Below are 115,343 nucleotides of genomic sequence, written 5' to 3'. Positions count from 1 at the left end.
TCAACTAAAGAAAAAATATGATAATATTTTAGAACAAGTCAAAAGCGTAAAAAATGTAGAGAAACCTTATACTGTGTTGGCTATATATTCAATGGATATTAATAAAAAAAGATATAGCGTTCCAGTTGTATCAGATGGTTTACAATATGATCTAATCAGTAAATTAAATTTAAAACCTGCTATACAAGGATTTTCTAATGATAATACATTTGAGCATTTGGTAAGTGTAAATCCTGATATTATTATAAATATAAATGCAGATCGTTCTTTTGTTCCAGAAGAGGAAGTAAAAAAAGTAATGTATAATGATCCTTTAATAAAAGATGTATCAGCAATAAAAAATAAAAGAATTATAACTGTTAATTATGATGATTTTTTAGATTATGGACCAAGACATTTCTCTACATTAGAGAATTTATATAACGAAATATACAAGAAAAACTAAATCTATTTTCTCAACTGACTAGGAAGAATATTGTAATGTTTTTTAAAAGCTGAGGTAAAGTGTGTAGCATTTTTATAGCCAACATTAGTTGCTATTTCTGTTATACTTTGTTGGGTTTCTAAAATCATTTTTCTTCCTAGTTCCATTTTTTCTTGAAAAATATATTGGAAGACAGTACAGTTAAATAATTCTTTGAATCCTTTTTTTAATTTAAATTCATTTAAACCAGAAATACGCGATAAACTTTTTAGAGAATGTGGGTTTTCAATGTTTTTAGAAATGATTTCTCTTATGTAATATAGTTTTTCAATATCATTTTTATTAAATATATCTGAGCATATTTTTTCTGAAATCTCCTCTTTTTTGGAAGTTAAAACAAGTAAAAGAAGTTCATTTATTTTACTTTCTAGGTATATTTTTTTTAAAACACCATCATAGGGATTTTGTAAAATTTCATTGATTACCCATTTTATATTTTGAGGGATAGTAATGTTATCAGCAAAAAAAGATTGATCTTTAGAATAAAGTGATTGTCCAAATTTTCCTAAAATTTCTAAATCATTTTTAAATAAATCTTCAAGATATTTTAATGAAAATTCTATACCAAGAGAATGATAGCGTTTTTCGTAAGGAACAAAATCAAAATTACCATCAATTTCTGGTAAGTAAAAAAAACCATATTTACCTGTATTTGTATTAACAATTGTTTGGTTTGATGTATAATACTTATGAGCACCTTGTAACATGAAAAATAATTCGATATGCTCTTCTTTTTTCTTTAATTCTTTTTTTTGAATAGAAGAATATTCTAAGCGTGCGTAATCTATAGATAAACCATCAGTTTCTATAATCTGTAAGCTTCCATCAACAAAATTTAAATTTTCATTACTTTTTGCATCAATTACAATTTCTCTAAAAGACATATCAATAAAATTATTACAATAATACAAAAGTATTGAAAGTAATTCGTATTATTTGTAATAATTCTAAATAATATAAATATTTTTGAAATAATATTATTGGTTATAAATAAAATAAATTTTATATGAAGAATAATTTAATTGAAAAACAGGTTTTTAAACTTGTTAAAAAAGAATATATAACGCCATATCTTATTCGTGTAACATTACATTCTAATGATATAAGTGCGTATAAAATTTGTAAATTAGGTGTAAATAATAAAATTTTTATTCCTCCAAATGGTGTAGATAAAGTTCATTTACCTGAACTTAATTTAGAGACAAGGCAATGGGAACAGCCTGCTGAAGAATTACGCCCTTTTATTAGAACATATACTCATAGAGGAATTGATTTAGAAAAAAATCATATGATAATTGATTTTGTAAATCATGGAGATAATGGCCCTGCCTCTAGATGGGCTATAAACTCTAAAGAAGGCGATGAATTAGGTATTGCAATGAAATTGTTTGATACACCTTTATATCCAGAATCTGATTGGTATTTTTTTGTTGCAGATGCAACTGCAATACCTGTCATAAGTTGTATTTTAGAAGATTTACCTGAACAAGCTAAGGGTATAGCTATTATAGAAAAACCAACTAATGAAAATGATTTAGAATTGATAAAGCCAAAAAATTTCGAAATAATTTGGCTAACTAACGAGCATCCAGAATTAGGAAGTGAATTATCTCAAAAAGTACGTTCTATCACTATTCCAAATGTATGTACAAAATTTGCGTATGTTGCTGCAGAATTTTCTACCGTAAAAGATTTACGTAACTATTTTCGTAAAGAACTAGATTGGACGAAAGAAGAACTTTATGCTTTTTCTTATTGGAAAGCTGGATCTTCTGAAGATAAATCAGTAGAGGATAGACATGATGAAAATAAATCAATAGAATAGTTGAAAATAGCTGAATTCATGTTAATTCAGCTATTTTTTTGTTACTTTATATCAATTTTTTTACGTTCTTTATCTTCGCTTGTTTTATAAGCTTTTAATATTTCTCGAACAATTTTATGTCGAACAACATCTTTATCATCCAAATAAATCATCCCAATATCTTTTACACCACTTAAAATTGTTAAAGCTTCTCGTAAACCAGATTTTTGTTTTGGTGGCAAATCAACTTGATCAGGATCTCCTGTAATGATGAATTTAGAATGTTTACCCATTCTTGTTAAAAACATTTTCATTTGAGCATAAGTTGTATTTTGAGCTTCATCCAAAATTACAAAAGCATTATCTAATGTTCTACCTCTCATAAAAGCTAAAGGAGCAACTTCAATAACACCTTTTTCTGTATAAGTAGATAATTTTTCAAAAGGAATCATATCTCTCAAGGCATCGTACAAAGGTTGTAAATACGGATCTAATTTGTCCTTCATGTCTCCTGGAAGAAAACCAAGATTTTCTCCAGCCTCAACAGCAGGACGAGTCATAATGATTCTACGTACTTCTTTGTTTTTTAATGCTTGTACAGCTAAAGCCACCGCAGTATATGTTTTTCCTGTACCAGCAGGTCCAATTGCAAAAACCATATCTTTATCATAAACAGTTTGGACAAGTTTATGCTGATTTGGGGTTTGAGGTTTTATTATTTTACCATTCACACCATGAACAATAATTGTATCTTCTTTTTTCATTTGAAGCATTTCATTATTATCTTCAGTCATAATTATTTCCAATTCTCTATCAGAAAGATGATTAAACTTATGAATATGATAAATTATTTTCTGGATTTTTTGTTCAAAAACTTTCAGAACTTCCTCATTACCAAATACTGTCAATTGCCTTCCTCTAGCAATAATTTTTAATTTAGGATAATACTCCTTTATTCTTTTCAGATGTTCATTATTAGCACCGTAAAAATCTTGAGCACTAATTTCTGCTAGTTCTATATTAATTTCTGTCAAATGTGTTTGTATTTTTGGTTCACATACACAAAAATAAACAATATATTTGCTAATTATTACAGAATAATGGCAATTATTACATTAACATCGGATTTTGGTCTCAAAGATTACTTTGTTTCTAGCGTAAAAGGCGCAATTCTAAAAGAATTGGCCGATGTTACAATTGTTGATATTTCTCACAATGTCAATCCTTACGATTTATCAGAAGCAGCTTATGTAATTCGTAACTCTTATGATGAATTTCCTAAAGGAACAATTCATATTATAGGTGTAAATGCTCTTAGTACTCCTTTTCAAAAACCAATTTGTGCTTTTATAAATGGACATTATTTTGTTTGTGCTGATAATGGAATTTTATCATTGATTTGTCAAAATAATGAAGCAGAAGAAATTTATGAAGTAACTGCTTATCCAGAAGGAATGGAAAGTTTGTTTCCTATGAAAAATTGTTTTGTACCTATTGCTTGTCACTTAGCTAGAGGAGGACTTCCTTCTATTTTAGGGAATAAAAGGAATGAATTAAGACAATTGAATGAGCTAAAACCAATTTACAGAGATGACAAATTTATTATAGGTAATGTTATTTATATTGATCATTTTGGGAATGTTGTGACAAATATTTCTAGATTATTTTTTGAGGAAATAGCAAAAGATAGAAAGTATAAAATATTATTACGTCAAAAAGATTTCTCAATAACGGATATTAATATTATTTATGAACACTATAACGAAGTTGTTCAAGATTTTAGTAAAGAAGTTCAAGCTTTTGGTAGAACTTTATGTTTATTTAACTCTGCAAATTTTTTAGAAGTTACACTTTATAAAAGTAATCCAGTTATTTCAGGAGGAGCAAATAAATTGATGGGATTGAAAAAAGGAGATACAATTACAATTGAATTTGAAAATTAACGCTAGAAAAAAGTAGGACAAAAAACAATTACAAATAAAATGACATACAATTATTTAATATATAAAGCAATACACATAATTTTTGTAGTTAGTTACTTTGCTGGTCTATTTTATATTGTTAGGTTGATGATTTATCATACCGAAACACAAAAAATGGACGAGCCTAAAAAAACAATTTTACAAGAGCAATATACTTATATGGAAAAAAAATTATGGAATGTAATTACTGCTCCAGCTCTTGTTATTTTAGTTACAATGGGGATAAATATGTTAATGAAAAATCCAGCATTATTACAGCTCCCTTGGATGAAGAGTAAACTAGGAATGGTAAGTGTTTTATTTATTTATCATTTTTGGTGTTGGCGAACATTAAAACAGATACAAAAAAATATTTATAAATATACTTCAGTGCAATTACGAATGATGAATGAAGTTGCTACAATTCTTTTATTTACAATTGTATTTGCTGTTATACAAAAAACAGATTTTGCAAAAGATTGGTATTGGTCTATAGTAAGTTTCTTTGGTTCTGGTGTAATACTTATGCTGATTGTTCGTTTAATAAATAGAAATAATAAAAAATAATATGTGGACAATCTTTAAAAGAGAATTTTCCAATTTTTATCTTGGTTTTACAGCTTATTTATCAGCACTCACGTTTGTTATCGTTTCAGTGTTATTCCTTTGGTTTTTTGATAATCAATATAATGTATTCAATACTGGAAATGCTTCTTTGAGTAGCTTTTTCTTTATTGCTCCTTGGATATTTTTATTCTTAATTCCTGCTCTTACAATGAAATTAATTGCAGAGGAGCAAGCGAACGGAACATTATTATGGTTATTTACTTTGCCAATAAAAAATAACCAAATAGTTTTAGGAAAATACTTTGCCGTATTATCAGTTATTATTTTTTGTTTACTATCAACATTTTTATTCACAATAACTCTACAAGAATTTTTAATACCAGAACAAGAATTGGATTATAGTACAATTCTATCAGGCTATATTGGTTTATTTTTTTTAGGGAGTTTATTTGCAGCAATTGGATTATTTACATCGTCGATAACTAAAAATCAAGTATTGGCCTATGTTCTCGCTGTGTTTTGCTGTTTTATATTTTATTATGGTTTCGAAGGTTTAGCTTCTTATAGTTTATTAGGATCATTAGATTTTTATGTTCAAAAAATAGGAAGTTACATACATTATAATCAGTTTCTAAAAGGAATTATAGATACTCGTGATTTACTTTATTTTATAGTATTGATTGCAATTTTAAATCAATTAACTATTATTAATCTTGAAAATAAAAAATAGAGTCATGAAGAAATTAAATAAATCAAGCCTTATTATTTTCATAACGTTAATAGCTATTTTTATTATTAGTCAATTTGTTTATACACGAATTGATATGACAAAAGACAAACGTTTTACACTAACATCGACAACAGAAAAATTAGTAGAAAACGTAAAACAACCTTTGAAAATAGAAGTTTTACTTGGGGGAGATTTAACAGGGGATTATAGAATATTAAAGAACGAAATTCAGTTTTTATTGGATGAACTTCGAGAAAAGAATAATAATATTTCTTACTCTTTTGTTGATCCTATAGATTTAGGTCAAGCAGAATTACAAGAAAATAAGTTAGCTCCTGTTCCTATTAAAACAGATAAAGGAGTATTAAATGTTTATCCTTATGCAAAAATAACTTACGGAGGTAAATCTACTTTCATGGAAGTATTGGTTAATGATCCATCTATTTCTTTTGATGAATTAGCAATTGCTTCTACAGAAAAGTTAGAGTATTTATTTGCAGAAAAAATACAAAAAGCAACCAATTTCAATCGTAAAAGAATTGGTTTTATTGTTCATCATGATGAATTGCCAGAAGCTAATATACAAGGTCTTGGTCGTGCTTTGTCTGAAAAATATGATGTAGAAATTTATCTAAACCCAATTGCAAATAAATCTTTTACATTGCAACCATCAGATTTAGATAGTTTAAAGCGATTTGATGCCTTAATTGATGCAAAACCTACTTTACCTTTCACAGATATGGATAAATTAGTTTTAGACCAATATGTAATGAATGGTGGTAAACTAATGATGGCTTTAGAAACGGTTGATGCAGATATGGATTCTATTTTCCGTAGTGGAAAAATTGTTGCCTTCCCAAGAGATTTAAAGATAAATGACTTTTTATTTAACTACGGAGTTCGTATTCATCCTGCTGTTATAAAAGATTTAAACGGAGCTCAAATTGTTTTGGCAGATGGAGAAACTGCTGGAAATACAAGTTATAATTATTATACTTGGCCTTATTTTGAATTGGGTGTAAAAGGAGAAGAAAATCCTATTACAAGCTCAATAGATCCTGTTTTATTTCAGTTTGCAAACCCAATAGAATTATTAAAGAATCCGAATGTAAAGCAAACGGTATTGTTGAGTACATCTCCTCAAACAACTCTTAAACCAGCATTAAATTTTATTGAGCTGAATGAAGTTGATATTAACGATACAGAAGAATACAAAATGGGGAAAATTCCTATGGCTGTTCTGCTAGAAGGTAATTTTAATTCAGCATATTCAATGCGATATGAGCGAAAAGAATTTCCAAACTTTAAAGCAAAAACAACTGATGGAAAAATGATTGTAATTTCTGATGGTGATGTTTTAAAAAATTCTCTTTGGCGAGGAGTACCAATGCAATTAGGTGAAAATAAATTTTCTGTTCGTCCAGATAATCCTGATGGTAAACCAAAAACGTATGCAAACCAAACGTTTGCTATGAACGCAATGGATTATTTATTGGGAGATGCAGATTTTCTAGCTTTAAGAAACCGTAAATTAGAAATTCCATTGCTTAGTGAAACAGTCGTTTTACAAGAAAAATCTACTTGGCAAATGATAAATATTCTTGTCCCAAGTGCTATTATTATTATATTGGGAGGGATTGGATTTTGGCTTCGTAAGAAACGATTTGCAAAATAGATGATATATATTTTTGGAATAAGACGTAACATATAATGTTACTTTTTTCCCGAGTAGTTATCTCAAAGTATATAACAAAAGCAACTTCTATAAAAGGTTGCTTTTGTTGTATAAATCAGGTTTGTGTTTTTCTTTTGTTACGGATTATTACAAGCTTTGTATGCAATAACGATTGCAATGTATATCCTTTTCTAATTGGATGCATTTCGATTTCAGCTGAATTACCAATTAGAAAAGATTGAAATGGAAAGCGTGGCACGAAGTGATTGCCCAAAAATAAATTATATATCTATAATTCAATTCATAAAAAAAGAGTTCGATTCATCGAACTCTTTTTTATTTTTTTATTTTCCCTTTTTAGAATAATTAACTGAATTATTGGATCGGTTTTCTAACAAGTGGTAAAATTTCACCTTTTTCTAGGCAGAATTTCTTTACATCTTCTGGAGATATTTCCTTTGTATAGTCTACTTTTTCTACAATAAAACCAACTTTTTCTAGTCGATTGTAATAATCTAAACCGTAAACACGAACATGGTCATATTGACCAAATTTTTCTTTACGTTCTTCTTTTGTTGTAACTGTAGGATCTTCATAAGTGACTTCTCTTTGATATGAGATAGGAACTTGAAAAATTCCCCATCCTCCAGGTTTCATAACACGAAATAGTTCACTCATTGCTTTGTGATCATCTTCAATATGTTCTAAAACATGGTTACAAAATATGATATCAAAAGTATCATCACCAAATGGTAAATCACATAAATCTGCTTTAACATCAGCCAAAGGAGATTCGATATCACATGTTACATATTCCAAATTTTTCATGTCACGAAAACGCTTCACAAAAGATTGTTCAGGAGCAACATGTAAAACTTTTGCTTTCTCTGTAAAGAAAGATGTTTTGTTTTTAAGATACAACCACATTAAACGGTGGCGTTCCAATGAAAATGTACTTGGGGAAAGAACATTATCTCTTTGTTTTTCGTATCCATAAGGTAAAAGACTGTAATATCCTTGTCCATCGATAGGATCTACAAATCTATTTCCTTTCATAAACCATACTAAAATTGGTCGTATGATATAACTACCTTGTATTAATAATGGACGAGGTAGGATATTCATTATTTTTTTTAAAAGCTTTTTCACAAAAAGTTTTTATTACGGTTTAAATAAAAAAGGTTTTTCTTCGTCGGATGTAATACCTAAAGCATCATAGATGTATTGGAATGTTGAAAGTAATTTTGGTTCACCATCTACAACACAAACATCATGCTCGAAATGAGCAGAATTTTTCTCATCTCTTGTTGTTACAGTCCATCCGTCAGAATGAAAAAATACTTTTTCTGTTCCAAGGTTAACCATAGGTTCAATAGCTAAAACCATTCCTTCTTCAATCTTTTTTCCAGAACCACGACGACCATAATTAGGAACTTGAGGATCTTCATGCATTTTTCTTCCAAGACCGTGTCCAACTAATTCACGCACGATACCATAACCTTCTTTCTCACAGTATTGTTGAATAGCAAAACCAATATCTCCTATACGATTACCTTTTTTCATTTGCTCTATTCCTTTATATAGAGATTCTTTTGTAATTCTTAAAAGTTTTTCAGTTTCTGCATCTATTTCACCAACAGCGAAAGTATAAGCATGATCTCCGTAAAAATCATTCATGTAAACACCGCAATCGACAGAAAGAATATCTCCTTCTTGCAATGGTTTATCGTTAGGAATACCATGAACAACTTCTTGATTTGGTGAAATACATAAGTTTTTAGGAAAATCGTACATTCCTAAAAATGCAGGATATCCTCCGTGATCTCTAATGTATTCGCCCCCTAACTTATCCAAATGATTTGTAGTTATTCCTGGTTTTATTTCACTTGCCAACATACCCAGTGTTTTAGAAACTAATTGAGCACTTTGGTACATTAACTCTAATTCTTCTTTATTTTTTAAATGTATCATAATCCGAAAAATCCTCTTTTCTTTTTCTTAGTAGGTTTTTTTTCTCCATTTGCATCAACGCTCAATTCAATTTTTTTAGTAATGATTTGATAAACGTCACTCCATCCAGGGAAACCACCTAAATTTCTGTCGTCGACAAAAATATCGGCATTTATTTTTCTACTTTGTTTTGTTTTGTCAAAATTTTCTTCTTCAAAACTATTGTTGATTGCATAGAATTCTATTCCATTTTTTTTACAAAATTCAATAGCTTCATCTAGGTACTTTCCGCTTCGGTAAGTCCATAAAATAAGCCTATATCCTTCAGATTGTAATTGACGCATAGTTTCAAAAGCAAAAATTTTTGCTTTACCTATTTCAGGATATTTATCATCCACAATAGTTCCGTCAAAATCTACAGCAATAATTTTATTTAACATTATAGTAATTGGTGGTTAGGTTATTTTTTTTGAATAATTATATCTCCAGTCATTTCTGTTGGAATTTCAATTCCCATTAGTGTTAAAATTGTCGGAGCAATATCTCCTAATTTTCCATGAGAAACATTCCATTCAATATTTTTTTGTGCTAATATAAAAGGTACTGGATTTGTTGTATGTTGTGTATTAGGAGAACCATCTTCGTTTTGCATGAAATCTGAATTTCCATGGTCAGCTAAAATAACAACGTTATAGCCATGTTCTATAGCAAGGTTAACAATTTTTTCTGCACATGAATCTACAACTTCAGCAGCTTTTATAGCAGCTTCCATAACACCAGTATGTCCAACCATATCTGTATTTGCAAAATTTAAACAAATAAAATCTGCAGATTCTTTTTCTATTTCTGGTAAAATAGCATTCGTGATATCATAAGCTGCCATTTCAGGTTTTAAGTCGTATGTAGCAACATCTCTTGGAGAAGCACAAAGAATACGATTTTCACCTTCAAATGGAGTTTCACGTCCGCCATTGAAAAAGAAAGTTACATGGGGGTATTTTTCTGTTTCTGCGATACGAATTTGTTTACGGCCTGCATTTGCAATAACTTCACCTAGGGTATTTACAATATTTTTTTCATCAAAAATTACAGCTACTCCAGTGTATGTAGCATCATATTCAGTTAAAGTAATATACTTTAAATTTAATTTGTGCATTTCATACTCAGGAAAATCATGTTGATTTAATACTTCAGTAATTTCTCGTCCTCTATCAGTACGGAAATTGAAACAAATTACAACATCATCATTTTCAATCTTTGCTTTTGGTTGACCATTTTCATCCGTAACAATAATTGGCTTGATAAATTCATCCGTAACATTTTCGTTGTATGAATTTTGTATAGCAGCTAATGGATCTGTAGTTGTTGTACCAACTGCATTTACCATTGCATCGTATGCTAATTTTACACGTTCCCAACGTTTATCACGATCCATTGCATAATAACGACCAACAATAGAAGCAATTTCTCCAGTAGAATTTGCCATGTGGTTTGATAACTGAGCAATAAATTTTTCTCCAGATTTAGGATCAGTATCACGTCCGTCTGTAAAAGCATGAACAAATACATTTTTATCTAATCCAGAGCTTTTAGCAGCATCTAATAATCCTTCTAAATGTTTGATATGAGAATGAACACCTCCATTAGAAACTAATCCAATGAAATGTACTTTTTTATTATTTTCTAATGCATATTTAAAAGCATCTTTTAAAATTGGTTCATTTTGTAAAGTTCCATTTTCTGCAGCCATATTTATACGAACAAGATTTTGGAAAACTACACGTCCTGCTCCTAAATTCATGTGTCCAACTTCAGAATTTCCCATTTGTCCTTCAGGTAAACCTACGGCTAAACCGAAAGTGTCTAATGTCGAATTAGGAAATTTTTTGAAACAATTATCTATAAATGGAGTATTTGCTTGTGCTATAGCAGAAACAGATGGATTAGGTCCAATTCCCCAACCATCTAAAATCATTAAGATTGCTTTGTTATTCATGTGATTTATTTAATAATACAGCCCAAAGATAATAATACTTCGGGCTGTAAAGTGGTTTTTTTATTTAGTTTAATTTGCTACTTCGCTAATGAATTTTATTCTCATAAGACGTAATTCTTCGTCATCATAATCATCTCCAAATTCTTCAAGTAAAGCAGACATCGAATCTGATTCCGATTCCATCAAGAATTCATATATTTCTTCTTGTTGGTCATCATCTAAAACTTCATCGATATAATAATTTATATTTAATTTAGTTCCTTGATAAACGATACTTTCCATTTCTGAAAGTAAATCACTCATTGACATTTTTTTAGCTGCTGCAACATCCTCTAGATTTAATTTTCTATCTGTTGATTGAATAATATAAACTTTATGGCTTGCTTTGTCTGCAACTTGTTTTATGACCATGTCTTCAGGACGAATAATATCGTTATCCTTTACATATTGAGCTATAAATTCTACAAAATCCTTACCAAATTTTTGAGCTTTACCTTCACCTACACCATAAACATTTGTTAGTTCTTTTATACTTGTAGGATATTGCATTGTCATATCATCAAGACTAGAATCTTGAAAAACAGCAAATGGAGGTATTTGATGTTTTTTTGCAATTTTTTTTCTTAAATCTTTTAATTGCTTTAATAATGCATCATCAAAAGCAATAGGAGTAGAAGATGTTTCTTGTTTGTCAAATGCTCCTTCTGATAAGAATTTTTTAAAGTCAATATCCTGAGCAATTTCAAATGATACAGGATTTGTAATAAATTCTTTACCTTCTTTAGTTATTTTTAAAACACCATAAGATTCTATTTCTTTTTCTAGAAAACTGCGTACAATTAATTGTCTTAAAATAGATTTCCAATAGTAATCTTCTTTAGTTTTACCAATACCAAAAAATTCTTCTAAATTTAAATTATGAGATTTTGTAATAGACGTTTCTTTACCAACAATCACATTAACAACATCATTTAATTTTAACTTTTGCTTTGTTTTAATGATAACATCTAAAGCGATTATAGCATCATCTTTAGCTTCAATCATTTTTTTAGGATTTCGCATGTTGTCATCCATGTTAGCACCATTTCCATTTTTTTCGTCAAACTCTTCTCCAAAATAATGGAGTAAAAATTTTCTACGAGACATAGATGTTTCGGCATAAGCAACAACTTCTGATAATAATTGCATTCCCACTTCTCGTTCTGCTACAGGCTTACTAGCTAAGAATTTTTCGAGCTTTTCAATATCTTTATAATCGTAAAAAGCAAGACAAATTCCTTCACCACCATCACGTCCAGCTCGTCCAGTTTCTTGATAGTAACTTTCTAGAGATTTTGGCATGTCGTAATGAATAACAAAACGAACGTCAGGTTTATCTATTCCCATTCCAAATGCAATTGTAGCCACAACAACACTTGCATCTTCCATCAAAAACATATCTTGATGTTTACTGCGTGTTTTTGCATCTAATCCAGCATGGTATGGAATAGCATTAATTCCATTAACTTGTAAAAGTTGAGTGATTTCTTCAACCTTTTTTCTACTCAAGCAGTAAATAACACCAGATTTTCCATCATTTTGCTTGATGAATTTTATAATCTGTTTATCCTGATCTACTTTAGGACGTATTTCATAAAACAAGTTTGTACGATTAAAAGAATCTTTAAAAACTTTAGCACTTTGCATACCTAAAGTTTTTTGAATATCTTCTTGTACTTTTGGAGTAGCAGTAGCTGTTAATGCAATAATAGGAGCGTCTCCAATTTTGTTTATGATAGATTTCAGATTACGATACTCTGGTCTAAAATCATGACCCCATTCAGATATACAATGCGCTTCATCAATAGCAAAAAAAGAAATTTTCACTGACTTGAAAAAATCAATATATTCCTCTTTTGTTAAAGATTCAGGTGCAACGTATAACAATTTTGTAACACCATCTTTAATATCTGTCATCACCGTTTTGGTTTCAGACTTATTTAAAGATGAATTTAATACATGCGCAATTCCATTATTTTCTGAAATACCACGTATTGCATCTACTTGATTTTTCATTAGAGCGATTAGAGGTGAAACAATAATCGCTACTCCATCAGACATTAATGCCGGTAATTGATAACATAAAGACTTACCTCCTCCAGTAGGCATTAAAACAAATACATCTTCATTGTTTAATAAACTTGTAATGATTTCATGCTGCTGTCCTTTAAATTGGTCAAAACCAAAATATTTTTTAAGGTAAGATGTTAAGTTTTTCGAAGTGGCTTCCATCTACGCAAAAGACTAAAATTAATAATATAAATAAATAGTTCCTATATTTGATACCTCTTAAATATACGCACAATTTTTATATAATTGAGTGATAATAAAAAAGGAGAGTAAAATTACGAATTATTTTAAATATAGACAATATAAATTTTATTGTGGGAAATTCAGAATTAATAAAAATAGCACAAAACGTTTTTCAGGAAGAAATTCAAGCGTTACAAGAGATTTCATCTCGTATTAATGAGGCATTTGTAGAAGCAGTAAATGCAATTTACAATTCTAAAGGAAAATTAGTTATTGTAGGTGTTGGAAAAAGTGCTCATATAGCAAATAAGATAGTGGCAACATTAAATTCTACAGGTACACCAAGTCAATTTCTTCATGCAACTGAGGCAATACATGGTGATTTAGGATTGGTTCAACCAGAGGATATTGTTTTATGTATATCAAAAAGTGGAAATACACCAGAGATTACTTATTTAGCACCGATTCTTAAACAATATTCATCTGTATTAATTGCATTAACATCTAATTTAAAGTCTGAATTAGCAAAGGCTTCAGATATCGTTTTAGATATTAATATAGACAAAGAGGCTTGTCCAGTTAATTTAGCTCCAACAACATCTACAACTTCTCAATTGGTAATGGGAGATGCGATTGCAGTTACACTTATGAAAATGAGAATGTTTACACAAGATGATTTTGCTAAATATCATCCAGGAGGAGCTTTAGGAAAAAGACTTCTTTGGACAGTTGAAAATATTGTAGATTCAGAAAGAAAACCTTTTGTATCACCAAATTCATCTATAACCGATGTTATAAATTCGTTAACATCAGGTAGGCACGGAATTACAGTTGTAATGGATGATAATAAAATAGTAGGAGTAATTACTGATGGAGATTTACGTCGTATGTTATTAAATAATGATAATTTTCAACATTTATTAGCAAAAGATATAGCTTCTATGAATCCTAAAACAATTAATAAATCTGAAAAAGCAAGAGAAGCTTTGACTATTCTTCGACAAAATAGTATAGGGCAATTAGTTGTTGTTGATGAAAATAACAACTATTATGGAATTTTGGATATTCACTCAATTTTAAATGAAGGAATAGAGTAGATTATGGGAAGTAAAAAAACAAATATGTCCTTTTTGGCTCATGTTGGAGAATTGAGAGGGCATCTTACTAGAGCAATTATAGCAATTATAGTTACATCTCTTATTGCTACTTATTATTGGGAAGAATTAGTTGAATTTGTAATTATGGCTCCATTAAAATCGACTTTTCCGACATTTAATTTATTTAATAATTTTGGAGAATGGACTGGTTATGGTAAAATATATACAGAATCATTTGATATATCTAAAGAATTAACAAACCTTAATCCTTCGGGTCAAATTACATCACAATTCTTTGCAATTATTATATGTGGAGTTATTTTAGCTATGCCATATATTATATATGAATTATGGAGATTTATTAATCCAGCTTTAAAAGAATCAGAGAGAAAATATGCAGGGTTAACTATATTATCAATCATATTCTTTTTTTTAATAGGTGTATCATTTAGTTATTTTATGTTGTTACCTTTATGTACACAGTTTTTGTTTACATATGATCCTTTTGGTGTAGGTAATACATGGACGTTACCTAGTTATATTGATTTATTTGTTCAGCTATTATTATCTATGGGGATAATGTTTTTGATGCCAATATTTGTTTATTTTTTAACAGCAATAGGTATCTTAAAACCTAAATTCTTAAAAGAGTATAGAAAACATGCTTTTATTGTTGTTTTAGTTATTGCTGCAGCGATAACTCCTAATGATGTTTATAGTATGATTCTAGTTACAATTCCTCTTTGGATCTTATATGAATTGAGTGTAATTATTTCTACATCAGTATATAAGAAGCAATTAAGAACTAAAAATAAAGAAGTTGTTAAGAATTAACATTATTATGCTTGCATAGTAATTTTTTTTATTTATTTTTACAATACAAGAAAAAAACACACAAAATTATGAAGATATTAGTTTGTATTAGTAGTGTACCAGATACTACTGCTAAAATTAATTTTACAGCTGATGGAAAATTATTTGATAAGACTGGAGTACAGTTTGTTATCAATCCACATGATGAGATTTCTTTAAATAAGGCAATAGATTTACAAGAAAAATTAGGAGCAACTGTAACGATTGTTACAGTTGGAGACGCTTCTGTTGATCCTGTGATGCGTAAAGCATTAGCAATTGGAGCTAATGATGGAATAAGAGTGGATAGTGAAGCAAAAGATGATTTTTTTGTTGCTACTCAAATAGCAAAAATTGTTAAAGAAGGGGGGTATGACTTGATTTTAGCAGGAAAGGAATCTATTGATTATAATGGAGGAGCTGTTCCTGGTTTTATTGCTGCAATTTTAGATTATGCCTTTGTTAACGCAAGTATAGGTTTAGAACTGGAAGGTTCTACAGCTAAAGTGGTTCGTGAAATAGATGGAGGTAAAGAGATAATTGAAGTGGCATTACCAGTTGTTATTGCAGGTCAAAAAGGTTTAGTAGAAGAGTCTGCGATAAGAATCCCAAATATGAGAGGAATAATGCAAGCTCGCACAAAACAAATTAATGTAGTTGCTTCTGAGTCTACTGAATCAAAAGTAGAAATTGTTGGTTTTGAAAAACCAGTTGAAAGAGGTAATGTAACATTAATTGATAAAGATAATGTTGCTGAATTAGTAAGATTATTACATGAGGAAGCTAAAGTTATCTAAAAACAATCACTAAAAAAGAAATTATTATGGCAATTTTTGTATTCGCAGAATCACACGAAGGAAAATATAAAAAAGCAGGTTTAGAAGCTGTTTCATATGCAAAAGTAACTGCAGATTTATCTGGAGATACTGTTACTGCAATAGTATTTGGAGACTCACCTGCAGACGAATTATATAAATATGGAGCATCAAAAGTATTAAAAATACAAAATGATGTTTTAAATAAATTTGATGCTAATTCTTATGCTAAAGCTTTAGCTGAAGTTGCTCAAGGAGATATAATTATATTACCTTCAACAAATGAAGGAGCTACAATAGCGCCTGTATTAGCTTATAAAACAGGAGCATCTTTAGTGACTAATGTTGAAAAGGCTCCATCCTCGGTAAGTCCATTTACTGTAGCAAGAAAATCATTTTCTGGAAAAGGAATAGAAACAGTTTCTGTAACAGGTAAAATAGTTATTACTATTTTACAAAATTCTTTTGGCATTAAGGAAAGTCAAGTTTCAGGTACAGAAGAAGTAGCTTCAATTTCTGTTACAGGTTCAGATGTAAAAGTAAAAGTTATTTCAACTGATTTGGCTTCATCAAATAAAATAGATCTAAAAGAAGCTGATATAGTGGTTTCTGCAGGTAGAGGGATGAAAGGTCCTGAAAATTGGGGAATTATTGAAGATTTAGCAAATGTTTTAGGGGCTGCTACAGCTTCATCAAAACCAGTTGCTGATGTTGGTTGGAGACCACATGCAGAGCATGTAGGGCAAACAGGTAAAGCAATTGCACCTAAATTATATATTGCAATCGGTATTTCTGGTGCAATTCAACATTTAGCTGGTGTTAATGGTTCTAAAACAATTGTAGTTATTAATAATGATCCTGAAGCTCCATTCTTTAAATCAGCTGATTATGGAATTGTTGGTGATGCTTTTGATGTTGTTCCTAAACTTACTGAAGAGTTAAAAAAGTTTAAAGGGTAATTTTTATTTGTAAAAACTATTATATTATAAATCCGAGTCTATCATATGATTCGGATTTTTTATTTGTTAAAAAAAGATTAATTATTCATCAGTTTTTCATAGATTTACACCCAAATGGACAATTTAATAAGATTAAATATTAAAGGGATTTCTTACAGTCAGACTCAAACAGGAGCTTATGCTTTGATTCTTGAAGAAAATGTAGGAGGAAGAAAATTACCAATTATTATAGGAAGTTTTGAGGCACAGGCTATAGCACTTGCTTTGGAAAAAGATATTAATCCTCCACGTCCTTTAACACACGATTTATTTCTTTCTTTAGGAAAAGAATTTGACTTAACTGTAGAATCTATTTATATTTATAAATTAGAGGATGGTGTTTTTTATTCAAACATTGTTTTTTCTAATGATGAAGGTCGTCATGCTGAAATAGACTCAAGAACTTCTGATGCTATTGCTTTAGCAGTCCGTTTTAATGCCCCTATATATGCCTATGAACATGTTGTTGAGAAAGCTGGAATTCATTTAGATGTTTTCGAGGAAGAAGAAAACATGCGTCGTGCAGCCAATAATTTTGAAGATGATCTGGATATTCTAGCAGGAATTGAAAATGATTTGTCTGATACAAATGAATTTGAAGGTTGGTCTAAAGAAGATTTACAATCTGAAATGGATAAAGCTGTACAAAATGAGGATTACGAATTAGCCGCTCGCTTACGTGATCAGATAGATAACATGGAAAACTAATAACTATTTCATATAATTATGTCTGTAAAGTTTAGACTTACAATCATGAGTTTCCTTGAATTTGCGGTATGGGGAGCATACCTCACTTCTATGGGGAATTACTTAGGATCAGTTGGCTTAGGCCCTAAAATTGGTCTTTTTTATGCGATGCAAGGTATTGTATCGATTTTTATGCCTGCCATTATGGGTATAGTTGCTGATAGATGGATTCCAGTTCAACGTTTATTAGGATTGAATCATTTATTTGCAGCAATTTTTATGTTTGCAACAGGATATTACGGTTATACTGCTGGTGATAATGTTGATTTTACGATTATTTTTACATTATACTCGTTTAGTGTAGCATTTTTTATGCCTACAATTGCACTTTCTAATTCAACAGCTTACACTATTTTAAAACAGAATAACTTGGATACCATAAAGGCCTTCCCTCCAATAAGAACATTTGGAACTGTAGGTTTTATTTTTGCTATGTTATTTGTGAATTTTTCAGGTTTTAAAGATGGAGCTTTCACTTTTAATTTTTCTAGTGATTCAGGATTTGTAAGCTTTCAGTCAAATTATTTCCAATTTTTTGTTTCTGGTATTTTAGGAGTAGTATTATTCTTGTATAGTTTAGTACTTCCAAATTGCCCTATAAGTAAATCATCAGAAAAACAAACAATATCTGATGCATTTGGATTAAAAGCTTTTGCTTTATTCAAAGATAAAAAAATGGCAGTATTTTTTATCTTCTCAATGCTTTTAGGTGTTTCTTTACAGATTACAAATGGTTATGCAAATCCTTTTATTACAACTTTTAAAGATGTTCCTCAGTATGCAAATTCTTGGGGAGCTAGTAATGCAAATGCATTAATTTCTTTATCACAAGTATCAGAAACATTATGTATTTTATTGATTCCGTTTTTTCTAAAACGTTTTGGAATTAAAATAGTAATGTTGATGGCAATGATAGGTTGGGTATTAAGATTTGGATTATTTGGATTAGGAGATCCTGGTTCTGGAGTTTGGATGTTTATATTATCCATGATTGTTTATGGAATTGCATTTGATTTCTTTAATGTATCAGGTTCTTTATATGTAGATAAAGAAACAAATGAAAAAATTCGTTCTTCTGCTCAAGGGGTTTTTATGATGATGACTAATGGTTTTGGAGCTACAGTAGGAATGCTAATTGCTCAATATATAGTAAATCATTATGTATTTAGTCAAACAGATTTATCTGCTCAATTAGAAGGTTGGAGGCATTCATGGTTTATATTTTCAGGTTATGCTTTAGTGGTTACAATACTATTTGCTATAATATTTAAGTATAAACATAATCCAAATGATATTGATGATATAAAACATTAATATAATAAAATAAAAAAAGCGAGATAGATTTTACTATCTCGCTTTTTTTATTTTAACTAATTGTTCCAAGTTAATTACATTTCTTGACCTTGTTGTTCCATTCCTTCACCATTTTCTGGTTGCTGTTTATTTTTATCATGTCCACCAGTATTTTTGAATCTGTAAGTAAATGATAAATTAATAGAGCGCTTCATCCAACGCATGCTTTCATAATTTTGAGAATCGTCATAATAATTAGTCATTTGACGCTTTCTTGAGTTGAATACATCACGAATATTTAATGTTAAAGATGCTTTCTTATTTAACAAGTCTTTTGATAAAGAAAAATCCATAGAAAGGTTATCTTTTGTTTTTTGTTGTGCTGTTTTCATTCCTCCCATATAGTTACCTGCGAATTGTACTTTCAAATCAGAAGGTAATATGAAGCTAGAAGATAGTCTCCCTCTTGAACTGAATCCGTCACCTTTAAAACTTTGGCTCATTGTTTTTGTTTCTGTGGCACCTGTATCAGGATTTAAGTAGTTATCTATAGTAGTAGAATAGCTTCCTGTTCTATTATAACCAAATAAATTTACATTGAACATTAAATTCCACCATTTAAAAGGCTTGTATGTAGAAGTTACGTCAATACCATATCTGTCTTCGTTACCAGCATTAACAGGCATTGTTTCAAATGCTTTATTGTAATCATTTCCAGATTCTGTTTTAATCCAATTATATGATTGAAAATCATTTATTACTTTAGTCGTTTTTTGATAAAATAACGAAGGTGTAATCATTAATTTACCTACAGTAGTAATATAAGATAATTCTAAAGAATTAGTATATGTCGGATTTAAATCAGGATTTCCTTTTCTTAAATCTAATACATTTAAGCTAGAGAAGAATGGCATTAACATGAATCCCATAGGTCTGCGAACTCTTCTGGAATAGCTTAACTGCATTTCATTCTTATCAGTAAACTTATAATTAAGAGTTAATGTAGGGAATAAATCAGTATATTTTTTAGAAATAGTTTGACCAGTATTATAATTGTCAATTTTCATATCAGAACTTTCCATTCTAAGACCAGCAAAATATTGAAATTTTTCACCGATAGAATTACCAAATTGAGCATAAGCAGCATAAACATTTTGTTGATTATTTATATCAGCTAAAAAAGCACTATTTGGAGTTTCAGATCCATCTGAATTAATATTATTGTTTCCACTGTTTGTTTTTGTATTGTTTAAATCAATACGAGTTCCAAGTTCAAATTTTCCTTTTTCGCCAATAGGTTTAACGTAATCTGCAGTAAAAACTGCTGTATTTTGTTTTTCTAAACTGTAAGTTCTTTGGTTGTCTGTTGTTTCGTTAAGTTTATTTAATCCTAATATGTTACCATTTTCATCTTCTTTCTCATAAAAATATCTACCAGCAATAGATAATTCATGGCCATTTTTATCAAACTCATGTTTGTAATTGACATCAGCATCAAAGTTAGTTTCTAGTTCTTTAGTTTTCTGAATACGTTCATTATTATCTGTTAATATAAAGTCAGAATCAAGATAGTTGTATCGTACATTACTAATATTATTTCCGTTATTGTATCTATATCCAACAGAACCTCCTAAAGTATTTTTGTCATCTAAATAATATTCACCTCCTAATCTAGCATTATAATTTCTTCTAATACGATCTCGTTCTGTGCTTGATTTACGGTAATCTTTTACAATTCCATTAGAGAAGTTTGTTAATAATGATTCTCCATTACCTTGGTTATTTGAATAACGAGTACCTAAAGTTGTATAAATGTTATATTTCTTTGTTTTGTAATTTAAGTTAACATTTGTACCTGCTGTTTTTGGAAAACCACCATTAACAGAAACAGATCCATTGAATCCTGTATTTGTTCCCTTTTTTAGGACAATATTTATAATACCAGCTGATCCAGAGGCTTCGTATCTAGCTGAAGGGTTTGTTACTAACTCAATACGTTCAACATTCTCTGCTGGGATATTTTTTAATGCTTCTGCGATATCAGAAACACCTAACATTCCAGAAGGCTTTCCATCAACTAAAAATTTGACATTGTCATTTCCTCTTAAAGAAACATTTCCTTCTGCATCAACAGATACTGAAGGTACATTTGCAAGAGCATCAGATAAAGTTTGTCCTTGTGACAATGGATCATTAGCCATGTCATATACTTTTTTATCTAATTCTACTTTGTATATAGGTTTTTCAGCAGTAATAACTGCAGCATCTAAAGATACAGTTTGGTCTGTCTTTGCTGTAAAAATGCCTAAATCAGTAGTTGTTGATGTGATATTAATTTGCTTTTCGATTATATCATATCCTAAAGGTTCTATTACTAAAATGTAACTTCCAGCTTTAGCTTGAATATTAAACACTCCATTTGCATCAGTTGATTCCTCTGCTACAACTCCATCTTCTTTACTTTCTAGTGATATAGTAGTATATTCTACAGGCTTTTTATCACTTGTTAAAACTTTTCCTTTTATTTTCAAAAGTTCTTGTGCATTCATATTTGCACAAATACATATAAAAATAAAAGCAAATAAACTTCTTAACCTCATTTGTTTAATTTTACGTTTTTTAGTAGTTTCTATTATTTACTATTCTATTTGACAAAAGTCTTTTTGAAAGGTTTAAAATTGGAATAAAAATATTTATATTTCATATGTCGAATTAAAACAATAAGCGTTACAAGTATTTGAAAAATTAATTCAATAATAATTTTAACAAATAACTTTTTAAACCTTTTTATATTAATTAAGTCAAAGAAAGTAGAGTATAAAAAATATATAATTATGAATAAGAAATATTATAGATTTATTTTTCTTTTTGCTTCTATTTTTGTTTCAATTAATGTATCTGCTCAAGATAAAAATGATGAAGCTTCTAGAGAACAAAAATTACAAAAATTAAAAACGGATTTAAATTTGTCAGATGCGCAAGTTTTAAAAATAAAGCAGATTGAGGATAGTTATAAAGATGAAAAATTAGAGCTTAAGCGTAGAATGGTTGAGTTGCGTAAAAAAGAATTTAATGAAATTGATAGTGTTTTTACTCCAGAGCAAAAAGCAAAATTAAAAGAATTACACGCTAAAAAAAATCATGGTAAAAAAAGAGCTGAATAAAGCTCTTTTTTTTATTTTTTATAATTCCAAATAGAATAGATAAAATACGAAAAGAAAGAAATTGTATTGGACTATAATTATTATATTTCGTTAACTTTGAAATTAAATAGATTTTTTTATGAATGCTCCTTTAGCAGAAAGAATGCGTCCAAAAACTCTGGAAGATTATATTAATCAAAAACATTTAGTAGGGGATAATGGACCTATAAAAATGATGTTGCAGCATGATATGATAGCTTCTATGATTTTTTGGGGACCTCCAGGTACAGGAAAAACAACTTTAGCTCAATTGATATCAGAACTTACAGATCGTCCTTTTTATACATTAAGTGCGATAAATTCTGGTGTAAAAGAAGTAAGAGAAGTTATTGAAAAAGCTAAAAGTCAGAATTTATTTTCAGGGAACAAAAATCCTATTTTATTTATTGATGAAATACATCGGTTTAATAAATCACAACAAGATAGTTTATTGGGTGCAGTAGAAAAAGGTCTTGTTACTCTTATAGGAGCTACTACGGAAAATCCTAGTTTTGAAGTTGTTCCAGCTTTACTTTCAAGGGCTCAAGTCTATGTTCTAAAACATTTAGATAAAACAGATTTAATTGATTTGATAAATAGAGCAATAAAAAACGATGTTGTTTTATCTAAATTAGATATAGAATTATATGAAACAGATGCTTTGTTGAGGTATTCAGGAGGAGATGCGAGAAAATTGCTTAATGGTTTAGAGTTGGTTATTAATAGTTTTTCATTTTCTGAAAAAATTATTATTAATAATGAGATTGTTCATGAACGTATTCAACAAAATTTAGCTGCTTATGATAAATCAGGAGAGCAACACTATGATATTATATCTGCATTTATAAAATCTATTCGAGGTTCGGATCCTAATGGAGCTGTTTATTGGTTAGCTAGGATGATTGAAGGAGGTGAAGATTTGAAATTTATAGCCAGAAGATTATTAATTTCTGCTTCAGAAGATATTGGTAATGCAAATCCAACAGCAATGATATTAGCAAATAATACTTTTCAGGCTGTTTCTGTAGTTGGATATCCAGAATCTAGAATATTACTTAGTCAATGTGCTATTTATTTAGCTAATTCACCAAAGAGTAATGCGACTTATATAGCTATAGGTAAAGCACAACAAATAGTTAAACAGACAGGAGATTTACCAGTTCCTTTAAGTTTAAGAAATGCTCCAACTAAGTTGATGAAAGAGTTAGATTATGGTAAAGAATATAAATATTCTCATGATTTTCCTGGAAATTTTGTTGAACAAGAATTTTTACCTGATGATTTGGTAGGATCTGTTTTTTATGAACCAGGAGATAATAAAAGAGAATTTCAAGATAAACAGGCATTAAGTCAGAAGTGGAAAGGTAAATATGGGTATTAAAAAATCTCAATTATATTTTAATAATTGAGATTTAAAAGGTTTTGATAGTGTTGAATAAGATTGATTGTTTATATGATATTCAGTTGGTTAATTCTATTAGATCAAATCTTATGCCAATGGAATAAAACTTAAATAAAAATATAAAAATGAAACAAATACAAATAATCAACGGACCTAATTTAAATTTATTAGGTATCCGTGAACCAGAAATTTATGGAAGAGAAACCTTTGAAGATTTTTTTGTAAAATTACAACATCAATATCCTGATCTGTCATTGCATTATTATCAATCAAATCATGAAGGTGATATAATTGATAAACTTCATGAAATAGGTTTTAAGTATGATGGAATTATTCTTAATGCAGGTGCTTACTCTCATTATTCTTATGCAATTTCTGATGCTATAAAGTCAATTACAACAAAAGTAATTGAAGTACATATTTCAGATATTTATGCAAGAGAAGATTTTAGAAAAATTAGTATAACAGGAGAAAGCTGCTTGAAAATGATTACAGGTAAAGGGTTACCAGGTTATAATGAAGCTATTGAATCTTTTTTAAAATAAATCATTTATATTAGACAAAATAATTAATTAAATAGATAAAGATGAAAAAAATTGTATTGTTGCTTACAGTAATTACTCTAATTATTTCTTGTAATTCAAAACCAGATAAAAATAATACGGTTCTAAAGAATGAAACAATAAGTTATTGTGAGAAGGTAGCAATACAAGAAGGTATGTCTGAGTCTAAAAAAGAATTAGTTAAAAAATATTGTTCTTGTTCTTCTGAAAAGATGATAGGTGAGTTTACTTATGCTGAAATGATGCAAATGAAGAATCCTACTCCAGAATTAAAATCGAGATTAGAAAAACTAGTTGAACCGTGTTTGAAAGATTTGACTAATAATTTAGATGAAATTGATAAAAAGAAGAAATAATAAATATTAAAAAAAGAGAAACATTATGTTTCTCTTTTTTTAATATTTATTGTTGAATTTATCTTTTAATTGTTCATTTAAACTATCTATGTAGTTTGTTATTTCTAACTTACCAACTCTACTAGTAGATGAACTCACAAAAATCTGAGGTAATTCTTCCCAAGTTTTTAATAACTCAGTTTTGTAATGATTTAATTTCTTTTGCATTTCAGTACTTGTTAATTTGTCAAGTTTTGTAAATACAATGGAAAATGGAATTTGTTTATTTCCTAACCATTCCATAAATTGTAAATCAATTCTCTGGGGTTCATGACGTGAATCAATTAATAAAAATACATTGACTAGATTTTCTCTGAATTCAATATAATCATATATCATTTTATTAAATCCTCCTCGAACTCCTTTTGGAGCTTTAGCAAATCCATATCCAGGTAAATCAGCTAAATACCAAATGTCATCCATTTCAAATGTATTAATTAATTGTGTCTTTCCTGGTGTAGCAGACGTTTTTGCTAACGTTTTTTTATCAGCAATCATATTAATTAATGATGATTTACCAACATTTGATCTTCCAATAAAAGCGTATTCAGGCTTATTTGGCGGAGGGCAGTCTTTATATTTTTGAGAACTTTTTACGAACTCAGCTTTTTTTATCATATTCTAAACTTTTTTGGTAGGTTCAAGTTGTTTTTGAATCAGCCATTTATGTAAAATGTCGTTAAATAAATCGGGATGTTCCATCATAGGAGCGTGTCCACATTTATCTACCCAAAAAAGTGAAGCATCAGGAAGTTCTTCTTCAAATTCTATCGCGACTTCTGGAGGTGTAACATTGTCTTGTTTTCCCCAAATTAAGCAAACAGGTATTTTTATATTTTTTAAATCATCTTTCATGTTTGACTTCATAGCATCTCTTGCGATGTATAAAGTTTTTATAGCTTTATTTCTATCATTAACTGTATTGAAAACATCGTCAACAATTTCTTTAGATGCTATATTTGGGTCATAAAAGACTTCTCGTGTCTTTCTTTCCACGTATTCGTAATTTCCTCTTTTAGGATATGTTTCTCCAAAAGATTTTTCATACAAGCCAGAACTTCCAGTTAAGCATAATGCTTTTACATATTCTGGATGTCTACAACTAACCATTAATCCTATGTGCCCTCCTAATGAGTTTCCTACTAAAATAGCTGGTTCTTTTACGATTTCTGCTATAAAGTTAGCGACATGTTTGGCTATATTTTTAATATTGGTATTAATTACAGATAAAGAATATAATGGTAATTCTGGTGCGAATACCTTATAACCTCTTTTGGCGTAATAATCTGTAAGAGCACTGAAATTACTAAGTTCCCCCATAAGTCCATGAAGTAAAACTATTGGTTGACCTTCTCCTTCTTCTATGTAAGAGAACTTATCTTTCTTTTTTAAGCTAAAAAACATTTACTCGATATTAAGTCGACAAATTTAATTAATAATTATTTTCTATTGGTACTTTATCTAAAAAACTTTAATAGAGTGTTAAAAGAATTTATTTTTAAGGGCTATATAAAATGTTTTTAATTGCTTTTGAACCTTAAAAGAACTTTGTTAAACTCTATGTTAAGGTATTATTGACTTAACTAATTGATACTGAAATTCAAATTGTTAATAAAAAAATAAATAAAAGTGGTAAAAAATGGTATTTAGTGGTAATATTTTTTTATTTTTGAAAAAAATCTGTTGTGAATTCACTAATTGGAACATATGAATGTAAAGTGGATACAAAGTCTAGATTGCCAATACCAGTAAGTTTGAAGAAGCAAATGGCTGATTATTTGGAAGATGGATTTGTATTAAAACGTTCTGTGTTTCAGAATTGTTTAGAACTTCATCCTATTAAAGAATGGGAAAAAGTAATGAATGATTTGAATAAATTGAATCGATTTGTGAAGAAGAACAATGATTTTATTCGAATTTTTACTGCAGGATTAAAACTTGTAGAGATAGATTCTAACGGAAGAATACAAATTTCTAAAGATTTAGTAAAATTTGCTGGTATTAATAAAGAAGTAGTTTTAAACTCTTCAGTTAATATGATAGAAATTTGGGATAAAGATAAATATGAAGAAGTTGTAAATATCGAAGATTTTGATTTTGCAACTTTAGCAGAAGATGTAATGGGAAAAATAGGAGAAGATGAGTGAATATCATAATCCAGTGTTATTAAAAGAAAGTGTAGATGCATTAATTATTAATCCTTCTGGAGTTTATGTGGATTGTACATTTGGTGGAGGAGGTCACTCTCGTGAAATAATAAATAGAATAGATGAAGAAGGAAAATTATTTTCTTTCGATCAAGATATAGATGCAGTTAATAATAAAATTGATGATAATCGATTTGAGTTAATTGAGCAAAACTTTAGATTCTTAAAAAATAATTTAAGAATAAGAGGGGTAAAACAAGTTGACGGTGTTTTAGGTGATCTAGGAGTTTCTTCTCATCAGTTTGATACTCCTGAACGCGGTTTTTCTACTCGTTTTGATGGAGAGTTGGATATGAGAATGAATCAAAATGCTAAACTTTCTGCTAAAACTATTATTAATGAGTATGAAGAAGAAGATTTAGCTCGTGTGTTTTATGATTTTGGAGAACTACAAGGTTCTTATAGATTAGCAAGAGAAGTTGTAAAGGCACGTGCAGATAAACAAATAGAGACAATAGAAGAGTTGAAACAAATATTTTCCTTTATTCCTAAAATGAAAGAAAATAAATTTTTTGCTCAAATGTTTCAGGCATTAAGAATTGAAGTGAATGATGAGATGGCAGCCTTGAAAGATATGTTATCACAATCTGCTGAAGTTATAAAGCCAGGAGGTAGGTTGGTTATCATATCTTATCATTCTTTAGAAGATCGCTTAACAAAGCGATTTATGAAGAATGGAATGTTTGAAGGAGAGCCAGAAAGAGATGTGTTTGGTAATTGGTCTGCACCATTTAAACCACTTCAATCGAAAGTAATTGTGCCTACACAAGAAGAAATTAATGTGAATCCAAGAGCACGAAGTGCTAAAATGAGAATAGCGGTGCGAAACGAAGATTAAAATTTGAATTAATCATGGCTAAAAAGAAAAAAATATTACCAGAAAAAAAGACTTTTACAGGCTTGTTAAGAGGAGAGTTTTTAATTAAAACAGGTTCAGAACAAAACTGGAAGTTTATGTTGTTTTTAGTAGGTTTGGCTTTTTTAAGTATTTCAAGTTCTCATTTAATAGATCGTAAAGTTGTTCGTATAGCAGAATTGCAAGATAAAGTAGAAGATTTAAAATCTCAATATACAGATAAACATCGTGATTTAATGCGATTACAATTAGAAACGCAAATATTACAACGTACAGCTGTTTATGGATTAAAAATACCAGATAAACAACCATATTATATAGTAGATAAAGTATATGATAGCATCAACGAAAAATAAAAATAATATTGTTATAAAAGGATGGGTATTTGCCGGATTGCTTGCAGTTTGGGCTGTCTTTATTATTGTTTGTATGTTTCGTATAAATATTATAGAAGGAGTTGATTTAGAAAGGTTTGCTGAGAAAAATAATTTTAGATTAGATACAGTTCCTGCTGAAAGAGGTAATTTATATGCTTCTAATGGAGCTTTGATGGCTACTACCGTAACAAAACATAATGTATATGTAGATCTTTCAGTTATTAAAGATGACTTATTTGATAAAGAAATTCATGGTTTAGCAGATTCTCTATCAAATATGTTTTCTAAACCATCTTCATATTTTTATAAAAAGTTCTCTACAGAGCGAAAAAAGAAAAATCGCTACATGATGTTGGTTAAGGATCTTGATTATGAAGGTTACCAGCGTTTAAAGAAATTTCCAATTTTTAATAAAGGTCAAAATAGAGGAGGTTTTATACATGAAACAGAATCTAAAAGAGAATTAATTGTAGAAGATATAGGTGTTCGTACAATTGGTTATGATGACAGAAGAGGTAAAGTAGGATTAGAAGGGGCTTATTCTGATTTGTTGAGTGGAATAGAAGGTCGTCGTTGGGAACAATTTATGGGTAGAGGTAAATGGAAACCAATGAAGAGTTGGGAACAAGAACCTCAGGCAGGTTCTTCAGTTTACACAACAATAGATGCAGATTTGCAGATGGTTGCTTATGATGCTTTATATAAACAACTTTCGGAATTTGAAGCTCAACATGGTTCTGTAGTTGTAATGGAAGTAAAAACTGGGAAAATACGTGCAATAGTAAATTTAGCTAGAAAAAAAGATGGTACTTATATAGATGATTATAATTATGCTGTAGGGGAGGCTGCTGAACCAGGGTCAACATTCAAAGCAGTGTCTTTATTAGCTACTATGGATGATGGATTTATAGATAAGAATACAACCGTAGAAACAGGTAATGGAAGTTACAAATTTTACGGTAGAACAATTAATGATACTCATGGTTATGGAACTTTAACTGTTGATGGGGTTATAAAAAAATCATCAAATATTGGTACTGCAAAAATTATCAATAAATATTATGGAGAGAATCCAAAGGCATTTTTCAAAAAGTTAGATGCTTGGCATATGACTTCTCCATTAGGAATTGATATCTTAGGAGAAGGTGCTCCAATAATGCATCGTCCAGGAGATAAAGTATGGAGTAATATAACTCTACCTGTTATGGGATATGGTTATGGATTAAGAGTTACACCAATTCAAATGGTTACATTTTATAATGCAATTGCTAATAATGGTAAAATGTTAAAGCCTTTGTTTATGGATAAAATAACTAAAAAAGGTGAGCCAGATAAAAACTTTGAACCTGTTGTTTTAGTCGAAAAATTAACATCTTTAGAGAATATAAAACAAATGCAAGAGATGTTGCGTGGTGCAGTAGAACAAGGTACTGGGCGAATTATAAGTAATAGTAATTATGATATTGCAGGGAAAACAGGTACTGCTCGTGTAGATTACTGGAAAAAAGATGGTAAAGGAATGCAATATAGAGCTTCTTTTGCTGGGTATTTTCCTGCAGAAAACCCTAAGTATTCTTGTATTGTTGTAGTTCATAAACCTAATACAGCAAAAGGCTTTTATGGTGGTAGTGTTACTGCTCCTGTATTCAAAAAAATAGCTGATTGGGTTTATTCTAAAACCCCAATTCCTTTACCTAATAATTTAGTTAAAAAAAATACATTAAAAGAATTTAAGAAAGAAGATATAATAAATGTGAATCAATCTAAAAATATAATACCAAATGTTACAGGTCATGTTGGATCAGAAGCTGTTCAGGTATTAGAGAATTTAGGATTAGATGTACAATATACTGGTGTAGGAAGGGTTATAAAACAATCTATTCCTATGGGAACAAAATTTAAGAAAGGTGAAACGATTTATTTAACGTTGGAAGGATGAGAGATTTAGTAGATTTATTATATAAGGTTCCCATCGTAAAAGTTATTAATAGTACAAAATTAACTGTTAATGAAATTCAATTTGATTCAAGAAAAGTACAAAATGATAATGTTTTTGTAGCAGTTAATGGTGCTACAATAGATGGACATCAGTTTATAAATAAGGCAATAACTTTAGGTGCTAAAGTTATTATTTGTGAGCAATTACCCCAAGAATTGAATAATGAAATAACTTATGTTAAAGTAGAAAATTCTACAATTGCATTAGGTATTTTGGCATCAAATTTCTATGGTAATCCTACGAAAGATTTAAAATTAGTTGGAGTTACAGGTACAAATGGAAAAACAACTACAACAACATTGTTGTATGAGTTATTTACAAAATTAGGTTATGCTTGTGCTTTAGTTTCTACAATAAAAATAATTATTGATGGAGAAGAAATTCCATCAACACATACAACTCCAGATATTTTAACACTTAATAAAATGTTTAGAGAGGCTGTAGATAGAGGTTGTGAGTATGCTTTTATGGAAGTTTCATCTCATGGTATACATCAAAATCGTATAGCTGGTTTACATTTCGAAGTTGCTGGATTTACAAATATTACACATGATCACTTAGACTATCACAAAACATTTTCAAATTATATTGCAGCAAAAAAGAAATTTTTTGATGATTTACCAAAAACATCAACTGCTATATCTAATGCGGATGATAAAAATGGAAGTGTAATGCTTCAAAATACAATCGCTTCTAAAAAAATGTATGCGTTAAAAACAGATGCAGATTTTAAAGCAAAAATTTTAGAACATCGATTTGATGGAATGCAATTACAATTTAATAATAAAGAATTTTGGACTTCTTTGATAGGAGAATTCAATGCATATAATTTATTATTAGTTTTTGGAATTGCTTCAATTTTAGGTCAAGATGAGTTAGAAGTTTTAACAGCTCTTAGTACTTTAGGAAATGTTGATGGACGTTTTCAAACTTTTCAAACTAATTCAGGTATAATTGTTATAGTTGATTATGCACATACACCAGATGCGTTAGAAAATGTATTAAAAACGATTGAAGGAATAAGAACTAAAAATGAAAAATTAATAACTGTTGTTGGCTGTGGTGGTGATAGAGATAGAACTAAACGACCAGAAATGGCTGATATAGCAAGCGAAAAATCGAATTTAGCAATTTTTACATCAGATAATCCTAGAACTGAAGATCCTGAAGAAATTTTAAAAGAGATGGAGGTTGGTGTTAAACCTCAATTTTATAATCGTACACTAAAAATTACTGATCGTAAAGAAGCTATAAAAACAGCTTTAAAAATGGCCGAACCAAAAGATATTATCTTAATTGCCGGGAAAGGGCATGAGACATATCAAGATATTAAAGGAGTTAAAAATCATTTTTCTGATGTAGAAACTGCAACAGAATTAAGTAAAATATTAAACAAATAATCTATGCTATACTATTTATTTGATTATTTAGAAAAATTACATATTCCAGGAGCTCGAATGTTCCAATATACATCATTTCGTTCTGGAATGGCAATTCTATTAGCTATGTTTATTAGTTTGTTTTTTGGTAGAAAAATAATCAATTTTCTACGAAATAAGCAAATGGGGGAGATTGTTCGTGATTTAGGATTAAAAGGACAAAAAGAAAAAGCAGGAACTCCAACAATGGGTGGTATAATTATAATTATAGCAACACTTATCCCAACATTACTTTTTGCTCGTTTAGATAATATTTATATAATTATTTTATTAATTTCTACAATTTGGCTAGGAGCTATAGGTTTTTTAGATGATTATATTAAAGTTTTTAAAAAAAATAAAGAAGGTCTTAAAGGTAAATTTAAAGTATTAGGTCAAATAGGACTAGGAATTGTAGTAGGTTCTATGTTATACTTTAGTCCTACAGTTACTGTAAAACATCAAGATGCAAAAGTTAAAAGTACTTCATTAACAAAAGAAGCAACAGAATATCGTCCTGCGAAGTTTGGATCAGAAGAAAAGACATTAGATACAACAATGCCATTTGTAAAAGGTAATGAATTTAACTATTCAGATATTTTATTTTGGATAGATGCACAAAATAGACCTACATGGGCTGTTGCTGTTGTTTTTATTTTTGCAGTAATTTTTATTACAACTGCTGTATCAAATGGAGCAAACTTAACAGATGGAATTGATGGTTTAGCAGCTGGTAGTTCTGCTGTAATTATGGCTGCAATTGCTGTTTTTGTTTTTGTTTCTGGTAATATAATGTTTGCAGATTATTTAAATATAATGTTTATTCCAAGATCAGAAGAGGTTCTAATTTTTTGTGGAGCTTTTCTTGGAGGATTAATAGGATTTATCTGGTATAATACATATCCTGCCCAAGTTTTTATGGGAGATACAGGTAGTTTGACAATAGGAGGTTTAATCGCTGTTTTAGCAATAATTGTAAGAAAAGAATTATTGTTACCAATTCTTTGTGGAATTTTCTTTGCAGAGAGTTTATCAGTAATGTTACAAGTTTCTTATTTTAAGTATACAAAGAAAAAATATGGAGAAGGAAGAAGGATTTTCTTAATGTCTCCATTACATCATCACTATCAAAAGCTTGGTTATCATGAAAGTAAAATTGTGGTAAGAGCAATTATCATCGGAATTATTTTAGCAGTAATAACAATTATTACTTTAAAAATTAGATAAAATGAAAAGAATAGTCATTTTAGGTGGAGGTGAAAGTGGTGTAGGAACAGCTATCCTAGCAAAGAAAAAAAACTTTGATGTTTTTCTTTCTGATATGGGATTAATAAAAGATAATTATAAAAAACTTTTAGAGGAAAACGGGATTGATTATGAAGAAGGTCAACATACAGAAGAACTAATTCTGAATGCTGATGAAGTAATGAAAAGTCCAGGTATTCCAAAAAAAGCAGCTCTAATTCAGAAATTAGAATCAAAAGGGATTTCAATTATTTCTGAGATTGAATTTGCTTCACGTTATACAGAAGCAAAGATTATTGCAATAACAGGATCTAATGGAAAAACAACAACAACAAGTTTATTATTTCATATCCTTAAGCAAGCTGGATTAAATGTTGGATTAGGTGGTAATATAGGAAAAAGTTTTGCTAAATCTGTAGCTGAAGATAATTATGATTTTTATGTATTAGAAATTAGTAGTTTTCAGTTAGATGATATCAAAAAAACTTTTAAACCATATATTGCTATTCTTTTAAACATTACACCAGATCATTTAGATCAATACGAATATCAATTTGATTTGTATGCTAAATCTAAATTCAGAATTACTGAAAACCAAGATGAAAATGATTATTTTATCTACAATCTAGATGATCCAAAAACAATGGATATGATTGATGATATCACTATTCATGCTCATCGAAAACCGTTCACAATGATGGATGCAAGTAATGAGGCATACGCTAATAATGAATTATTTCGTGTAAATGATTCGGATGGTGATTTTACAATGATTGTAAACGAATTAGGATTAATAGGAAAACATAATATTTCTAATTCATTAGCTGCTGCAGTTGCAGCAAAGGTTATTAATATTAGTAACAAAAGCTTAAAACAAAGTTTATCTGATTTCAAATCAGTTGAGCATCGTTTAGAGCCTGTTCTTACAATAAGAGGAATTGACTTTATAAATGATTCTAAAGCAACAAATGTAAATGCGACATATTTTGCTTTAGAAAGTATGGAAAAACCTGTTGTTTGGATTGTAGGAGGAAAAGATAAAGGAAATGATTACAATGAAATTCTTCCTTTTGTAAAAGAAAAAGTTAAAGCAATTGTCTGCTTAGGAGCTGATAATTCTAAATTAATTGATTTTTTTAATCCTTACGTAAGCACAATTATTGATACAAATACGATGATTGATTGTGTAAATAAATCATATGAGTTAGCAACAAAAGGAGATATAGTTTTATTATCACCAGCTTGTGCTAGTTTTGATTTGTTTAAAAGTTACGAAGACAGAGGGGATCAGTTTAAAGATGCTGTGAGAAAATTATAATTTATAATAATAAAATAAAATGTCGAATATAGTAGAAAAATATTTCAAAGGAGATAAACCACTTTGGGCTTTCATATTATTGTTAGCATTATTTTCATTTTTACCTGTTTATTCAGCAAGTTCGAACTTGGTGTATACAGTAGGTTCAGGTACTATTTTTGGACATTTAGGTAAACATGCAATAATTCTTATTGTAGGTTTATTTATTATATATGGATTACAAAGAGTTGATTATCGTTGGTTTGGACTTCTAGCATTAAGTGCTGTTATATTACTTTCAGGAGTTTTGATGATTACTTTAGTACAAGGTCAAACTATTGGAGGTGCTAATGCGGCTAGATGGTTAACAATTCCAGGAACAGGAATAGGGATACAGCCTTCTATGATAGCATCTCAAGCATTACTTATTTATATAGCTCGTTACTTAACAAAAAATAGAGATAAAGAATATACTTGGAAAAGCACAGCTATTCCTTTGTTTTTACCTATTATAGTGATTGTAGGATTAATTTTACCATCAAATGGTTCTACTGCAATTATGTTAGCATTAATGTGTGGTATTTTATTAATTATAGGAGGATTTCCTCTTAAATATTTATTTACAATAGCAGGAATTGGAACATTATTAGTTGGATGTTTCGTTTGGTTAGCATTAAATAAACCAGATATTGTTACTAATTCTCGTGTTCATACATGGATGTCTAGGATAGAAAAATTTAATGATGATTCTGGTTTAGAAAGTTATCAAGTGTTGCATGCTAAAGCAGCAATAGCAAGAGGATTAAATGAAATGTCTGGACCAGGTAAAAGTGTTTTTAAACAAACTTTACCTCAGTCATCATCAGATTTTATCTTTGCAATTATTGTAGAAGAATATGGTGCAATAGGAGCAATAATGTTGATAGGTATATTTTTACTTATTCTGATTAGAATTTGCATTATAGCTTCAAAAATTCATACAATTTTTGGCACATTATTGGTATTTGCAGTCGGTTTACCAATTATTATACAAGCAATGGTTAATATGGCTGTTGCAGTAAATTTAATACCAGTTACTGGGCAACCGTTACCTATGATTAGTTACGGAGGAACATCTATTTGGATGACATGTATATCATTCGGAATTATTTTGAGTGTAAGTACACAAATAAAATCGAAAGAAGAATTAGAACAAGATAGAAAATTATTAAGTGAAGAATACATCGAAGACATCGCCTAAAGTTTTAATTAGTGGCGGAGGAACAGGTGGACATATATATCCAGCCATTGCAATTGCAGACGAAATAAAAAGACGTTTGCCAGATGCACAAATTTTGTTTGTAGGAGCAGAAGGGAAAATGGAAATGGAAAAAGTTCCTAAAGTTGGTTATCCTATCAAAGGGTTACCAATTGCTGGATTTGATAGAAGTAATATGAAAGCAAATTTTAAATTTCCTTTCAAATTAATAAAAAGTCTAAATCTAGCTAAAGAAATTTATAAAGAATTTCAACCAGATTTAGCTGTTGGTACAGGTGGTTATGCTAGTGGACCAATGTTGTGGATTGCAGGAAATAATAATGTTCCAATTTTATTACAAGAACAAAATTCTTTTCCAGGAATTACAAATAAAATTTTGAAAAATAAAGCTGCTGCTATATGTACAGCCTATGAGGGAATATCACAGTTTTCTCAAGAAAAAGTACATTATACAGGAAATCCCATAAGAGGTGAAATTTTTCAAAATTTAGAATCAAAGTCTGAGGCTATTTCTGCTTTTGGATTAGATCCAAATAAACCAACAATTTTATCTGTTGGAGGATCACAAGGAGCAAGAGCTATAAATGATGCTTGGTTAGAAAATTTAGATGAGTTAGTTGCAAGTGGTGTTCAATTAATTTGGCAGACAGGGAAATTAGATTTTCAAAAAATTATAAATAGTGTAGGAAATAAATATCCGACAATTCATATAACTGAATTTATTTATAATATGAAAGATGCTTATGCTGCATCGGATATTATTGTTTCTCGTGCTGGTGCAATGGCTATTTCTGAATTATGTATTGTAGGTAAACCAACAATTTTAATTCCATTGCCAACAGCTGCAGAGGATCATCAAACAAAAAATGCTCAATCTTTAGTTTATAAAGAAGCCGCAATTTTAATAAAAAATAGCGAAGCAAAACAAGTTTTAATAAAAGATGTAATTGCCTTAGCGAACAATGAAGAATTAAAGAAAAAATTATCTCATAATATAAAGTTATTAGGAAAACCTAATGCTACTAAAGAGATTGTTGATATATTATTGAATTTATTATAATGAATATTTTAGATAAAACATATTATTATTTTATCGGTGCTGGAGGAATCGGAATGAGTGCTTTAGAAAGATTCTTTTTATCCCTAGGTAAGAATGTTGTTGGTTATGACAAGACACAAACAGAACTTACATCTCAATTAATTTTAGAAGGGATTAATATTCATTTTGAAGATAATATTGATCTTATTCCTGATGGAATAACAAAAGAAAATACGCTGGTAATTTATACTCCAGCAGTACCAAAAGATCATTTAGAGTTAAATTATTTTCTTACAAATGATTTCAAAGTAATGAAGCGTTCTGAAGTTTTAGGTGAAATTACTAGACATACATACAATATTGGAGTTGCTGGAACACATGGAAAAACAACAACATCTTCTATTTTGGGACATATATTAAAAGTAGCCAATGTAGAGTGTACTGCTTTTTTAGGTGGAATAGCAGAAAATTATGATTCTAATATCATTCTTAACGGTTCAAAATATACAGTCGCTGAAGCTGATGAATTTGACCGTTCTTTTTTAAAATTATCTCCAAAATTAGCTATTATTACATCTGATGATGCAGATCATTTAGATATTTATGGTGAAAGAGATGAGGTTAAAAAATCTTTTCAAGAATTCGGAGCAATTGTTGAAGAAAAATTATTTGTTAGAAAAGGTTTAGAATTTAATAATGCTTACACGTATGGAGTTGATGCAGACGCCGATTACAACGCATATAATGTAAGAATTATTGAAGGGCATTATGTTTTTGATGTAAAAACGCCAAATGGTTCGTTGAAAGATGTAGGTATTTTATTACCAGGATATCATAATATGGAAAATGCAGTTGGAGCATTAGCTGTGGCTGATTATATGGGAGTTCCTCATGAAAAAATAAGAGAAGCTTTATCTACTTTTATTGGAGTGAAAAGAAGATTTAATCGCTTTGAAATAAATGATAAAATTTATATTGATGATTATGCGCATCATCCAACAGAATTAGATGCTGCAATTCGTTCAGTTAGAGAATTATATCCAGGTAAAAAAGTTTTAGGAGTTTTTCAACCACATTTGTTTACAAGAACAAGAGATTTTGCAGATGACTTTGCAAAAAGTTTATCAAAATTAGATAGCTTAATACTTTTAGATATTTATCCAGCTAGAGAGCTTCCAATCGAGGGTATAACTTCAAATTTCTTGTTAGAAAAGGTAGATTTACAAGAAAAATTAGTATCTTCATTAGACAATAGTTTAAATGAGATAAAGAAACAAGATTTTGATGTCTTATTAACTGTTGGAGCGGGGAATATTGATACAATTGTTAAACCTATAAAAAAATGGTTAAGTGAAGCGTAAATTGAAAATCATAAAAGTGATTTTAGGAGTTATGTTACTAATTGGATTAATTAGTTTTACCATAATTCACAATGCTTCGCGTAAAGTGAGTAAACTAGATGTTGCGTTTGTTCAACCTGTAGATAATTATTTTATTAATGATGAAGCAATAAGAGAAATTATCAATAAAGGAGGAAAAGATATTTTAAGTCAAAAATTAAAAGACGTAAATGTTAAGGAAATAGAACAAAGAGTTTCAGAAAATCCTTTTGTAGACTCAGTTCAAGTAAATAAAAATATTAATGGTGTAATACGATTAGATATTGTTGCTAATAAAGCAGTAGCTAGAGTAAAAACTCCAAAAAATGAATTTTATTTAACTAATAATGGAGAAAAAATGCCTTTGTCAAAACTAAGTTCAGCAAATGTCATTTTGATCTCTGGAGATGTAAAACCAAATGAATATGAGGATTTAAGTAAGTTCGTAATAGCTCTTAAAGAGGATGATTTACTAAAAAATCATATTATAGCGATAGAAAAAAAAGGGCAACGCTCCTATGATTTACTTGTTAATTCAGGTAATTATTATATTGAGTTAGGTACTTTGAATAATTTTGATCAAAAATTACATAATCTAGATTTATTTTATAATCAATACATTGATTATATTGGAACAGAAGATTATGAAAAATTAAGCTTAAAATTTGTAAACCAAGTTGTAGCAACCAAACGTATAAAAAATGGAAAACAATAGCAAAATTGCAGTTGGCTTAGACATAGGGACTACAAAGATTGTAGCACTTGTCGGTAGAAAAAATGAGAATGGAAAAATAGAAATTTTAGGATATGGTCAAGCTAAAAGTTTGGGTGTACATAGAGGAGTAGTAAATAATATAACTCAGACTATAAATTCTATTAAAGAAGCAATAGATAAAGCAGAGAAAAATTCTGGAATAAAAATAACAGATGTGACTGTAGGTATTGCTGGACAACACATTCGTAGTTTACAACATAGCGATTACATTACAAGAACGAATTCTGAAGATGTAATTGATGACAACGATTTGAAATTGTTAACCAATCAAGTTTATAAATTGGTTATGTTACCTGGTGAAGAAATAATTCATGTTCTTCCTCAGGAATTTAAGGTAGATAACGAAGGAGAAATTAGAGAGCCTATCGGGATGTATGGTAGTCGTCTTGAAGCTAATTTTCATGTTGTAGTTGGTCAAGTATCCTCTATTAGAAATATTGCTCGTTGTGTAAAAGCAGCAGGATTACGTCTGGCAAGTATTACTTTAGAACCTATAGCATCTTCTAGTGCAGCTTTAAGTGAGGAAGAAAAAGAAGCTGGTGTTGCATTAATTGATATAGGTGGAGGTACAACTGATATTGCAATTTTTAAAGATAATATTATTCGTCATACTTCAGTAATTCCTTTCGGAGGAAATGTAATTACTGAAGATATAAAAGTTGGTTGTTCCATTATAGGAAAACAGGCAGAAGCGTTAAAAGAAAAATTTGGTTCAGCATGGCCAGGAGAAAATAAAGAAACTGAAATTGTTTCAATTCCAGGTTTAAAAGGGAGAGAAGCAAAAGAAATTTCTTTAAAAAGATTGTCTCAAATAATTCACGCTCGTGTTCAAGAAATATTAGAACAAGTTTACTTAGAATTAAAAAATTATGGTTGCGAAGATCAAAATAAAAAATTAATTGCTGGTATTGTTTTAACAGGAGGAGGATCAAAATTAAAACACATACGTCAACTAACTGAATACGTTACGGGGATGGATGTAAGGATAGGATATTCTAATGAACATATAGTAGGTGCTAAAGCAGAAGAAATTAGTGGGCCAGAATATGCAACATCGGTAGGATTATTGATGAAGGGATTAGAAGAGTTAGAATTGAGTTATAATTATCAACGAGAAATCTTTGAAAAACCTGTTATTAATAATTTAAATAATCAAGAAGAATTAGAAATAGGAATTCATAAAGAAAAGGCTAAAGAAGTTAAATTAGAAGAAATAGCTGAAGTAAAGATTGAAGAAAAAATTATAAGAAGACCTAAGAGAGAAGATATAGTAGATGATTTACTAGATCAAGAAATAGGTCAAAAAGTAGAAACGAAATCTAAGCCAGAAAAGAAAAGTTTTTTTTCTAAATGGACAGATAAGTTCATTCAAATGATAAACGAAACTGAATAAGAATAAGAATAAAATAAATTAAGAACCAATTTAAAAATAAGGATATGAGTGATACGTTAACAGGAGATATTGTATTCAACTTACCAAAAAGTAGATCTCAAGCAATCAAAGTGATTGGAGTTGGAGGAGGTGGTAGTAATGCTGTAAACTATATGTTCGAACAAGGAATTGCAGGTGTAGAATTTGTAATTTGTAATACGGACTCTCAAGCATTATCAAATAGTCCAGTTTCTACTAGAATACAATTAGGACAAGCTATTACAGAAGGATTAGGAGCAGGTGCAAATCCTGAAGTTGGTGAACAATCTGCAATTGAAAGTGCTGAAGATGTAAAAGCAGTTTTAGATGAAGGTACTAAAATGGTTTTTATTACTGCAGGAATGGGAGGTGGTACTGGTACAGGTGCAGCCCCAGTAATTGCAGGAATAGCAAAAGAAATGGATATTTTGACTGTAGGTATTGTAACAGCGCCATTCTTTTTTGAAGGAAGAATGAGGTTGGAACAAGCTGAAAAAGGTATCGAAAAATTGCGTAAAAATGTAGATTCACTAATCGTTATCAATAATGATAAATTACGTGAATTATATGGTAATTTAGGTTTTAAAAATGGCTTTTCTAAAGCAGATGAGGTTTTAACTACTGCCGCAAAAGGTATTGCAGAAGTTATTACACAACATTATGCAATGAATATTGACTTACGAGATGCTCGTACAGTTCTTAAAAATTCAGGAACTGCAATTATGGGTTCTGCAAAAGGAAGTGGAGAAAATAAAGCAAAAGATGCTATTTCTTCAGCCTTAGATTCTCCATTATTAAACAATAATAAAATTACAGGTGCTAGAAATGTATTGTTATTAATTTTATCAGGTAATAATGAAATTACTATGGATGAAATTGGTATAATCAATGATTATATTCAACAAGAAGCTGGTAATAGTGCTAATATTATTATGGGTATAGGTGAAGATTTAGAATTAGGTGATTCTATTTCTGTAACTGTTGTTGCAACAGGTTTTCCCACAGAAGATCAGACTTATACAGGTAAAGAAGAGCAAAAAATTGTTCATACATTAGAAGAGGATCAACCTATAAATAAAACTTTATCAGTAGATCAACCATTTGTGAATCGTGTTAAACCAATGACATTAAACTTTGGTCGTCCAGCAACAAATAATAATTCAGAACAAGCTTCTCAGCAAATTCAAAAACCTGAAGAGCCAAAGAATAATTATCGTCAAGCCGATATTAATCAAAGTTTTCAACAACAATCATTTAATCAAACAATTCAAGAGAATGATTATAATTCACCAAAGCGTTATGTTTTAGATGATGTTGAAGAAGAACCGATTAGAGAAAATAATAATACTTATAATGATTTTGAACCACGATTAAAATCTGATTTTAATCGACCACAGCAAGAATTGAATAATCAAAGTCAGAATAATAATAGTTATAATTCTTATTCAAATAGTGTATCTTCTGAATCAACAAATAGTTATCCACAAAATAGCTATGAAAGTTTTCAGTCATCAAATGAAACTTTTAATCATCTAGATTCATCTAATGTTAATGATTCTAACTCTACTAATTTTGCTTATCAACAAGAACAAGCAACTCAAGTTACTTTAGATCCTTTTAGTAAACCAATAGAGCAATCTACAGATGAAGAATTAAATAATGTAATTGAAGAAAGAAGAAGTCGTTTAAAACAGTTTAATTTTAAATTTAATAATACGATGACTAATTCTCAAGTTGATGAATTTGAAGCTATTCCTGCATATAAGAGACAAGGACTTAATTTATCTGATCGTACAGATAATCAATCGTCAGATTTTTCAGTAGGAACAAATAGAAATAACGAAACACAAATTCGTCCAAATAATTTTTTACATGATAATGTAGATTAATTGTAAGTTATTCTTAATTTAAATATTCTTATTATATAAAAGGTTCATTGCTTTTGCAATGAGCCTTTTTTTGTTATAAATTTGTAGTATAAAAGTAAAACAAATGAATTTAGAATCTCAAATAATGGGGCAATTGAAAGAAGCTATGAAAGCTAAAAACACAATTGCTCTTGAAGCTCTTAGAGCTGTAAAGTCTGAATTATTATTAGCAAAAACATCTGGAGCTAATGGAGAATTATCAGAAGATCAAGAAATAGCTTTGTTACAAAAATTAGTAAAACAGCGTAAAGAGGCAGCTGAGCAATTTGAAACTAATAATCGTCCTGAATTAGCTGAAAAAGAATTAGCTCAAGCTGAGGTTATTCAACAGTTTTTACCTGTTCAATTATCTGAAGAAGAATTGACAGTTGCTTTAAAAGAAATAATCACTGAGGTTGGAGCTACATCTGCTAAAGACATGGGTAAAGTAATGGGAGCAGCTTCTTCAAAACTTGCTGGTAAAGCAGAAGGAAAATTAATATCAATAAAGGTAAAAGAGATTTTATCAAGCTTATAATTTCTCAATTTTATATTTCAAATATTAAGAAAAGGTAAAATATTTAATATTTTATCTTTTTTTTATTTAACGTTATATTTTTAAATATTTGATAATCAAGTTCTTAACATTGAATTGTTCTCAAAAGTTAAAATAATTAATAAACACCTTTTATTTTAACTTTTAATTAACATTTCTCTCTGAGCCACTTAAAATAGATGTTTCAAGATGTAAGATTTTGTAATTTACCATTAATTAGAATTGTTTTAGATAACAAGTGGTTGATAACCTTAAATTTGCAAAGTAATCAGAAATATCTAAAGGATGACGAAAAGCATTACAGCTTTTATAGCGATGTTAATGATTTTTCCAATAGCGAATGCTGATGGTAAAATTTTTAAAGAATCTGAGAAAGATAGAACAACTATCATAACAGCTTCAGAGAAAAGAACAGGAAGTGTAGTTGATAATGATACAATTAAAAATGATACATTATCAAATGAGAAAGAAGTAGATGATTTTATAGAGAATAGTGCTCATAAAATTTCTACAGGAGTTGTTTCTTGGTATGGAGGAAAATTCCATGGACGACAAACAGCAAGTGGGGAAAAGTATGATAAACATGAACTTACTGCTGCACATAAGTCTTTACCATTTGGGACTAAAGTAAAAGTTACAAATATTAGAAATGGGAAATCTGTTGTTGTAGAAATAAATGATAGAGGACCATATGTAAAGTCTAGAGTTTTAGATTTAAGTCAAGCTGCTTTCGATGAAATTGGTCATACTAATACAGGTGTGATGCAAGTTGAGTACGAAGTATTAAAAAGCGAAGATTAAAAATCTAGAAATGAAGAAAAAATTAAAAGGTTAAGAAGAACTCTTCTTAACCTTTTTTATTTATAATTAATTTTTGATAATTTTTTTAGTTACAGTACCATTAGTTGTTTTTATTTCAATAATATATACACCTTTAGGTAAGTTACTTAAATTAATTTTATTGTAATTTTGTTTAACATCTGTTTTTAAAACAGTTTGACCAGTTATATTAATAATATTTATTTGAGCATTATTAATATTAGATGGTAAATTAACAGATAAATCGTTTATTATAGGATTTGGATAAACTGTTAATTGGTTTAAAGTATTATCTATGTTAGATAATGTAGAGTCTGTAGATAATAAATATCCTCCAAAACCAACCGCATCTACCGTAATTTCCCAATATTTATAAGTGTCATTCCAAATAACATTACTTGCTTCTAGTTTTGTACTAATAGGAGTATTTTCATATGAAGAAGATAATCCAGTATTATCTTTACTCTTTCCAGCATAATAATAAATAATTAAATTATCTTTATTTGTGTCATCTGTTGGAGAAGTAGGTAATTTTACTATAGAATTTTTATTATAGATATCAAAATCATTTTGAGTGTAATATAATGTTACTTTACCTGTTGAAGTTGAATTATTATTACTTGCATTAATTTCAATTCTTCTTTGTACAAAGTTCTTAGCTTCAGAATCAATCCAAACTTTAGCAGTTGTATTACCAGAAATCGGTATAACTCCGTTTGCTTCTACTCTTGTAATAAGTTCACATCCATTAATAAAATGATTATATCCTAATTCTACAGATTGAGTGGCTTCTTTAGAAGTTGTTGCTAATTGTTTTATTGCGGGTAAATTCTCATAAACTAGTGCTCTTACTTTAGCATTGTATTGGTTATTTACAGTGAATGTTGTTCCATTATCTCTTGACAAATAAGTTTTTTGAGAGACATTTATGTTGTCTGAACCAAGGACTAAATTAGTATTTGTAGTTTTTAAAATAACAAAAAATTCCTGTCCAGATATAACGTTAATATCTTCGTCTATAAAACTTAAGTTATTCCAACCAGATTGTTCTAATGTCTTTATATTATTAATAACTTTAGTAGTTATTAAATCACCTGGTTTTCCTTCATTATTTACTTTTCTAATTTCTATAGTTAATGGAATAGTTGCAGTGGTATTAGTATTGTAATTACCTAGTAAAAAAGTAATATTTCCAAGTTTACCAGTTGCAGTAGCTGTTAATTTTACTCCAACGTTTGCCTTTTCATAGTTAACATTATTAGTACCATTATTCACTGGATTTCTTTCAGTAGGAAATCCCCATTTATAAGCAAGAACATCGTTTGCTAAAGTGTAGTTTACACTAATAGGACAAGAAGTATTATTGTTCAATTTATTTACTTCTGCACCTACAGCTTTGTAAATGTTTAATTTTCCATACCCAAATTCGTTTGTATAATTATTAGTTGTAAAATTATCTTTGTTTACATTCTCTATTAAACGTTGTTTTACGTCTTTTGCAGTTAATTGATTATTAGCTTGTAATAATAGAGCTGTTGCTCCCGCTACAGCAGGCGAAGACATGCTAGTTCCTGTCATTTGAGAATAATATTTTCCATCTATAATGTATGGATCTATATTATCTTTTGTTTTAGCAGAAATAACAAAAGTACCCCCAGCAGCAATATCAGGTTTACGAGCTTCATCTGCTCTTGGTCCTTTAGAACTAGAAGAATTTAGAGTTTCTGTTTGTATAACACTTGAACTATAAGTTCCATTATTAGCAGGAACACCACTATTTACAGCAAAAGCAACATTACCAACATAATTTGCAACTGTAATAGCTTCGTCTGCCGTACCAGGAGAACCTATAGTATAATTGTTATCTCCTTCAGGAAAATATATGTCTGCTAAATTATAATTTGTAGTATATAGCCATCCATCAAGAGTTATATTATTATTAGAAATATTCTCAATTTCTAAATCATATATACCTTTTGTATCAGTTAAATCTAATCTTTCTGTAGCTAATTGAATAAATCTTTTTCCTAAACTACTATCAACATAGTTATATATAGTTAATTCTTGATATTCATCTCCAGTTTGATTTTTTAAATAGTATGTACCACCACTACCTGCATTTTGAGTGAAAACATCTCCAGTTGGAGCAGTTAATTTTACATTAATAGCAGATGTATTTTTATCTCCTTTAGTAAATGCTAAAAAGCTGAACAATGAAGAAGTATAATCTAGGTTATTTTCTCCTATTTGTATTTTTATTGATTTTTTTTCATTTGGAGCTAAATTAATTCTTTGGTGTATATTTCCGCTACCTTCATTTCCAGCGGAAATTACAACAACACGTCCAGGACCAGATGTAGTAAAATCATTTACTTTAATTTCATGAGCAGATTTTCCATCATGAGGACTTGCTTGTCCACCAATACTCATATTTACAACAATTGGTTTACCTTGTTCGTCAGCAACTTTTTTAAAGTAATCCAATGCTTCAATCGTATTTGTTGTAGGAAAGCCATCATTTCCACCTTTTACGATAACTAACGTTGCTTCGGGAGCCATACCTTTATGTGGAGTTCCTTCTAAGCCAGAACCATTACCAGCAGCAGTTCCTGCTACATGTGTACCATGCCCATGAGTATCTTTCTCTCTTATATATCCTGTAGGAGTTCCATCTATTTCATCATTAATATGTGCTTGAGTATATTCTACTCCTCTATTAGCAGTTTTATATAGATTTGGAGAATTTTCTCCAGCAATAGGTGTTAGGGTTTGATCCCAAATACTTAAAATGCGAGATTGTTTTGTAATAGGATCAATAAAGTCAGGATGAGTGAAATCAATACCTGTATCAAAAATACCAACTAATATATCTTTTCCTGTGTAATTTGTTCCATTCAAAACACCATTTTGTAATAATGCTGCTCCAGATTCAATTACATTGGATTGATTATTTAAATAATCTATTTGTGGATATTTAACAGTTGATATATATTGATTATCTCTTAAACGATTAAAATCATTTTCAGATAATAATGCAGTAACGAAATCTTCAGAAACAGATTGTACTAAATATCCATCTTTTTTTAGTTGTTCAGGATCTTTAGTATAAATAATGGCTTGATAGTATTCTTTTACTGTACCATTTGGAGATATTAAAGAAGTGATAGGTAATACTTCATCGTTTGTTAAACTATTACTAGTTTTTTTTAGAACATTATTTTTTCTTTCTTTAAGAAGATTTTCAAATCTTGGATCAATTTTAAGTTGAGCAGAAAGATATGATCCTGATAGTAATAACAATGTCCCTAGGATTGGTAGAGAATTAGATTTAATTACTTTTAAATTAGTTAGTTTTTGTAGATTTCTAATCATGTGTTAATTTATTATGTGTGTTAATTTATTTTTTTAATGTAATAAATCTATATCAGGAAGTGATATGGATTTTACAGATTTTATTTTATATATTTTTTCTAAATCTTCTTTTTTTATAAGAGCTGTTACAAACTTACTAGTTGTGGATTGTACAGAAATACCATTAGTAACTAAATCAGAAGGAGAACTAGTATAAATAATAACATTATATACATCTTGATATCCGTTATCTGTTTTTATTGTAATAGGAGTTGACCTTTCTAAATCTTGAATCGTAACTTTGTGGCTAAACATTTTTTGTTCATTTATTTTTTGTTCGCTCTTTAAGCTTTTCTGATTGTTACAAGAAATAATAAATAGAAGAAATAAATATATATTGATTTTTTTTTCATAACATTAAGTTAAAATTAATTTAATTAATATTTAATAAAAAGTTAATTTTAAAAATACTGTTGAAATTTATTTTATCTGTAATAAAACTCTTTATTATTAGATAAAATCAAAATATATGTATAAAAATAATGATGAATATTTAAATTCTATTCTGTTCTGCTGTTTTGTTTCCTTGTTTTGTTTCTTTTAATTTCTGATTTCCGAAGTTATATTTCATATTTATAAGGAAATATTGTGTATCTCTATAATCTTTGAAATATTGATTTTGATTAGAATATTTTGTAGAAAGAGTATTACGATCAGTCTTGAAGATATCATTAAAGGTAACACCTATTTCAAATTTTTTATCATAGAACTTTTTATTAATTATTAAATAAGTATTTTGAGATGAGCTTATATCAAAAGAACCTTGTATACTTTTTGAATTATATTGATAACCAATAAATAAATTAAATGTTTTTTGTTTGTTAAAATCTATTTGGGTACTAATATTCGTATTGTAAAAGAAAACATCATTTTTATATAATTGATTTTCATTTGCTATATTTTTACCAAAATAATAGTTTTGGTTATACTCTCCCATCATGAAAAAATTAAATTTTAACCATGATTTCAAATTAAAATTCTTTGAAATATTTCCTCCAAAAGCCTTTCCATTTTTAATATTTGTAAAATTATAAATAACAATATTATTACTGTTATCCTGATAAGAAATCTCCATTGCAGGATCTTTTTCATACCTATAATATGTTTCAAAATTCCAATCACTAACTGTATAATTTAAGCTGAAATTATCTATAAAAGTCGATTTTAAATTGGCATCTCCTTGGAAGTAAGAAAAAAGATTATAATAAGATTTCGATGGATTCAAGAAATTATAATTAGGTCTACTAATTCGTTTTCCATAATTAAAACCCAATTGTTGTTTATCATTAATTGTATGATTGAGATAAAATGTTGGAAAAAGATTAGAATTTATTCGGTTATTTTTATTTTCAGGATTATCAGATATTGTATTTATCCATGTAGCTTCAGATCTTAAACCAGCCTTTACTTCCCATTTTTTCCATTTGTAATTTCCAGAAACATAAAATGCTAAGATTTGTTCTTTATAATCGAAAGTATTACTTTTTTCAGGTTGATAAATAAGATTTTGATTAACTCTTTCATAAAAATTCATATCATTATCATTGGTAACGTAGCTGTATTTTGTTCCAGCTTCTATACCATAATTATCATCACTCAAAGTATAATCAAATTGAGTAGAGTATAATTTTACATCTTGTCCACTATTTGTCTTAAATTCATTTTCATTATAAGGTTTATCTTTAAAATTTAGTTGAGTCAAAACACCTTGATTTTCTTTATAATGTCTAATGCTAAAATTATTTGTCCATGTAAGACTGTTTTTATTAAATTTTTTATCATAAATAAAATATGAATTAAAACTATTAGAATATTCTTTTCTATTATTTTCCGTAGTGTAGTTGGATTCGGGATTATTGTTTATAAGATTATAAATAGTTGTAGGAACAATATAATTACCAACAGATGCGGGATTATTATAACCATTAAAACCAAACTGAATATTTTGTAAACTATCAATAGAATATTGCGTAGCAAAATTATATATATGTTGCTCTTTTGCAATAGTTCTTCTTATCATATCACTTTCCCACTTAGTTTGTTCATTTTCATAAGTAACAACATCTAAGTTTTTTCGAATATATTTTCCATTCACAAAATAATAGCTTCCAGTTAATTGCCATTTATTTTTATTATAAGTATGTGATGTTCCAATCATTCCTTTCGAGTAAATGGATTGATGATAACGAGTATACAATTGACCTTTATAACCAGATAAAGTATTTTTTTTCATTTTTATATTTATAATTGCACTTCCCGATGCCTCATATTTAGCTGGAGGATTAGTAATTACTTCTATAGAAGATACTAAGTCACCATTTGTATTTTCCAACAATTGCTTTAGTTGGTCTTGTGTCATCAATGTTTTTTTATCGTTTATCATAACAATAATCTGACTATTTCCACGAATACTTAATTGATCATTTTTCATAAGAACAGTAGGTGTATTTTTCAAAATATCCCATGCACTAAGATTTTGTAGAGGAGTATTCTCTACAGTAAATTCTAGTCCATCAATTTTTCTTTTCAACATTGGTTTTAGTGCAGAAATAGAAACTGTCTCTAAATTTACAGTAGTATTTTTTTTCAAAATTATTTCTAATTGTTGTATACTATCATATTTATAATTTTTTTCAAAAGGAAGAAAACCAAGTTCTTTTACAGATAAAATAAAAGATTTGGCTTTATTTAAGTCAAATTCAAATTTCCCTTCTTCATCAGTATTTATAATTAAAGTTTCATTTTTAGAAGTTTCAATTTCTATAAAATTAGAAGAAATAGGTTGTAGTTTCTCATTTATTAATTTACCTAGAATAGTTTGTGTAAAAACAAAATGAGGGATGAATAAAAACAAATAGACTAACTTTCTCATGATATGTTATTTTCAACAAATCTCATTTTATTCTTTTTTGGAATTGTTTAATGAACGGTTAACGATGGGTTAATGAATATTTCATTGAGAAAAACATGTTATTTTTGAATATGAGAATTAAGAAAAAATATTATTCATTTTTATTTCCACTAGTCCTATTAGTTCTAATAATTTTACAGGTTTATTATATTTATAATTCCTACAGATTAATTGAAAAAGATTTAATTGCTTCATCAAAAGAAATTACAACCAAAATAATGGATGAAATGGATGAAGAAAATGATACAAGTAAAGAGCAATTATTACAATATTTTAAATATAATTTACATAAACAATTAATAAAACCGCAGTCTAATCAGGAAAATAAAACCAATTTTAGTTTCACAAGTTTAAAGCCTAAAATAGATTCTTTAGTAAATAGTTATACAAAAGAAAATAATTTCGAAATAGCAATTCGTTCCGAAATTTATTCTCTTTATGATGATATTAATAAAAAAGAACTTATTCTGAATAATTCTTTGATAGTATATGAATCAAAAAATAAAATAACTAATCCTATAAATGTTAATCAAAGTGTTTGGACTACGGATAATATTGTAGAAGAAAAAAATACTAACCTGAGTATAAATAATAAGCAACATTATAAATATAAAGTAGAATCAAGAGTAGACTTTGAATTATTGAATATCAAATTTTTATTATTTAAAAAAATTATTCCTCTTATCATTGTAAGTCTATTAATAGTATCAATCATTGTTTATTTATATTGGAAAAGTATACAAAACTTAGAAAAACAAGAAAACAAAATAAAACAATTGCATCTTACTATAGATTCTATTGCTCATGAATTAAATACTCCGATTACAACAATAAAATTTGCTATTCAAACTATACAAGAAACAGAAAAAAAGAAAATTATCAATCGTCAGTTATCTCGTTTAGAAAATACGATTGAATCTATTTTTGAAAAAAATATAGAAGAAGAACAATTAGTAAATAAGAAAATTATCGATGATTTATTTAAAGAAATAAAACAACAACATCCCGAAGTTTTAATAATTCTTAACTTAGATTTTCAACAAAATAATAGTTTAAATAGTTACGATTTCCGACTAATAGTTCAAAATTTGATAGAGAATTCAATAAAATACGGAGCAACTAAAATTCAGTTAAACTTTGAATTCAATAATATTATAAAACTTCTTTTTTCAGATAATGGAATAGGTATTCCCGAAAAGGATATTCCATTTGTTTTTTACAAATATTATAGAGTAAATCGCGAAATAAATATCAATGTAAACGGTTTAGGTATTGGTTTATATATCGTAAAAACTACGACGAATAAGTACAATGGTATTATCCGTCTAGATAATAATAAAGAAAATGGAGTTAATTTTTTAATAGAACTACCAAATGAAAAATAAACTAATTCTAATTGAAGACGATCAAGATTTAGGTTTGGTCTTACAACAATATCTAGAGTATTCTAATTATGAGGTAATTTGGTTTAATCATCCTCAAAAATTCTTAGATAATCTACATCAGCTACAGAACACAAAACTACTAATTGTTGATGTTATGATGCCAGAAATAGATGGATTTACTTTAATAAATCAACTAAAAGATAAATTAAGTATACCATATTTATTTTTAACAGCAAAAGCCCAAAGTTTCGACCGTGTTTTAGGATTAAAAATAGGAGCAGACGATTATATAACAAAACCTTGTGATCCTGAAGAACTATTATTAAGGATCAAAAATATTTTAAAAAGAAATTATACATTTCCACAAGTAGAAATAGCTATAGGAGATTATTTATTTAATCATTCACATTTTAGTTTAAAACACAAAGAAAAACTTTTCCAATTAACAGAAAAAGAAGCAGAGTTATTGAGTTATTTTATTCAACATAACAATCAACTAGTTTATAGGAAAGAGATCCTAAAAACAATATGGGGCGAAAATGATTATTTTCTTGGTCGTAGCCTAGATGTATTTATGACTCGTTTGCGAAAATATTTTAAAGAAGACGAACGTATAAAATTTGAATCTGTTCGTGGTATAGGATTTAAGATAGAGTTACCAATAAACTAAGAAGAATAAATAATGAATTTCTTGGTTATAAATATTTAGGTAAACCCTACGGAACAGGCTTTCACGTTCCCAATCTTTTTTTGATTGGCTATTTCATTTCGAAAGCCTCAATGATCAATTCGAAATGCAATGATTATGTCGAAATATATCCAATCAAAAAAAGGATTTCCACTTCAATCCTTTTTGCAAATACAGAGAAGAGATTATTTAGAATAATATATAGAAAACAAATTTTAACCTCTTTTTCTTATCTATTCAGTTTACTATAATATAATTTTTTAAAATATATTTTTAATCGTTAAATAATACATTTCAGCTATATATTTTCTCAGTTGAGTAACTTTTGCTTGTCGAAAAAAAAATACACGTATAATTTTATCCCATAAAAAATAAATAATATACTTATGAAAACAAACATAACTATCTTTTTCATTCTTGTACTTTTTTCAACTTATCTAAATGCTCAATTTACTAATATTGAAGATAAATTTTATCAGCCCAAAAAAGAAATGAAAAAGCTTGATTTTAAAAATACAGAGAATATTAGCTTAAAGGTTGATAATGATACAATAACTGGTGTTATACTAAAACCAAGTAATAATAAAAAAAATAAAACAATTGTATTTTTTCATGGAACAAGTGGAAATATATCTACTTACCAATATATTGTAAAACCATTGGTAGAAGATGGATTTCAAGTAGTAATGATTGATTTTAGAGGATATGGAAAATCTACAGGAAAGCCAAGTCATCTTAATGTAGCTTTTGATGGGCAAATATTTATCAATTATTTGTTAGGAAGAAAAGATATTAAGAATACTAAAATATATTTTTATGGAGCTTCTCTAGGATCGCAAATAGCAACGCATTTAGCAAAACAGAATCAGTCAAAAATAGCAGGTCTTATTATAGAGGGAGGAATGTCTTCGTTTACAGATATAGCAGTTCGTTTTGCTCCAGACAAAAAAGAACAAATAGAAATGTATATGCAATCTCCTTATTCTGCAAAAGAAGATGTGAAATATTTGAATAACATACCAAAGCTTTTTATTTATAGTAAGGGAGATTCTACTGTACCTTTTGAACATGGTCAAATTATTTTTGAGAATGCTACTGAACCAAAAAAGTTTATTGAATTTTCGGGTGAGCATATACAAGGAATGGTAATGCAACCAGAAATTATTTTGGCGGCAGTTAATAAACTTTAATCACGAATTTGCAATAGTGATTGACGCGGCATCCTTTTATAAACAATTCTTCTAAAAAAATAAATTTTATTGTTTATAAAAGATATAGCATAAAGCACGGTGCGAAGCAATTGCCCAAAAAGTAAACATAATTTATTATAAAGTTTAAAACAACTTCGAAATAAAAAAAATCGTCTTATAATTAAGACGATTTTTTTATTTATTTTATTTTATTTAAAAATCTTAAGGACTTCAGTAGTTCTTGCTCTAGAAGCTTCAGCTAATTCAGCATTTCCTAAATCTTCTCCATGAGATGGAATCATTTCTTTTATCAATGGATCCCAATTATTTTTCATTAGATTAGGGAAACATTGTTTAAGTAAATCTAACATGGCACTTACAGAAGTAGATGCACCAGGAGAAGCTCCTAATAAAGCAGACATAGAACCATCTTGCGATGTTACTATTTCTGTACCGAATTTTAGAGTTCCTTTTCCGTTTTCTTCTTCAATAACTTGTACACGTTGTCCAGCACTTTGTTCAAACCAATCTTCTAATTTAGCTTCTGGGTAGTATTCTTGTAAAGATTCTACCTTTTTCTCTTTAGATAATAGTACTTGACTGATTAAATATTTAGTTAAATCAATATTATGTAAACCACAATTAAGTAAAAAACCTACATTACCAAAGTTTACAGATTTAAATAAATCTGTATGAGATCCTTGTTTCAAAAATTTTGTTGAAAATGTAGCAAAAGGACCAAATAATAATGATTGTTTACCGTCAATAACACGAGTGTCTAAATGAGGAACAGACATTGGAGGCGCTCCAATTTTAGCTTTTCCATAAACTTTAGCATGGTGTTTTTTTATGACATCTTCGTTTTGGCAAATTAACCATTGTCCACCTACAGGGAAACCACCATATTTTTTAGATTCTGGAATACCAGTTTTTTGAAGTAATAAAATTGCTCCACCACCAGCACCAATAAATACAAAGTCTGCATTTACAGCTTTATTAGTTCCAGATTTTAAATCTTTAACTTTTATAGCCCATTTACCATTACTTAAACGAGTTAAATCTTTAACTTCGTGTTCAGTTTCTAGTGTGATTTCTTTTTTATTTTGTAACCCTTTAAATATTTGTCTTGTTAATTCTCCAAAATTAACATCAGTACCAAGGTTCATGTGCGTTGCTGCAACTTTTTCATTACCCTTTCTACCATCAACAATTAATGGAGCCCATTCTTTTATTTTAGAAATATCCTCAGAATATTCCATATCTTTAAATAAAGGATGTTGAGATAATTTCTCGTAACGTTTTTTCAAAAAGTTTACATCTTCATCTCCCCATACAAAAGACATATGTGGTGTTGGACGTAAAAATTTTTCTGGAGAAGAAACATAATTATTTTCGACTAAATAAGACCAAAATTCTTTAGATGTTTCAAACTTTTTAGCGATACCAACAGCTTTGTCAATATTAACAATACCATCCTTACCCATTGGAGTATAATTTAACTCACAAAAAGCAGAGTGTCCAGTTCCTGCATTATTGAAAGCATCAGAACTTTCAAATCCAATCTTATCTAATTTTTCGAAAACAGAAATTTTAATATTTGGATCAATTTTTTTAAGAAGTATACTTAGTGTTGCACTCATGATACCAGCACCAACCAATACGACCTCTTGAGGTTGCTTTTCCATTTTTCAAAAATATATTTTTGCTTACAAAGGTATCAATAAATAGTCTTTTTTACGAAATAATATTTAAAAAAAACAATGATATTTTACATTAAATATTTTTAACAACTACTTTTTAATGAATAAAAAGTAATTTATGCAATTATATTTTATTAGTGACCTATTTCATCAATGGTACTATTTGTTTTTAAACTTTCTTCAAAAGCTTTTTTATTAACAACTGTTGTCTTTGATATTTTATCATGCCAGTCATTTCCACCTAAAAAAGAAAAAGCATCAAAAGGTATTATTCTTGATATATTTCTTGAAAAATAGTCTTTTATTGTTGGATTTGTACCATCTATCATTACAACTTTGGTTCCAGTAATATATTTTCCAATTGATCTACCTTTTGTAATAGCTTCAATTCCAAAATAAATAAGAAAGTAAGCACTTGATGTCAAAATACGATCTAATAAAGGATGTATATTTTCAATTTCATTGAAAATTTTACTTTCAGGATTTATAAAATAAATAAAAAGAGATATTATAGAAAATATAATAATTATACTAATAACTATAAAAATAGAATCAATAATAAAATTTAAAAATCGAACTCCTTGATTAGCTTTGTTTTCTCCAACAGTATAATCTTGATGCATATAGAATTAATTGAATAGATATAATGTAACATTATTATATCTGAAATTAAATTTTATCTTTTATCCAACGGCGAAGATTAATATAGTTGGTATTTCTTCTTAATAATTCATCAGATTCAGCTTCAATTAAAAATTTATCTAAATCACGAAAAGCTTTTATTTTTTCTTGTGGATATAAATCATTTAATTCAATAAAGAATAAACTAATTTTTCTAGTTATACTATTATTATTCTTCATTTTTTTACAAAACTGATGTGTTTTATAAGAATAAGAATCAAGTTCAAGATCGTTTCCAGAATCATATAAATTCATCATAATTAGAACATAGGTATAAAAATGTAAATCTTCTTGAATATAGAAATCACTATTGACAATTTTTTGACAGTACTCGAAAGAATTTTCCCAATCTTTATTTAAAAAATGATAGGCAGCTATTTTTAGATATAATATTAATATATGATGGTTATCTATTTTTCGTTGATGTAATTTTATTTCTCTAAGTATATCCTTTATAAGAAAAGGGCTTATATTTTCTTTTGGATTGATGAAGAAATAATTTAATTTACTATTAAATTTTGTTATAAACCATAATGCTTCCACATTATCAGTAGAAGGAAAATAAGCAGATGATTTTTCTAATTGATCATACCAAAATTTAAATTCTTCCGAGTTTTTCTTTAAGTATAATATTTTTAATAAATAAGTATGACCTTTTAAAAACCAAACAGGATGTTGTTGAATTCTTTCTTTTTTCTCATAAAATAATTCAACCCATTTTTTTGAGTATTCAAAAGCATAATCAGAATCCTGTATTAGCATAGCAAGCCAAACATTAGCCTTGTAAAACCATAATTTCTCTTTGAATTTAAGATCGTTAAGATTAATATCTTTTGTTTGTTCAATAAATAATTTTTTTATTTTATTTATCTCTTCTTCATTTTTTGCATATCCATTTTCCAATAGAAGACTATATAATTTTAAAGATAAATTTGATAATCTATTGGTTTGTAAATTTTGTAAACTTAATTCTTCCGATTCTTCTATTAATTGATCAGCTCTACCAGAAATACTTCGAGTGATAAATTGAGATTCAATTATTTTTTCTAATTCTAATATATCATAAGCAATAGCTTTTTCTTCTAATTCATAAGCTTGAAATTTTGCTTTATCTAGAATTTTTAAACTTTGTTTATATAGTCCTTTTTGATATAAAATTGTGGCAAAATCAAATTGTTCCCTAATCTGCATTCGATTATTCTGTTGAGAAGGGCTCATTCGTAAACTAATTAGTATTTGTTTATAGAGGTGTGCTTTTAAATTTGATAACTGTTGTTTAGTAGTAATTTTCTTTTTTAAAATGACAGTTTCATCATATTCCTCCAATTTATCCAATGTATCAAATAATAATAAAAATTTAGCATCAGCATTAATCTGTAAACGGTTTACATAAACTTTAAATTGTCGTTTTTCTGAACGATTTAAAGATTTTATTAGGCTAAAAAGAGAATCTTTATTGTAATTAGACATTGTAATTTAAAAAGGTTTAAAATTCTTTAAATGAATAACTTATATTAAAATTAACTTGTTTATGAATTGTAATAAAAGTATATTATTTCAAAGACTAAAGTTAACAAAAAATTAATTTCACATTACAAATACAAACAAAAGAATTGGTATGAGTGCAGAAAAGATTCAAATTTTTGATACAACATTAAGAGATGGAGAACAAGTGCCAGGTTGTAAACTAAATAAGAAACAAAAACTGGAAATTGCTGCTAAATTAGATGATTTAGGAGTTGATGTTATTGAAGCTGGTTTTCCAATTTCGAGTCCAGGTGATTTTGATGCAGTAAATGCGATCTCAAAATTAGTGAAAAATGCAACTGTATGTGGATTAACTCGCGCAAACAAAAAAGATATAGAGGCTGCTGCTAGAGCATTGCAATATGCAGTAAAGCCAAGAATTCATACAGGGATTGGTACTTCTGATTCTCATATTATTCACAAATTTAACTCTAACAAAGAAGCAATAATAGAACGTGCTGTAGAAGCTGTTGCTTATGCCAAATCTTTTGTAGATGATGTAGAATTTTATGCTGAAGATGCAGGTAGAACAGATAATGCTTATTTAGCAAAAGTTTGTGAAGAAGTTATAAAAGCTGGTGCTACAGTACTTAATATTCCAGATACTACAGGATATTGTTTACCATATGAATATGGAAATAAGATAAAATATTTAAAAGATAACGTTCCTGGAATAGAAAATGTTATTATTTCTTGTCATAATCATAACGATTTAGGTTTAGCGACAGCAAATGCAGTAGCAGGAGCTATTAATGGTGCTAGACAAATAGAATGTACGATTAACGGTATCGGAGAACGTGCAGGGAATACAGCATTAGAAGAAATTGTAATGGTTTTTAAACAACATAAAGAACTTAATTTATATACAGATATTGATACAAGAATGTTAACAGAATTAAGTCAGTTTACATCAGAAACGATGGGAATGATTGTTCAGCCAAATAAAGCAATTGTAGGTTCTAATGCATTTGCACATAGTTCTGGTATTCATCAAGACGGTGTTATTAAGAATAGAGAAACTTACGAAATTATAGATCCTGCTGAGGTTGGTGTAAACGAATCATCTATTATATTAACAGCTCGTAGTGGACGTTCAGCTTTAGCTTATCGTTTAAAAAATATTGGTTTTGAGGTAACTAAAAATGAATTAGATGTTTTGTATGAACAATTTTTAGAAGTTGCTGATGCAAAAAAAGAAGTCGTCAAAGAAGATTTAGAAAGATTAATGTATCAATTTAATCAAACAGTAGAAACAAAATTTGCATGAAAACATTATTCGACAAAGTGTGGGATGCACATGTAGTGAGCCAAGTAGAAAATGGGCCACAAGTAATTTACATAGATAAACACCTTATTCATGAGGTGACAAGTCCACAAGCATTTGCTGAATTAGAAGCTAGAAATATACCAGTTTTTAGACCAAATCAAATTGTAGCAACAGCAGATCACAATGTGCCAACAATCGACCAAGATAAACCGATTACAGAACCATTGTCTAAACAACAATTAGAACAATTGGCAATTAATTGTAAAAAAAATAATATATCTTTTTATGGATTAGGACATCCATATCAAGGTATTATTCATATTATTTCTCCAGAATTAGGAATTACACAACCAGGAATGAGTTTGGTTTGTGGAGATAGTCATACGTCTACTCATGGAGCCTTCGGGGCAATAGCTTTTGGAATTGGAACTAGCCAAGTTGCTCAAGTTTTTGCAAGTCAATGTTTGTTGATGAACAAGCCGAAATCTATGCGTGTTACAGTAAATGGAAAATTAAATCCGAATGTTCAACCAAAAGATGTTATCTTATATATCATTTCAAAAATCGGAACAAATTCTGGAACTGGATATTTCTGTGAATATGCTGGTGATGTTTTCGAAAATATGTCGATGGAAGGAAGGATGACAGTTTGTAACATGTCTATAGAAATGGGAGCTCGTGGAGGAATGATAGCTCCAGATCAAACAACATTCGATTATCTAAAAGGGAGAGAATTCGCACCAAAAGGAGAAGAATGGGAACAAAAAGTTGCTTATTGGAAAACATTACCAACAGATGAAGGTGCTGTTTTTGATAAAGAAGTAGAGTTTGATGCTGCTGATATTCAACCAATGATTACCTTCGGAACAAATCCAGGAATGGGAATTGCAGTTAATGATGTAATTCCATCTAAAGATTCTTTAAGTGAAAATGAAAAAGATTCTTTCGAAAAATCATTAAAATATATGGGATTCAAAGATAATCAATCAATTATCAATTATCCGATAGATTATGTTTTTATAGGAAGTTGTACCAATGCAAGAATAGAAGATTTGCGTACAGTAGCCAATTATGTAAAAGGTAAGCAACGTAATGAAAACGTTGTTGCTTGGATTGTTCCAGGTTCAAAACAAGTCGAAAAACAAGCAATAGAAGAAGGTTTAGATAAAATTTTCGAAGAAGCAGGATTCAAATTAAGAGAACCTGGTTGTTCAGCTTGTTTAGCAATGAATGAAGATAAAGTTCCAGAAGGTAAATATTGCGTTTCTACGTCAAATAGAAATTTTGAAGGAAGACAAGGTCCAAATTCTAGAACATTATTAGCAAGTCCACTTTTGGCAGCTGCAGCAGCAGTTCATGGTAAAATTGTAGACATTAATCAAAATTAAAAAGAAATGGATTCTATCAATCATATAAAATCATCAGCTGTTCCTATCAAAATAGAAAACATAGATACAGACCAAATTATCCCAGCTCGTTTCCTAAAAGCAATTAGTAGAGAAGGATTTGGAGATAATCTATTCAGAGATTGGCGATATAACCAAGATAATCAGCAGATAGAGAGTTTTCCATTAAATGATTCAAAATTTAAAGGAAAAATCTTAGTTGCAGGTAAAAATTTTGGTTGTGGTAGTAGCCGAGAGCATGCAGCTTGGGCAATTAAGGACTATGGTTTCGATGTTGTTATTAGTAGCTACTTTGCAGATATTTTCAAAGGAAATGCACTAAATAATGGTATTTTACCAATTGTTGTAGAAGATGAGGTATTAAATACTATTTTTCAAAACATAGACGAAAACCCAGAAATAGAACTTGAAGTAGATTTAGAAAATCAAACATTAAAAATCAAAGATATTCAATTAACCTTTGATGTAGATTCTTATAAAAAGATTTGTTTATTAAACGGATATGATGATATCGATTTTTTAATTAGTCAAAAAGATAAAATAGAACAATACGAACAAAAACAACATAAATCTTTACAAAATGAAAACGCATAAAATAGCTGTGCTTTCTGGTGATGGAATTGGACCAGAAATCATTTTAGAATCTGTGAAAATTCTAAAAGTAGTAGAACAAGTTTTTAACTATAGTTTTGTATTCGAAGAAGGATTGATAGGTGCAATTGCAATTGACGAAACAGGAAATCCTTTACCAGAAAGTACATTACAGCTATGTAAAGATGCCGACGCTGTTTTATTTGGTTCTATTGGAGATCCAAAATATGATAATGATCCCAATGCGAAAGTTCGACCAGAACAAGGATTACTAAAATTAAGAAAAGAGCTTGGTTTATTTGCTAATATCAGACCAATCAAAGCATATGAGTCATTATTAGGGAAAAGTCCTCTAAAGAAATCGCATATCGAAGGAACAGATATGGTTATTTTTCGTGAATTAATCAACGGAATTTATTTCGGAGAAAAATTCACAGCAGACGATTATTCTTATGCATACGATACATGCACTTACAAAAAAGAAGACATCGAACAAATTACACATTTAGCATTTCAAGAAGCATTAAAACGTCGTAAAAAAGTAACATTAGTAGATAAAGCAAACGTATTAGATACTTCACGTTTATGGAGAAAAGTTGCAATGGAAATTAGCAAACAATATCCAGATGTAGAATTAGATTTCCTTTTTGTAGATAATGCTGCAATGCAATTAATCATCAATCCAAAACAATTTGATGTTATCCTTACAGAAAACATGTTTGGAGATATTATATCAGACGAAGGAAGTGTAATCGGAGGAAGTATCGGTCTGTTACCATCTTCATCCGTAGGAACAGAAAATGCATTATTCGAACCTATTCATGGTTCTTATCCACAAGCCAAAGGAAAAGGAATTGCAAACCCAATGGCATCTATTCTCAGTGCAGCAATGATGCTTCGCTATTTAGGATTAGAAGAAGGAGCAAAGGCTATAGAAGATGCAGTAGAAAATGCAATTAATAACCTTATTGTAACATCAGATTTAGACGAAACAAGTGATTATTCAACATCAGTTGTAGCAAACTATGTCATAAAAATATTATTGAGCGAGCATGACCAACAATCATATATTAATTTAGAAAATATTTTGATAGGTAAATCGACCATTATATAGTTTATATTTTTTATCTCAAAAAGCCATTCGGAAATCTGACTCTGAATGGCTTTTTTTATTTTTAGGCCAATCCCTACGAGACGCCCTTTCCGCTCTCAATCTTTTTACTTCGCTTTCCGCTGCAGATTAATTTTTAGATATAATTTCTTAATATGGATAACTAAATAAAAGAGCTTGTAGTAATCTGTAAAAAAAATGTTTTCACAGACCTGATTTAGCCAATAATAACAATCTTGTAAAGTTGTTTTTGTTGGGTACTTTGAGATAACAACTCGAGCGAGAAGCAACAGTAATGTTGTGTTTTATCTTTAGAAAAATATTTTAATTGAACATATACCCCTTTTTAAAAAGTTGTTTAACAGATAAATATCAATTTTTTTTTGAAAAAAAATAAAAATAATAGGGTTTTTGTATAACATTTTCATGAAATTAGCGACATATTCAGTACTCTAATAAAATACAATACAAAATGCGTAAAATTTTTTATCCAATTTTCGCAGCTTCAATCTTATTTGGAGGTGTACAATTGGCATCAGCACAAGACAACCTAGTTAACTCACTTAATAAAAATGTTAGTAATAACAGTAAAGAAGCTTTCAAATTTACAGAAGTTATTAATCTAACAAATACACCTATAAAAAACCAAGGTTCATCTGGTACTTGTTGGTCATATTCAGGGAATTCTTTCTTTGAGTCGGAAATGGCAAGAATGGGTAAACAACCAGTAGCTTTGTCTCCAATTTTTAATGCAAGAAATACTTACGTAGAAAAAGGGAAACAATATGTACGTATGCATGGTGCAACAACTTTAGGAGATGGAGGATCATTTTTTGACGTTATCAACACAATCAAAAATTACGGAGCTGTTCCTACAGAAGTTTACACAGGGTTAAACTACGGAACAAAAAATAATAAATTTGGTGAAATGGCAGCAATCCAAGAAGGAGTTTTAAAAGCTGTAGTTTCTAATCCAAACGGAACATTAACTCCAAACTGGGAAAAAGCTTATACTGCTGTATTAGATAGCTATTTAGGTGCTTACCCAAGCGAGTTTACTTACAACGGTAAAAAATATACTCCACGTACTTTTGCAGATCAAGTTACAGGAATTAAACCTCAAGATTATGTAGCTATAACATCTTTCAAAGATCATGCTTACTACAAACCATTTGTTTTAGCTGTTCCTGATAACTGGGCTTACGAATCTTTTTACAATGTTCCAATGACAGAGCTTACAGATAATATTGACTATGCATTGAAAAATGGATTTACTGTAGCTTGGGCAACAGATGTATCTGAAAAAGGATTTAGCTGGAAAAATGGTGTTGCTTATGTACCAGAAGTTGATTTTGCTGACATGACGCCAGAACAAAAAGCTGATATGTTCAATGGTCCAAAACCAGAAAAAGTGATTACAGAAGATATGCGTCAAGCAGCTTTTGATGATTACCAAACAACAGATGATCATGGAATGCACATTGTTGGTTTAGCAAAAGATCAAAACGGTAAAGAATATTATATCGTTAAGAATTCTTGGGGATTAACAAATGATTACGAAGGATATCTTTATGTAACAAAAGCTTTTGTACAATACAAAACAACTAACATTTTATTACATAAAAATGGTGTTCAAAAACAAACGCTTAAAAAATTAGGATTATAATTTATTAATCTTTCTATTTAATAGTAAAAATGCATCTCTTATGAGATGCATTTTTTATTTATTTTACAATGAATTTTATTTGTTTAGTATTTTCTACTGCATCTTCCCAACTTCTTTTATAATCGAAACGGATTGTGCATTCACCATTCTTATTGGCTTTTATTTTATATGTTTTTTTAGATGGAGCTCCCATTGCTCCAGTTTTATTATCAGAAGTTATAGCTTCATTTACAATTGCAACATTACAGTCATTAGGAACTGTTGTAGTCCAATCATAACCAGTTGTTGGATTTGTTGTTATAGTAAAATCAACTTCCTCTCCATTGTTTAGATGAATTGTTTTTTCTGTTTTTACATCATCTAAATTAATTGTGTTACTATTTTTTTGATTTGTAGCACAAGAGCTAATCATTGCACCTATTCCTAAGGTTAAAAGTACTTTTTTCATTTTCTTATTTTTATATTTTATCAACAAAATTAATTCAGAGTAGTATCAATTTATACCTTCCATTTAATTTTGTAATCTATTTTTTTAAAACAATAATTATGCCTCAAAAAGCTGCTCAAAAACAAACGCAATAATTTTTTCATTTTTCTATTTTTCTTTGGGCAAATCCTTCGGAACAGGCTTTCTCGTTACAATCTTTGCTGATTGGTCATTGAGCTGAAGTTGAAATGCATTCAATCAGCAAAGGATTTCCACTTCAATCCTTTTTGCGAATAATATAATGAATAACGACTAATTATAAATTAGGTTAACTTACGTTTTCAAAACCACTAATCATCAAAGCTTAACATCATCAATCATTTAAAAAGTATTCAACTTCTGATAAAATAAAAAAATATAAGCGTAATTTTGTAGTCTATTTTTTTAGACAATAATTATGCCTCAAAATGTAACTATACGCATTTCTCCTGCAGAAGCAGCAAACGAAAAAGTTTTAAAACAACGTTTAGCAAGCGCAGCAAAAACAAAATCAGAAAACATAAACGCTTATCAAATTGTTCGTCGTTCCTTAGACGCAAGAAGCCGAAATATTGTAACACAATTACAAGTAAATGTTTTTGTAAACGAAGAATTTTATGATGCTTTCGAGTTTAATCCTAATCTGCAAAATGTAGAAAATAAACACGAAGTATATATAGCTGGTGCTGGTCCTGCTGGACTTTTTGCAGCCTTAGAATTAATAGAACAAGGATTAAAACCAATCATTATAGAACGTGGTAAAAATGTACGTGACAGAAGACGAGATTTAGCCGCGATGAATAAAGATGGTATTGTGAATCCTGAATCTAATTATTGTTTTGGAGAAGGTGGAGCAGGTACATATTCTGATGGAAAATTATATACTCGTTCTACCAAACGAGGAAATATATTAAAGTCTTTACAATGGTTTGTTCATTTTGGTGCAACAGAACGTATCTTACAAGAAGCACATCCACATATCGGTACAAACAAACTTCCTGGAATTATCGCAAAAATGCGAGAAACAATCATAGAATGTGGAGGAGAAGTTTGGTTTGATACAAAATTGACGGATATAATTATTGAGGACAATAAAATAAAACAAATCGAGATTAATCACGATAAAAAAATAAATACGAATGCACTTATTCTTGCAACTGGACATTCGGCTCGTGATATTTTTAGATTATTGGATGATAAAAAAATATTCATTGAAGCAAAACCATTTGCATTGGGAGTTCGTGTAGAACATCATCAAAGTTTGATTGACGCTGCACAATATCATTGTCCTATTGGTACAGAAAGAAATGAATTGTTACCTCCAGCATCTTATTCATTGGTTTCACAAGAAGCTGGTCGTGGTGTTTTCTCATTCTGTATGTGTCCAGGAGGAATTATTGCTCCAGCATCTACAGACGAAGGAGAATTGGTTGTAAATGGTTGGTCACCTTCTAGAAGAGATGGTTTCTTTGCTAACTCTGGAATGGTTGTAACGGTAGATGAAAAAGATTTTGCTAAATATGGTTTTACTGGACCATTGGCTGGAATGAAGTTTCAACAAATGGTAGAACAAAAAGCATGGCAAGTTGGCGGAGGAAAATTAAAAGCGCCTGCACAACGTATGACAGATTTTGTTTCGGGTAAGTTGTCTAATTCATTGAACGATTGTTCGTATCTGCCAGGATTAAATTCTGGATTATTGAGTGATATTTTACCAAAAGAAGTTCACCAATCTCTGAAACAAGGTTTTCAAACTTTTGGAAAAAAGATGAATGGTTACTTTACAGAAAATGCCAATGTTGTTGCGACAGAATCTAGAACTTCATCGCCTGTTCGTATTCCAAGAAATGATGAAACTTTACAACATGTACAAGTTGCTGGTTTATTTCCTTGTGCCGAAGGTGCAGGTTATGCTGGTGGAATTATTTCTGCTGCAATGGATGGTGCAAAAGTTGCTATTGCTTTGAAACAGTTTGTTAAAAAGTAATATAGTGTTTTGGTAAATTATTGAAAAAGTAGTTTATATTTGCGGGAATAAATAAGTTGTGTGCAAGCTTTTTTCAATAAAAACGGTTTAGTAAATTATGAGAGAAATTTTGAAAAATTATGGAGCTTTAATTGGTCCATTTTTAGCATTTACTTTAGGAATTTTAGCAATTTATATTAAGTGGAATGTCGATAAACAAATTGATAAATCAAAAAGCAAAGCAAAACTAAAAAAACTTATTAAAATAATTAAAGAAACTAAACCTCCAAAAACATATTTTGAAAATAAAAGTGAAAATTTTATTCATGCAGATGAAGCGAGGAATTTAACTAATCTATCAATTTATAAATTAAAATTTAATATGATTATAGCATTTGTAAACACAATTGAAAATGAAGTGCTTGCAAACTGTGATAATGGACAAATAAAACAGTTTTATGAGCTAAAATTTATTTCAGAGTATTCCCTTGAAGAAATTAATAATTCAAGACATTCATTTAAAAGGGGAAAATTTGAAAAACATGATTTTTACAAAATAATGGACAATTATGAAAGATTGATAAATGCTTGTGAGAACCCTGGATCAGATTTTATTTATAGAGAATAAAAAAAGCCTGTAGGTAACATTTTAAATGCGGGGTTAAATTCTAAATTGATAATATTTAGGTATTTACACAAAAACTATATTTTATTTGTTTAAAAAGAGTAAATTAGCAAATAAAAAATGGTTTTGCTAACTGTAGCACTTAATTGAACTTTTTATTCAATCCTTCTCAAAGCTTGAAATCATTAGTGACATGTTTTTGACACCATGTTAGAATCTAAATAAATGAATTTGTACTTTATTATCCCTATCATCATTCTATTATTTATAGTTGTTTTTTTAATTTATAATGAAATTGAAAATAGAAAATTACTTAAAACAGTTACAAGTTTAGACAGAGGAACTTCTTCCGAACGAAAAATGGTTTTAAGAATCTTGAAATCAGGAATCAAATCAACTGCAATTTTCCACGATTTATATTTGAATAATGGAAATGAACAATATTCTCAAATAGATATAGTCGTTGCTACAAAAGTTGGAATTATAGTTTTCGAAGTGAAAGAATATAGCGGTTGGATTTTTGGAAGTGAGAATCAGGTAAATTGGACACAATTATTAGCATATGGAAAACAGAAATATAAGTTTTATAACCCTATTTTACAGAATAAAAAACATATAGAAGATTTAAGAAGGGTATATAATTTTGATGATATTCCAATTTATTCATTGATTGTCTTTTTCGGTAATTGTACATTAAAAAATCCTATTAATTTACCCCATGGAACATATTTAACTAAATCCAATAGCGTTATGGAATGGTTTAACAATATACTAGAAAAACAAAAACTTGTACGATATGGAAACCAATGGGATATTGCTAATTTTCTTAAACAAGCAGTTGAAAATGGTGAGAGTTCTATAATACGAGAAAAACACCTAAATAATATTCAAAGATTAAAATTTATAAATAAAAGTAATTAACCCAGCTACTATCATCTCTAATTGTTGCACAACTCATAATTTTATATACAAAAACTTACTATTATAAAATAAACCTCTTTAAAAACTATTTTAAGGAGGTTTATTTTTTAATCTAATTCATGATACGATCATTTCATAGTATCATGAATATGTTACGAGATAAAAAAAAATTCAACTTATCGAAAAAATAATTTTTATAAACTTATCCTATATCCCATTTTACCAATAAAGTGATAGTATATATTAACTCTTTTATATCTTTGTAATTCATTTATTATTTAAAATTAATAGTACATCATACTCATATGTAAGAATATAATTGATTATAATTCTTAACTTTAAGCTGTTTATAAAAAGTAACATATGAGGAAATCTATTTTTTTATGCGGAATTTTATTTAATTCCGTACTAACTTATGCACAACTACAAACAGTGAAAAAAACTGATAATAAAGGATATACTTACGAAATAGTAGAAAATGATCCTTCGAACACACGAATATATACGTTGAAAAATGGGTTGAAAATTTATTTAGCTCAATTAAAAGACGAACCAAGAATTCAAACTCATATCGCTGTAAAAACAGGTTCTAATAACGATCCAGAAGATAATACTGGTTTGGCACATTACTTAGAACACATGGTTTTTAAGGGAACTTCTAAAATAGGAACACAAGATTGGAACAAAGAGAAACCTTTAATTCAAGAAATATCTAATTTATATGAGCAACATAAAGCAGAAACTGATCCTGCTAAAAAAGTTGCTATTTATAAAAAGATAGATGAGGTTTCTCAAGAAGCATCAAAATATGCAGTAGCAAATGAATACGATAAATTAATCTCGTCGTTGGGTGCTTCAGGAACAAATGCTCATACATCTGTAGAAGAAACAATCTACCACAATAATATTCCGAACAACGAATTAGAAAAATGGTTGAAAGTAGAATCTGAACGATTTAATGAATTAGTATTAAGATTATTTCATACAGAATTAGAAGCCGTTTACGAGGAGTTTAATAGAGCGCAAGATAACGATGCACGTTTAGTTTATTATAAATTGATGCAGAATCTTTATCCTCAATCTCATTACGGAACACAAACAACAATAGGAACATCAGAGCATTTAAAGAATCCTTCGATGGTTGCTATTCATAATTATTTTGATAAATATTATGTGCCAAATAATATGGCAGTAATGTTAATTGGTGATTTTGATTTTGATACAGCTGTTCCATTAATTGATAAATACTTTGGTAGCTACAAAACAAAACCTCAACCACAACAATATGTTGCGAAAGAAGAACCAATAAAAAGTATCGTTGTAAAAGAAGTTGCAAGTCCATCTTCGGAACGTGTACAGTTTGCTTATCGTTTTGATGGAGCAAATAGTTCTGATGCAAAATATGTAACATTAATAGACTATATTTTAAGTAATTCTACAGCTGGTTTAATTGATTTGAATATCAATCAGCAACAAAAAGCTTTAAGAGCGAGTAGTGGAGCTTCATTTTTCCGTGATTACGGAATGCATTCTTTCTCTGGAGTTCCAAAACAGGGTCAAAGCTTGGAAGAAGTAAGAGATTTAATTTTAGCACAAATAGACAATATCAAACAAGGGAATTTTGATGATTGGATGATTGAAGCTGTTGTAAACGATTTAAAAAAATCTCGTTTACAAAGTTGGGATAACCCAAGAGCGTTAGCAGCTAATTTATACAAATCATATATTAATGATGTTCCTTGGGCTGAGGTTGTAGATCAATATGATGAAATAGGTCGAATTACAAAACAAGAATTAATTGATTTTGCTAAAAAACATTACAATGATAATTATGTAATTGTTTATAAAAGACAAGGAGAAAATAAAGATTTAGTTCGTGTTTCTAATCCTGGAATTACACCAATTCAATTAAACCGTGATGCTGAATCTCAGTTTTATAAAGATTTCATGAAATTGGAAGTGAAAGAAATTGCTCCTGTTTTTGTTGATTTCAAAAAAGAACTGAAAGAAAGTAAAGTTAAAAATGTAAAATTTACTTCGATCGATAACAAAACAAATGATCTTAGTTCTGTTTATTATATTTCTGATATAGGATCTGATAATGACAGTAAATTAGGATTAGCAATTAACTATTTAGATTATTTAGGTACTTCTAAATATTCTCCAGAAAATCTTAAAAAAGAATTTTATAAAATAGGAGTAGAGTTTGGTGTTAATACAGGAGCAGATAGAACATATGTTTATTTAACTGGTTTACAAAAAAACTTGGATGCAGGGATAAAATTATTTGAGCATTTAATTAATGATGCAGTTGCAGATAAAGCTTCTTACCAAGAGTATGTGAATACAATTTTAAAATCGAGAGAAAATTCTAAAAAGAATAAGAATGCAATTTCGTACGCATTAAATATGTATGCACAATATGGAGAGAATAATCGATTTAGAGATATTTTATCAGAAACGGAGTTAAAGAATATTAATCCAACTGAATTAACTCAAATAATTAAAAACTTTTTTAATTATAAACATCAAATATTCTATTACGGGAATGATGTTACTGCAACTAAAAAAGCAATAGAAAAGAACCATAATTTAGGTAAAAATTTAACGTATACTTCTAAAAAAGATTTTCCACAACCAATAACAGATGGTAAAGTATATTTTGCACCTTACGAAATGGTACAAGCAGAAATAAACTTCATTGCACGCGATACCAAATACGATACAAGTTTATTAACACCATCAGGAATTTTTAATGAGTATTTTGGAGGAGGATTATCTTCTATTGTTTTTCAAGAAATTCGTGAATCTAAGTCATTGGCTTATTCTGCACGATCAAGTTATTCTAATGCGAATAAAAAAGATTTATACAATTACGTAAGAGCAAGTATAGGCACACAAGCAAATAAATTACCACAAGCTGTAGAAGCAATGAATGAATTGATGAATAACATGCCAAAAGCGCCTAATCAGTTCGAAAATTCTAAACAAGCAGCATTAAAACAAATTGCTACAAAACGTTATACAAAATCTAATATTTTCTTTTATTGGTTATCATTACAAGATAGAGGTTTAGATTATGATATCAATAAAGATATTTATGCACAAACTTCAACATTAACTTTGGATCAGTTAAATGATTTCTTTAATAAACATATTAAAGGACAAAAATATAATGTTGGCTTAGTTGGTGATAAATCTAATCTTGATTGGCCTTCTGTACAGAAATTAGGTGAAGTAAAAGAATTAACATTAGAAGATTTATTTAATTACTAATTTTAGTATTCTTAATAATATAGAATCAATAAACGCGCCTAGAAAAATTCTAGAGCGCGTTTATTTTAACCTAACCTAACTAAAAAAAACTATATTTTTATTTGAAATATAAATATGGTTCTATTTCTTTAAATTTTTCTTCGCTTATAGCATAGCATCTTTTTAATGTTTGAGCATCTTTGAACTCTCCACCTAATGATTTTTTGAAATTAAGAATTGTATTCGCTTGTTTTTCTGTAAAACCTAGCTTTATCCATTCTTCTTTTGTTAAATCGTTTGGATTAAATTTATTTTTTATATCAGTTTTTGAAACAACATTTTCATTTTCTTTTGTTTTTGATTTTTGTTCAATTTGCTCATTATTAGTATTAAATGTGATATAAGGTTCTAATTCTATATATTTTTCATCAGAAATTACATAACATTTGCGTAATTGATCTTTGTTTGTGAATTTTCCACCCAATATTTTTTTATACTTTATAATTGTTTCTGCTTGTTTGGATGTAAATCCTATCTTTTGCCAATCTTTTTCAGTATATAAATTTGGATTAAAAGAGGAATAATTTATTTTAGCTTTAGTTTGTTTTGTCGAGAATTTTTCGTCTTGTTTTGTTTTTTCTGGTAACAAAATATAAGGTTTCATTTCCAAATATTTTTCATCAGATATTACAAAGCATTTTTTAAGTTGTTCTTTACTTGTAAATTTTCCACCTAAAATTTGTTTGTATTTCATAACTATTTCGGCTTGTTTAGCACTAAAGCCTAATTTTTCCCATCCTTGTTGAGTTATGTCATTTGGATTAAAATTTTTATAAGTGATGGAAGATGTATTTATATCTTTACTTGATTCATCTTTTGATGGAAGTAATAAATAAGGTGCTAGTTTTTGATATTTTTCATCATCAATAACATAGCATTTACTAAATTCTTCCTTAGATATAAATTCTCCTCCAACTATTTTTTTATACTTTAAAATAATATCAGCTTGCTTATCAGAAAAACCAAGTTGAATCCATTCTTCTTTTGTCAAATCATTTGGATTAAATGGAGAAATAGAATCTTTTAATTGTAAAGTATTTTTATTAGAAAAATTATTTTTAGCCTTAGAAATTATAGCATATTCTTTTAAAAATAATTTATCAGTTTCAGTTAATGTAAAATCATTTTTTTCAAATGAGATATTCTGAATTATTTCAAATAAAAGGATTAAAATAATAGATATATATAAACCTATACGTTGTGATTTAGTTATATGGAAAAAATGTTTTTTTAAATATTTCATATCTATATTCTTATTAATAATTTATAACTAACTGTCAAATAATTAGTAAATTATAAATAAAAATATAAAGTATAGGTTTTAAGTATTTATAATTAAATATTTATAAATCGAAGACTGATTTTCTTTTTACAACGAGACAATCTTTTACCCAAAAGAAGAAAAGCATTATAAAATATCCTATAAATGTAAGACCAAATGTAGCAAAAGATAAATAGATAAATATTAGACGTAATTTTACTACACGAACGCCTAATTTATCTGCAAATCTAGAGATTACATTAAACCATTCGTTTTCAGTAAAATTTCTGATTTTATCTTTCATTATTATTTTAAAATTTGATTTCCAATAGCGCAATTTAAACATTTTTTTTCTGTACAATATCTTTTTTTTAATTGAATTAATTCTTGTGACGATTTTGCAGATTTATTTTCAAATCCAATTTCTTCAAATTCATCAAGGATTGAATTTTTTTCTGGTTTTATATTTTCTAATAATTCTAAGAAAAATTCGACATTAGCTTCTCCAAAACTACATTCATAAGCAAAGCGAATAGGAATAATTGTATTAATGATAATATTGTTTATTTTATCTTTTGAGATCTTTTTTGATATAGAATTTGATTCTTTTTTAAATGTGTAATGATTATCCCAAAATGGATTTATGTAAATATTTTCAAAAAGCTTATAAAATGAGTTCAAATTATTAATTGATAGTATTCTCGAAAATAAATTATTATAAGTATAATATAAAGCAGCTAATTGTATTATACGAATGGTAGGAAATCCAATTGGACGCATTTTAGAAAAACGAAATGTTTCATTTGGAATTTGATTTAATTGGAATTTTTTTTTCAAGAATGTATATTCTTTCTGTAGTGTATTATAATATTGATTACTATAATTTTCATCAAGAAAACCAGCTTGTCCAAAAAATAAAGCTTCAACTTTGATTGGATCAAATTGTATTTTTTGTACAATTTTAAATTGAAAAGATTTACTCCAAATTTCAAATGCATCAATATTAACTGATAAGCCAAAATTTTTTGCTAAACTTCTAAATAATGTTTCTTCCCAGTTATTGTGGTTATTTTTTAATATTTCTAAAACTATTTTAGTTTTTTCTTCGAAACGTTCAATTAATATTTTTTCAAACCAAAATGTAAATTGTTTTAAATTCATATTCCTTAAGAAAGGTTTGCAATGAATTTTATCTATTTCGGTTGTTAAAATAGTTTTGTAGTTAGAAATTATTTCAGGTTTCACATAATCTTTTAAAATAAATGTAGGAACGTTTCTTTCTCTTAAAATATTTATTTCGCAATCATGATTCCATACAACATGCAGAATAACATTTTTATATGCTAGATCATTAGAATGCTTATGTTTATTCCAATCTGATGAATTAATATGGATTTCAACTGAACCAATCCATAATTTGTTTCCTATTACAATTTCTGATTCTAAAAAGTCAGGACCAGAATTATAATTTATTTTTCCAGAATTAACTATTTCTAAATATTCATTGTTATGATATGTTTTTAAATTACTAGTAGAATATAATCTAAATAGCCAAAGGTAGTGTAGTAAGTTTTCTTTCATAAATGAAAGTTATTCAATAAATTATAAAATATTATAAAAATAAATACTTAAAAATATATCATTTAATTAAACGTTTGTTTAACTTTGCACGATCAATTTTTTTCTTATGGAATTTTCAGAAAAAAAAATGCAAATAATACGAGCTGCTGAGAAAGTCTTTGGACGCCGAGGAATTGATGCAGCAAGTATTAGAGAAATAGCAAAAGAGGCCAATATAAATATAGCTATGATTAGTTATTATTTTGGTTCCAAAAATAAATTAGTTGAGTGTTTATTTAGTTGGCGTATATCTGTATTTAATGCAGAATTAGAACAAATATCTAAAAATCCATCTATAAGTTCATTTGATAAATTAAGAGAAATCTTAAAGAAATTTTTAGATAGAATTTTAAGTAATTCAGAATTTCATCGAATTATGGTCAGAGAATATTCTAAACGAGATTCTATTTTAGAAGTAGATCATAAAGTAAATGACTTGAAAATGAAAAACTTATCTTATATTAATGAAATTATTGATAAGGGATTTCAAGATGGTGAATTTAAGCGTAAAGCTCCTGCAGAAGCAGTTATAATGGTTGTAATAGGGAGTACTTCCTATTTTATATTAAACGAAAAAACATATTTAAAACTATGGGGATTATCAACACATGAAGAGTTCTCTGAACGTATTCATGAAGAATATTATCCCTTTTTAATAGATTCTTTAAAAGCAATTATACAATACGATGAAAAATAAAATTTTCCTACCGATTTGTTTAGTTATTGCAACTTTAGGTCATGCTCAAGACAAAAATGTTTCATTAGAAGAAATTATTCAACAAAGTTTACAGAACAGTAAATCTGTAAAAGTTGCTGAAGCTTCTAAAGGGACAAATGAGTATAAAGTACAAAGTGCAAAAAACAATCGTTTACCAGACATTTCGATTAGTGGACAATATTTGCATATTTTTAAACCAAATGTAGATCTTAAAATCCCTACTCAAAGTACTACAGGAAATACAATAGTTCCTAATCAATTAATAGTTGGTCAGGCAAATGTATCAGTTCCTGTTTTTGCTGGTTTTAAAATCAGAAATGCTATTAGAAATAGTGAATTAATGGTTGATTTATCTAATTTACAAATTAATGCAACAAAAGAAAATGTAGTTTGGGAAGCCATTAATTTATATTTTGGATTATACAAAACTCAACGTTCTATCGAAGTTTTGAACGAAAATTTAGTTAGAGCTAAACAGCGTGTAAAAGATTTTCAAAATTTCTTGGACAATGGAATTATACCTAGAAACGATTTATTGAGAGTTAAATTGCAAGCATCTAATGTACAAGTTGCTATAGATGAAGCTGAAACACAATATAGAAATATAAATTATCGATTAAATATTCTTACAGGTCAGGATGAAAATCAAGTTATTCATGTTGATAATGTAAAAGAATTACAAGATATTGCTAATAATTCTCAAGATTATCAAAATAGAAATGATGTAAAAAGCTATGATTTGAAAGATAAAATAGCTGATAATCAAATTAAGATTGCAAAATCTAAATATTATCCTCAAATATCACTTTCTGGTGGTTATATGTCAATGAATTTAGATAAAATTGCTACAGTAACAAATGCTACTAATGTAGGAGTTGGTTTAAAATACGATTTATCTTCTTTATACAAAAACAAAGCTGATGTTGATGTTGCTAAAGCTGAAAAATTAGAAAATGAACTTCAGAAACAAACCACTGTAGACAAAGCTAAAGTTGAAATGAATGAAGCTTTTCAGAAATATGATTTAGCGAAAAAGAAAAATCTTGTTTTTAACGAAGCTGTAGAGCAAGCAAATGAAAATTTTAGAATTGTAAAAGATAAAAATGAAAATGGTTTAGCTGATACTAACGATTTGTTAGAGGCTGATGTTCAACAATTACAAGCGAAAATAAATCAAGTAGTAGGAGATGCAGATGAGCAGTTAGCTATCTACGAATATTATTATACAACAGGAATTTTATTAGATAACGTACAATAAGACATACCGAAATGGAAGAAAATAAACAACCAAAGAAAAAATTAAATACTAAGTTTATTATTATTTTAGGAGCTTTAGTAATCTTAGGAGGAGGTTACGGGGTTTATAAATATTTACATGGTTTAGCTCATGAAGTTACAGATGATGCACAAGTTGATTCTAAAATAACTCCTGTTATACCAAAAGTTAGTGGATATATAGAAAAAATATTAGTTCAAGACAATCAAATGGTTCACAAAGGTGATACACTGGTTGTATTGGATCAATCAGAATTTGTTTTGAAATTGCAAGAATCTAAAGCTGCATTACAACAAGCAGAAGGGCAATTAAGTGTTGCTCATGCTAATGTAAATACTGCTGGTGTTACAATTGGAGTTTCTGAGGCTGGTGCAGTTGCTGCGACGACAACAATAGAAACAGCAAAAGCAAACGTAGAAGCTGCAAAAGTACAAGTTTGGAGAACTAAAAATGATTATGATAGATACAATAAATTATTTCAAAATCAGTCTATCACAAAACAACAATATGAACAGGCTTTAGCTGCTAAAGAAACTGCTGAAAGACAATTACAAGTTGCAAATGCACAATTGGCTGCAACAGCTAAACAAGCACAAGCTACATCTAAACAAGTAAATACTTCTAAAGCTCAATCAGACGTTTCTAAAGCTCAAATAAAAGTTGCAGAAGCAGCAATTAATCAATATAAAACAAATATTGAGAATGCCGAATTATACTTATCTTATACATACGTAATTGCTGCTGAAGATGGACAATTATCTAAAATTAATTTACAACCAGGTCAATTAGTACAAGCAGGTCAATCTTTATTTAATATTGTAAATACTAAACAAATTTATGTGACGGCGAATTACAAAGAAACTCAATTAGAAAAAATTAGAGTTGGTCAAGAAGCGATTATAAAAGTTGATGCTTATCCTCATCATGAGTTTAAGGCTAAAGTGACTTCATTATCTCCTGCTACAGGTGCTAAATTTGCTTTATTACCTCCAGATAATGCTTCTGGTAACTTCGTAAAAACAGTTCAGCGTTTACCAATTAAAATAGAATTTACAGACGAAAAAGATGAAATGTTGAAATTGATTCGTCCAGGTATGAATGTTGAAGCTGATATTTTATTAAAATCGAATACTACTGAGAAGTAATAAAACCTATTCAAAAAATATATTATGGAAGATAATAATTTAATTGAATATGGTTCAAGACGTGTAATTATCACAATAACTGCTATTATGTGTGCTTTGTTAGAAATTGTAGATACGACAATTGTTAACGTAGCGATGAATGATATGAAAGGTAGTTTAGGTGTGTCTTTAACAGATATTGCGTGGGTTGTAACAGCATACGCAATAGCCAATGTAATTGTTGTTCCAATGACAAGTTGGTTATCACAACAATTTGGACGTAAAAATTATTTTGCAACATCAATCATCATCTTTACAGCTGCTTCTTTTCTTTGTGGAAATGCAACAACAATGTGGGAAATTATACTTTTCCGTTTCATTCAAGGTCTTGGTGGTGGAGCATTATTGGTAACTTCTCAAACAATTATAACAGAAAGTTATCCTCCAGAAAAAAGAGGTTTAGCACAAGCTATATATGGTATGGGTGTTATTGTAGGTCCTACATTAGGTCCTCCATTAGGAGGATATATAGTAGATAATTGGTCTTGGCCATATATATTCTATATCAATATTCCAATTGGTATTATAGCAACATTATTAACAATTTCATTTGTTAAAAGTCCAAAATATGCAGAAAAATCTAAATTAAATCAAGTAGATTTTTTAGGAATAATCTTATTAGCAATTGCAGTAGGTTCTTTACAATATGTATTAGAACATGGTCAACAAGATGATTGGTTTGCAGATGAAACAATCTTGGTATTAACAATCACAAGTTTCTTCGGGTTCATATTATTTATTTGGAGAGAATTGGTTTTTGAACATCCAATTGTAAACTTAAAAGTTTTAAAGGATAACAACCTTGCAATAGGAACGATTTTATCTTTTATTCTAGGTTTTGGTTTATATGGATCAACATTTGTTATTCCAATTTATACACAATCTATTCTTGGTTGGACAGCTACAGATGCAGGATTATTATTAATCCCATCATCTTTAATGACAGCATTTATGATGCCTATTATTGCTACGTTATTACAAAAAGGAGTAGAGCCTAAATATTTAGTTGCGGGAGGATTCTTTATTTTCTTTTGTTATAGTTTTTGGTCATATACTATATTAACACCAGATACAGGTTCAGAACATTTCTTTTGGCCGTTAGTTGTTCGTGGAGTAGGGTTAGGATTATTATTTGTACCAATTACAACTTTATCTCTATCTAGTTTAAAAGGACAGCAAATTGGAGAAGGAGCTGCATTTACAGGAATGATGCGTCAGTTAGGAGGATCTTTTGGTATTGCTATTATTACAACTTTTATTTCTCGTTGGACAGTTGGCCATCGTTTAAATTTAGTTACACATCTTGATAGTGCCAAATTTGAGGTTCAAACTTATATTCAACAAATGAAGATGAGTTTTATAAGTAAAGGATTTGCACCCAATGATGCATTAAATAAAGCTTACGAATTACTAGACTTACAAGTAACAAAACAAGCAACCGTACTTACATATATGGATGTATTTTTGTACTTAGGAGTTTTATTTCTTATATGTATTCCTTTTATCTTATTTTTTATTAAGAAAGGAGCAGGTAAAGTTATTAGTGCTGGGCATTAAAAAATAGAGTCAAATTTTTATTAATATTTTCAAAAAACCGCATAAGGATATAATATTCTTTTTGCGGTTTTTTTATTTGAGTTTCCATGAGGAGTGTGAAAGTAGGTAACAAAAAATAACTATTATAAAGTTGTTTTTGTTCCTTGAAATGATATTGTAATAAACAATGACTTTCTTGAGGCTTACAATTTTATAAATTAAATAAAAAAAGCAAAAACGGTTGAAAGTAAAATTCTTTTATAATTGATTTTACTTTAACTAGAATACAATTATAAAATATTTGTAATTGGAAAGTGTGTACAAAAGGTTTTGTTTATTAAAATTTACTAAGTATACCGAAATGTATTTTAGATTCTTTGAAGTCAAAAGATGTAGTATCAGTTTTACCAACTGCATAGCTTAAATTAAAAATTCCCATTTTAGTCAAGAAAGAAATACCTGTACCAATACTTAATAAAGACGTATTTATGTCTGAACGTTTATTTTCTATAAATCCATAATCAGAAAATAAACCAATATAAAATGCTTCGCTAGGAACAAACCTGTAATCTACACTTGCAAAACCATACATATTAGCTACAATACTCTGTTCATTAAAACCTCTAAAGCTTTTAAAACCTCCAATGCGATAGAGTTCATTTTCGGAGAAATAATTGTCTTTTGTAAGTAGACCATAGAATTGTCCAGAAACTTTTATAAAATGTTTAGGATGCAGTTCGAATAATCTAAAAGTATTCAATCCAATTTCAATTTGATTTGTTGTTTTATTGTCTATTTCTTCTGTCCAAGAAAAATTCTTTTCTTTTTTTCGAATTGAATTGACCATAATATGAAATAATGATTTTCCTTCCATTAATAAAAAAGGATGTTGTTGAAAGTAGTTATAGCTTAATCCTATTCCTGCTTTTGAATAATCATCATAATTAGATTTTAAAGTAGAATCATCATCCAGTAAAAAATTAGAAGACTGAATAAGTCCATTAATTCCAATGGTTGAATTCATATTTATATTATAAAATAATCGTTCAGAGAAATTAATGTTTACAAAAACTGAATCTTGTTTAAATAGTTTAAAATTAGTTTGCGACCCAATTGCAGATTTAAATAAGTAAGGAATTTTTACATCAATATCAAGAGAAGTGTTTTTGTTTGCTGTACCAATCCAATTTAGCTTTATTTCTTCAAAATTGTTAAAAACATTGTTCAATGAAAGTTGTACATTTCCATTTAATTTAAAATCTCCATTATCATCTGTACCAAAACCTAGAATTCCATCAAAAAAATTAGAATTATTTTTTTTAGTATAGAGATAGAGAATTGTAGAATCTTTTTTGAATAAAGTTTGTGGAGTTTGCATTTCAGAAACGAATCTTGTTTGTTGAAGGATAGATGAAATGTTATTTAATTTATCTTCATTGTATATTTCTCCTTTTTTTATATTCAATGCATGGCGTATAAAACCTTTTGATAAACTTTCATAACCAACTAATTTAACACCATCTATTTTTCTTAATTGGCCTTTGTTTAATTGTAATTCTATTTTAGGTTCGTTTTCTTTATAACCATTAGAAATTAAATTTATTTGCGCAAAAGGGTAACCTTCGTTCGTTGTTAAGGTAGATAATTTATTTAAAATAGAATCTAAATTATTTGTAGGGAAATAATCATTTTTACTTTCAAATAATTCATTATTTTTTATCCAAATCGTTTGATATAATTTCCCTTTATTTAAATATACTTTATGGTCAATAATAGAATCTAATGTAAGTGTATAATAACCTATTTTCTGTAAAGAATCTAAAGTTGATTGAAAAGATGTTTTATCAAAATCTTTAATGTAAGTATTTGTTTCAATATCGTAACGATAGAATTGATACGTTTTTTCTTGGCTAAAAACGGATATATTTAGAAAAATAAGGAATAATAGTATATAGTTCCAAAAACGTGTCATAGGTTCTAATAACGTGTAAAATTTATTTAAAGTATTTTTAATTAATGATAAGTATAGTTGAAGTCTAATATTTAAAAATTATTTTTGTTTCAAATTTAAAAGAAATGTTGAAATTTTTTAAGATTATTGGTTATTTAGAAGCTGTATCTGCAATTATTTTGTTTTTTATAGCAATGCCTTTAAAATATATTTTTAATGATCCATCTTGGATTCCTTATGCAGGTAGAATACATGGAGGTTTATTCGTTTTATATGTAATAATACTTTATTTGGTAAAAGAGAAATATAATTGGAGTATGACAATTTTTTTAATTTTCTTTTTTGCTGGAGTTATTCCAGGTGGAACAATTTGGGCTGAGAAAAAATTTATAGAGGGGAAAAAATATAAAAAAATATTAGCCGAACAAGAGTTAAAATAAAAAAAGCCGAAGAAAATTTTCTTCGGCTTTTTTGTGAGCGGGAAACGAGACTCGAACTCGCAACATTCAGCTTGGAAGGCTGACGCTCTACCAATTGAGCTATTCCCGCGTAAAAATTGTAAAAATCAAATTAAAAAGTACCTCAGGCGGGACTTGAACCCGCACGTCCTAATGGACACAGGATTTTAAGTCCTGCGTGTCTACCAATTCCACCACCAAGGCAAAATTTGATTTTTGAATTTATATTTCAAAGAGCGAGAAACGGGACTCGAACCCGCGACCCCGACCTTGGCAAGGTCGTGCTCTACCAGCTGAGCTATTCTCGCGATTGGAGTGCAAATATATAAAATCAAATTCGAATATTCCAAATTATTTTTGAAAGAAATTTCACTTATATATTTGCACTCATTATAATTAATTGATAGGCATCAACATATCTGCCACATCTTTAATTTTATCTTTCATTTTTTTACGATGAACAATCATATCAACGAATCCTTTTTCTAATAAAAATTCAGAAGTTTGGAATCCTTCTGGTAAATCTCTACCAATAGTTTCTTTGATTACACGAGGACCAGCAAACCCAATTAATGCACCTGGTTCTGCCATGATTACATCTCCTATAGATCCAAAAGAAGCAGTAATACCTCCAAAAGATGGATTAGTAAGAATAGTAATATATGGAATGTGATGTTCTGCTAGTTGAACTAATTTAGCTTCAACTTTTGCTAACTGCATTAATGAAATAGCAGCTTCCATCATACGAGCACCACCAGACTGAGAAATAATAACAAATGGTGTTTTATGTTTGATAGAATAATCTATTGCACGAGCAATTTTTTCTCCCATTACAGATCCTAACGAACCTCCGATAAATTTAAAATCCATACAAGAAATAGTAATGTCTCTACCGTGTATTTTTCCAGTCGCATTACGAACAGAATCTGTAAGACCTGTTTTCTTTTTAATTTCTTTTAAACGATCTTTATAAGGTTTAGTATCTTTCCAATTTAAAGGATCCTTACTTTCAACTTTGGCATCTAGCTCTTTGTATTTACCTTCATCAAATAAGATTTCGAAATATTCTTGAGAACCAATTTGCACATGATGATCATCCTCTGGACTTACATACATATTTGCTTTTAGCTCTTCAGTTTCAATAATTTTACCTGATGGTGTTTTGTACCACAAACCTTTTTTTACGTCCTTTTTAGACTCTGTAGGTGTTGTAATATTTTTCTTGCTTCTAATAAACCAAGGCATATTCTCTATTTTTATTTAAAAAGGATAAATTGTAATTATCCTAAAGTATTTACATTATTTAAATCGTGGAAAGATTGAATTAATCTTTCTTTGAAAGAAACTTCTCCTGCTCTTAACCATACACGAGGATCGTAGTATTTTTTGTTTGGAGATTCTGGACCTTCTGGATTACCGATTTGACCTTGTAAATAAGCTGCATTTTGATCAAAATATTTACGAATACCTTCCATAAATGCATACTGTAAGTCAGTATCGATATTCATTTTAATAACACCATAATTAATAGCTTCTCTAATCTCTTCTAATGTAGAACCAGAACCACCATGGAAAACGAAGTTTACAGCATTGTCTACTCCATATTTTTCATTGATGTATTTTTGAGAATTATCTAAAATTTTTGGAGTTAATTTTACATTTCCTGGTTTGTATACTCCATGTACATTACCAAATGCTGCTGCAATCCAAAAATTATCAGAAATAGATTTTAAGTTCTCGTATACATATGCAACTTCTTCAGGTTGTGTATATAATAAAGAATTGTCTACATCTGTATTATCTACACCATCTTCTTCACCACCTGTGATACCTAATTCCATTTCTAATGTCATTCCTACTTTAGACATTCTTTCTAAATATCTTTTACAAGTTTCAACATTTTCTTCTAATGGTTCTTCAGATAAATCTAACATATGAGAACTAAATAAAGTTTTTCCAAATTTATTGAAATGCTCTTCATTCGCATCCATAATACCATCTATCCAAGGTAATAATTTTTTAGCACAGTGGTCTGTGTGTAAAATTACAGTAGCACCATAAGATTCTGCTAATGTATGAATATGTTTTGCACCAGCTATAGCTCCTTTTATTTGAGCTAATTGATTTTCACCTTTTAAACTTTTACCAGCATTAAAAGCAGCACCTCCATTAGAAAATTGAATAATAACTGGAGAATTTACTTCCACAGCAGCTTCCATTGCTGCATTTATTGTGTCAGACCCTATAACATTACACGCTGGTAATGCGTAATGATTTGCTTTTGCATCATTAATAATTTCTTGAACTAATGAACCGGTAGCAACACCGGCTGGAAATTTTCTGCTCATTATCTTAGAATTTTGTAAAAACAAATATACTTCTTTTTTTAGAATGGATAGTTAATTCCGAAATGTAATCTTGGTTTCAGAATATTGAAGTTATCAAATTGCCAACGCTTTCCTTCTTCATATGAAGGGTCATATATCTTATAACCAAAGTCAAAGCGTACAATTGCAAATGTTCCTATGTGATATCTAAAACCTACACCAGAACCTATACCAAATTCTTTATAAAACTTTTTGAATTTAAATAATGTTTCTTGTCTTTTAGGATCTGTTCCCCATATATTTCCCGCATCAATAAAATAAGCACCTTCTAAACTACCAAACATATTAAAACGATATTCTGTATTGAAAAGTAATTTAAGATTATCAAATTCTAAACTTTGCGTGTTTGAATTTATACGAGGTTTACTTCCTGGTCCTAAAGTTAGTGGAGCCCAACCACGAACATCATTGGCACCTCCGGCAGAGTAACTACGGACAAAAGGAGCAACATCAGAATTACCATAAGGTTGTACAATACCAAATAAAAATCTTGCTGCAAAACTAGAATGAGAATCTATTTTGAATTTTCTTCTTACATCTAAGTCAATTTTAACAAATTGAGAATAAGGAATTCCAAAAATATTTCCAACTTTTTTCCCGCTAGCATCTTCAGAATGAGCAAATCCAAAAGCTTTATCTAAAGCATGTAATAAATTACCAGCTAACTCAATTCTTGTTTGTACAAACCAAGGGTTGTTTTTTGGTCTGAAAGAATTTTCTTGATTATATGTAAATTGGTATATAAATGAATTGATTACAACATTTTGAGATATATTGGCTTTTCTATAAAGCATATTTTCAAAATCTACAAATAATTTTGCATTTTCACCACTAAGTGAATTTTGAAATAATTTGTTTGCTATAATAGCATCTGTTAATTCATCATCTGTTGCATAATGAGGTGCATTAGGATCAAATTGATAATATAAATCTTTAACTAAATTTTTTGTTTGATTATCTTTTGTGAAAATATCATAATAACGATCTCTTTTTCCATTATTTATAAACTCTGTATTAAAAAGGGAAACTTTATGTTGAAATTCTGCACTGGAAATATCCATATCAAAACCAAAGCCATAAGTTGTTTTATCTAAACCTACATTTTTTTGAGTACTTATATTTGTACGAATTGCAGATTCGGCAGAAAAACGCTTAGGTAAAATTCTATCTAAGTTTATTGGTGTTAATAAGTATGGAAATTTTAATTTTGTTTCTAACGAAATTTCATAAGCATTTAAAAAATAACTATTTAAAGAAAAATCTTTATTTACAGAACCTAATGTTGATTTTAATGTTGTTTCAAGATTTTCACCTCCTTTAAATAAATTTCTAGAAGTTAATGTAACCCCAGGAGATATCGCAAAGTTCATGTAGCGTGAAGCATAACTTTCAACAAATAAATTTAAATCATATTTCTTTTTTTGAGTAAAAAATACATCAACATTTAAAATAGAATCTTGTTTTGTAATTTTGAAACTATGTAAATTAATATTATCTTTTTTGAAAATATTTCTTTTTGTTTGTATTTCTTGTCTTTGACGGTATAAACCTCCAGGTCTTATAACGAAAGCATCTGTAAAATATCTTGGTTTGTATTTAGGTTTTTCTGTAAAGAATATATTATAATCATCATATTCTTCTTTTATTAATTTAGTTTCATCATCTGCTTGACCTCTAGAATCAGCATAAATATTTATTTTACCAAATCGGTATTGAGTAAAAGGAACAACGCTATCTTTTTTTATACTGTCTTGAATATATTTATCAATGAACATTGTAATATCTAAACGTTTATCACTTTTAGTTGTATCAGCTTCAAAATATAAATCCTCTCCAGAATCATTAAAATCATAATATCCTCTATTTTTTAAAACATCAACAACTCTATCTCGTTCTTCTTCAAATTTTCCAAAAGTATATTGATCACCAGAATGAATTAAAGGTTGATTAACCATTGGAGAATTTAAATATTCTTCAATTTTCGCATCAGATATATTTTGTGTAAAATTTTCTATGTAAGATGGATCCCCAAGTTTTATATTGTACAGAGTTTCAGCTTTTTTTGAAATAGAATCTTTTTTATAAGAAACATTAACTTTAGAATCAAAATATCCCTTATCATGAAACAATCTATTTAAATTCTTAGCAGAAAATTCTGATTGTTTTTCATCTAATAATACAGGAGCTTCTCCTTGGTTGTAATAAAATCTTTGTAACCATAAACTTTTACCAACATATTGATCTAATTTATTTTTTGTTAATAAACTATCTAATAGTTTTTGATTACGTTGAGAAGCATCAATACGATAGTATTCTTGAAATGTAGTGTCAAATTTTTCTGGAGATAAGTTGTAGACCCATTGCCATAATGGGAAAAAACCTAAAAATTTTCCAGCTGGTTTTTGTCTTACATAATCACTTAAGTCTTTATCAATAATTTTAATTTTTTTCTTTATATCTGTTTCCTCTTTATCATAAATAAATTTATTTCCCGTAAAGGAGTATTCTCCTTTAGGAACTTTTTTGGTTGTACTACAGCTATAAAAAAGTAAGCCTAAACAAGAGATAATTGTTATATTTGTTGTTATTCTTTTTTGCATAAAATATGTTATCAAATAATGTTATTAAAATAATAACATCTCTCGGTTCTAAAAAATATAGACAAAAATATGATTTGTTTGTCGTAGAAGGTGTTAAAAATATTGGGGAAGTTATAAAAAGTTCTATAAATATTAAAGAATTATTTCTTACAGAAGATTTATGGCCAAATGAAAAAGGTTTAAAAAAAACTTTTATAGATGATAAAGATTTAAAGAAAATCAGCTATTTATCTACTCCTAATGTAGGTTTAGCTCTTTGTGAATTACCTAAAAATAAGGAAGAAATAAATTTGAAAGGATTAACGATAGCTCTTGATGATATTAGAGATCCTGGTAATTTAGGAACTATTATACGATTGGCTGATTGGTTTGGGGTAGAAAATATATTATGTACAAAAGAATCTGTAGATATATATAATCCTAAAGTGATCATGTCTACCATGGGGTCATTTTCTCGTGTGAAAATTCATTATGTAGATTTAGAATCTTTTTTAAAAAATTATGAAGGAAATATTTTTGGAACCTTCATGGAAGGTCAATCAATTTATGAAAATAAATTACCACAAGAAGGAATTCTTGTTATGGGAAACGAAGCTAATGGAATCTCTATTGGAATAGAAAAATTGACAACAAATAAATTGAGTATTCCCTTTTTTGGTAAAAATGGGGCAACTGAAAGTTTAAATGTTGCTGTTGCCACAAGTGTTATTTTAGGAGAATTTAAATCTCAACTTTCAGATAAATCATAAAAAAAACATAATATTAAAGAATGTTTAAATCATTTTTTTAAATAAATATCTATTTTAGTCCAACAATAAAAAAAGACTAACTAATAAATGAAATATTTAGCAGTTATTCTTACTTCTACTTTACTTGTTTTAGGTAGTTGTAGTAAGAAAAACGAAACAAAAGCCAAAGAGAAAACAAGAAAAAAAGATCCTAATGCTTTACGATATGATTCACTTGATTGGAATGCAGAATTTAAACCAATGAAGTCATCTGCTCAAGAAATTAATCATTACAAAGAAGGTGTATCAAAGTTTTATGATGATTTTTGGGTAAAAGGAAAAGTAAGTGGAGGTTTCTTGGTTGCAAAGAATGGAAAAATAATTTTTGAAAAATATCAAGGGATGGCTGATGCAAGCCACAAAAGAGAAATAGATCAAAATACTCCTTTACATATAGCATCTATATCTAAGGTTTTTACTTCTATGGCTATTATGAAATTAATAGAAAGAAATAAAATAAATTTAGATCAAAAAGTAAATACAATTTTAGAAGGTTTTCCTTATGATGATATTACTGTAAGAAATTTGTTGAGTCATAGAAGTGGTTTACCTAATTATGCAAACGTTTTATGGAATAATAAAAAAGTAATGCTTAATGGAGAAAAACCAATTTCTAATCAAGGTGTTTTAGATGTTTTTAGAGAATATAAAGTAAAACAAATTCGTCCTGCAGATAAAGGTTTTTATTATTCAAATACAAATTTTGCTTTTCTAGCTTTAATTATAGAGAAAGTAATGAAAATGCCATATGGAAAAGCAATGAAGTATATGATTTTTGATCCTCTTGAGATGAAAAATACATTTGTTTTTGATTATGATAAAGATAAAGATTCTATAGCTAAATCATACAAATATAATGGATATGAATGGGCTTGGGATGATTTTGATAGAACTTATGGAGATAAAAATATTTATTCAACTCCAAGAGATTTGTTTAAATTAGATATAGCTATGTATTCTGATGATTTTTTACCAAAGAAAATAAAAGATGAAATTTTTACAGGTTATAGTTATGAACAAAAGGGATATAAAAATTATGGACTTGGAATGCGTATGTTAGAGTATGAAGATGGTAAAAAACTATTATATCATAATGGTTGGTGGCATGGTAATAATACAGTTTTTGTACACGATGTAAATAATCAATTTACAGTAATTGCATTAGGAAATAAACAAAATAAGGTAATTTATACATCCTTTAAATTAGCTGGTCTTACAGGAACTTATCCTTTAAAAGTACCGTCAATAGATTCTTTAAAACCTCATCATAAATAATATATATAAAAAAAAACCTGAATCGTGAGATTCAGGTTTTTTTTTATATATATTATTTTAATAATTTTTTGCAATAGCGATTGTAGTGGAAATCCTTTTTAGATTGTACGAATTTTCAACATTTATCAATGATCAATCTAAAAAGATTGTAACAAAAGCACGACAGACACGAAGTGATTGCCCTAATAATTTAATAATCTTAATTTTTTATATCCATGATATCTCTTAAAACATTTCCGAAAATATTAAATCCAAGAACTAGTAGCATAATTGCTAATCCTGGTAAAATTGCTAGATGTTGTTTACCTAATATGATGTGATTGTAATGTTCTTTTATAATATTACCCCATGATGGAGTAGGAGGCTGAGCTCCGATTCCAAGAAAACTTAATCCACTTTCTATTAATATTGCAGAAGCAAAGTTTGCAGCAGATATTACTATAATAGGAGCAACAACATTTGGTAATATTTGATTGAATATAATTCTGGCATCAGAAAAACCAAGAGCTTTTGCTGCTTCAACAAATTCTTTTTCTCTGTAAGATAAAAATTGGCCACGAACTACTCTGGCAACTTCTACCCACATTGTAAGACCAACTGCAATAAAAATTTGCCAAAATCCTTTTCCAATCGCTAATGTAATTGCAATAACTAATAATAATGTAGGAATTGACCATACAACATTAATTATCCACATAATAAAATTATCTGTCTTTCCTTTGTAATAACCAGCCAAAGCGCCTAAGGTAATGCCAACAAGTAATGAAATAAAAACAGCAATAAAACCAATTAAAAAAGAAATTCTAGTTCCAATAATCAATCGAGAATAGAAATCTCTACCATAAGAATCTGTACCTAAAAGGTATGTTTTAGTAAATATAAATTTCTTTTCAATTTCATCTTTCTTTATCCCATATTTAGTCCAAGCAGAAGAGTTTATTGTAATAGGTTCTCCACTAATTCCATCTCCTAAATATGGTGTGTAAATTATAAAATCACCTTCAGTTTTATAGGATGAGATACTAATTTGTTCTGAATTGATCTTTTCTCCGAATAAGTAATCAGAAAAATTAATTTTATCAGAATAGTTTGGTAATGGAATTTCGATTGTAAGTTGTTTATAACCTATAGGAGCATAAGCTATTGTTAAATCTTGTCTATTTGCATCTTCAGTCTTATCTGTTGCAAAAAGATAAGAAAAAATAGATATAATAGCAGCTAATACTATTACACTAAAAGAAAGAACACCAAGGGTGTTCTTTCTTAATTTTTTAAATATAATTTGATAAAATGAACCGTTATCTTGTTCCATTATTTTATATCTCTTAAAACATTTACAGCTTCATTCAAATAAAAATCTTTTTGTAATCCTTTTAACCAATTATCTCTTTTTGCTTTCAAAACAGTATCATTTTTGATTGCATTAAGATCATTTTGATTCATAGAGAATTTTAAACTGTTTTTGTATTTGCTAATAGCATCAAATTTTTTGATTTTATCCTCTCTTGTTTTACGGTAAGCTTTATAATCTTCTAAATTTAAAGGAATTTCTTTTGTATCCTCTAAAGATTTAATGTATTTAAAACTTTCATCCATTAGTTTAAGCTGAGCATTGTTTTGTAAACGAGCTTTACTATTTGCTTTAATTTTATTTAAATCAAAAGCATTAGGCCATTTAGCAATAACTAATGGTTTAATTTGATCCCAATTTAAAGCTTGCGGACGAGAACCTTCATTAATATCTTCGTATGTATATTGGTCAACCATAGAAATATCAGACTGAACACCTTTTAATTGAGTAGAACCTCCGTTTACACGATAAAATTTTTGGATTGTTAATTTTATTGCTCCATATTCATCGCTTCCTGTTTGTCTATCTAAAGGTAAAATTGTTTGTACAGTTCCTTTTCCAAATGTTTGAGGAGAACCAACAATTACAGCGCGACCATAATCTTGCATTGCAGCTGCAAAAATTTCTGAAGCAGAAGCAGAAAGTTCATTTACCATAACAACCATAGGTCCATCATAAGCTAAATCTGCATCTTTGTCTTCGTGTATTTTTAACATTCCGTCACTTCGTCTTACTTGAACTACGGGACCTTTATCAATGAATAACCCAGAAATTTTAATAACTTCTTCTAATGATCCACCACCATTGTTACGAACATCAAATACAAGCCCTTTAATATTTTCTTTCTTTAATACTTCAATTTCTTTTTTAATATCTTCAGAAGGATATCTTCCTTCATCTTTCCCCATAGGTGTATAGAATTCAGGTAAATAAATAATACCATATTTATTTCCTTTATCATCTGTAATTACAGAAGAACGAGCAAAAACTTCTTCAGATTCTATTACTGCACGAATTAAAGAAATCGTTTGTTGAGATCCATCTTTTTTCTGAACAGTTAAAACAACCTCAGTTCCTTTTTTTCCACGAATTAAACGGATAGCATCACTCAATATCATTCCTACGATATTTTTAGCTTCTCCATTCTTTCCTTGTGCAACTTTTATAATTTTGTCACCAACTTCTAATTTACCATCTTTCCAAGCAGGACCTCCAATTACTAATTCTGCGATTGTAGGATATCCTTTTTTATCTTGTAATTTAGCTCCAATACCTTCCATTTGTCCAGAAATTTCAAAATCGAAGTCTTCTTTACTTGTTGGAGAAAAATAAGAAGTATGAGGATCATATTGTTCTGTAAAAGAATTCATGTAAATAGAAAAATAACTTTCTCTTTTTGTTTGTTTAATTCTTCTGAAATAATCAGAAATTAAATCTTTTACTTCCTCACGAGCAATTTTTTCTACTTCAGGGAACGGAGTATCTTTAGTTATTTTCTTTTTGTCTTTATCTTCTAAAGGATCTTTCAATTCACTTTTATTAAGTGTATCTTTTTTCTCACCTTTCAATTCATCTTGCATAGAAACAATTTCTAATAAAACATTATATTTCAAATATTTTCTCCATAATTGCTCTGCATCAGCTTTGCTAGTAGCATATTTAGAAGTTTTATAATCAATGTTTAAATTTTCTTTTTTATTAAAATCAAACGGCTTTGATAAAGCTTCCATTGCATATTTTTCAGCTTCGTTTATTCTTTTGTAAACTGTATCTACAGTAGAATTATAAAACTTTAAATCTTCATTTTTATAAAAATTACCCAAATTATGGTAATCTTTTTTAAACAAATCATAATCAGATTGTAATAAAAAACGTTTGCTAGGATCTATGTACTCTATATATCTATTGAATACTTCTTCAGAGAATTTATCATCTATTACAGCAGGTTTATAATGTAAATAGGTTAATGTATTTCGTGTATTTTTAACGATTAATTTTTCTTTATCATCGTTACCATCTAACATTGGTTTACAAAAGCAAAATGCTAGTAAACTCATAGATAAAAAAGATAATAAAACATACGTTTTTTTTATTAACATACTGGATTGTATTATTTATTAAATTAATAATTTAAGTTTCCCTCAAATATAAAACAAAAAAGAAATTAGAAGGAGTTTTTTTACATTTGTAAAAACGAATAATAAAAGTAATAATAAAATATGGAAAGACCGCTAATTTTAGTAACAAATGATGATGGAGTTACTGCTCCAGGAATTAGAGCTTTGATAGATATAGCAAAAGAATTTGGAGACGTTTATGTGGTTGCTCCAGATAGTCCACAAAGTGGAATGGGACATGCAGTAACAATAAACTCAACTTTGTTTTGTGATGAAATAGAAGTGAATGAAGGAATTAAAGAATATTCATGTTCTGGAACTCCAGTTGATTGTGTTAAATTAGCTGTTTCACAAATTTTACCTCGAAAACCAGATCTATGTATATCAGGTATTAATCATGGTTCGAACTCTTCTGTAAATGTAATTTATTCAGGAACAATGTCTGCTGCTGTAGAAGCAGGTATAGAAGGTATTCCTGCGATAGGTTTTTCTCTTTCAGATTTTTCTTATAATGCAAATTTTAAAGCTGCAGAAAAATTTATAAAAATTATTATTTCCCAAGTTTTAGAAAATAAATTACCAAAAGGAATTGTGTTAAACGTAAATATTCCAAAACTTGATGAAGATCAAATTAAAGGAATAAAAGTTTGTAGACAAGCTGATGCAAAATGGGAAGAAAAATTTGATAAAAGAGAAGATCCTCGTGGTAGAACATATTATTGGATGAGTGGGGAATTTAAAAACCTTGATAAAGGTGATGATACAGATGAAAAAGCTTTAGAAGAAGGTTATATATCTGTTGTTCCTGTTCGATATGATTTAACTGCTCATCATTTTATTGGAGATTTAAAAAATTGGAATTTTTAGTTCTATAAACAAAAAAGTGTCATTATTTAATAATGACACTTTTTTTATGATTCACTTTTTATATAGCTATTGTATTCATCTTCACTTACTGGTTGGAACCACTCCGACGGATATTCCTCATGATCAATACTTATTGCAATATGTGTCATCCCATAATCAATACTTCCACCATGCCAATGTTTCACATTTTTATCAACATTTATTACATCTCCTTTTCTGATAATTTCTACAGGTTTTCCTTCTATTTGATGATAGCCTATACCATCAGTAACCAATAATGTTTGCCCACCAGGATGTGAATGCCAATTGGTTCTACTCTTTGGTTCAAAAGTAACATTACTTGTTTGCGTTCCAATTTTTCCTAAAATAGCTTGGTGTACTGTTCCTGTGAATTTATCATTACCTACTTTATTGCCTTTTTCAAAAACTAGATTACTTGCTTTATTCTCGTTTTTTTCACAAGAGAATAAAACAAATTGTGATACTAATAATAGATATAATAGATGTTTCATTAAAACATTTTTAATTGTTTGATATTTACTAAAATACTAATATTATGATAGATAATATAATTTTATCACTAATATATTATTTGGTTAAACTCTTTGAGGTGTATTTTTCTGTTCAAAATCTTTTTTATTGATGATTGGTCGAATGTCGAAATGTATCCAATCAAAAAAAGGATGCCGCTTCAATTAATATTACAAATTCTAGATTAAAAATAATATTTAGATTATATAAATACTAAAAATAGCCTTTTACAAATTTCGTAAAAGGCTATTTTTTATAGATGTTATTTTTTATTATTTAACTAATTTTTTTTCAGCATCACGATAAAAAGTTTCTTTTTTATCATCACCAATAGTTTTATTAGCTTGAATTAAGTTACGGATGATAACTCTGTTTGTAGGATCTAATTCGTATATTTTTTCTAAATATGGAATTGCTTCTGTAAAAATTGCTTTACGTTTTGCTTCGTTAGCATTGTAAATTTCTTTTTCTTTTTTAGAAGTTCCTAGATTATTATTCATTGTTTCAACAATTCCTTTGTCTGGTTGTAAAATAACTAAAACTAAATTGTTGTATGCTTCAACATGTTTTGGATTAAGCTCAATTGCTTTTTTAAACATATTTTTAGCCTCTTCATTTTTTGTAGGATCATCTAAATATAAAACACCTAAATTGTAATAGTTTTGACCATCATTAGGGTTTATTTTTATAGCTTCTTCTATACGTTGACGCATTTTATCACTATTTCCTGAAACTTGATAAATACCAGTTGCAATTGTATTAATATCTGCATCTTTAGGATATTTAGCCGTAGCTTCTTCTACAATAGGATCATATTTTTTTGAATTATATAAACCATTTAAAGCTAAAACATATAAATCTCTATTGTAATCTTTTGTTTGATTAGCAGATTTTCCTGTAAAATTTTTAGCAGCTAATTCTTTTAAAATAGCTAATGATTTATCAAACTCATTAGCATTGTAAAAACAAATTGCAGCTTGATATTTGTAGATATCTTCTTTTGTTCCTAATGCATCAACTAAATTATATACATTTAAGAATTTATTTCCAGCATCAGTATACTGTTTTGCTTCCATTGCTTTATTTGCAGCTTCAAGTTCTTTATTTGCAGTATTTGAAACTTCAGATTGTAATAAAAAACCGTATTTTGCTTGTAAAGCTACTTCTTTTGCTTTAGCATAATCACCATTAGCAGTTGCTTTGTCTAAATCAGCTTGAGTATAGTAAAACTCATCAGTTTTTGTACCTTTATTACGTACTTTCCAAACTTTACCATTTTCGTATTTAGATAATTTTGCTAAATCTTGACTCGCTTTAGAAATATCTCCTTTAGCTAAATTTTCTTTAGCTGATTTATTATATTTCTCAGCTAATACAGCAGGGTCAGTTGTTAATTCTTCTGTATTTGTTTGAGCAAATGATGTTGACATTGCTAAAACTAAACTTAAACTAAATAATAATTTTTTCATGGATTATTCATTATTTGGATCCTCAGCAGTATTTTCTTCTGCTTGATTTTCTGTGTTTTCATTTGAATTTTCTACAACGATAGGATTTCCATTTTCATCAACTTCCACCTCATCTTCTAATTCTTCTTCAACTTCTACTTTTGCTATAGCTGCAATTTCGTCGTTTTTCTTCAAGTTAATTAATCGTACACCTTGTGTAGCGCGTCCCATCACACGGATTTCGTCTAAACCAGTTCTGATTGCAACACCAGACTTATTGATAATCATTAAATCATCTTCATCTGTTACAGCTTTTATAGCAATTAATTTTCCTGTTTTTTCTGTGATATTTAAAGTTGTAACACCTTTACCACCGCGTTTAGTTTCGCGATAATCTTCTGCAGAAGAACGTTTTCCGTATCCTTGTTCAGAAACAACTAAAACAGTTTCGGTCTCAGTATCATTAATATTAATCATACCCACAACTTCGTTGTCAGCATGGTCAGTAATATTAATGGCTTTTACACCTTGAGAGTTTCTTCCTAGTGGACGAATAGAATTATCTAAGAAACGAATTGCTTTACCATATTTAGAACCAATCATTATTATACCTTCACCATTTGTTAATAAAGCTTCTAATAATGTATCGTCTTCTTTAATAGTAATTGCATTAATACCATTTGAACGAGGTCTTGAGTAAGCTTCTAAAGAAGTTTTCTTAATGATACCTTTTTTAGTTACCATGATTACATAATTATTATTTACGTATTCCTCGTTCATTAAATCGTGTGTTAAGATGTAAGCTTTTACTTTATCATCCGATTCTATATTAATTAAATTCTGAATTGCACGACCTTTTGATGTTTTAGAACCTTCAGGGATTTCATAAACTCTCATCCAATAACATTTTCCTTTCTCTGTAAAGAATAGCATGTATTGATGATTAGATGCAGAAACGATGTATTCTAAGAAATCTTCATCTCTCGTTGTCGCAGCTCTATTACCAACTCCTCCACGAGATTGTTTGCGGTATTCTGAAAGTGGTGTACGCTTGATGTATCCCATGTGTGAAATTGTAAGAACAACTTGCTCATCAGGAATTAAATCTTCTATGTTTAAATCTCCGCCAGCGTAATTGATATCCGAACGACGTTCATCACCATATTTTTTACGAACTTCTAATAATTCGTCTACAATAATTTGCATACGTAATTCTTCGTTCGCTAGAATATCTTTTAAATGATTAATCATTTTCATGATTTCATCATATTCTTCACGGATTTTATCTATCTCAAGTCCTGTTAATGTACGTAAACGTAATTCTAGAATAGCACGAGCTTGAATTTCTGATAAATCAAAAGCTGTCATTAATCCTGAACGAGCATCTTCAGGAGTGGAAGATTCACGAATTATTTTTATAGCACGATCCAGATCGTCTTGTGTTCCGATTACTTTCATGTAACCTTCTAAGATATGAGCTCTTTCTTGTGCTTTTCTTAAATCATATTCAGTACGTCTAACTACAACTTCATGACGATGTTCAACAAAATGATGAATCATATCTTTTAGGTTCAATTGTTCTGGTCTACCATTTACCAATGCAATGTTATTTACACTAAAAGAAGATTGTAATTGAGTATATTTAAATAATTTATTTAGAACAACATTAGGAACAGCATCCATTTTAAGAACATAAACGATGCGCATTCCTTTTCGATCAGATTCGTCACGAATTTCAGAAATTCCATCAAGTTTACCATCTTTTACTAATTCAGCAGTTTTTGCAATCATATCTGCTTTATTAACTTGGTAAGGTATTTCCGTAGCAATGATACAATCACGACCGTGTACTTCTTCGAAATTTGTTTTTGCGCGTAATACAATACGTCCGCGTCCAGTTTCAAAAGCTTGTTTTACACCGTCATATCCATATATTGTACCTCCTGTAGGGAAGTCAGGTGCTTTGATGTGTTGCATTAATTCATCAATCATGATTTCACGATTTTTGATAAATGCAATAGTACCATCAATAACTTCTGTTAGATTGTGAGGAGCCATATTTGTAGCCATACCAACAGCAATACCAGAAGCCCCATTTACTAATAAATTAGGAACACGGGTAGGTAGGACAGTAGGTTCTTGTATAGTATCATCAAAGTTTAATTGAAAATCAACTGTTTCTTTGTCTAAATCTGCTAATAATTCATCTGATATTTTTTGAAGTCTAGCTTCAGTGTAACGCATTGCAGCAGGTGGATCTCCATCAACAGAACCATAATTACCTTGTCCATCAACCAATAAGTAACGTAAAGACCAAGGTTGAGCCATACGTACCATTGTGTCATAAACAGAACTGTCACCATGTGGATGGAATTTACCTAATACTTCTCCTACGATACGAGCAGATTTCTTAAAAGAGCGGTTAGAAAAAACACCTAGTTCATACATTCCGAATAATACTCTACGGTGTACAGGCTTTAAACCATCACGCACATCCGGAAGCGCACGAGATACGATTACCGACATTGAATAATCAATGTAAGCGGATTTCATTTCATCCTCAATGTTAATTGGGATTAGTCTTTCTCCTTCAGTCATATTGTTTTGATATATAAGGTTGCTAATATACAAATTTTAACCTTAAAAAATAGGGATAAATCTAAGATATTTGATGTTTTATGAAAGTTTTAATATGATTTTCTACCTATTTTCAAAATGTTTTATATTTAATACCTACTAAATAAAAAATGTTGATAAATTTTAATGTTATTGTTTTAGTTTTGTCTTGTTTAACAAAAAAAAGTTTTTATATTTGCACTTCGAAAATTACAAATTGTAGAACGGACGCGGTTTACTATTAATTCATTTTTTTTGTAATTTTCTATCAATTTTGATTTTTGAATTAATAATATTAACTGTATATTTGCAACCCATTCGAGTAATGGATTAGAAACTTAGTAAAGATGAGTAAGAGAACATTTCAACCAAGTAACAGAAAAAAAAGAAACAAACACGGATTCCGTGAGCGTATGGCTTCTAAAAACGGGCGCAAAGTATTAGCTGCTCGTAGAAAGAAAGGAAGAAAAGCATTAACTGTTAGTGAAGTAAGAGCTAAAAGATAATCGCTACAATTCATAAAAAATAAGCTTGAAGGTATTTCTTTCAAGCTTTTTTTTTTACATTTGTTTTAAAGATTGTAAAAAGTATGGAAGCTAAAAATGTAATAGAGTTAAATCAATCATCTATTTTTCAAAGAAGTCACTTAGTATTATCTGATGTGAATTTTACATTAGGTAAGGGAGAGTTTGTTTATCTAATAGGAAAAACAGGAAGTGGAAAAAGTAGTTTATTGAAAGTACTTTATGGTGATTTACCATTGCAGTCTGGAAATGGTTCTGTTGTTGGAATGGATTTAAAGTCATTAAAAACAAGTAAAATACCTGATTTAAGAAGGCATTTAGGAATTGTTTTTCAAGATTTTCAATTATTAACAGATAGAACTGTAGAGCAGAATTTAATTTTTGTTTTAAAAGCTACTGGTTGGAAAGATAAAAGTTTAATTAGTCAACGTATAGATGAGGTTTTAGATTCAGTTGGTATGTTATCTAAAAAGAAAATGATGCCTTTTAGGCTATCTGGAGGTGAACAACAGCGTGTTTCAATAGCACGAGCATTATTAAATCATCCTGAATTAATTTTAGCCGATGAACCAACAGGAAATTTAGATCCAGAAACTTCAAATGATATTATGGATTTATTATTATCTGTATCTAAACAAAATAATTGTGCCGTACTTATGGCTACACATGATTATGATATTATTCGTCGTTATCCAGCAAGAAAAGTTCGCTGTGAAGATGCTAGATTATTTGAAGTAACAGAAGCTATTACTGAATAAGTAAATGATTTATTGTAATTTCTTGATGAATTATTTTTTACAAAAAAATACACCAATAATATAATATGGATAAAGGTAAGTCTCTACATTTTGTTAGTATGGATGTCCCTTATCCTCCTAATTATGGTGGAATAATAGATGTTTTTTACAAGTTAAAAGCATTTAGTAATTTTGAAATTGAAATTGATTTACACTTATTTGGTTTTAAGGAACGTAATATTGATATTTTTAAAAAATATGCTAAAAATGTTTATTTTTATAAAATAAATCAAAAGTCATATTATCTTCTTCAAAGATACCCTTTATCTGTAAGATCAAGAGATGGTAAACTATTTTATGAAAGGATCAAAAGTTTAAAAGCTCCTATCTTTTTTGAAAGTTTGAAGACGACTTTTGTATTAAATAAATATAATTTAGATGATTACCCAAAGTATTTAAGATTACATAATGTAGAGCAAAATTATTTTTTTGGCTTAGCTAGAAGTGAAAAGAATATAATAAAAAAAGCGTTATATTATATTGAAGCTAAAAAGTATATTGATTACGAGAAGATAATTTATCAATTTGATGAAGTTTTTACACTTTCTAAATTTGAACAAAATTACACTCAAAAAAAATTTAATAAAGGAAAATTTATTCCTGTTTTTCATGGGAATAAATCATTTCAATTATTGAGTGAGAAAGGTAAATTTGCATTGTATCATGGAGATTTAAGAACCTCAGATAATCGTAAAGTTGTAAGTTTTTTAATTGATGTTTTTAAAGAAATTGATTATCCATTTGTTATTGCGTCAAGTACTAGAGAGGATTGGGTCAAGTCTAAAATACAAAATTTTAAACATATAAAATTTATTAAGTTGAAAGATTTTGATCATTTGAAAGACCTTTTTGAAAATGCACATATTAATATTTCTTGGTCTTTTCAAGAATCTGGGACTAAACTAAAAATAATTAATGCTTTATTTAATAGTCGTTTTTCAATAATTAATAAAAATGTGATAGATGATAAATTAATTAGTAATCTATGTATTAAGGTTTCTGATAAATCTGAATTAATTAAAGCTATTAATAAATTTAAAAATCAACCTTTCATAGCTTCAGATGAGTATGTTAATACTCTTGAGTATTATTTAAATAATCAATTGAATGCAGAAAAAATTTTAAAACAAATTTTTAGCTAATTATTTTCAAATTTGTCAAAAATAGATTTTAATCTAATTTCTTCATTTTCCCAACAAAGTTCATTTGCAGCAAAAGTTAATTTTTCTTTATAACTTTCTTTACCTTCATTTAATAATTCTTGTAATTTTTTAGCAAGATGTTCTGGAGTATGATTGTTGATAACTTTACCAATGTTGTAATCGAGAACTGTTTTTTTTATTTCAGGTAAATGAGTTGCGAGTACAGGAACTTTCGCTTGTATAAAATCAAATAGTTTATTAGGTAAGGCATAACGATAGCTTAATCCAAAATCTTCTTCTAGACTCATTCCTACATCAGCAAGAGGTGTTATTGTTTTTAAAGTTTTAGGAGGTATATTTCCTAAAAAATAGATACAATCTGTAAGGTTTAGTTTTTTTACTAATTTCTCATATTCCTCTTTTTTAGGTCCATCACCTGCAATCCAAAATTGACAATTTTTTACATGAACAAAAGCTTCAATCATTTTATTAATACCTCTACTAGGGTTAATAGCTCCTTGATAAAGTAAAATTTTATGGTTATTAGGATTCTTAGGTAATTCAAAATCTATTGAAAATCTATTTTCGAACACTATTTTATTGGGAACATTTCTTATTACAATAGGTTTCACATTGTATTGTTTATTAAACCAAGTTGCATAACCGTCACTTACTGTATAAAAATGTTTAATTTTTGGGAGTAACAATTTTTCTAAAAACTTCCAAAATTTTTTAGTTTTAGGACGGTCATATAATGATGGTAATTCAGAATAAATTTCGTGACTATCAAATACTAGAGTATTTCCTTTTAATTTACTAACAACATAAAAAGGTAATAGGCTATCTAAATCATTAGCTAGAAGAATTGTATCATGATCAACTTTTTTTAAAAGTATAAAAAATAATTTCCAATTAAATTCAACATATTTTTTAAATGTTGATTGATTCTGCATATCAATCAAATATGTTTTATAAGGTTTGTCTAAAATTGGTTTGCTGTATAAAGTAGCACCAATTAATTCTACATTGTATCCAAATTTTAATAAAGAATTACAAACCTTATTTAAACGCTGATCGTTTTCTATATTATTTAGAACTGCTGATAAAATTTTCAAAATAGAAGATTTTGATTATTTACCAGGTTTAAATAATAAGTAATAAGCTTGTACTAAAAATAAAATAGCATTAGGAACAAGTACAGGCCATGCTTCTAACATAGAGGCATAAATTACAAAACAAATACAGCCTATAGCATTTATTATACGAATGACAGTTATTTTAGAAAAAAAGAATCCTAATACAATAAATACTGATGCTAAATAGCCAAAAATGTCCGCTATTCCAATGTTATATAAAAAATCCATATATTGATAAATAAGAATAATAAAGTATTGGCAAAATTATGAAAAATAAATCGGTAACTTTGTGTAAATTTGCAAAATGATAGAAACTTTATCTAAAATAAAACACAAAGATTCATCAAATTTTTTCTTAATCGCTGGTCCTTGTGCCATTGAAAGTGAAGACATGGCTTTAAGAATCGCAGAAAAAGTTGTTGAAGTAACAAATAAATTAGAGATTCCTTATATTTTCAAAGGATCTTTCAAAAAAGCTAACCGTTCTCGTATAGATAGTTTTACTGGTATTGGAGACGAAGAAGCATTAAAAATTATTCAAAAAGTAGGTGAAACATTTGATGTTCCAACTACGACAGATATTCATGAGCCTTTTCATGCAGAAATGGCTGCTAATTATGTTGATGTATTACAAATTCCAGCATTTTTAGTTCGTCAAACAGATTTAGTTGTTGCTGCAGCTAAAACAGGAAAACATGTTACGTTAAAAAAAGGACAATTTCTTTCGCCAGAAGCAATGAAGTTTCCTGTAGAAAAAGTAACAGATTCAGGGAATAACAATGTTGCTATTATAGAACGCGGAACAATGTTGGGATATGGAGATTTAGTTGTTGATTATCGAGGGATTCCTGTGATGCAAAATTATGCTCCAGTTATTTTAGATATTACGCATTCTTTACAACAACCAAATCAAGCTTCTGGTGTAACAGGAGGAAAACCAGAGTTAATAGAAACTATAGCGAAAGCTGGTATTGCAGTAGGTGCAGATGGTATTTTTATAGAAACACATCCAGACCCTAAAAATGCAAAAAGTGATGGAGCAAATATGCTACAATTAGATTTGTTAGAAGGTCTTTTAACTAAATTAGTAAAAGTTCGTCAGGCAATTTTATAATATAATATTAATGTAATTTATTAAATAATACTTAATCATAGTAGGTTAAGTATTTTTAATTTTTTAGTTATGAATAATTTAATTCAAAAATATAATATTCCAGGACCACGTTATACAAGTTATCCTACAGTGCCTTTTTGGGACAATGATAGCTTTTCTAAACAACGTTGGATAGAAACTTTTCAACGATCATTCGATGAAAGTAATGAAGATGAAGGAATATCTCTTTATATACACTTGCCTTTTTGTGAAGCATTATGTACTTTTTGTGCTTGTAATAAACGAATAACAAAACAACATTCTGTAGAAACACCTTATATAGAAACTGTATTAAAAGAATGGAAACTATATATTGATTTATTTTCTTCGCGTCCTAAAATAAAAGAAATTCACTTAGGAGGAGGAACTCCAACTTTTTTCTCTCCAGAAAATTTAAAAAAACTTATAGATGGTATTTTTGAATTTGCTGATAGAGCAGAAGGATATGAATTTAGTTTAGAAGGACATCCTAATAATACAACAAAAGAACATTTACAAGTTTTATATGATTTAGGTTTTAGAAGAATTTCTTATGGAGTACAAGACTATGACATAAAAGTTCAAAAGGCTATTAATAGAGTTCAATCATTCGAAAATGTAAAACAAGCAACAGAAGATGCTCGTAAAATAGGTTTTACTTCTGTTTCTCATGATTTAATTTTCGGTTTACCTCATCAAACGATGGAAGGGATGACAGAAACTATTAATCTTACAAAATCTTTAAATCCAGATCGTATATCTTTTTATAGTTATGCACATGTTCCATGGATAAAAGGAGTTGGACAAAGAGGTTTTAATGAAGAAGATTTACCAACACCAGAATTAAAAAGAGAATTATACGAAGAAGGAAAAAGAATGTTCGAGGAAATGGGGTATTTTGAAATAGGAATGGACCATTTTGCTTTAAAACATGATTCTATGTATCAATCAATGAAAAATCATACATTACATAGAAATTTTATGGGATATTCTTCTTCAAAAACTCAACTAATGGTTGGATTAGGAGTATCTTCTATAAGTGATTCTTGGTATAGTTTTGCTCAGAACGAGAAGACTGTAGAAGAATATGAAAAATCAATTCACAACGGAGAATTATCTGTTTTTAGAGGACATATTTTATCTGAAGAAGATTTAGTCATGCGCAAACATATTTTAAATTTAATGTGTAATCTACAAACATCTTGGAAGCAAGAATCTCAAAAAATTGATAATTTAGACAGAATAAAAATTATGTTAGAAGACATGATTGAAGATGGACTAATACAATTCACAGATTCAGGACTAATAGTAAAAGAAGAAGGCCGTCCTTATGTACGTAATGTATGTATGGCATTCGATAAGAGAATGATAGATCATCAGCCAGAAACTCGTATTTTCTCGATGACAATCTAGTAATTAGACGAAAAGTTTTACACTTTATCAAAAAAAAGTATATATTTGAATATCTCAAACAATGAAAGAAATAGAAATCAACGGTAAAAAATTCATACCGTACATCGCTTTTGAAGAAATAGAACAAGCCATCAAAAATATGGCAAATGAAGTTTATGAAGAATACAAAGACGAAAGACCAATCTTTGTGGGAGTTCTAAACGGTGTTGTAATGTTTTTCAGCGATTTCTTAAAACAGTATCAAGGAGAATGTGAAATATCATTCCTAAAATTAAAATCTTACGAGGGGACAGAATCTACAGGTAATGTTCAAATTGAGATGGATATTCCAATGAGTGTTGAAGGTCGTCACGTAATTATTTTAGAAGATATTGTAGATACAGGTAATACTTTAGTAGAATTACACCGAATTTTAAAAGAAAAAAAGGTTAAATCTCTTAAAGTAGCTACATTGTTATTTAAACCAGATGCATATAAAAAAGATTTAAAAGTAGATTTAGTAGGGATATCAATTCCTGATAGATTTGTTGTAGGTTATGGATTAGATTATGATGGGCTAGGAAGAAATTTACCAGATATTTATCAAATAAAACAATAAACAAAATGCTAAACATTGTATTGTTCGGCCCTCCTGGAAGCGGTAAAGGAACACAAGCAAAATTCTTAGAAGAAAAATACCAAACTCCACAAATTTCTACTGGAGATTTATTTCGTTACAATTTAAAAAACGAAACTGAATTAGGAGCCTTGGTAAAATCTTATATGGATAAAGGGCAATTGGTTCCAGATGAGGTTACAACAAATATGTTAATAGATCATTTAGATAACAATCCAAATCCTAATGGTTATATTTTTGATGGCTATCCTAGAACAACTGCACAAGCAGAAGCGCTAGATAAAATCTTAAAAGAAAAATATAACAGTGAAGTATCAATTACTTTAGCATTAGTTGTTGATGACGAAGTACTTGTTGATCGTTTGTTAGAAAGAGGTAAAACTTCTGGTCGCGCAGATGATGTTGATGAGAATATTATTCGTGATCGTATTACAGAGTATTACGAAAAAACAGCAATAGTTGCAGAGCATTACAAAGCACAATCAAAATGGATAGAAATTAATGGAGTCGGTTCTATTGATGATATTACAGAAAAATTAAATGAAGCAATAAATAACGTTTTATAATTAAACATTATTTATAATATTATAAAAAAGGATTTCGATTTTCACGAAATCCTTTTTTATTTTCATCTTATTTAGGGCAAATATTTCGTACCCCGCTTTCAAGTTCTCAATCTTTTTTGATTGAGCCATTAAGTAGATGTCAAATACATCCAATCAAAAAAGGATTTCCACTTCAATCGCTTTTGCAAATAAATAATTTAAAGTAGATTAGTATAAATAAAACCAATATGCTAAAAAAAATTACTTTTCTATTTTTATTATTACTAACTATTCATGCTTATTCACAAATTGTAGTGAATTATGATGATAGTTTCATTATGAAATTTGATAACAAGATAAGTGCTGATACCCAAAGAATGGCTGATAAATTCAAGGAACCAGTTTCTTTTAAATTAGAAATTAATGATAGTATTTCGCTTTATAAGGAAATAGAAAAGATATCAAACCAACAAAACGATACCCAAATATTTATTGTTGGAGGAACTTCAAAAAATATCATTTATACAAACTTTGTAAAAGGAATTCAAACAGAACAATTATCAGTCGACGATAAAAATTTTTTAATAAAAGATTCAGTAGTCAAATACCCATGGAAATTAACAAAAGAAACAGATAAATTACAAGGATTTAATGTTTATAAAGCTTATTTTAATAAAGATGAAAATACATTGGTAGAAGCATGGTATAGTAAAGAAATTCCGTTCAGAACAGGACCAGATTTATATTTAGGCTTGCCAGGCTTAATATTAAAATTGAAAATTACATATAAAGATCAATCCAATAGTTATAAACTTATAGAAGCTACAAAAGTTAATTTAGGTAAATCTCAAAAAATTAATCCACTTACAAAAGGTAATCAAGTAAATAGAGAGGAGTTTAAAAAGATTTATGATGAATACATAAAAAAAGTAAAAGAAAATATAATTATAGATAAATCTGTAGATGACTAATTTCTTTAACTTATAAATATTTCTGATAGTTTATAATTTATAACGGCATATATCTTGTAATAAAACAGGTGAACTAATTTTAAATTACAAGATATGAATACATTAAAAGGGAAAACAGCAATAGTAACAGGATCTAGTTCTGGAATTGGGGAGGCAATAGCTATTTTATTTGCAAAAGAAGGTGCAAAAGTTATTATTACTTATCATTCTGGTCCAGACAGAGCAGAGGCTGTTGTAGAACAAATTAAAAAAGATGGAGGTGTTGCAAAAGCTTACCAATTAGATGTATCAAATTCTGATGATGTTCATCAATTTTTCGATAATGTCGATAAAGATTTTGGAGATATTACAATTTTAGTTAACAATGCAGGAATTAATGGAAGTAAAACACCTGTAGAAGATATGTCTATAGAACAATTTGATAAAGTTGTTAAAACAAACTTATATGGGCCATTTTTTTGTAGTAGAGAGTTTCTTCATCTAAAGAAAAAATACAAAACATATAAAGGAAGTCGAATTATTAACGTTACTTCAATTCATCAATATATAAATGTTCCTGGAAATGCAGATTATAATGCATCAAAATCTGGAATGAGAAATTTTGCTTATACAATGGCTTTAGAATTAGCTAGTCGAGAAATGACTGTTAATAATATTGCTCCAGGAATGATTTTAACACCAATTAATGAAAAGGTGATTGATGATCCTAAAAAATTAGAAAGAGCAGAAAGTATAATCCCATTTCATAGAGGTGGAAAACCTGAAGAAGTAGCTAATGTTGCCTTGTTTTTAGCATCTGATGCTAGTTCTTATGTAACAGGAAGTACATATACTGTAGATGGAGCGTTATCTATTTTAGGACCAGATGCATAATAAATAAGGAATTATATGAATGTAACAGATTGGTTAATTGCATTTATTCCTGCGATATCTTTCGGTTTAGTTCCTGTAGTAGGAACTTTTATTGGAGGAAAACCTGTCCAACAAACAATGGGTATTTCAATAGGAGCATTTGTTTTTGCTCTTATTGTCGTTCTTATCCGTAAACCGGAATTAAATACACATATTTTTTTAATTAGTTTTATTTCTGGTATTTTATGGGCAATTGGTTCTATTGGACAATTTAAAGGAATAACATATCTAGGTGTTGCTAGGGCAACTCCTATAATGAATGGAGGTCAAATAATAGGGACTTCACTTGTAGGTATTGCATTAGGAGATTGGGCTTCTAGTCAAGCAAAAATTTATGGTTTTTTAGCCTTAATACTTATAATTATAGGCATAATTTTTACATCTTATCAAGAGAAATCAGAAGAAGATATCCAATGGAAAAAAGGTATTTTAATTAATTTAATTGGTGTATTAGGATTTACATTTTATGTAGGAATTATAAAATATTTTAAAATAGATGGTTGGAGTAGTATTCTACCCCAGTCTATTGGACAAATTGTTGCTACTTTCTTATTTGGTTGGTTAATTTTTAAAACAAAAACATTAACTGGAGTTTCTTTTAAAAATGGTATAGTAGGGATTATTTGGGCTTTTGGAAATTTAGCTTTACTTATTTCACAGTCTAAACTAGGTTTAGCAACAGCCTATCCAATTGGTCAAGCTGCTGTTATTATATCAGTGTTTGGAGGTGTTTATATTAATAAAGAACAAAAAACAACTAAAGAGTGGAAGTATTCACTTTTAGGAATTATAGTTATTTGTCTTGGTTTATTTATGATTTATCAAGCAGGTAATAATTAATTAGCATTTACTTTTTAAAATTTTAATGTACATTTGTGCCAGCAAGCCGCTTTGTCGCTTCGTTGTTTAAATGAAGAGGAAAGTCCGGGCTTCATAGAGTAAGCATAGCGGGTAACACCCGTCCATCGAGAGGTGAGGACAAGTGCAACAGAAAGTATGTACAGTTCGGCTGTAGTGAAACCAGGTAAACTCTATGCGGAGCAATGCCATGTATACCAGTAGTTAAGAGTTACTCGCTCGTTGCTGGGGGGTAGGCAGATTGATGTTTAGAGTAATCTAAATACTAGATAAATGACAAAGCATTATATTATTTTATAATGACAGAACCCGGCTTATAGGCTTGCTTTTATTAAATATAATATTTAAATAGAAAAAAGGATTACAATAATTTGTAATCCTTTTTTCTATTTAAATTTTCCTTCTTTTATTTTTTCCTCTACCTCTATTTTTTCCTTTTCATCCAAGTCTAATTCACCAGAAGTATCATCACATCTTATAACAGCTTTTATGAGAATAGGAAAATGATCAGATCCAATATTAGGTTCTCGAATCATATCTATTAATCTAAATTGAGAACTTAAAAAGAAATGATCTAATGGCCAGCGTAAAAACCAATGGTGAGCATGAAAAGTATTAAACATTCCTCGACCACGTCTTGGATCTAACATTTTACTTGTTTTTAGAAATAGTCGTGTTGTTCTACTCCAAGCAACATCATTTAAATCTCCAAAAACAATACAAGCTTCTCCATATTCTTTTGCTTGCTTACCTATCATTAAAATTTCAGCATCACGTTCTGCACTTTCTTCATTTTCTTGTGGAACAGGAGGTGTAGGGTGCAAACCATACAATCGTACAATTTCATTATTGTATTCAATATCAGCAATGATAGATGGTATTTCTTTATCAATTAAATAATTAATTTCTTGGTATTTTATAGGAAGTTTAGAATAGAATAATAAACCATAAGTATTCTCTAAAGGAACCTCAATCTTATATTCATATTTTTTAGTAGCTTCAGTTATATTATTCATCCAAGCTCTATTTGTTTCTAAAAGAAAAATAACATCTGGATTTCTTTTTTTTATAAGATCAACTAAATTTTGATATTTATTATTATCCTGTAAAACATTATAAACTAAAATATCCAATGATTTTTCATTAGGTTCTAATTTAACTTCATCAATCATTTTTTTCCCTAAAGGAGTATAAGGAATAATAACAGAAATTAAATATATACCAGCAATTATAAGTAGTGAAAATAAACTTATCGTTATGTAATTTTTATCTACAAAAATAAATAATATTTCAACTAATATAAGAAATATTAATTTTTGAAATCTTGGATAATCAAAAACACGAACTGACCAATGTGTGTGTTTAATAAAAGGAATTAAAATACTTAGAAGAACGATGCATGAAAGAATAATAAAAATAGTTTGCATAAAAAATATCATAATAAGATAAAGATAATAAAAACAGAAACATTAGCTACCTTTGTTAACTAAAATTTAGTAATGAAAAAAGTAGATTATATAATCGTAGGACAAGGTATTGCAGGAACATGTATGGCATTAAAATTACTAAAAGAGAAGAAATCTTTTTTTGTAATAGATAATCACTTTCATAAAGCTTCTGCTATCGCAGCAGGAATTTATAATCCTGTAGTTCTTAAAAGATTTTCTATTGTTTGGAATGCAGCAAAGCAAATAGAAAGATTACGAGAAGTATTTACTGATTTTGAACAATTATTAAATAAAAAATATATTTATAATTTTCCTGTTTACAGAATTTTTAATGATGAACAAGAAAAGAAAACTTGGTTAAAAAAAGCAACAACTCATCCGGATTTAATAGATTATTTATCAACAGATACACAGCAATTAAATGATTTTTTGTCAATAAAAGAACCAATAGGCTCTGGTGAGGTTTTGAATACTGGGCGTATTGATTTGACTAATCTTTTGCAGGATTTTAAAAACTATTTGGATGAAAATAATTTGTTTTTAGATGAAAAATTTGATTTTGATTTATTAAAAATTACTGGGGATTCAACAAATTATAAAGATATAGAAGCAGAGCGTATTATTTTTTCTGAAGGTTACAATATTTTAAATAATCCTTATTTCAAAAATCTACCAATTATTGGTGTTAAAGGTGAAGTACTGAAAGTGAAGACAAATGCTGTTTTACCTGAAGCAGTTGTGAAAGGGAAAGAGTTTTTAATGCCTTTAGAAGATGGTAATTATTTTGTTGGAGCAACCTATGACAGAGATAATGTTAATTATGATAATACAACAGAAGCTAAAGATTATTTAGTAAATGGAGTAAAACAATTTTTAAATGATGAGGTAGAAGTTATCGAACAAAAAGCTTCTATTCGCCCTACAGTTATTGATAGAAGACCTATAATTGGTGAACATCCAACAATAAAACAATTAATTTGTCTGAATGGAATGGGAACTCGTGGAACAATGCTTGCTCCGGTTATGGTTGATAAATTGTATAATTTTTTAGAACATAATCTTCCGATAGATAAAGAAGCTGATATAGCTAGATTTTATAATAGATTTAATTAGTATTGATAATGAACAAATTCAGCCTTAAAGTAATTTTAATTCAATTAATAGCAAGTGTTTTATTATTCCTTGGAATACAACAATTTTATATTTTATCAGAATTAGATTTAATAGAATTAGTACATTCAATAGGGAAAGAAAACTTTGCTTATTATGTTCAAAAAAGTGATGAATTTGGAATAAGTTCAAAATTAAAACATTTATCTACAGTAAAGCTTATTTTAAGTTTTATAGGAATTGTTTTGGGGTATATAGTATCTTCAATTATTAATTACAAAAAGAATTTAGATTATAAAATAGCAATAGTTACTACAATTTTATGCTTTGTTATTTACCAGTCTAAAATAATTAATCTTCCAATTAATTATATTTCTACTAACAATTTAGTAATTGCTTATTTTGTTCCTGCGTCTATTTCTATTGTTATAAGTTTTTGTCTTTTCTTTCTAAGCGATAAAATAAAAGTTTCAAACTAATTTAGTTAAATAATGATGCAAATAAATTAGTTATACCATAAAGGAAAAAACTAGGTAAATCATTTGACTTATTAGGATTTGACATATCATAATTCACTTTTCCAAAATTAGAATTCAATAAGTCTATTTTTTTATGATAAGGCTGAAATTTTAATTCTTTTTCAAGACTTCCATTACTCAGAAAGATATTCTTATTATTCAATTGGTTAAAACTAGAGAATTGTCTATAACTCAACGTATCTTTTTTTATAATCAAATTCTGAGAAAAAGATGTCGTGTATATAAAAACTAAAAAAAATAATGTCGTATAGTTTTTTATTATAGTGTATTTATATTGAGGTAAATATACATTTATTTGATGTGAAAATGTTTAATTTACTCAAATGTAGGAATTGGTTTTACATCAAATCCATTATTTTGTAATAACATGATTAATCCCTCAGAATAATCTAAATGTCCAATTCCAACCATTATAAAAATATTTTTGTAGTTTTTGTTTGTTATATTTTCTTCTAATTTTTTAAACCATCTTATATTTCTATCATCCCATACCTCTTTATCTTTTTTATTGGTTATATTTTTGAAATCAAATAGATAGCTATCATTAGTATATACTGTATTTTTTCTACAACCTTTTCCCAAACTGTAATAATATTTTAAATATCGTAATTGCTCTTTATTTTTTTTCCACATATCACTTTCAGAACTTTTATAATAATTATTTATTTGAGACAATTGGTCAGAAGTTTTTTCAAATGTTATAATAGGTTGATTAGTTTCTGTAATCTTATTTGTAAAATAATCTTCCATAAGTTCAAGACCATTATGTTTACAAGAAAGAGAAATTTGTTTCTTAGCTATTTGCAGTGCAATTTCTTGAGCAGTTAATTTATTGTTATAATTTCTATCTTTAAAATATTCGTTATAGATATCATATTCTTTTTTACCTAACTTTTTTCGTATATTATTTTCTGGTCTCAAATTAAAAATAGAATCCATATTCTTTTTATTATCATCAAGTTCCAAAAAGAAAATATCAGCTTTAGTAATAAGATTATTTATTTTATTTTTTGATAATATAGAATCTATAGGAAAAAGATGATTAGTTCCTAGTAAATAAATAGTTGTAGAATCTTTTTTAGCTTCCCATAAAATGCTCATTTTTTGAGAAAAAACGAAAATAGTATTCACAAAAAATAAAAGTGATAAAATTTGTTTCATAAAAAATGATCTTTAAATTTTAAAAATAACTAAAAATAGATTATTACATAAATTTAATCAAGCTCTTAAACTATAAAATTTTCAACTCTCAAAAAACATTGTATTTTTGCAAAATGTTATTAGTACAGAATTTAGGAGTATATTTTGCGGGTAAATATTTATTCGAAAACGTTTCGTTCCGCATCAACAAAGGAAATCGTGTTGGTTTAGTAGGGAAAAATGGAGCAGGGAAATCCACATTGCTTAAGATTTTATCAAAACGTCAACAACCTTCTGAAGGTGATATTGTTTATGAAGGAGAAGTTACAGTTGGATATTTATCACAAGATATCGATTTTGTACAAGGTAGAACAGTTTGGCAAGAAGCAGATTCTGCTTTTGAACAATTAGTAGAAATACAAGAAAGAATCGATTTTGTAAACAAAGAATTAGCTGAACGCACAGATTATGAATCTGATGCATATGGAAAATTAATTGAAGACATTTCTACACTAACAGAACGATTTGGAATATTAGGAGGATATACTAAAGACGCTGAAATAGAACAAATTTTAATCGGATTAGGATTTAAAAACTCTGATTTTCATCGTCCTACTGACGAATTTTCTGGAGGTTGGAGAATGCGTATAGAGCTTGCTAAATTACTTTTACAAAAACATGATGTAATGCTTTTAGATGAGCCTACTAACCACTTAGATATCGATTCTATTATTTGGTTAGAGGAGTTTTTAAAAGATTATCCAGGTGCTGTTGTTTTGGTTTCTCACGATCGTCAATTCTTGGACAATGTTACGAATAGAACAATAGAAATAGCTAATCGCCATATATCTGATTTTAAAGCAAATTATACACGTTATTTAGAATTGCGTGAAGACCGTCGCGAAAAATTAGAACAAGCTCAGAAGAATCAAGAGCAAATGATTAAACATACAGAAGATTTAATTTCTAAATTCCGCGCCAAAGCAAATAAAGCTTCTATGGCTCAATCTTTAATCAAGAAATTGGATAAAATAGATCGTATCGAAGTAGAAAATGAAGATGTTACAAAAATGAATATTCGTTTTGTAGATGCTGTACAGCCAGGTAAAATTATTTTCGAATTAGATAATGTAGGTGTTGCTTTTGGTGATCATCAAGTTTTTGATAATGTATCTTTTTATGTAAATCGTGGAGAAAAAGTTGCTTTTGTTGGACAAAATGGACAAGGTAAAACAACTTTATCTCGTGCAATAGTTAATGAACAAAAGTTTTCTGGAAACATAAAACACGGTCATAATGTAGAGATTGGTTATTTTGCCCAAAATCAAGCACATGTTTTAAATGATAAATTAACGGTTTTAGAAGAAGCTGAAAACTCGGCAACAGAAGAAACACGCAAACTTGTTCGTGATTATTTAGGAGCATTCATGTTTGGTGGAGATGCTGTAGAGAAAAAAGTTTCTGTTCTTTCTGGAGGAGAAAGAAATCGTTTGGCTTTATGTAAATTGTTACTTCGTCCATTCAATGTTTTGATTATGGATGAGCCTACCAATCACTTAGATATTCAATCGAAAGAATTATTGAAAAAAGCTTTACAAAAATATACAGGAACATTACTTTTAGTTTCTCACGATCGTGAATTTTTAGAAGGATTAGTTGATAAAGTTTTTGACTTTCGTAACGGACAAGTAAAAGAATATCTTTCAGGAATTGATGATTATTTAGCACAAATAAAAGCTGGTAATTTCCGCGAAGTAGAGAAAGGAATTTTAGCTGCTCCAAAAGAAGAAAAACCAATAGAAGTAAAAATAGAACAAGCAAAACGAGTTTTATCTTTTGAGGATGAAAAAGAACAAAAACGCTTAAAAAATAAATTATCAAAAATAGAAACAGAAATTTCTGATTTTGAAAAAAAGATTGCAGATTTAGAAACAAAATTGCATACAGGTTCTCAATCACAAGAAGAATTAGATTTATATTCTAACTTAAAAAATGATTTAGATAATAAAATGTTAGAGTGGGAAGAAGTTTCTGAACAGATTATTTAAAATTATCTTCATATAATATTTATCAAAGTGTTACATAACCGTAACACTTTTTTTGTGTAATAATTTGAATTATGAATGGTAGAATGTTTTAATTGTTAATGATTTGATTATTTTTATAATAATTTGTAAAAGGAAAAAAAATACAACTAAAATAGATGAAAGAAAATTGGAGTTTAGAATTGATAAACAAATATATAGATAATAAAGTTGAAGAAAATTTACATCTTGATTATAAGGCATCAGGCTCTCTTCAAAAGAATGATAAAAAAACTAATGAACTTTCAAAGGATATTTCGGCATTTGCAAATTCTGATGGAGGAACAATAATATATGGAATAAAGGAGAATCAGTTAAATAAACATCTTCCAGAGGAAATTGATCCTATAGATAGAAATGAAATTTCAAAAGAATGGATTGAACAAAAATTACAAGGAAATATTACACCTAGAATTCAAAATTTATTAATTATTCCAATTACAGTTAATGAACCTAATGAGGTTATTTATGTAATTGAAGTTCCTAAAAGCGATACTGCTCATCAAGCTAATGATCGTAAATATTACAAAAGATTTAATTTTAATTCTGAACCTATGTATGATTACGAAATAAAAGATATTTTGAATCGAAATAAGTTTCCAAAAATAGATTTAGAATTTAGAATTGTAATTGAAAATCATGAAGTTAATAATACTGATAATCAGATAAAAACATTTGTTCTTCCAGAACATAAATTACAAAAAGAAATTAGAGAAGATGTAAATCTTTATGTTTATGCTCGAAATAATGGGAAGATTTTAGCAAATTATGTTAATGCATATTTTATTTTTAATGAAAAATTTCTTCATGAGAATAGAGATAATGAAAAAGATAGTGAATTACAATATTTCTCCGATAATACTGTAAGAGATGTTTTGGATATAGAATTTAGAGGTTTTAATACTCAAGAAAAGTATGGACCTTCAAGATATGACCCAATTTTGCCAAGACAAAAATTTAATTTGAAAAGGATAAGACTAAATAAGGATTATTTAAGCTCAGAATATGAAATAAAATGGGTAGTGTTTGCGGATAATTCGGAACCAAATAAAGGAATAATATTACTTGAAAATATTGAAATAATTCATAAATAGATTATGTAGAAATTTATTTTTTTAATATTTTTTTAAATATGAAAATGCTACAATTCGTTTTGTAGCATTTTTTATTTGAATAAACTTGTTCATTGAACGATGAGTTTTTGAATTATGATTGATTCTATTCTTCATTTTTGCAAGTACAAAACTTTAAAATTCTTTTTTTAAAGATAAATTTTTTCAAAAAAATAAATTTTAACAACTGTTGCTTAAAGCTGATATTTGATTAAAATCAGTGAAAAATTAAATACAAGCTTATTTTTTAAATATTTTTTTAAAAAAATATTTAATTTTAAAAAACTATAATAAAGTTGATTAGCTTAAAATGTAAAAAAAACATAAAAAAATATCTTTCAAAAGTTTTGTAATTACAAAACCTGTCTTATATTTGCACTCACAATCGCGGGAATAGCTCAATTGGTAGAGCGTCAGCCTTCCAAGCTGAATGTTGCGAGTTCGAGTCTCGTTTCCCGCTCTAACTTTAGTTAGTTGGATGCCTTGGTGGTGGAATTGGTAGACACGCAGGACTTAAAATCCTGTGTCCATTAGGACGTGCGGGTTCAAGTCCCGCCTGAGGTACTAAAAGCTCAAGAATTTATTTTCTTGAGCTTTTTTATTTTAATAGCCATTGTATTAAACTTTCTCTCTCTACAAGATTCCAACTATGTGGATGCTTTGAACCATCAGCTTTTATTCCTCTATTTAGTGTTTTTATAAATTCAGTATTTCTGTTTCCAGATTTATTTAATGATATACTAGCTTTTTCTAATACAAAAGCATTTAAATCTTCGTATGTTCTATTTCTATTCTCGTTTTGCCAATTCAAATCAGGTTCAGTATAAAATCTAATTTTTATATGATTTAGATGTTCAGTATTTTTTTGAATATTTTGACTTGTCAAGAAAGGAGAGTATTCTTTGTAAACAGATAAATTATTTTTGGGAGAGCCTAATTCTGTATTAAGTAAATTAATTAAAAAATTTCCTTCTTCTACAGCAGAGGTATTTTTATTGTTTTTTATATCCTTTATGGCATTATAATATAATTTTTCTAAATCGATAGGAGAATCTACTATAAAGATCCCTTTAGGTTGTAGTTGGTTATTGTGTTTAATTAAATCATTTGCTAATAACATAACAATATTACCACCACTAGAAAAACCTCCCATATAGACATTGTTTAAAGGAATATTATAAAGTCTGAATATTTTGTTTAATTTATTTGTAATATTAAGTTTATCTCTATCTTTCAGAAATAACTTTTGATTATTATTTACAATTAAAGTCGAAATACCTACCTTATCTAAATCTTTTAAAAAAAGAGCTTCTTTTTTTGTGTGTTCAATATCACAAAAATAACAAGGAAATAGAATGAGAGTAACTTTTGAGTTGGGAGCTAAACGTAACTCATAATCATTATTTACTATAATTTTTGTTTCATTATTATTTATAGAACAGTTAATGAATAGTACAAGAGATAGTAGAAACAAGTACGTTTTTATAGATTTCATTCGAATTTAATTTATTTTTTAAAAATATTTAAAAAAAATATTACATCATAATAAATTCAAATAAAGAATATTAGATTTTGTTGAATGAAAATCATTAAAAAAATATCAAGTAAAAGTTTTGTAATTAGAAAAGCTGTGTTATATTTGCACTCGCAATGCGGGAATAGCTCAATTGGTAGAGCGTCAGCCTTCCAAGCTGAATGTTGCGAGTT

Annotated in this window: 100 protein-coding genes, 5 tRNA genes and 1 other RNA gene (1 of these 106 running past the window's edge); 68 read left to right on the top strand and 38 right to left on the bottom strand. The window is 28.5% G+C overall.

From position 1 onward, the window contains the following. Positions 1–445 carry the 3' portion of an ABC transporter substrate-binding protein gene (locus tag RT575_RS06390; protein ID WP_313579645.1) on the top strand. It extends 560 nt beyond the left edge of the window, so the window shows 445 of its 1,005 coding nt (coding positions 561–1,005); its start codon lies beyond the left edge, outside the window; the stop codon is at positions 443–445. Positions 446–447: 2 nt separating this feature from the next. On the opposite strand, the gene RT575_RS06385 is transcribed toward RT575_RS06390, so the two are convergent. After that, on the bottom strand, positions 448–1,368 hold the full coding sequence (locus tag RT575_RS06385) for an AraC family transcriptional regulator (protein ID WP_313383832.1): 921 nt from the start codon (positions 1,366–1,368) through the stop codon (positions 448–450). Positions 1,369–1,490: 122 nt separating this feature from the next. Here RT575_RS06385 and RT575_RS06380 point away from each other — a divergent pair, with 122 nt between their 5' ends. Further along, positions 1,491–2,309, top strand: a complete 819-nt coding sequence (locus tag RT575_RS06380; RefSeq protein WP_313579642.1) for a siderophore-interacting protein — start codon at positions 1,491–1,493, stop codon at positions 2,307–2,309. Between the two features lie 41 nt (positions 2,310–2,350). Here the strand turns inward: RT575_RS06380 and RT575_RS06375 are convergent, their stop codons facing one another. Beyond that, entirely contained in the window at positions 2,351–3,322 is a 972-nt protein-coding gene (locus RT575_RS06375) for a PhoH family protein (protein WP_313579640.1), read from the bottom strand. Between the two features lie 66 nt (positions 3,323–3,388). Here RT575_RS06375 and RT575_RS06370 point away from each other — a divergent pair, with 66 nt between their 5' ends. Genes RT575_RS06370 through gldG form a run of 4 tightly spaced genes read left to right on the top strand, consistent with a single transcriptional unit; the run spans position 3,389 to position 7,221 of the window. Beyond that, the gene (locus RT575_RS06370) at positions 3,389–4,231 is read left to right on the top strand and encodes an SAM-dependent chlorinase/fluorinase (protein ID WP_313383837.1); all 843 of its coding nucleotides are present in this window, start codon (positions 3,389–3,391) and stop codon (positions 4,229–4,231) included. A gap of 39 nt (positions 4,232–4,270) precedes the next feature. Next, positions 4,271–4,816, top strand: coding sequence for a CopD family protein (locus RT575_RS06365; protein ID WP_313383839.1), 546 nt, complete (start codon positions 4,271–4,273; stop codon positions 4,814–4,816). Between the two features lies 1 nt (position 4,817). Beyond that, positions 4,818–5,546, top strand: coding sequence for an ABC transporter permease subunit (locus tag RT575_RS06360; protein ID WP_313579638.1), 729 nt, complete (start codon positions 4,818–4,820; stop codon positions 5,544–5,546). 4 nt (positions 5,547–5,550) lie between these two features. Next, positions 5,551–7,221: a gliding motility-associated ABC transporter substrate-binding protein GldG gene (gene gldG / locus RT575_RS06355; protein WP_313579636.1), complete on the top strand. Its 1,671-nt coding sequence runs from the start codon at positions 5,551–5,553 to the stop codon at positions 7,219–7,221. 375 nt (positions 7,222–7,596) lie between these two features. Here the strand turns inward: gldG and RT575_RS06350 are convergent, their stop codons facing one another. From RT575_RS06350 to recQ, 5 genes are all read right to left on the bottom strand, one after another. Then, complete coding sequence (locus RT575_RS06350) at positions 7,597–8,346, bottom strand: methyltransferase domain-containing protein (RefSeq protein WP_313376283.1); 750 nt, start codon at positions 8,344–8,346, stop codon at positions 7,597–7,599. A 36-nt stretch (positions 8,347–8,382) separates the two neighbouring features. After that, positions 8,383–9,192, bottom strand: coding sequence for a type I methionyl aminopeptidase (gene map, locus RT575_RS06345; protein WP_313579634.1), 810 nt, complete (start codon positions 9,190–9,192; stop codon positions 8,383–8,385). Beyond that, entirely contained in the window at positions 9,189–9,611 is a 423-nt protein-coding gene (locus RT575_RS06340) for a BT0820 family HAD-type phosphatase (RefSeq protein ID WP_409515949.1), read from the bottom strand. Before RT575_RS06340 ends, map begins: the two co-directional genes overlap by 4 nt. A 20-nt stretch (positions 9,612–9,631) precedes the next feature. After that, complete coding sequence (gene gpmI / locus RT575_RS06335) at positions 9,632–11,167, bottom strand: 2,3-bisphosphoglycerate-independent phosphoglycerate mutase (RefSeq protein ID WP_313579632.1); 1,536 nt, start codon at positions 11,165–11,167, stop codon at positions 9,632–9,634. Positions 11,168–11,236: 69 nt separating this feature from the next. Beyond that, entirely contained in the window at positions 11,237–13,438 is a 2,202-nt protein-coding gene (gene recQ / locus RT575_RS06330) for a DNA helicase RecQ (protein ID WP_313579630.1), read from the bottom strand. Between the two features lie 152 nt (positions 13,439–13,590). Between recQ and RT575_RS06325 the strand changes: the two genes are divergently transcribed. The 6 genes from RT575_RS06325 (at position 13,591) to RT575_RS06300 (ending at position 19,282) form a co-directional block, all read left to right on the top strand. Beyond that, positions 13,591–14,556, top strand: coding sequence for a KpsF/GutQ family sugar-phosphate isomerase (locus RT575_RS06325; RefSeq protein ID WP_313579628.1), 966 nt, complete (start codon positions 13,591–13,593; stop codon positions 14,554–14,556). 3 nt (positions 14,557–14,559) lie between these two features. Further along, entirely contained in the window at positions 14,560–15,390 is an 831-nt protein-coding gene (tatC, locus tag RT575_RS06320; RefSeq protein WP_313383850.1) for a twin-arginine translocase subunit TatC, read from the top strand. Positions 15,391–15,458: 68 nt separating this feature from the next. After that, positions 15,459–16,205 carry an electron transfer flavoprotein subunit beta/FixA family protein gene (locus RT575_RS06315; RefSeq protein ID WP_313579626.1) on the top strand — a complete coding sequence of 249 codons (747 nt, stop codon included), beginning with the start codon at positions 15,459–15,461 and terminating at the stop codon, positions 16,203–16,205. A 26-nt stretch (positions 16,206–16,231) separates the two neighbouring features. Beyond that, positions 16,232–17,182 carry an electron transfer flavoprotein subunit alpha/FixB family protein gene (locus tag RT575_RS06310; protein WP_313579624.1) on the top strand — a complete coding sequence of 317 codons (951 nt, stop codon included), beginning with the start codon at positions 16,232–16,234 and terminating at the stop codon, positions 17,180–17,182. A gap of 114 nt (positions 17,183–17,296) precedes the next feature. After that, entirely contained in the window at positions 17,297–17,929 is a 633-nt protein-coding gene (locus RT575_RS06305) for a bifunctional nuclease family protein (RefSeq protein WP_313383855.1), read from the top strand. Between the two features lie 18 nt (positions 17,930–17,947). Further along, complete coding sequence (locus RT575_RS06300) at positions 17,948–19,282, top strand: MFS transporter (RefSeq protein WP_313383857.1); 1,335 nt, start codon at positions 17,948–17,950, stop codon at positions 19,280–19,282. A 74-nt stretch (positions 19,283–19,356) separates the two neighbouring features. On the opposite strand, the gene RT575_RS06295 is transcribed toward RT575_RS06300, so the two are convergent. Next, complete coding sequence (locus RT575_RS06295; RefSeq protein ID WP_313579621.1) at positions 19,357–21,861, bottom strand: TonB-dependent receptor domain-containing protein; 2,505 nt, start codon at positions 21,859–21,861, stop codon at positions 19,357–19,359. A 234-nt stretch (positions 21,862–22,095) separates the two neighbouring features. On the opposite strand from RT575_RS06295, the gene RT575_RS06290 reads away from it, so the two are divergent. From RT575_RS06290 to RT575_RS06275, 4 genes are all read left to right on the top strand, one after another. Further along, positions 22,096–22,425, top strand: coding sequence for a hypothetical protein (locus RT575_RS06290; RefSeq protein ID WP_313383859.1), 330 nt, complete (start codon positions 22,096–22,098; stop codon positions 22,423–22,425). A gap of 118 nt (positions 22,426–22,543) precedes the next feature. Beyond that, positions 22,544–23,824: a replication-associated recombination protein A gene (locus RT575_RS06285; RefSeq protein WP_313579619.1), complete on the top strand. Its 1,281-nt coding sequence runs from the start codon at positions 22,544–22,546 to the stop codon at positions 23,822–23,824. A gap of 146 nt (positions 23,825–23,970) precedes the next feature. Next, a complete protein-coding gene (locus tag RT575_RS06280) occupies positions 23,971–24,390 on the top strand; it encodes a type II 3-dehydroquinate dehydratase (RefSeq protein WP_313579617.1) in 420 nt (139 codons plus the stop codon). 41 nt (positions 24,391–24,431) lie between these two features. Then, the gene (locus tag RT575_RS06275; protein WP_313383865.1) at positions 24,432–24,764 is read left to right on the top strand and encodes a hypothetical protein; all 333 of its coding nucleotides are present in this window, start codon (positions 24,432–24,434) and stop codon (positions 24,762–24,764) included. 39 nt (positions 24,765–24,803) lie between these two features. On the opposite strand, the gene yihA is transcribed toward RT575_RS06275, so the two are convergent. After that, complete coding sequence (gene yihA / locus RT575_RS06270) at positions 24,804–25,421, bottom strand: ribosome biogenesis GTP-binding protein YihA/YsxC (RefSeq protein WP_313579615.1); 618 nt, start codon at positions 25,419–25,421, stop codon at positions 24,804–24,806. Positions 25,422–25,424: 3 nt separating this feature from the next. Beyond that, the gene (locus RT575_RS06265) at positions 25,425–26,207 is read right to left on the bottom strand and encodes an alpha/beta hydrolase (RefSeq protein ID WP_313579613.1); all 783 of its coding nucleotides are present in this window, start codon (positions 26,205–26,207) and stop codon (positions 25,425–25,427) included. A 281-nt stretch (positions 26,208–26,488) separates the two neighbouring features. Between RT575_RS06265 and mraZ the strand changes: the two genes are divergently transcribed. The 15 genes from mraZ to RT575_RS06190 all read left to right on the top strand — a co-directional run bounded on the left by mraZ (position 26,489) and on the right by RT575_RS06190 (position 43,328). Further along, a complete protein-coding gene (gene mraZ / locus RT575_RS06260; RefSeq protein ID WP_313383870.1) occupies positions 26,489–26,950 on the top strand; it encodes a division/cell wall cluster transcriptional repressor MraZ in 462 nt (153 codons plus the stop codon). Further along, positions 26,943–27,848 (top strand): 16S rRNA (cytosine(1402)-N(4))-methyltransferase RsmH, encoded by a 906-nt coding sequence (gene rsmH, locus RT575_RS06255; RefSeq protein WP_313579611.1) that lies wholly within the window; start codon positions 26,943–26,945, stop codon positions 27,846–27,848. The genes mraZ and rsmH overlap by 8 nt, the downstream gene beginning before the upstream one ends. Positions 27,849–27,862: 14 nt before the next feature. Further along, the gene (locus RT575_RS06250) at positions 27,863–28,222 is read left to right on the top strand and encodes an FtsL-like putative cell division protein (protein ID WP_313383873.1); all 360 of its coding nucleotides are present in this window, start codon (positions 27,863–27,865) and stop codon (positions 28,220–28,222) included. Then, complete coding sequence (locus tag RT575_RS06245; protein ID WP_313579609.1) at positions 28,200–30,182, top strand: penicillin-binding protein; 1,983 nt, start codon at positions 28,200–28,202, stop codon at positions 30,180–30,182. Before RT575_RS06250 ends, RT575_RS06245 begins: the two co-directional genes overlap by 23 nt. Next, positions 30,179–31,642 carry a UDP-N-acetylmuramoyl-L-alanyl-D-glutamate--2,6-diaminopimelate ligase gene (locus RT575_RS06240; RefSeq protein WP_313579607.1) on the top strand — a complete coding sequence of 488 codons (1,464 nt, stop codon included), beginning with the start codon at positions 30,179–30,181 and terminating at the stop codon, positions 31,640–31,642. Before RT575_RS06245 ends, RT575_RS06240 begins: the two co-directional genes overlap by 4 nt. A gap of 3 nt (positions 31,643–31,645) precedes the next feature. Next, complete coding sequence (gene mraY, locus RT575_RS06235; RefSeq protein WP_313579605.1) at positions 31,646–32,887, top strand: phospho-N-acetylmuramoyl-pentapeptide-transferase; 1,242 nt, start codon at positions 31,646–31,648, stop codon at positions 32,885–32,887. Position 32,888: 1 nt separating this feature from the next. Continuing rightward, the gene (gene murD, locus RT575_RS06230) at positions 32,889–34,223 is read left to right on the top strand and encodes a UDP-N-acetylmuramoyl-L-alanine--D-glutamate ligase (RefSeq protein ID WP_313579603.1); all 1,335 of its coding nucleotides are present in this window, start codon (positions 32,889–32,891) and stop codon (positions 34,221–34,223) included. A 19-nt stretch (positions 34,224–34,242) separates the two neighbouring features. Beyond that, complete coding sequence (locus RT575_RS06225) at positions 34,243–35,442, top strand: FtsW/RodA/SpoVE family cell cycle protein (RefSeq protein WP_313383879.1); 1,200 nt, start codon at positions 34,243–34,245, stop codon at positions 35,440–35,442. Beyond that, a complete protein-coding gene (gene murG / locus RT575_RS06220) occupies positions 35,414–36,520 on the top strand; it encodes an undecaprenyldiphospho-muramoylpentapeptide beta-N-acetylglucosaminyltransferase (protein WP_313579602.1) in 1,107 nt (368 codons plus the stop codon). Before RT575_RS06225 ends, murG begins: the two co-directional genes overlap by 29 nt. Next, entirely contained in the window at positions 36,520–37,860 is a 1,341-nt protein-coding gene (murC, locus tag RT575_RS06215; protein ID WP_313383881.1) for a UDP-N-acetylmuramate--L-alanine ligase, read from the top strand. Before murG ends, murC begins: the two co-directional genes overlap by 1 nt. A 1-nt stretch (position 37,861) precedes the next feature. Then, positions 37,862–38,593: a cell division protein FtsQ/DivIB gene (locus tag RT575_RS06210; protein ID WP_313579600.1), complete on the top strand. Its 732-nt coding sequence runs from the start codon at positions 37,862–37,864 to the stop codon at positions 38,591–38,593. After that, on the top strand, positions 38,580–40,046 hold the full coding sequence (gene ftsA, locus RT575_RS06205; protein ID WP_313383884.1) for a cell division protein FtsA: 1,467 nt from the start codon (positions 38,580–38,582) through the stop codon (positions 40,044–40,046). Before RT575_RS06210 ends, ftsA begins: the two co-directional genes overlap by 14 nt. A gap of 44 nt (positions 40,047–40,090) precedes the next feature. Then, positions 40,091–41,953 (top strand): cell division protein FtsZ, encoded by a 1,863-nt coding sequence (ftsZ, locus tag RT575_RS06200; protein WP_313579598.1) that lies wholly within the window; start codon positions 40,091–40,093, stop codon positions 41,951–41,953. 103 nt (positions 41,954–42,056) lie between these two features. Beyond that, positions 42,057–42,509 carry a GatB/YqeY domain-containing protein gene (locus tag RT575_RS06195; protein ID WP_313579596.1) on the top strand — a complete coding sequence of 151 codons (453 nt, stop codon included), beginning with the start codon at positions 42,057–42,059 and terminating at the stop codon, positions 42,507–42,509. Positions 42,510–42,812: 303 nt separating this feature from the next. Further along, complete coding sequence (locus tag RT575_RS06190; RefSeq protein ID WP_313579594.1) at positions 42,813–43,328, top strand: septal ring lytic transglycosylase RlpA family protein; 516 nt, start codon at positions 42,813–42,815, stop codon at positions 43,326–43,328. A 66-nt stretch (positions 43,329–43,394) separates the two neighbouring features. Here RT575_RS06190 and RT575_RS06185 read toward each other — a convergent pair whose 3' ends face one another. The 3 genes from RT575_RS06185 to RT575_RS06175 all read right to left on the bottom strand — a co-directional run bounded on the left by RT575_RS06185 (position 43,395) and on the right by RT575_RS06175 (position 49,629). Further along, positions 43,395–46,718 (bottom strand): S8 family peptidase, encoded by a 3,324-nt coding sequence (locus RT575_RS06185; RefSeq protein ID WP_313579592.1) that lies wholly within the window; start codon positions 46,716–46,718, stop codon positions 43,395–43,397. 33 nt (positions 46,719–46,751) lie between these two features. Next, the gene (locus RT575_RS06180; RefSeq protein ID WP_313579590.1) at positions 46,752–47,012 is read right to left on the bottom strand and encodes a hypothetical protein; all 261 of its coding nucleotides are present in this window, start codon (positions 47,010–47,012) and stop codon (positions 46,752–46,754) included. Between the two features lie 238 nt (positions 47,013–47,250). Next, positions 47,251–49,629: an outer membrane beta-barrel family protein gene (locus RT575_RS06175; protein WP_313579588.1), complete on the bottom strand. Its 2,379-nt coding sequence runs from the start codon at positions 49,627–49,629 to the stop codon at positions 47,251–47,253. Positions 49,630–49,739: 110 nt separating this feature from the next. Here RT575_RS06175 and RT575_RS06170 point away from each other — a divergent pair, with 110 nt between their 5' ends. The 3 genes from RT575_RS06170 (at position 49,740) to RT575_RS06160 (ending at position 52,931) form a co-directional block, all read left to right on the top strand. Beyond that, the gene (locus tag RT575_RS06170; RefSeq protein ID WP_313579586.1) at positions 49,740–51,053 is read left to right on the top strand and encodes a HAMP domain-containing sensor histidine kinase; all 1,314 of its coding nucleotides are present in this window, start codon (positions 49,740–49,742) and stop codon (positions 51,051–51,053) included. Beyond that, on the top strand, positions 51,043–51,723 hold the full coding sequence (locus tag RT575_RS06165) for a response regulator transcription factor (protein WP_313579584.1): 681 nt from the start codon (positions 51,043–51,045) through the stop codon (positions 51,721–51,723). Before RT575_RS06170 ends, RT575_RS06165 begins: the two co-directional genes overlap by 11 nt. Positions 51,724–52,127: 404 nt before the next feature. Further along, the gene (locus RT575_RS06160) at positions 52,128–52,931 is read left to right on the top strand and encodes an alpha/beta fold hydrolase (RefSeq protein WP_313579582.1); all 804 of its coding nucleotides are present in this window, start codon (positions 52,128–52,130) and stop codon (positions 52,929–52,931) included. A 209-nt stretch (positions 52,932–53,140) separates the two neighbouring features. Here the strand turns inward: RT575_RS06160 and mqo are convergent, their stop codons facing one another. The 3 genes from mqo to RT575_RS06145 all read right to left on the bottom strand — a co-directional run bounded on the left by mqo (position 53,141) and on the right by RT575_RS06145 (position 56,782). Further along, a complete protein-coding gene (mqo, locus tag RT575_RS06155) occupies positions 53,141–54,616 on the bottom strand; it encodes a malate dehydrogenase (quinone) (protein WP_313579580.1) in 1,476 nt (491 codons plus the stop codon). Positions 54,617–54,765: 149 nt separating this feature from the next. Further along, entirely contained in the window at positions 54,766–55,254 is a 489-nt protein-coding gene (locus RT575_RS06150) for an RDD family protein (RefSeq protein WP_313579578.1), read from the bottom strand. A 46-nt stretch (positions 55,255–55,300) separates the two neighbouring features. Beyond that, positions 55,301–56,782, bottom strand: a complete 1,482-nt coding sequence (locus RT575_RS06145; RefSeq protein WP_313579576.1) for a hypothetical protein — start codon at positions 56,780–56,782, stop codon at positions 55,301–55,303. Positions 56,783–56,930: 148 nt separating this feature from the next. Here RT575_RS06145 and RT575_RS06140 point away from each other — a divergent pair, with 148 nt between their 5' ends. The 5 genes from RT575_RS06140 (at position 56,931) to RT575_RS06120 (ending at position 62,880) form a co-directional block, all read left to right on the top strand. Then, positions 56,931–58,106 carry a 2-isopropylmalate synthase gene (locus RT575_RS06140; protein ID WP_313579574.1) on the top strand — a complete coding sequence of 392 codons (1,176 nt, stop codon included), beginning with the start codon at positions 56,931–56,933 and terminating at the stop codon, positions 58,104–58,106. Beyond that, positions 58,103–59,494 carry a 3-isopropylmalate dehydratase large subunit gene (gene leuC / locus RT575_RS06135; RefSeq protein WP_313383904.1) on the top strand — a complete coding sequence of 464 codons (1,392 nt, stop codon included), beginning with the start codon at positions 58,103–58,105 and terminating at the stop codon, positions 59,492–59,494. The genes RT575_RS06140 and leuC overlap by 4 nt, the downstream gene beginning before the upstream one ends. A gap of 6 nt (positions 59,495–59,500) precedes the next feature. After that, complete coding sequence (leuD, locus tag RT575_RS06130) at positions 59,501–60,106, top strand: 3-isopropylmalate dehydratase small subunit (protein ID WP_313579572.1); 606 nt, start codon at positions 59,501–59,503, stop codon at positions 60,104–60,106. Then, a complete protein-coding gene (leuB, locus tag RT575_RS06125) occupies positions 60,093–61,217 on the top strand; it encodes a 3-isopropylmalate dehydrogenase (protein WP_313579570.1) in 1,125 nt (374 codons plus the stop codon). The genes leuD and leuB overlap by 14 nt, the downstream gene beginning before the upstream one ends. A gap of 469 nt (positions 61,218–61,686) precedes the next feature. Continuing rightward, positions 61,687–62,880: a C1 family peptidase gene (locus RT575_RS06120; protein ID WP_313579568.1), complete on the top strand. Its 1,194-nt coding sequence runs from the start codon at positions 61,687–61,689 to the stop codon at positions 62,878–62,880. Between the two features lie 58 nt (positions 62,881–62,938). On the opposite strand, the gene RT575_RS06115 is transcribed toward RT575_RS06120, so the two are convergent. Next, complete coding sequence (locus RT575_RS06115) at positions 62,939–63,328, bottom strand: protease inhibitor I42 family protein (protein ID WP_313579566.1); 390 nt, start codon at positions 63,326–63,328, stop codon at positions 62,939–62,941. Between the two features lie 436 nt (positions 63,329–63,764). Between RT575_RS06115 and RT575_RS06110 the strand changes: the two genes are divergently transcribed. The 4 genes from RT575_RS06110 (at position 63,765) to RT575_RS06095 (ending at position 70,134) form a co-directional block, all read left to right on the top strand. Further along, the gene (locus tag RT575_RS06110; RefSeq protein ID WP_313579564.1) at positions 63,765–65,333 is read left to right on the top strand and encodes an FAD-dependent protein; all 1,569 of its coding nucleotides are present in this window, start codon (positions 63,765–63,767) and stop codon (positions 65,331–65,333) included. A 97-nt stretch (positions 65,334–65,430) separates the two neighbouring features. Further along, positions 65,431–65,940, top strand: a complete 510-nt coding sequence (locus RT575_RS06105) for a hypothetical protein (RefSeq protein ID WP_313579562.1) — start codon at positions 65,431–65,433, stop codon at positions 65,938–65,940. 222 nt (positions 65,941–66,162) lie between these two features. Further along, positions 66,163–66,858, top strand: a complete 696-nt coding sequence (locus RT575_RS06100) for a nuclease-related domain-containing protein (protein WP_313579560.1) — start codon at positions 66,163–66,165, stop codon at positions 66,856–66,858. Between the two features lie 363 nt (positions 66,859–67,221). Continuing rightward, positions 67,222–70,134 carry a M16 family metallopeptidase gene (locus RT575_RS06095; protein ID WP_409515948.1) on the top strand — a complete coding sequence of 971 codons (2,913 nt, stop codon included), beginning with the start codon at positions 67,222–67,224 and terminating at the stop codon, positions 70,132–70,134. 97 nt (positions 70,135–70,231) lie between these two features. Here the strand turns inward: RT575_RS06095 and RT575_RS06090 are convergent, their stop codons facing one another. From RT575_RS06090 to RT575_RS06080, 3 genes are all read right to left on the bottom strand, one after another. Next, positions 70,232–71,416: a helix-hairpin-helix domain-containing protein gene (locus RT575_RS06090; protein ID WP_313579556.1), complete on the bottom strand. Its 1,185-nt coding sequence runs from the start codon at positions 71,414–71,416 to the stop codon at positions 70,232–70,234. A gap of 100 nt (positions 71,417–71,516) precedes the next feature. Continuing rightward, complete coding sequence (locus tag RT575_RS06085; RefSeq protein WP_313375174.1) at positions 71,517–71,738, bottom strand: PspC family transcriptional regulator; 222 nt, start codon at positions 71,736–71,738, stop codon at positions 71,517–71,519. Between the two features lie 2 nt (positions 71,739–71,740). Continuing rightward, positions 71,741–73,015 carry a DUF2851 family protein gene (locus RT575_RS06080; RefSeq protein ID WP_313579554.1) on the bottom strand — a complete coding sequence of 425 codons (1,275 nt, stop codon included), beginning with the start codon at positions 73,013–73,015 and terminating at the stop codon, positions 71,741–71,743. Between the two features lie 127 nt (positions 73,016–73,142). Here RT575_RS06080 and RT575_RS06075 point away from each other — a divergent pair, with 127 nt between their 5' ends. Genes RT575_RS06075 through RT575_RS06060 form a run of 4 tightly spaced genes read left to right on the top strand, consistent with a single transcriptional unit; the run spans position 73,143 to position 77,789 of the window. Continuing rightward, the gene (locus RT575_RS06075) at positions 73,143–73,751 is read left to right on the top strand and encodes a TetR family transcriptional regulator (protein WP_313383923.1); all 609 of its coding nucleotides are present in this window, start codon (positions 73,143–73,145) and stop codon (positions 73,749–73,751) included. Continuing rightward, positions 73,741–75,030: a TolC family protein gene (locus RT575_RS06070; protein ID WP_313383924.1), complete on the top strand. Its 1,290-nt coding sequence runs from the start codon at positions 73,741–73,743 to the stop codon at positions 75,028–75,030. The genes RT575_RS06075 and RT575_RS06070 overlap by 11 nt, the downstream gene beginning before the upstream one ends. A gap of 11 nt (positions 75,031–75,041) precedes the next feature. Continuing rightward, positions 75,042–76,193 (top strand): HlyD family secretion protein, encoded by a 1,152-nt coding sequence (locus RT575_RS06065; protein ID WP_313383926.1) that lies wholly within the window; start codon positions 75,042–75,044, stop codon positions 76,191–76,193. A 24-nt stretch (positions 76,194–76,217) separates the two neighbouring features. Further along, the gene (locus tag RT575_RS06060; protein WP_313383928.1) at positions 76,218–77,789 is read left to right on the top strand and encodes a DHA2 family efflux MFS transporter permease subunit; all 1,572 of its coding nucleotides are present in this window, start codon (positions 76,218–76,220) and stop codon (positions 77,787–77,789) included. Positions 77,790–78,105: 316 nt separating this feature from the next. Here the strand turns inward: RT575_RS06060 and RT575_RS06055 are convergent, their stop codons facing one another. Next, the gene (locus tag RT575_RS06055) at positions 78,106–79,740 is read right to left on the bottom strand and encodes a ShlB/FhaC/HecB family hemolysin secretion/activation protein (RefSeq protein ID WP_313579551.1); all 1,635 of its coding nucleotides are present in this window, start codon (positions 79,738–79,740) and stop codon (positions 78,106–78,108) included. Positions 79,741–79,844: 104 nt separating this feature from the next. Between RT575_RS06055 and RT575_RS06050 the strand changes: the two genes are divergently transcribed. After that, the gene (locus tag RT575_RS06050; RefSeq protein ID WP_313383931.1) at positions 79,845–80,159 is read left to right on the top strand and encodes a DUF3817 domain-containing protein; all 315 of its coding nucleotides are present in this window, start codon (positions 79,845–79,847) and stop codon (positions 80,157–80,159) included. A 36-nt stretch (positions 80,160–80,195) separates the two neighbouring features. Here the strand turns inward: RT575_RS06050 and RT575_RS06045 are convergent. The 6 genes from RT575_RS06045 to RT575_RS06020 form a co-directional block, all read right to left on the bottom strand. Further along, a tRNA-Gly gene (locus RT575_RS06045) sits at positions 80,196–80,268 on the bottom strand. 29 nt (positions 80,269–80,297) lie between these two features. Further along, a tRNA-Leu gene (locus RT575_RS06040) sits at positions 80,298–80,381 on the bottom strand. 31 nt (positions 80,382–80,412) lie between these two features. Beyond that, a tRNA-Gly gene (locus tag RT575_RS06035) sits at positions 80,413–80,485 on the bottom strand. 88 nt (positions 80,486–80,573) lie between these two features. Further along, the gene (gene accD / locus RT575_RS06030; protein ID WP_313383933.1) at positions 80,574–81,422 is read right to left on the bottom strand and encodes an acetyl-CoA carboxylase, carboxyltransferase subunit beta; all 849 of its coding nucleotides are present in this window, start codon (positions 81,420–81,422) and stop codon (positions 80,574–80,576) included. Positions 81,423–81,457: 35 nt separating this feature from the next. Continuing rightward, positions 81,458–82,525 (bottom strand): class II fructose-bisphosphate aldolase, encoded by a 1,068-nt coding sequence (gene fbaA / locus RT575_RS06025; protein WP_313383934.1) that lies wholly within the window; start codon positions 82,523–82,525, stop codon positions 81,458–81,460. A gap of 38 nt (positions 82,526–82,563) precedes the next feature. Continuing rightward, positions 82,564–85,164, bottom strand: coding sequence for a BamA/TamA family outer membrane protein (locus RT575_RS06020; protein WP_313579548.1), 2,601 nt, complete (start codon positions 85,162–85,164; stop codon positions 82,564–82,566). Positions 85,165–85,169: 5 nt separating this feature from the next. Between RT575_RS06020 and RT575_RS06015 the strand changes: the two genes are divergently transcribed. Both RT575_RS06015 and RT575_RS06010 read left to right on the top strand, forming a co-directional pair. Further along, positions 85,170–85,913: an RNA methyltransferase gene (locus tag RT575_RS06015; protein ID WP_313383938.1), complete on the top strand. Its 744-nt coding sequence runs from the start codon at positions 85,170–85,172 to the stop codon at positions 85,911–85,913. 87 nt (positions 85,914–86,000) lie between these two features. After that, a complete protein-coding gene (locus tag RT575_RS06010) occupies positions 86,001–87,227 on the top strand; it encodes a serine hydrolase domain-containing protein (protein WP_313579546.1) in 1,227 nt (408 codons plus the stop codon). A 199-nt stretch (positions 87,228–87,426) separates the two neighbouring features. On the opposite strand, the gene RT575_RS06005 is transcribed toward RT575_RS06010, so the two are convergent. Further along, positions 87,427–88,539 carry an ABC transporter permease gene (locus RT575_RS06005; RefSeq protein WP_313579544.1) on the bottom strand — a complete coding sequence of 371 codons (1,113 nt, stop codon included), beginning with the start codon at positions 88,537–88,539 and terminating at the stop codon, positions 87,427–87,429. After that, positions 88,539–90,677, bottom strand: coding sequence for a carboxy terminal-processing peptidase (locus RT575_RS06000; protein ID WP_313579542.1), 2,139 nt, complete (start codon positions 90,675–90,677; stop codon positions 88,539–88,541). Before RT575_RS06000 ends, RT575_RS06005 begins: the two co-directional genes overlap by 1 nt. 120 nt (positions 90,678–90,797) lie before the next feature. On the opposite strand from RT575_RS06000, the gene surE reads away from it, so the two are divergent. Further along, a complete protein-coding gene (surE, locus tag RT575_RS05995) occupies positions 90,798–91,562 on the top strand; it encodes a 5'/3'-nucleotidase SurE (RefSeq protein WP_313383946.1) in 765 nt (254 codons plus the stop codon). A 44-nt stretch (positions 91,563–91,606) separates the two neighbouring features. Here surE and RT575_RS05990 read toward each other — a convergent pair whose 3' ends face one another. The 3 genes from RT575_RS05990 to gyrA form a co-directional block, all read right to left on the bottom strand. Then, on the bottom strand, positions 91,607–92,074 hold the full coding sequence (locus RT575_RS05990) for a cupin domain-containing protein (RefSeq protein ID WP_313579540.1): 468 nt from the start codon (positions 92,072–92,074) through the stop codon (positions 91,607–91,609). Between the two features lie 291 nt (positions 92,075–92,365). Continuing rightward, the gene (locus RT575_RS05985; protein ID WP_313383949.1) at positions 92,366–93,562 is read right to left on the bottom strand and encodes a hypothetical protein; all 1,197 of its coding nucleotides are present in this window, start codon (positions 93,560–93,562) and stop codon (positions 92,366–92,368) included. Between the two features lie 3 nt (positions 93,563–93,565). Continuing rightward, complete coding sequence (gene gyrA / locus RT575_RS05980; protein WP_313383950.1) at positions 93,566–96,139, bottom strand: DNA gyrase subunit A; 2,574 nt, start codon at positions 96,137–96,139, stop codon at positions 93,566–93,568. Positions 96,140–96,504: 365 nt separating this feature from the next. On the opposite strand from gyrA, the gene rpmH reads away from it, so the two are divergent. The 3 genes from rpmH to RT575_RS05965 all read left to right on the top strand — a co-directional run bounded on the left by rpmH (position 96,505) and on the right by RT575_RS05965 (position 98,620). Next, the gene (rpmH, locus tag RT575_RS05975; protein ID WP_019974979.1) at positions 96,505–96,663 is read left to right on the top strand and encodes a 50S ribosomal protein L34; all 159 of its coding nucleotides are present in this window, start codon (positions 96,505–96,507) and stop codon (positions 96,661–96,663) included. An 83-nt stretch (positions 96,664–96,746) separates the two neighbouring features. Next, positions 96,747–97,439, top strand: a complete 693-nt coding sequence (locus RT575_RS05970; RefSeq protein WP_313383951.1) for an ATP-binding cassette domain-containing protein — start codon at positions 96,747–96,749, stop codon at positions 97,437–97,439. Positions 97,440–97,504: 65 nt separating this feature from the next. Next, positions 97,505–98,620 carry a hypothetical protein gene (locus RT575_RS05965; protein ID WP_313579537.1) on the top strand — a complete coding sequence of 372 codons (1,116 nt, stop codon included), beginning with the start codon at positions 97,505–97,507 and terminating at the stop codon, positions 98,618–98,620. Here the strand turns inward: RT575_RS05965 and RT575_RS05960 are convergent. Together RT575_RS05960 and RT575_RS05955 are read right to left on the bottom strand one after the other, a co-directional pair. Next, entirely contained in the window at positions 98,617–99,735 is a 1,119-nt protein-coding gene (locus RT575_RS05960) for a glycosyltransferase (protein ID WP_313383954.1), read from the bottom strand. The two genes, RT575_RS05965 and RT575_RS05960, sit on opposite strands and share 4 nt — an antisense overlap. A 15-nt stretch (positions 99,736–99,750) precedes the next feature. Beyond that, positions 99,751–99,984, bottom strand: a complete 234-nt coding sequence (locus RT575_RS05955; protein ID WP_313383956.1) for a uroporphyrinogen decarboxylase — start codon at positions 99,982–99,984, stop codon at positions 99,751–99,753. Positions 99,985–100,060: 76 nt separating this feature from the next. On the opposite strand from RT575_RS05955, the gene kdsA reads away from it, so the two are divergent. The 8 genes from kdsA to rnpB all read left to right on the top strand — a co-directional run bounded on the left by kdsA (position 100,061) and on the right by rnpB (position 106,536). Then, complete coding sequence (gene kdsA, locus RT575_RS05950) at positions 100,061–100,870, top strand: 3-deoxy-8-phosphooctulonate synthase (protein ID WP_313383958.1); 810 nt, start codon at positions 100,061–100,063, stop codon at positions 100,868–100,870. 69 nt (positions 100,871–100,939) lie between these two features. Continuing rightward, a complete protein-coding gene (gene hemN / locus RT575_RS05945; protein WP_313579534.1) occupies positions 100,940–102,301 on the top strand; it encodes an oxygen-independent coproporphyrinogen III oxidase in 1,362 nt (453 codons plus the stop codon). Positions 102,302–102,362: 61 nt separating this feature from the next. Next, positions 102,363–102,899 carry a hypoxanthine phosphoribosyltransferase gene (hpt, locus tag RT575_RS05940; RefSeq protein ID WP_313383961.1) on the top strand — a complete coding sequence of 179 codons (537 nt, stop codon included), beginning with the start codon at positions 102,363–102,365 and terminating at the stop codon, positions 102,897–102,899. Positions 102,900–102,904: 5 nt separating this feature from the next. After that, entirely contained in the window at positions 102,905–103,483 is a 579-nt protein-coding gene (locus tag RT575_RS05935) for an adenylate kinase (RefSeq protein ID WP_313383963.1), read from the top strand. 227 nt (positions 103,484–103,710) lie between these two features. Further along, the gene (locus RT575_RS05930; protein WP_313579531.1) at positions 103,711–104,433 is read left to right on the top strand and encodes a GLPGLI family protein; all 723 of its coding nucleotides are present in this window, start codon (positions 103,711–103,713) and stop codon (positions 104,431–104,433) included. A 93-nt stretch (positions 104,434–104,526) separates the two neighbouring features. After that, entirely contained in the window at positions 104,527–105,306 is a 780-nt protein-coding gene (locus RT575_RS05925; RefSeq protein WP_313579529.1) for a glucose 1-dehydrogenase, read from the top strand. Positions 105,307–105,321: 15 nt separating this feature from the next. Next, positions 105,322–106,185, top strand: coding sequence for a GRP family sugar transporter (locus tag RT575_RS05920; RefSeq protein WP_313579527.1), 864 nt, complete (start codon positions 105,322–105,324; stop codon positions 106,183–106,185). 38 nt (positions 106,186–106,223) lie between these two features. Next, positions 106,224–106,536: RNase P RNA component class A (rnpB, locus tag RT575_RS05915), an RNA gene on the top strand. Positions 106,537–106,589: 53 nt separating this feature from the next. On the opposite strand, the gene RT575_RS05910 is transcribed toward rnpB, so the two are convergent. Beyond that, positions 106,590–107,630 carry an endonuclease/exonuclease/phosphatase family protein gene (locus RT575_RS05910; RefSeq protein WP_313579525.1) on the bottom strand — a complete coding sequence of 347 codons (1,041 nt, stop codon included), beginning with the start codon at positions 107,628–107,630 and terminating at the stop codon, positions 106,590–106,592. A 72-nt stretch (positions 107,631–107,702) separates the two neighbouring features. Between RT575_RS05910 and RT575_RS05905 the strand changes: the two genes are divergently transcribed. Further along, positions 107,703–108,764, top strand: coding sequence for an FAD-binding oxidoreductase (locus RT575_RS05905; RefSeq protein WP_313579523.1), 1,062 nt, complete (start codon positions 107,703–107,705; stop codon positions 108,762–108,764). A gap of 8 nt (positions 108,765–108,772) precedes the next feature. Next, positions 108,773–109,240 carry a hypothetical protein gene (locus tag RT575_RS05900; protein WP_313579522.1) on the top strand — a complete coding sequence of 156 codons (468 nt, stop codon included), beginning with the start codon at positions 108,773–108,775 and terminating at the stop codon, positions 109,238–109,240. A gap of 1 nt (position 109,241) precedes the next feature. On the opposite strand, the gene RT575_RS05895 is transcribed toward RT575_RS05900, so the two are convergent. After that, positions 109,242–109,475, bottom strand: coding sequence for a hypothetical protein (locus RT575_RS05895; protein WP_313579520.1), 234 nt, complete (start codon positions 109,473–109,475; stop codon positions 109,242–109,244). A 140-nt stretch (positions 109,476–109,615) separates the two neighbouring features. Continuing rightward, on the bottom strand, positions 109,616–110,401 hold the full coding sequence (locus RT575_RS05890; protein WP_313579519.1) for a TraB/GumN family protein: 786 nt from the start codon (positions 110,399–110,401) through the stop codon (positions 109,616–109,618). Positions 110,402–110,574: 173 nt separating this feature from the next. On the opposite strand from RT575_RS05890, the gene RT575_RS05885 reads away from it, so the two are divergent. The 4 genes from RT575_RS05885 (at position 110,575) to RT575_RS05870 (ending at position 114,200) form a co-directional block, all read left to right on the top strand. After that, entirely contained in the window at positions 110,575–112,488 is a 1,914-nt protein-coding gene (locus tag RT575_RS05885) for an ABC-F family ATP-binding cassette domain-containing protein (protein ID WP_313579517.1), read from the top strand. A 155-nt stretch (positions 112,489–112,643) separates the two neighbouring features. After that, entirely contained in the window at positions 112,644–113,618 is a 975-nt protein-coding gene (locus RT575_RS05880) for an ATP-binding protein (RefSeq protein WP_313377043.1), read from the top strand. A gap of 405 nt (positions 113,619–114,023) precedes the next feature. Next, a tRNA-Gly gene (locus tag RT575_RS05875) sits at positions 114,024–114,096 on the top strand. 20 nt (positions 114,097–114,116) lie between these two features. Further along, a tRNA-Leu gene (locus RT575_RS05870) sits at positions 114,117–114,200 on the top strand. A gap of 34 nt (positions 114,201–114,234) precedes the next feature. Here RT575_RS05870 and RT575_RS05865 read toward each other — a convergent pair. After that, positions 114,235–115,131 (bottom strand): hypothetical protein, encoded by an 897-nt coding sequence (locus RT575_RS05865; RefSeq protein WP_313579515.1) that lies wholly within the window; start codon positions 115,129–115,131, stop codon positions 114,235–114,237. Positions 115,132–115,343 lie beyond the last annotated feature (212 nt).

The organism is Chishuiella sp. (genome assembly GCF_032109125.1).
Lineage (GTDB): Bacteria > Bacteroidota > Bacteroidia > Flavobacteriales > Weeksellaceae > Empedobacter.
Note: the sequence above shows the minus strand (reverse complement) of the source record. Positions and strands in the feature narration are given on the sequence as shown.

Coding starts and splice junctions, on each gene's coding strand:
- RT575_RS06385 (WP_313383832.1), bottom strand. CDS start 1,368: ATGTCTTTTAGAGAAATTGTAATTGATGCAAAAAGTAATGAAAATTTA.
- RT575_RS06380 (WP_313579642.1), top strand. CDS start 1,491: ATGAAGAATAATTTAATTGAAAAACAGGTTTTTAAACTTGTTAAAAAA.
- RT575_RS06370 (WP_313383837.1), top strand. CDS start 3,389: ATGGCAATTATTACATTAACATCGGATTTTGGTCTCAAAGATTACTTT.
- RT575_RS06365 (WP_313383839.1), top strand. CDS start 4,271: ATGACATACAATTATTTAATATATAAAGCAATACACATAATTTTTGTA.
- RT575_RS06360 (WP_313579638.1), top strand. CDS start 4,818: ATGTGGACAATCTTTAAAAGAGAATTTTCCAATTTTTATCTTGGTTTT.
- gldG (WP_313579636.1), top strand. CDS start 5,551: ATGAAGAAATTAAATAAATCAAGCCTTATTATTTTCATAACGTTAATA.
- RT575_RS06350 (WP_313376283.1), bottom strand. CDS start 8,346: ATGAATATCCTACCTCGTCCATTATTAATACAAGGTAGTTATATCATA.
- map (WP_313579634.1), bottom strand. CDS start 9,192: ATGATACATTTAAAAAATAAAGAAGAATTAGAGTTAATGTACCAAAGT.
- RT575_RS06340 (WP_409515949.1), bottom strand. CDS start 9,611: ATGTTAAATAAAATTATTGCTGTAGATTTTGACGGAACTATTGTGGAT.
- gpmI (WP_313579632.1), bottom strand. CDS start 11,167: ATGAATAACAAAGCAATCTTAATGATTTTAGATGGTTGGGGAATTGGA.
- recQ (WP_313579630.1), bottom strand. CDS start 13,438: ATGGAAGCCACTTCGAAAAACTTAACATCTTACCTTAAAAAATATTTT.
- tatC (WP_313383850.1), top strand. CDS start 14,560: ATGGGAAGTAAAAAAACAAATATGTCCTTTTTGGCTCATGTTGGAGAA.
- RT575_RS06315 (WP_313579626.1), top strand. CDS start 15,459: ATGAAGATATTAGTTTGTATTAGTAGTGTACCAGATACTACTGCTAAA.
- RT575_RS06310 (WP_313579624.1), top strand. CDS start 16,232: ATGGCAATTTTTGTATTCGCAGAATCACACGAAGGAAAATATAAAAAA.
- RT575_RS06305 (WP_313383855.1), top strand. CDS start 17,297: ATGGACAATTTAATAAGATTAAATATTAAAGGGATTTCTTACAGTCAG.
- RT575_RS06300 (WP_313383857.1), top strand. CDS start 17,948: ATGTCTGTAAAGTTTAGACTTACAATCATGAGTTTCCTTGAATTTGCG.
- RT575_RS06295 (WP_313579621.1), bottom strand. CDS start 21,861: ATGAGGTTAAGAAGTTTATTTGCTTTTATTTTTATATGTATTTGTGCA.
- RT575_RS06290 (WP_313383859.1), top strand. CDS start 22,096: ATGAATAAGAAATATTATAGATTTATTTTTCTTTTTGCTTCTATTTTT.
- RT575_RS06285 (WP_313579619.1), top strand. CDS start 22,544: ATGAATGCTCCTTTAGCAGAAAGAATGCGTCCAAAAACTCTGGAAGAT.
- RT575_RS06280 (WP_313579617.1), top strand. CDS start 23,971: ATGAAACAAATACAAATAATCAACGGACCTAATTTAAATTTATTAGGT.
- RT575_RS06275 (WP_313383865.1), top strand. CDS start 24,432: ATGAAAAAAATTGTATTGTTGCTTACAGTAATTACTCTAATTATTTCT.
- yihA (WP_313579615.1), bottom strand. CDS start 25,421: ATGATAAAAAAAGCTGAGTTCGTAAAAAGTTCTCAAAAATATAAAGAC.
- RT575_RS06265 (WP_313579613.1), bottom strand. CDS start 26,207: ATGTTTTTTAGCTTAAAAAAGAAAGATAAGTTCTCTTACATAGAAGAA.
- rsmH (WP_313579611.1), top strand. CDS start 26,943: ATGAGTGAATATCATAATCCAGTGTTATTAAAAGAAAGTGTAGATGCA.
- RT575_RS06250 (WP_313383873.1), top strand. CDS start 27,863: ATGGCTAAAAAGAAAAAAATATTACCAGAAAAAAAGACTTTTACAGGC.
- RT575_RS06245 (WP_313579609.1), top strand. CDS start 28,200: ATGATAGCATCAACGAAAAATAAAAATAATATTGTTATAAAAGGATGG.
- RT575_RS06240 (WP_313579607.1), top strand. CDS start 30,179: ATGAGAGATTTAGTAGATTTATTATATAAGGTTCCCATCGTAAAAGTT.
- mraY (WP_313579605.1), top strand. CDS start 31,646: ATGCTATACTATTTATTTGATTATTTAGAAAAATTACATATTCCAGGA.
- murD (WP_313579603.1), top strand. CDS start 32,889: ATGAAAAGAATAGTCATTTTAGGTGGAGGTGAAAGTGGTGTAGGAACA.
- RT575_RS06225 (WP_313383879.1), top strand. CDS start 34,243: ATGTCGAATATAGTAGAAAAATATTTCAAAGGAGATAAACCACTTTGG.
- murC (WP_313383881.1), top strand. CDS start 36,520: ATGAATATTTTAGATAAAACATATTATTATTTTATCGGTGCTGGAGGA.
- ftsA (WP_313383884.1), top strand. CDS start 38,580: ATGGAAAACAATAGCAAAATTGCAGTTGGCTTAGACATAGGGACTACA.
- ftsZ (WP_313579598.1), top strand. CDS start 40,091: ATGAGTGATACGTTAACAGGAGATATTGTATTCAACTTACCAAAAAGT.
- RT575_RS06195 (WP_313579596.1), top strand. CDS start 42,057: ATGAATTTAGAATCTCAAATAATGGGGCAATTGAAAGAAGCTATGAAA.
- RT575_RS06190 (WP_313579594.1), top strand. CDS start 42,813: ATGACGAAAAGCATTACAGCTTTTATAGCGATGTTAATGATTTTTCCA.
- RT575_RS06185 (WP_313579592.1), bottom strand. CDS start 46,718: ATGATTAGAAATCTACAAAAACTAACTAATTTAAAAGTAATTAAATCT.
- RT575_RS06180 (WP_313579590.1), bottom strand. CDS start 47,012: ATGTTTAGCCACAAAGTTACGATTCAAGATTTAGAAAGGTCAACTCCT.
- RT575_RS06175 (WP_313579588.1), bottom strand. CDS start 49,629: ATGAGAAAGTTAGTCTATTTGTTTTTATTCATCCCTCATTTTGTTTTT.
- RT575_RS06170 (WP_313579586.1), top strand. CDS start 49,740: ATGAGAATTAAGAAAAAATATTATTCATTTTTATTTCCACTAGTCCTA.
- RT575_RS06165 (WP_313579584.1), top strand. CDS start 51,043: ATGAAAAATAAACTAATTCTAATTGAAGACGATCAAGATTTAGGTTTG.
- RT575_RS06160 (WP_313579582.1), top strand. CDS start 52,128: ATGAAAACAAACATAACTATCTTTTTCATTCTTGTACTTTTTTCAACT.
- mqo (WP_313579580.1), bottom strand. CDS start 54,616: ATGGAAAAGCAACCTCAAGAGGTCGTATTGGTTGGTGCTGGTATCATG.
- RT575_RS06150 (WP_313579578.1), bottom strand. CDS start 55,254: ATGCATCAAGATTATACTGTTGGAGAAAACAAAGCTAATCAAGGAGTT.
- RT575_RS06145 (WP_313579576.1), bottom strand. CDS start 56,782: ATGTCTAATTACAATAAAGATTCTCTTTTTAGCCTAATAAAATCTTTA.
- RT575_RS06140 (WP_313579574.1), top strand. CDS start 56,931: ATGAGTGCAGAAAAGATTCAAATTTTTGATACAACATTAAGAGATGGA.
- leuC (WP_313383904.1), top strand. CDS start 58,103: ATGAAAACATTATTCGACAAAGTGTGGGATGCACATGTAGTGAGCCAA.
- leuD (WP_313579572.1), top strand. CDS start 59,501: ATGGATTCTATCAATCATATAAAATCATCAGCTGTTCCTATCAAAATA.
- leuB (WP_313579570.1), top strand. CDS start 60,093: ATGAAAACGCATAAAATAGCTGTGCTTTCTGGTGATGGAATTGGACCA.
- RT575_RS06120 (WP_313579568.1), top strand. CDS start 61,687: ATGCGTAAAATTTTTTATCCAATTTTCGCAGCTTCAATCTTATTTGGA.
- RT575_RS06115 (WP_313579566.1), bottom strand. CDS start 63,328: ATGAAAAAAGTACTTTTAACCTTAGGAATAGGTGCAATGATTAGCTCT.
- RT575_RS06110 (WP_313579564.1), top strand. CDS start 63,765: ATGCCTCAAAATGTAACTATACGCATTTCTCCTGCAGAAGCAGCAAAC.
- RT575_RS06105 (WP_313579562.1), top strand. CDS start 65,431: ATGAGAGAAATTTTGAAAAATTATGGAGCTTTAATTGGTCCATTTTTA.
- RT575_RS06100 (WP_313579560.1), top strand. CDS start 66,163: ATGAATTTGTACTTTATTATCCCTATCATCATTCTATTATTTATAGTT.
- RT575_RS06095 (WP_409515948.1), top strand. CDS start 67,222: ATGAGGAAATCTATTTTTTTATGCGGAATTTTATTTAATTCCGTACTA.
- RT575_RS06090 (WP_313579556.1), bottom strand. CDS start 71,416: ATGAAATATTTAAAAAAACATTTTTTCCATATAACTAAATCACAACGT.
- RT575_RS06085 (WP_313375174.1), bottom strand. CDS start 71,738: ATGAAAGATAAAATCAGAAATTTTACTGAAAACGAATGGTTTAATGTA.
- RT575_RS06080 (WP_313579554.1), bottom strand. CDS start 73,015: ATGAAAGAAAACTTACTACACTACCTTTGGCTATTTAGATTATATTCT.
- RT575_RS06075 (WP_313383923.1), top strand. CDS start 73,143: ATGCAAATAATACGAGCTGCTGAGAAAGTCTTTGGACGCCGAGGAATT.
- RT575_RS06070 (WP_313383924.1), top strand. CDS start 73,741: ATGAAAAATAAAATTTTCCTACCGATTTGTTTAGTTATTGCAACTTTA.
- RT575_RS06065 (WP_313383926.1), top strand. CDS start 75,042: ATGGAAGAAAATAAACAACCAAAGAAAAAATTAAATACTAAGTTTATT.
- RT575_RS06060 (WP_313383928.1), top strand. CDS start 76,218: ATGGAAGATAATAATTTAATTGAATATGGTTCAAGACGTGTAATTATC.
- RT575_RS06055 (WP_313579551.1), bottom strand. CDS start 79,740: ATGACACGTTTTTGGAACTATATACTATTATTCCTTATTTTTCTAAAT.
- RT575_RS06050 (WP_313383931.1), top strand. CDS start 79,845: ATGTTGAAATTTTTTAAGATTATTGGTTATTTAGAAGCTGTATCTGCA.
- accD (WP_313383933.1), bottom strand. CDS start 81,422: ATGCCTTGGTTTATTAGAAGCAAGAAAAATATTACAACACCTACAGAG.
- fbaA (WP_313383934.1), bottom strand. CDS start 82,525: ATGAGCAGAAAATTTCCAGCCGGTGTTGCTACCGGTTCATTAGTTCAA.
- RT575_RS06020 (WP_313579548.1), bottom strand. CDS start 85,164: ATGCAAAAAAGAATAACAACAAATATAACAATTATCTCTTGTTTAGGC.
- RT575_RS06015 (WP_313383938.1), top strand. CDS start 85,170: ATGTTATCAAATAATGTTATTAAAATAATAACATCTCTCGGTTCTAAA.
- RT575_RS06010 (WP_313579546.1), top strand. CDS start 86,001: ATGAAATATTTAGCAGTTATTCTTACTTCTACTTTACTTGTTTTAGGT.
- RT575_RS06005 (WP_313579544.1), bottom strand. CDS start 88,539: ATGGAACAAGATAACGGTTCATTTTATCAAATTATATTTAAAAAATTA.
- RT575_RS06000 (WP_313579542.1), bottom strand. CDS start 90,677: ATGTTAATAAAAAAAACGTATGTTTTATTATCTTTTTTATCTATGAGT.
- surE (WP_313383946.1), top strand. CDS start 90,798: ATGGAAAGACCGCTAATTTTAGTAACAAATGATGATGGAGTTACTGCT.
- RT575_RS05990 (WP_313579540.1), bottom strand. CDS start 92,074: ATGAAACATCTATTATATCTATTATTAGTATCACAATTTGTTTTATTC.
- RT575_RS05985 (WP_313383949.1), bottom strand. CDS start 93,562: ATGAAAAAATTATTATTTAGTTTAAGTTTAGTTTTAGCAATGTCAACA.
- gyrA (WP_313383950.1), bottom strand. CDS start 96,139: ATGACTGAAGGAGAAAGACTAATCCCAATTAACATTGAGGATGAAATG.
- rpmH (WP_019974979.1), top strand. CDS start 96,505: ATGAGTAAGAGAACATTTCAACCAAGTAACAGAAAAAAAAGAAACAAA.
- RT575_RS05970 (WP_313383951.1), top strand. CDS start 96,747: ATGGAAGCTAAAAATGTAATAGAGTTAAATCAATCATCTATTTTTCAA.
- RT575_RS05965 (WP_313579537.1), top strand. CDS start 97,505: ATGGATAAAGGTAAGTCTCTACATTTTGTTAGTATGGATGTCCCTTAT.
- RT575_RS05955 (WP_313383956.1), bottom strand. CDS start 99,984: ATGGATTTTTTATATAACATTGGAATAGCGGACATTTTTGGCTATTTA.
- kdsA (WP_313383958.1), top strand. CDS start 100,061: ATGATAGAAACTTTATCTAAAATAAAACACAAAGATTCATCAAATTTT.
- hemN (WP_313579534.1), top strand. CDS start 100,940: ATGAATAATTTAATTCAAAAATATAATATTCCAGGACCACGTTATACA.
- hpt (WP_313383961.1), top strand. CDS start 102,363: ATGAAAGAAATAGAAATCAACGGTAAAAAATTCATACCGTACATCGCT.
- RT575_RS05935 (WP_313383963.1), top strand. CDS start 102,905: ATGCTAAACATTGTATTGTTCGGCCCTCCTGGAAGCGGTAAAGGAACA.
- RT575_RS05930 (WP_313579531.1), top strand. CDS start 103,711: ATGCTAAAAAAAATTACTTTTCTATTTTTATTATTACTAACTATTCAT.
- RT575_RS05925 (WP_313579529.1), top strand. CDS start 104,527: ATGAATACATTAAAAGGGAAAACAGCAATAGTAACAGGATCTAGTTCT.
- RT575_RS05920 (WP_313579527.1), top strand. CDS start 105,322: ATGAATGTAACAGATTGGTTAATTGCATTTATTCCTGCGATATCTTTC.
- RT575_RS05910 (WP_313579525.1), bottom strand. CDS start 107,630: ATGCAAACTATTTTTATTATTCTTTCATGCATCGTTCTTCTAAGTATT.
- RT575_RS05905 (WP_313579523.1), top strand. CDS start 107,703: ATGAAAAAAGTAGATTATATAATCGTAGGACAAGGTATTGCAGGAACA.
- RT575_RS05900 (WP_313579522.1), top strand. CDS start 108,773: ATGAACAAATTCAGCCTTAAAGTAATTTTAATTCAATTAATAGCAAGT.
- RT575_RS05890 (WP_313579519.1), bottom strand. CDS start 110,401: ATGAGCATTTTATGGGAAGCTAAAAAAGATTCTACAACTATTTATTTA.
- RT575_RS05885 (WP_313579517.1), top strand. CDS start 110,575: ATGTTATTAGTACAGAATTTAGGAGTATATTTTGCGGGTAAATATTTA.
- RT575_RS05880 (WP_313377043.1), top strand. CDS start 112,644: ATGAAAGAAAATTGGAGTTTAGAATTGATAAACAAATATATAGATAAT.
- RT575_RS05865 (WP_313579515.1), bottom strand. CDS start 115,131: ATGAAATCTATAAAAACGTACTTGTTTCTACTATCTCTTGTACTATTC.